Below are 110223 nucleotides of genomic sequence, written 5' to 3' on the forward strand. Positions count from 1 at the left end.
ACCGAATTAAGCCATCGTCTTCACTTAAAGCACGTAGAATATAGTCCTCTTGGCGACGATTTGGTCCTCACCGGACGACTATAACCCTATGTTTACCGGATTGATTCAGTCCGTCGGCCGCATCAGCCGCTTGACGGCCAGTACCGACGGTACCCGCATGCACATCCACTGTCCGGAATTGGCCGGACGCATCGCCGCGGACGACTCGATCGCCACCAACGGCGTGTGCCTCACTGCCGAGTCCGTAGATGCCGAAGGCTTCAGTACCTTCGTCATGCCGGTCACCTTGGAAAAAACCGCCCTGGCTGAATTGAGCGAAGACGCGCCGGTCAATCTGGAACTGGCCCTGCGTTTCGGCGACCGCCTTGGTGGCCATCTGGTGCAGGGCCACGTCAACGGTATCGGACGCGTCCGTGGCATCGAGGCGCGCGGCGACAGCTGGTGGGTCAGCGTAGACGTGCCGTTGGCATTACGGCGCTATTTGATACTGGAGGGCTCCATCGCCATCGATGGCATCAGCCTGACCATCGCCGCGCTCGACGCCGAAGGTCTGAGTGTTTCCATCATTCCGCATACGCTGGCCAACACCAATTTGCGCACCCGATCTGCCGGTGATGCCGTAAACATCGAAGTGGATGTGTTGGCGAAAACCATCGAAGGCCTACTCCGGGCCGACCCGACGCTACGCAAGGCGTGGTCCCATCTGGAATCCGACGCATGAACGACATCCCCCTGAGCACAATCGAAGAAGCCCTGACCGAGTTGAAACAGGGCCGCATGCTGATCGTGGTTGACGATGAAAACCGTGAAAACGAAGGCGATCTGCTGATGCCGGCGGAATGTGCGACACCGGAGGCCATCAACTTCATGATCCGCTACGGCCGTGGCCTGGTGTGTGCACCGATTACGAAGGAGCGCGCCGACCAACTGGATCTGCCCTTGCAGGCGGCCCGCAACACTGAAGCCATGCGCACCGCTTTCACCGTCAGCATCGATGCCGCCGAAAATGCCAGCACCGGCATCTCCGCCGCCGACCGCGCCCTGTGTCTGAATCTGTTGACCAATCCGGCCATCGGTGCTGCCGCATTCAACAAACCCGGTCATATTTTTCCACTGGTTGCCAGGGACGGTGGTGTATTGGTCCGTCAGGGCCATACCGAGGCCGCGGTGGATCTGGCGCGTTTGGCGGGATTCCAACCGGCCGGTGTCATCTGCGAAATCATCAAAGACGACGGCGAGATGGCGCGCCTGCCCGATTTACGTGTATTCGCTGCCGAACACGGCCTGAAAATCATCGCCATCGCCGATCTGGTGGCCTGGCGCAAAAGCCATGAAAACCTCATTAGTGCCGTCGAATCGGCCCCGATGCCGACCGATTCCGGCGATTTCCGATTCTATGTGTTCCGCTCGGAACTGCTCGGCGAAGAACACATGGCGATGGTGAAAGGACCACCGGATCGATTAACCGAACCAGGCACGCTGGTCCGCATCCATTCCGAATGCTTCACCGGTGATGTGCTTGGCTCGCAACGCTGCGATTGCGGCAGCCAGTTACAGGATGCCATCGCCCGCATGGAGGCGGCCGGTTCCGGCATCGTCATCTATCTGCGCCAGGAAGGTCGCGGCATCGGCCTGTTCAACAAAGTGCGTGCCTATCAGTTGCAGGATGCAGGTCTGGACACCGTGGAAGCCAATCTGCGCCTCGGTCTGAAAGCCGATGCCCGCGACTACACCATGGCCAACCAGATCCTCGTCCACTTCGGCATCGATGACCTGCGTTTACTAACCAACAACCCCGATAAGCTGGATGCACTGAAGGGTTTCCGGAATCGCAGCATCGCCCGCGAAGAACTGTCGATTCCGGCCAATGGCAACAACCACCACTATCTGCTGACCAAACGCCGCAAGTTCGGTCACCACATCGATTTACCGCCCGCTATCGAGAGCATGTCATGAATTACCAAGGATCCCTGGACGGCACATCACTGCGCATCGCCGTGGTTACCGCCCGCTTCAATGATTTCATCACCGATCGTCTGCAGGCCGGCGCTCTGGATTGCCTGAAGCGTCACGGCGTGGCCGAGGACGCCGTGGATACGGTTGCCGTGCCCGGCGCATTCGAATTGCCGCTGGTGGCACTGACCCTGGCCGAAACTGGACGTTATCATGCCGTGATCTGTCTGGGCGCGGTCATCCGTGGCGACACCACGCATTACGACTATGTCTGCAGCGAAGCCGCCAAGGGCATCGCGGCGGCCGGTCTGAAGACCGGCATTCCGGTCATCTTCGGCGTGGTCACCACCGAAAATACCGAGCAGGCCATCAGCCGCGCCGGCGGCAAATCCGGCAACAAAGGCTGGGATGCGGCGATGACCGCCCTTGAAATGGCCAGTCTGCTGCCACACATCAAAGCCTAAGCCCAACCGGAAAACACCATGAACGCCTTTGTCTTCGACGCCAAACTCGATACATTCGAACAGGATGTCATCAACGCCTCCAAGGACACGCCGGTATTGGTGGACTTCTGGGCGGAATGGTGCGGGCCATGCAAGCAGATCGGGCCCTTGCTGGAGAAACTTGCGCTCGAGTTCAACGGCGGCTTCCTGTTGGCCAAGGTCGATGTCGACAAAGAACAGCAACTGGCCGGCTATTTTCAGATCAAATCGATTCCGACCTTGATGCTGCTCAAGGACGGAAAAATCGTGGATGGCTTCTCGGCAGCGCTGCCGGAAGCGCAGTTGCGCGAGTTCTTCACCCACCATCAAATCACCGCCAAACCGCAACTGGCCGAAACGCCGACTGAAGTGGTCGAGCCGGAAGCCGTGAATCCGCACCAGGAAGTCGTCCGTCTGCGTCATGCCGTGGCTGAAGCCCCGGAGGACGACGCATTGAAACTGGAACTGGGGCTCGCATTGGCGGCAACATACACCTATGCCGAGGCCTTGGCGCTGTTTGATGCCCTGCCTGCCAATCTGGCCATGGACGACCGGATCACCAAAGCACGCGCCCGTATCGATCTGGCCGAGCGGGTCAAGGACGCGCCGCCGATTGACGTGTTGCTGGCTGCGATTGCCGCCAAACCCGAAGATTTCGAAGCACACCGTCTGCTCGGCCTGCAGTATCTGGTCCAGGGCCAAGCCGAGGCCGGTCTGGCGCAGTTGCTGGAATTGTTCCGACTGAACCGTGACTATCAGGATGGCTTGCCGCGTAAATTGCTGATTGAGGCTTTCAGCACGGTCGATGACGAAGATCTGGTTCGCCTGTACCGTCGCAAAATGGCCAGTCTGCTGAATTAAGCGTTTATACTGTCGGCATGAACCGACTTCAGGCTTATTTCCTCACCGGCTTACTCACGTTGACCCCGATCTGGCTGGTCATCATCGTTTTCAAATTCGTATTTGGTCTGCTGTCCGACATCAGCCAACCGGTCATCGGTCCACTCAGCACGCATCTTTCGACCAGTAACCCGACCGTCTTCGGCTGGCTCGATGAGCCTTGGGTTCAGACGTCTATCGCGATCGGCGTGACCGTCGGCTTCATTCTCGCAGTCGGATTCATGACCCGCCGCGTGCTCGGTCAACGTTTTATCGGCTGGTTTGAAGCGATGGTGAACAAGGTCCCGCTGGCCAAGACCGTATACGGAAGCGCCCGTAAACTGCTCGATATGCTGCAGACCAAACCAGACGGCACTCAGCGCGTGGTGTTGATCAACTTTCCGCACGAAAACATGAAATCGGTCGGTTTCGTCACCCGCATTCTGACCGATGAAGCCACCGGAGAAGAACTGGCGGCGGTTTATGTGCCAACCACGCCTAATCCAACATCCGGCTATCTGGAAATCGTGCCGGTCAGCCAGCTCATCCCGACCGACTGGACCGCCGATCAGGCCATGTCCTTCATCATCTCCGGCGGCGCGGTTTCGCCGGATAAAATTCCATTTTCGAAGGCGTAAATATATGCATCTGGACAAACCGCAGCGACTATATGTCTTTCTTGCCGCGTTTTTCTGCGTCACCGCCGTCCTGGCCGAGTTCATCGGCGTCAAGATTTTCGCGCTGGAAGCCACGCTCGGCATCGCCCCGTTCGAATGGAATCTGTTTGGACAGACCGGATCGCTGAATTTCACCGCCGGCACCCTGCTTTGGCCGATCGTGTTCGTGATGACCGACATCGTCAATGAGTACTTCGGAAAACGCGGGGTGCGTTTCATCAGCTGGACCGCGGTCGCCCTGATCCTTTACGGTTTTGTCTTCGCCTACGCCGCCATCCATCTGGCACCGGCCGACTGGTGGATCGGAGCCAATGCCAATCAGGGCGTACCCGATTTACAGGCCGCCTTCGCCGCTATTTTCGGTCAGGGGCTGTGGACCATCTGGGGCTCGGTCATCGCCTTCGGGCTCAGCCAACTCATTGATGTCTCGGTGTTCTCGCGTATTCGCCGTTTCACCGGCTCGCGCATGGTCTGGCTGCGCGCCACCGGCTCGACGGCCGTGTCGCAGCTGATCGACAGCTTCGTCGTGCTCTATATCGCATTCGTACTCGGCCCACAGCAATGGAGTTATGATCTGTTCTTCGCGGTCGCCACACTGAATTATGGCTACAAGATGCTTGCGGCCGTTCTGATGATTCCGGCACTGTATGCCGTCCGTAAACTGATTCACTGGTACATCGGTCATGAACACGCCGAACAGCTTCACCGTAATGCCCATTCCGAAACCCACTGAAGAATTTCCATGAAACTGCGACCGATTGTCGTCGCCATCGTCCTCGCCACCAGCCTTGGCGCCTGCAACAAACCTGCTGAAGCTCCCACGGCTGAAATCACAGCTGTCGACCAAGCCAAACTCGCGGCTGAGCTCGAACAGGTCTATGCGGACTTTTGGGAGGCCAACCTCAAGCTGATCCAATCAGCGCTACGTTCATGGGTGATGCCCGTTACAACGATCAATTGCCTAACTTCTTCACTGCCGATTTCCGTAAGCACAGCTATTCCCGGCCAAGTACTGGCCTACAAAATTGGCGAACTGAAGATTCAGGAACAGAAACGAAAAGCACAGTCCGCACTCGGCGCCAAGTTCGATCCGCGCGCATTCCATGCGGAAGTGCTGAAGGACGGCAGCGTGCCGCTTCCAGTGCTTGAGGCAAAAATCGACCGTTGGATTGCCGAACAGGATTAATCAGCGGCAATACCTGAAAGCGCCTTCGGGCGCTTTTTTAGGTTCAGCGCGTTGGCAGATACAGCAACGGATCGACCGGCTTGCCGTTACGGCGTATTTCGAAATGCAGCATGGTCCTGACCGAACCGGTCTGGCCCATTTCGGCGATATGCTGGCCGGCTTTGACTTTGACGCCTTCGGCAACCAACCGTTTGCTGTTATGCGCGTAAGCGGAAATCCATTCGTTGCTGTGTTTGATGATCAGCAACTCGCCATAGCCGATGAGTCCGGCGCCGGAGTAAACCACGGTGCCATCGGCGGCGGCGGTGATATCCTGACCGTTGCTGCCGGCAATGTTGATGCCCTGATTGGTTTTATCACCTACAATGAACCGACCGATGATTTCGCCCTTTGCCGGCCACTGCCAGGCAATGTTCGACAGCACCGGAACCGCCGGTTTGACCGGCACCGGCTCGCCGACCGGAATGGTCTTGCTCAGAACCGTTTTCTGATTGGGCAATGCCGGTGCGCTCTTGGCAGGCTTTGAAGCCGTGGCCGTTGCAGGCGGGCTAAGCCGCAGCTTCTGACCGACCTGGATGGTGTAGGGCTCATCAATGCCATTCCAGGCTGCCACATCCCGGTAGTTCAGACCGGCACGGAATGCGATACCGAAAACGGTATCACCGGCCTGTACCGTTGCGATGCCGGCCTCCTGTGATTTCGGGGCCGTCTGTACCACCGGCTTCGCCGGTTTGGTGGACGTGCGCTGACGGCTCTGGGTGGTTTGATAACCCGACTGGCATGCCGCAAGTGCTATGACCAGTATGGCGGTAACCGAGCGTCTTACAATCATGGTCATCTCCACACGAGGTAGGCAACGGCGGCGACAGCCACGAGTGCCACCACGACCCATCCCAAACGTTCGATATTCCGCCGCAGGGCCTCTTCTGCGCGCTCTCCGCCCCATCGTATCGCAGCCGCCAACAGATACAGGCGCTTGCCGCGACCCACCGCCATACAGGCCAGATAGGGCCCGATCGGGATGCCGACAATACCGGATGCCCAGGCCACCACCTTCATTGGAATGACCGGCTGCAGGGCCGCGACGACCAACACACCCAACAGGGTGAGCCAATGCTCATTCATCTGCACACGAAGGGTCTGTACCCAACCATCGATGCCGGCACGCATACCCTCGCTCAGCAATGGGCTGAAAAACTCATAGGCGTAATGACCGAAAGCGTAACCGAGGAGAGATCCGCCCAGGCCACTTATTAGACTGATGGTGGCATAACGGTAGGCTTCTTTCGGTTTGGCCAGACACATCGGCGCCATCATCACTTCCGGCATGACGGGAAAGAAAATCGCCTCAATGAAGCTCAGAAACCCCAGATACCATGAGGCCTTGGGATGTGCCGCCCAGAGAATGGTGCGTTCGTACAGTCTTTTGAACAAGGCCATCAGAGCACTCCCGGAAGCAGCGGAACGAAGCTGACCGGACCCAGATCCTGCTCGCTGATTGCGCCATCGGCTTTGATGACGCGTAATAGTTTCTGTTTTCCGGCATCCGTTCCGACCGGTGATACCAAGACCCCCGGTTCACCCAACTGCGCCAATAACGGCGTCACCAGCGCCGGAGCGGCACAGGTCAGCAGGATTGCGTCGAACGGGCCATTCTCAGGCCAGCCGAGATTTCCGTCATCATGTTTTGAGCGGATCTGTTCGTGGAGCTTGAGGCTGCGGAAACGCGGACGCGCACTGCGTAACAGTTCCTCGATGCGCTCGACCGTGAACACCTGCAGTCCGAGCGCGGCCAATACCGCAGTCTGATAACCCGAGCCGGTACCTATTTCCAGAACTCTGGCAGGCATTCCGGTTTCAATCATGGCTTCGGTCATCCGCGCGACCACCCAAGGCTGGGATATGGTCTGGGCGTTACCGATCGGCAATGCGGTGTCTTCATAGGCACGCGACGCCAGACCTTCATCGATGAACACATGACGTGGCAAGGCACGCATGACATTGAGCACGCGCTCATCACGGATACCCTGTTCGCGCAGACGCTCGACCATACGGTCGCGGGCCCGCTGCGAGGTCATGCCCAAGCCTTTGCTTTCCGGGCGCAGTTGGATGCGATTCATGCCGGCAACGCTTTCGAGAGGTCCTGCGCCCAACCGGATACTTTTTCAAGCGCCTGATAGCGTGTCAGGTCGACATGAATCGGTGTAATCGAGACGAAGCCGGCTTTGACCGCATGGAAATCCGTACCCGGGCCACCGTCCTGCTCGGGGCCGGCCGGACCAATCCACCACATCGGGCGCCCGCGCGGATCGATCTGCTGCACGCAGGGTTCGGCGCGATGACGATGGCCCAGACGTGTCACCTCGAAGCCTTTGATTTCCGTCCAGGGCAGATCGGGAATATTGACGTTCAAAATCGTATCGGCCGGCAAGGGATCGCTGAGCAGACGCTCGATCAACAACTGCGCAACGCGCACGCTGCTGGCGTAATGCCGGGGCTTGTGGTCTGGGCTGGCGCAGCTGAGCGCAATAGCCGGCAAACCGAGACAACGGCCCTCCATGGCGGCGGCCACGGTTCCGGAGTAAATCACGTCATCACCGAGGTTGGCGGTGTTGTTGATGCCCGACAGCACGATGTCCGGATCCTCCGGCAGCAGACCGGCCAGCGCAAGATGCACACAATCGGTAGGGGTACCGGTGACGCTCACGCGGTTTTCAGCCAGATGGCGGGCGCGGATAGGCGATCCGAGCGTCAGAGAATTGGAGGCACCGGATCGATCGCGGTCGGGGGCGACGATGAAAAGCTGGTGTCCGGCGGCGGCCAGTCCTTCGGCCAGGGCGATGATGCCCGGCGCTTCGATGCCGTCGTCGTTGCTGATGAGGATACGCATGCAAATATGATACCCGTATTCACTCCGGAAACGGGATAAACCAAGCGGCAGCCCCGGTTCCTTCCAAGCCCCCCGTGTTACGCCCGCTTCGGTTAAATTAAGCCTAAGCCAATCAGCACCGCACTTTTCCCACCGGATCCCCCATGACTTCAAAATTCACTTTACTGATGCTCGTCGGCGTTTTGGTCGCAAGCCTGGACGTACAAGCCGGCGCTTTCGAGGATTACGGCGGCTTCGGCAAGTACAAACAGAGTCTGGCAGATGGCGGTGGCTGCATCAGCGGCACGGTCGGCACAAGCGTTTCCGGGAAAAATTTCAACTCCATCGTCTATTTTGCCGGAACCCAATACGGCGAAAAAGCACGCTTCAACAAGGCTTATTTCGGATTCACCACCCTTAACAAGAAGCATGACATCGACACCAACTCGCTCCGTGCCAGCGCGTTCCAGATGTGCCTGAAGCCGGGAAATTACGACATCATCGGTATCGAAGCCCGAGGCATGGAAAGCACAAAAGAGGTCCGTATGCCGTTCACGGTGGAAACCGGCAAAAACGTTTACCTCGGCAGCCTTATTTTTCACTACGACGCCGTAAAGGCACTCGCTTGCGGCAGCATCAACAGTCAAGGCGTTGAAATCCGGGATGAGTTCTTCCGCGACACGCCCCTGATTCTCCGGCTCAAGGGCGCAATCGCTCCGGAGTCCAGTGTCTTGGATGCGGCCAAGGGTCAGCCTTATTTTTACCGCTGCCCGCAATAGCGGCGCAGGATAACGGGGCTTTGCTATCATTGCTGAATGAGTAAAAAACCGCCGCCGACCATCGCTCCCGAGGACAGCGAACTGTTCCGCGAGGCCATCGGTCCGGTCATCGTGCACCGGCATACCGAAAGCCGTCTGCAGAAAGCCAAACCGAAACCGCGCGCCCGCATGTTCGAACGCGATGAACACGAGGCCCTGCTTCAATCACGGCGCATGAATGATGCCGAGGCCCTGCTGTTGGGCAGCGAACCCCTGCTCTTCCAAGGACCCAAAGTCGATGCACGGCTGATGCGCAAGCTTAAATCCGGCGGTATCCGGATTGATGGCGAATTCGATCTGCATGGAATGACGGCAATGGATGCCGAGCGCTGGTTGAAGCAATTCCTCAGCGAGGCCTATAAAGAGGGTTTACACTGTATCCGGATCATCCACGGTAAAGGTTCGCGTTCGGAAGCCGGGCCGGTACTGATGAATGTCGTCGACAAGGTCTTGCGCCATCAAGGACGCGTGCTTGCCTTCTGTACCGCGCCCCAGAATCAGGGCGGCGCCGGTGCCGCTTTGGTGCTGATTGAATGACCCTGATAACAAGGAATCCTGCCATGCCCCATCGCCATACCGAACGTCATAAAACCGAACATATCGGCTGGTTGCGCGCCGCCGTCCTGGGCGCCAACGACGGCATTGTCTCCACGGCCAGCCTGATCATCGGCGTTGCCGCCGCCAATGGCGGAAAGGAAGCCGTGCTAGTGGCCGGCGTAGCCGGCTTGGTTGCCGGCGCGATGTCCATGGCGGCCGGTGAATACGTCTCGGTATACTCGCAGGCCGATACCGAAAAAGCGGACATCGCCAAGGAAACACGGGAACTGGAAACCGACCCCGATGGCGAGTTGAAAGAACTCACGGCCATTTACGTGCATCGTGGCCTGACGCCTGATTTGGCCAAACAGGTTGCCGTACAGCTGACCGCGCATGATGCACTTGGCGCACATGCCCGCGACGAGCTCGGCATTTCCGCGAATTTCAGTGCCCGACCCGTGCAGGCCGCCTTGTCATCGGCAACCAGTTTTGCTGCCGGTGCCGTCCTGCCATTGGCAGTGGTATGGCTGATGCCTGCAGCAGGCATGATGTGGGCCGTGGCACTCAGCACATTGCTTTCCCTCGGCGCACTGGGTGCGCTGGCTGCCCGTACCGGCGGCGCGCCAATGCTTAAAGGTGCCACACGCGTGCTGTTCTGGGGCGCTCTGGCGATGGCCGCCACTTGGGCCATCGGCAGCCTGTTCGGGGTCAGTACCGCTTAATCGAACTGGCCGAGCTCGGCCAGAACCGAAGTCGCGTAGGCGCCGGGCGGTAACTCGAAGCGAAGCTCCAGGCTGTTTTCATCAACGAATCGCCACGACAGATCTTTCGGAAGCAATCGCAATGCCCGCCGCTCCTGGCGCAGATCGGCCTTCTCCAGCCCTTGGCATAAGGCCGGTTGCAAGACCGGCAGCTGGGATTCCAGTTCAAGAACGGCCGAACTGCTGCGGAGCTCACCCGCGCCCCATAACGGACCGGTTGGATGGATATCCAATGCCGCGCAGCGCGCGGCAATCTCGTCATTCATCGGCTCGGGACCGAAGATGCTTTTGGTGCCTTCCAACATCCAGACTTCGCCGTCCATCGCGGTATTCCAGCTGCCCTGTTCGACACGCATTGCCAGCACTCGGTTGAACAGATAGGATCGGGCCGCCGAGAGGTAGATCGAACGTTTGGCACGGTCAACACGCCGCCCTTCGAACATACCCAAGGCTCTGCCGACATTGGCCTGCTCGGCACCGAAACGCTGTTCGCCGAAGTAATTGGGGACGCCCTGCCGGGCTAGAATCTGCAATCCGGACGCCAGCGTTTCGCTATCGCCTTGCAGTTCTCGCAAAACCAAGGTGAAACGGTTGCCGGCCAAGGCACCACGCGCCAATTTCCGGTTATGCCAATTCGCTTCCAGAACCTGACACTCATCATCGTTGAGCAAGGTCACATCCGGTGCTGTTTTTTTGGGAAGGCGGACCGAAAAACGCTGAGTGGTCACGGCATGACGGTCTTTCATGCCGGCGTAGGACACATCGCGGACATCAATGCCGGCCCAACGTGCGATACGCTCGGCGCAGAATACGGTATTCATGCCACGCTTGCGAACCGTCAGCAGAAGATGTTCACCCTCGCCCGTGGCTTCAAAACTCGGCAACTCTTCAACCACGAAGTCTTCGGGACTGCAGCGGATGCGCCCGCTGACCGGGGCGCTGGCCAGTACCCGCGGAAGAATCACCGGGATTCCAGCAGAACAATGGCTTGCGCTACAATGCCCTCGCCGCGTCCGGTAAAGCCAAGCGTTTCGGTCGTTGTTGCCTTTACCGAAATGCGTGCAATGTCGCACTGCATGACTTCGGCCAAACGCGCCCGCATGGCGGCTACATGGGGGTTGATCTTCGGAAATTCGCAGATGAGGGTGGCATCGAGATTGGCAAGCTCGAAACCGCGGTCACGCACCATCGTCATGCACTGCGCCAGAAGCAGGGTACTGTCGGCATCCTTCCAACGCGGATCGGAGGGCGGAAAATGCACGCCGATATCACCGAGTGCCAGCGCGCCGAGCAGCGCATCGCACAAGGCGTGAATCAATACATCGCCATCGGAATGCGCCAACAACCCGCGGTTATGGGCAATGCGTACGCCGCCGAGTACCACATGGTCGCCATCGCCGAAGGCATGCACATCGAAACCCGAACCGATCCGCATCATGGTGTATTCCTCGCTGTCAGTATGGCTTCGGCCAATGCGAAATCTTCCGGTCCGGTGACTTTGATGTTGTCGTCGGCTCCGGGCACCAGCAGCGGCGACAGACCCAGACGCTCCATGGCGCTGCTCTCGTCGGTGATGTCGGCATTTTCCTGATGGGCGTGCAGCAGTGCGCGTTGCAGGCTGCGTGCGGGAAACAGTTGCGGTGTGTAGGCGCGCCACAGTGCACTGCGATCGAGCGTGCCCTCGACCTGATTATCGGCATCACCGCGCTTGACCGTATCTTTCATGCGCCCAGCCAGCAAGCCGCCTACCGGATGGACACAGGCCGATTCAATCAAGCGGTTCAGATCCTCCAACCGCAGACAGGGACGTGCGGCGTCATGAACCAGCGCCCAGCTGTCATTGCTCAGATCATCGGACAAAGCCGCGATACCGGCCAATACACTGTCACTCCGGCGCATGCCGCCGGTGCAGGTGCGGAGCGGTTTGTTGCGCCACATTTCTATGCCCTGCCAACGCGCATCGTCGGGAGCCAGGGCGAGCATGAACCCGTCAATGTCGGGATGCTGCGCCAGCACATCCAGCACATGTTCAATCATCGGCTTGCCCAGCAACGGCCGGTACTGTTTGGGAATGTCGGAGCCCGAGCGGGAACCGCTACCGGCTGCCGGAATGATGGCCCAGATCATGGCTTCGGCGCATCCGGCGGCGGCGGAGCTTCGAGCTTTTTCTCGGGATCGACCACCCGGTAAAAAGTTTCGCCGGCTTTGATCATGCCCATCTCGTTGCGCGCCCGCTCTTCGACCGCGTCCACACCGGACTTGAGATCTTTCACTTCGGCAGCCAGCGCCTTGTTGCGACGGAGCAGTTCGCGGTTTTCGGCCTGCTGCGCTTGCACCTGGGCGCGCAGTTGTTCGACCTGACGCCAGTTCCCTTGCCCGAACCAGAATTTGTACTGCAGCAGCACCAGTGCGAGCACCAGTAGGACATACGTCCAAATGTTCCGGGTCAGTGCGTCCACGTCAGCGCTTGAGGCTCACGAACGCGTCGCGGCCGGCGTAACGGGCCTTGGCGCCCAGCGCCTGTTCGATGCGCAGCAGTTGGTTGTATTTGGCCACGCGGTCGGAACGGCACAGCGAGCCGGTCTTAATTTGCGTGGCGGTGGTGGCCACGGCGATGTCGGCGATGGTGGTGTCTTCAGTTTCACCCGAGCGGTGTGAGACGATGGCCGCATAGCGGTTGGCATCGGCCATGGCGATGGCCTTCAGGGTTTCGCTCAGCGTGCCGATCTGGTTGACCTTGATGAGAATGGCGTTGGCCACCTTCTGGTCGATACCTTCTTGGAAGATGCCCGGGTTGGTCACGAACAGATCGTCACCGACCAACTGCACACCCTTGCCGACGGCATCGGTCAACAGCTTCCAGCCGGTCCAGTCGTTCTCGGCCATGCCATCTTCAATGGTGATGATCGGGTACTTGCGCGACCAGTCGGCGAGGAAATCGCAGAACTGCTCGGAGCTCAGGCGTTTGCCCTCGCCCATCAGATTGTATTTGCCGTTCTCGAAGAACTCGGTGCTGGCCACATCCAAGCCCAGCAGCACATCGTCGCCGGCATGGTAGCCCGCTTTGGCAATCGCTTCCAGAATGGTTTCCAGGGCTTCTTCGTTCGAGCGCAGATCGGGCGCAAACCCTCCCTCATCGCCCACCGAGGTGCTCAATCCGCGGCCTTTGAGCACAGATTTCAGACTATGGAAAATTTCGGTTCCGGCGCGCAGAGCTTCCGAGAACGAATCGAAACCGACCGGAAGCACCATGAATTCCTGCATGTCGACGTTGTTATCGGCGTGGGCGCCGCCGTTGATGATGTTCATCATCGGCACCGGCAGCGTCACCTCACGGCCATTGGCCAGATACTGCCAGAGCGCCTGGCCTTTGGCGGCGGCGGCGGCATGGGCGACAGCCAGCGACACGCCGAGCAGCGCATTGGCACCGAGGCGGGCTTTGTTTTCAGTACCGTCGAGATTGATCAGGCGTTGATCCAGACCGGCTTGGTCGAACACGTCAAATCCCAGCAGTGCTTTGGCGATCTCGCCGTTCACGTGCTCAACGGCTTTTTTCACGCCTTTGCCCTGGTAACGGGTCTTGTCGCCATCACGCAGTTCGATGGCCTCCTTGGATCCGGTGGATGCGCCCGAGGGTACGGCGGCTCGGCCGGTCTGTCCGCTGCTCAGCGTCACTTCCGCTTCAAGGGTCGGATTGCCGCGGCTGTCGAGGATTTCGCGGGCGATGATGTGGCTGATTTGGCTCATGGCAGATCTTCTGTTAATGAATGTCGGAGTTTAAATTTGGTCTTCAATGAAGCCGCCGCGCTTGGCCGCTTCGTCGAACGCAATCAGGTTTTCCAGCAGCGCTTTCATTTTCGGCAGCGGCCAGGCGTTCGGGCCATCGCTTAATGCCACATCCGGATTCGGATGGGTTTCCATGAAGATGCCGGCGATGCCGACCGCCATCGCCGCGCGCGACAGCACCGGCACGAACTGCCGCTGGCCACCGGATTTGCCATCCATGCCACCGGGCAACTGCACCGAATGCGTGGCATCGAACACCACTGGACAACCGGTATCGCGCATCACGCTCAGCGAGCGCATGTCGGACACCAGATTGTTGTATCCGAAACTGGCACCGCGTTCGCAGACCATGATCTGCTCGTTGCCGGTGGCTTTCGCCTTGGCGGCCACATGTTTCATTTCCCACGGCGACAGGAACTGGCCTTTCTTGATGTTGACCGGTCGGCCGGCACTGGCGACTTTCTGGATGAAGTCGGTCTGCCGGCACAGGAAGGCCGGGGTCTGCAGCACATCGACCACGGCCGCGACTTCGTCCATCGGGGTATATTCATGCACATCGGTCAGTACCGGAACGCCAATCTGGCGTTTCACTTCGGACAGCACTTTCAAACCTTCTTCCAATCCAGGACCTCGGAAGCTGGTGCCGGAAGTGCGGTTGGCTTTATCGAAACTCGATTTGAAGATGAAGGGAATGCCGAGCGAATCGGTGATTTCTTTCAGCTGCCCGGCAACATCGAGTTGCAGTTGCATGGACTCGATCACGCACGGACCGGCAATCAGGAAGAAACGTTGATCCAAACCTACATCGAAGCCGCACAGTTTCATGAGCAGTTGTCCTTAATCGGTGGCGCCGGATTTCTTCTGGCGTGCGGCCTTGATGAAGCCGCTGAACAGGGGGTGGCCGTAACGCGGGGTCGACAGGAATTCCGGATGCGCCTGGCAGGCCAGGAACCAGGGATGGTCGGGGATTTCAACCATTTCCACCAACAGGCCATCCATGGACTGCGCCGAGATGGTCATGCCGGCTTTTTCGACCGCTTCGCGGTAAGTGTTGTTGAATTCATAGCGGTGGCGATGGCGTTCGGACACGACGTCTTTGCCGTACAGGCGATGCGCCAGCGTTCCGGGCTTCAAACGGCACTCCTGAAGACCGAGGCGCATGGTGCCGCCCATATCGGAATCGGCGCTGCGGCGTTCGATTTCGCCGCTGGCGGTGCGCCATTCGGTAATCAAGGCAATGGCCGGGTCTGCGCACTGACGGTCGATTTCAGTGGTGTTGGCGCCGGGCAAGCCGCCCTTGTCGCGCAGGATGTCGACCACCGCAGCCTGCATGCCATAGCAGATGCCGAAATACGGAATCTTGTGGTCGCGGGCGTATTTCGAAGTCGCGACTTTACCTTCAAAGCCCCGGTCACCGAAGCCGCCGGGCACCAGAATGCCGTCGACATCGGCAAGCACCGCGGTGCCGTCGGTTTCGACCTGTTCGGATTCCAGCCATTTCAGACGGACCCGTGTGCGTTGACGCAATCCGCCGTGGCGGAGCGCTTCGCCGATGGATTTGTAGGCGTCCTGATGATCGACGTATTTGCCGACCACCGCGATGGTGACCTCATCGACCGGATGTTCGACCGCATCAACCACATCGCGCCATTCGCTAAGATCGGCCGGGCCAACCATGTCCTCCAGGCGAAGTCGACGGATGGCGATGGTGTCCAGGCCCTGCTCGTGCAGCCACAGTGGCAGCTTGTAGATGGTATCAACGTCCAGACAGCTGATGACCGCTTCTTCCGGCACATTGGTGAACAGGGCGATTTTGCGGCGGTCGCTTTCCGGCAGGGGCTGCTCGCTGCGGCAAAGCAGGATGTCGGGCTGGATGCCAATCGAGCGTAGCTCCTTGACCGAGTGCTGGGTCGGTTTGGTTTTCAGTTCGCCTGCAGCAGCAATATAAGGCACCAAGGTAAGGTGCATGAAAATCGCATTGTCCGGCCCCTTCTCACTGCGGATCTGGCGGATGGCTTCCAGAAACGGCAAGGACTCGATATCACCGACGGTACCGCCGATTTCGACCAGACCGACATCGAAACCTTCGGTCGCGGCATAGATGGCCTGCTTGATTTCATCGGTCACGTGCGGAATGACCTGCACGGTACCGCCGAGGTAATCGCCACGGCGCTCCTTGCGGATGACATTCTCGTAGATGCGGCCAGTGGTGATTGAGTTCTTGCGCGTCAGGTGCGTGCGCACGAAGCGCTCGTAATGACCGAGATCCAGATCGGTTTCGGCGCCATCGTCAGTGACATACACCTCGCCGTGTTGGAACGGCGACATGGTGCCCGGATCCACATTGAGATAGGGATCGAGCTTCATCATGGTGATTTTCAGGCCACGGGCCTCGAGGATGGCAGCCAGGGACGCGGCAGCGATGCCTTTGCCCAAGGAAGAGACGACACCGCCGGTAACGAAGATTAAACGCGTCATGGGAAAAGAGGGCGTTGGAAAGCACCATTTTACCGACTTGCGGGCAAAAACGCACCTTTTTAATTCTGCTTGACCGCAAAGCGTGCAGATAGCATCCTGAATGCTCCCGCACCGCCCCCGAGAGCCATGAATACCCGCTATAACGCCGCCGACATTGAAGTCCTCTCCGGCCTGGATCCGGTCAAACGCCGTCCGGGCATGTATACCGACACCACCCGCCCGAACCATCTGGCGCAGGAAGTCATCGATAACGCCATCGACGAAGCCTTGGCCGGCCATGCCAAATCAATCGAGGTGACCTTGTTCGCCGACGGCAGCTGTGAGGTCATCGATGACGGTCGCGGCATGCCGGTCGACATCCACCCCGACGAAGGCATCCCCGGCGTCGAACTGATTCTGACCCGGCTGCACGCCGGCGGCAAATTCAGCGGAAAAAATTATACGTTCTCCGGCGGCCTGCACGGCGTTGGCGTGTCGGTGGTCAATGCCCTGTCGAAGAAAGTGGAAGTGGGCATCAAGCGCGACGGCAATGAATACCGCATGCAATTCCAGGACGGATTCCGCAGTTCGCCGCTGGAAACGGTCGGCACCGTCGGCAAACGCAACTCCGGCACGCGTGTGCGTTTCTGGCCGGATGGCAAATATTTCGACACCAATAAATTCGCGGTCAAAGCACTGCGCCATCTGCTGCGCGCCAAGGCCGTGCTGTGTCCGGGTCTGAATGTTTCCCTGTTCGACGAAGCCAGTGGCGAGCGCAGTCAGTGGTTCTACGAGAACGGGCTGAGTGATTACCTGCTCGGCGAACTGACCGGCAAGGAGCTGTTGCCGGCGGAACTGTTCGGTGGCCATCTGAGCAAGGAAAGCGAAGTGGTCGACTGGGCGCTGGCTTGGTTGCCGGAAGGCGAACTGGTGCAGGAAAGCTACGTCAATCTGATTCCGACTGCGCAGGGCGGCACCCATGTGAACGGATTGCGTTCCGGCCTGACCGACGCATTGCGCGAGTTCTGCGATTTCCGCAACCTGTTGCCGCGCGGCGTCAAACTGGCGCCGGAAGACGTCTGGGACCGGGTCAGTTACGTACTCAGCCTGAAACTCACCGACCCGCAATTCAGCGGCCAGACCAAGGAACGCTTGAGTTCACGGCAGGCCGCGGCCTTCATCGAATCAGCCGTACATGACGCCTTCTCGCTTTGGCTGAACCAGCACGTGGAAGCCGGCACCGCCATCGCCATGCTGGCCATCGAGCGTGCCGCCGCACGATTGAAAACCGAAAAGCAGGTGGTCCGCAAAAAAATCACCCAAGGACCCGCCCTGCCTGGCAAACTGGCCGATTGCATTTCCCAGGACCTCTCGCGCACCGAACTGTTTCTGGTCGAAGGCGATTCCGCCGGTGGTTCGGCAAAACAGGCCCGCAACAAGGAATTCCAGGCCATCATGCCGCTGCGTGGCAAGATCCTGAACACCTGGGAAGTGGCCAGTTCGGGCGTACTGGCTTCCAATGAAGTGCATGATCTGGCGGTGGCCATCGGCTGCGATCCGGGGGTGGAAAACATCGAGGGCCTGCGCTATGGCAAGGTCATTATCCTGGCCGATGCCGACTCCGACGGCCTGCACATTGCCACCCTGCTGTCAGCGCTGTTTCTCAAGCATTTTCCAGCATTGGTCAACGCCGGTCACATCTTCGTGGCCATGCCGCCGCTGTTCCGTATCGATGTCGGCAAACAGGTGTTCTACGCGCTTGATGAAGAAGAAAAACGCATCCTTCTGGATCGCATCGAGAAGGAAAAAATCAAGGGTCAGGTCAGTGTAATGCGCTTCAAAGGTCTTGGCGAAATGAATCCGGCGCAATTACGGGAATCAACCGTGCATCCGGACACCCGCCGATTGGTTCAGTTGACCATCGACGATATTAAAGAAACCGATGCACTGATGGACATGCTGTTGGCCAAGAAGCGGGCGCCCGACCGCAAGCAGTGGCTGGAAACCAAAGGCGATCTGGCTTCGCTCGAACTCTGATTCAGCTGAACAGGTGTTCGAGCCAGGCCGCGAACCGGGTGATTTCGGCATCGAAGCGCCCGTTTACGGCCAGATAAACCAGATACAGGAAAATCACCAAGGTCGTCAATGAGGCCAAACGTTGGCCAATGCTTGCGAAGTGGATATTCCGGTTTTTCGGATCGGAAACTTTCATCACATACCCCCAAGTGTTCGCCCTTGGTTCACCCTAGCGCGAATCGCTTAATCCGGAAAGTGCAGTGCCGCCGCCATCATCTGAGCGATCAGTGCCTGGACCGGTGTGGCTTTGTCGGCATCGAAAAGCGTCATAGTGGAATCCATGTAGGCGCTTTGGACAAGCTCCAACTGAAAGGCAAGAATGCCGGCCTCCGGTGCGGCGTAGTGGCGCGTGATGTAGCCACCCTTGAAACGGCCGTTACTGACCCAGCTGAATTCGGACTGCGCCCCCAACACCGCTTCCACGGCACGCAGGCTGGCATCCGGAAAACTGCGGCCTTCGGCAGTCCCGAGATTGAAGTCCGGCAGCCGACCTTCGAACAGGAACGGTAACTCCGGGCGGATGGAATGCCCTTCCCAGAGAAGCACACGCCCGTGCTGCTGTTTGAGCCGGTGCAATTCCGCCTGCAGCGCCGTGTGATAGGGCTGCCAATACTGTGCGCGTCGTTGCACGATGGCTTCGGCATCGGGTGACTTTCCATCCCGGTAGATCGGGCGACCGGAAAAGGCCAAAGTCGGGCAAAGGCCGGTCGTGTTCTGGCCAGGATACAAGGAGGTATCATCCGGTGGCCGATTGAGGTCGATGACGTAACGTGAATAGCGTGGTTTCAACACGGAAGCGCCGAGCGATATCGCAAAATCATACAGCCGATCGACATGCCAATCGGTGTCGGGAGCGGACTGGGCTTCATCCACCATGAGTGCGCGGATGTCCTCAGGAATATCGGTACCGTTATGCGGCAGACTCACCAAAAGCGGCAAGGAACCGCGATGCAATTCAAAGGTATGCATTAAAAACGCGCCACCGAATAAGGCGTCAGATCGATGGTCGGCGTATTTCCCGTCATCTGCGCGGCCATGAGCTGACCGGTGATGGCGCTCATGCTCATGCCCAGCATGCCGTGCCCGGTAGCCAGAAACAGATTGCGGTGCTTGGGCGATATGCCAAGAATCGGCAGATCGTCATAGGTCATCGGCCGCCAACCGAACCAGAGGGATTCGACTTCGGCGCCGACCGGCTCGCGCAGATATTCGCGGGCGCCGCGTTCAAGCGCGTCGAGCCGCTTGGTATTCAGCGTGTCGTCGAAACCGGCGAATTCCATGGTGCTGCCCAGCCGGTAACCATCAGCCCAGGAGCTCACGCAGACACTGCGCTCGGTCAACACCAACGGCGTTTTCGGGACCAGCTGCGGCAGGCTGTAGGAAATGGAATAGCCCTTTCCGGGCTGCACGGGAAGCGCCAGATCAAGGCTGCGAAGCAGCGCCGGCGACCATGCGGCCAATGCAACCAACACCTGTCCGCCCTGCCGGCGGCCAGAGGCGGTTTCCACATGGGTGATGCGATCGCCATCAGCGGCCAGCGACAGCACCTCACAGTGTTCCTCGATGATTCCACCTAAAGCTCTGACGGTTTGCGCCAGAGCTGTGCAGTAGGCATCCGGCCGGAAGTGGGCGTCATTGGGAAAATAAATGCCGCCGGCCATGCCGGGCAGCAGTGCCGGTTCTCGTGCCGCCAGCGTATCGGCATCCAATAATTCGGATACAACACCGCATTCGGCCAACAACGGCATCTCTTGGGCCAGGGCATCCAAGCCCTCGCGGGTCTTGCAGACATACATCTCACCGATGGTCTCGAATCCGCAGTCAAGACCATACCGGGTGATGAGCTCTTCAAGCAGCGTACGCGAGGCGTTCAGCAATGCGGCTTTGGCCAATGCGGAACGGTGCTGGTCGCGCGCGTTGCAGCGCAATGAAAAGCGCAGAAGCCATTCAAGCAATGAGCGATCGGTTGACGGCTTGATATAAAACGGCGCATCGGCCTGCGCCATGTATTTCAGGGCTTTGCCAATCATGCCGGGGGCTGCCAGCGGCAAGGCATGGCTCGGCGTAATCGTGCCGCAGTTGCCGTGCGAGGTGGCGCCGCCCACCATGTTCTTCTCCAGAATCCGCACCGATCGGCCCTGCTCGAGCAGAAACAGCGCACAGCTCAAGCCGATGACACCACCGCCGAGAATCAAAACATCGTCATTGCTGGGGTTCATGGACGGGCACGTGATGGACTCGCCCTATGATACAAACTTCGGACGCTTCCCGTAAGTCAGCCAGCGCCAGAGGTATTCGGCCGGCCCCATGCTGAAACGGCTCAGCCACCAGATGCTGAGCAGCGTCTGCAGCGTGATCAGCCCGAGAGCGAAGGGAATATGCCAGGCACGCGGCAACTGCTGGAAATAGCCGAGGCCATAACCATAGAAAATCAGGGTGCAGACCAGGGACTGGCCAAGGTAGTTGCTCAGCGCCATGCGTCCCAGCGGCGCCAGCACAGCCAGGCGTTTCTGGAAAACGGGGCGGACCCACAGCCAGCGCAGACCGAAAAACATCCCGAGACACATCAATAGACCGGCCAACATATTGAGGATGTTCACGGCAGCGAATACGGCATCCATCCGGATCGGCGAGACATCGGGTGAAATGGCGATGCTTGCGGCCATTAGCACAAGGCCGGCGAGATAGCAGTAAAGCGCCATACGACCGCCGCCGCCGTCATCGGCCGATATTGGCGGACGCGACCAGCCCAGGCGATGGAGGCGCACGCCAAGTGCAAACACCGCCGTCGCCATCGGCAGCAGGATAACTAGATTGCCGAGACTTTGAAGAAAATAGCCGGCACGCCAGTACAGGGTGTCCAGATAAGGACTATGGCCTTGAAAGCGGGTCTCTTCGGCCATCATTTTGGCGATATCAGCACCGTCATCGTGGTTTCCGGACATGGCGCCGGCAAAAGCCAGCAAGGCCAGTGGCGCGCAATACAACATGATGATGCGCGAAAGGGTCGGCGCAGCATCGCTTTTCATACGCCAGAGAAGGACAAAGCCGGCCACTGCGTAGGTGAACAGGATATCGCCTTCCCAAACCAGAATGCCGTGCGCGGCACCGATGGCGAGCAATGCCCACAACCGACGCTTGTAAATCCGTCGAAAATCAGCGCCGCTTCGTGCGGCACTGTCATACATGATGGCAAACCCGATGCCGAACAGCAGCGAGAACAGGGTCCAGAATTTACCTTGCACGAAAATGTAGATGAGCACATCGGCGATGCGGTCAAGGCCTTGCAACGACGGATCAATGCCACTCATGGCCTGCATGATCGGGCCATTGAAGGCCTCGAGATTCATCAGCAGGATACCGAATAAGGCAACGCCCCGAATGGCATCAAGCATGTCGATGCGTTCCGGGGCGCGAGTGGGTTGGAAATCCTGCGTGATGTTGGTCATTGTGGTTACCCTAATTCAGCCTAGGTTAACCGCGGAACCTGCATCCGACCATAGGCCGGAAGTATCGGATCAGTGTTGCACGCCGCCTTCGCCATGCACGTGGCCGTGCGCGATTTCTTCTTCGCTTGCGGCGCGGACATCGAGGATTTCGACCGTGAAGTCGAGTGATTTGCCGGCCATCGGATGGTTGAGGTCGACGTCGACCGTGGTCATGCCGACTTTGAGGATAGTCATTGCACGCGGACCCATTTCAGTTGGCAGCACCACCTGCTGGCCATTGACCAGCTTGGCGTTCTTGAACAGTTTCTTCGGAATGCGCTGGGTCATGCCGTCACGGCGCTCGCCGTAGGCCTGGTCCGGGCTGACCGTTACTTCGACGTTATGTCCGGCTTGCTTACCGATCAGAGCCTCTTCCAGGCCCGGGATGATGGCGCCGTGGCCGACCAGAACGGTCAGGGCATTACCGTCTTTGGAGCTTTCCAGCGGTTCTTTACCGGTTTCGGCAACGGTGTAATGGAAGGTAACCACGGAATTTTTTTCAATCGACATAACGCATCCAGATGAGGAGAGGTGACGGAAACGCCCGTATCGGGCACAATCAAGCGGACTATTATCCGATTGAACGCGCCGGAATGCCAGTAAAATCCACGAAAATCACCGTTTTGCTGCTACTGACCGCGCTCCTAAGCGCCTGTGCCAGCGGGCCGGAACGCAGTCGTGGCGGCGAACAGCCGGAAGTGACCGGTCTCGGCGAGGAAGATACGACTTTGCCCGGTAACCTCAAAGCGGCGGCCAATGACGTCCTGTTTCAGGCCATAGGCTTGGTCGGGACACCCTACCGTTATGGCGGCAACTCCCCGGAATCGGGCTTCGACTGCTCTGGACTGATCAATTACGTTTTTCTGCACAGCGCCGGCCTGAAGCTGCCACGTACCACGGCCGCGCTGATCGATATCGATGCGCCGCAGGTGGATAAAGACCGCCTGTATCCGGGCGACCTGGTCTATTTCAACACCCTCGGCGGCCGTGTCAGCCATATCGGCATCTATGTCGGGGAACGCCGGTTCGTGCATGCCCCCAGCTCCGGCGGTACCGTTCGCATGGACAATATCGACACGCCCTACTGGCAGAAACACTACGTGGATGCCAAACGTGTACTGCTGGGCGATTGAGCCCGGCTGAACGGCCGATTCAGCACCAATTCGCTTTATCGGGCATAAGCGCCTACAATACGGGCACAAAGAAACGGTTCGTTTCCTAATCTCTGTGCTTTATGCACTTACTCCGCACGAACCCATTCTCAGGCGCCTCCGGGCGCAATGAAAGCAATGTGGTGTTAGGGACATTGCCCCCCCGCAGGAGTTACAACATGCCTTTTCAATCCCTTGGGCTGATGCCCGAGCTCGTCCGTGCGCTGTCCGATAAGGGCTACACGGAACCTACCGCCATTCAAAGCCAAGCCATTCCCGCCATTCTCAATGGCGAAGACGTGCTGGGCGGCGCACAGACCGGGACCGGCAAAACCGCCGCATTTACCCTGCCGATTCTGCAACGTCTGGCTGAACATCCGAACCCGAAAGCCAAAGGACCGCGCGTCCTGATCCTGGTACCCACCCGTGAACTGGCCGTACAGGTACACTCCAGCATCCGTGAATACGGCAAGCACATCCGCCTCCGCACCGCCGTGATGTACGGTGGCGCCAGCATGAATCCGCAGATGATGGCGCTCGGCAAAGGCCTCGACATCCTGGTGGCCACGCCCGGCCGTCTGATTGACCATCTGGAACGCGGCACCGCGCAACTACATCGCGTGGAAACCCTGATTCTGGACGAAGCCGACCGTATGCTCGACATGGGCTTCCTTCCGGCCATCAAGAAAATCCTCAACCAGGTGCCAAAACAGCGGCAGACCCTGCTGTTCTCGGCCACCTTCGATGCACCGATCAAACAACTTGCACTGCAGTTCATGCGCAATCCGATCGAGGTTCAGGTTTCATCACAGAATACCGTGGCGCATACCGTCAATCACATCGCGCATCCGGTCGACCCGAGCAAGAAGCGTGAGCTGTTGATGCATATCCTGAGCGAACGCTACCAGGAACAGATTCTGGTGTTCGTGAAAACCAAGCATCTGTGCAACCGCATCGCCGAGCAGATCACCAAAGACGGCATCCCCGCGCTCGCCATCCATGGCAACAAGAGCCAGGGCCAGCGTCTTAAAGCCTTGTCGGACTTCAAGGCCGGCAACGTGCGCGTGCTGTGCGCCACCGATGTGGCCGCACGCGGCCTCGATATCCCGCTGTTGCCGCTGGTGATCAACTTCGACATGCCGATGGTTGCGGAAGATTACGTGCACCGTATCGGCCGTACCGGCCGTGCCGGCGCCAACGGCGATGCCGTGTCGCTGGTTGCCACCGATGAAGGCGGCCTGCTGCGTGCCGTCAACCGTCTGCTGAAACAGGACATCTCACTGGAACCGAAACCCGGCTTCGAGCCGACCACGGTCATGCGCATGGATTTGACGCCGCCGCGTGGTAAGCCTTCCGGCCATCAGGCCCCGCGCCGCAAGCCGGCCCAGCCCGGTCATCTGAAAAGTCACGGCATGGCTTCGCAGAAACCGAAAAGCAGCAGTCCGGGCGGTAACCCGCGCGGCCGTCAGCGTTCGCCGCAACGCTGATTCGATGCTGTACCGAAAAAAGCCGCCGCAAGGCGGCTTTTTTTGTGGCATCAAGAATGCGACCGGTTTACTGTAGACACATCCTGCAAGGAACCGAACCCGTGACCGACATCCTCCGAAAGATACAGATTGACCGTCCCGGCGGTTATGATGCCCTCAAGCTCATCGAAGCGCCCTTGCCCGCCATCGGCGACGATGATGTGCTGATTACGGTGAAAGCCTGTGGCGTGAACTATGCCGATGGCATCATCCGCATGGGCCTGTACGCCTCAGCCAAAGAACTGCATGGCTATCCGATCACTCCGGGCTTCGAACTCTCGGGCATCGTCACCGCCATCGGTGCGAAGGTAACTGATCATGCCGTTGGTGATGATGTTCTGGCGCTGACCCTGTTCGGCGGCTACTGCTCGCATATCGTGCTGAAGTCCGACCGTGTGTTCCGCAAGCCGGCCAATCTCAGCCACGCCCAGACAGCGGCCCTGCCCACCGTATTTCTGACCGCTTGGTTCATGGTGCACGAGCAAGTGCTGCCGAAGCCCGGCGATGTCTGGCTGGTCCATTCCGCCGCCGGCGGCGTCGGCTCTGCACTGTGCCAACTCGGCCGGCTACATGGCTGCCGCGTAATCGGAGTGGTGGGTTCCGCGCACAAAAGCAGTGCCGCACTGGCCATGGGTGCCGATGAGGCCATCGATAAATCCACACAGGATCTGTGGCCGGAAGCCAAGCGTTTGGCGCCGAAAGGTTTCCAGGCCGTGTTCGATGCCAATGGCGTGTCCACGCTGGCGCAGAGCTATGCCCATCTCGCGCCGATGGGAAAACTGTGCATTTACGGATTCGCCAGCATGCTGCCACACGATGGACGGCTCAACTGGTTGAAGATGGCCTGGGACTGGCTGCGCACACCACGCTTCAATCCACTGAACATGACCCAGAGCAACAAAAGCGTGCTGGCCGCCAATCTGAGCTTTCTGTCCGAGCATGCCGGGCTGTTGCGAAGCGGCATGCTGGAGCTTATCGGCTTGTTTGAAAACGGTCAGCTGGTCGCGCCGCCGGTCACGGAATACCCGCTGGCCGATGCCGCGAAAGCCCAGGCCGACATCGAATCCGGTCGAACTGTCGGCAAGCTGGTGCTGATTCCTTAAAACGGTTTGGCGATCACCAGAAAGATCGCGGCAAACAGCAGGAATACCGGCACTTCATTGAGGATGCGCAGGGTGCGCGGCGACGGCAGGGCTTTGCCTTGCTGTGCGGCCTGCAGACGCTTGTAGCACAGGATGAAATAGACAAACAGAATCGCGACCAGCAGCAGTTTGGCATGCAGCCAGCCACCGAGACCGGCGAAGTGCATCAGACCGATACCCAGCAGCAGCGCCAGGCCGAACATCACATGCCCGAACAGGTACAAACGGCGCGCCATCAGCAGCAGTCGGGCCTGTACATCGGGCTGTCCGTGCGACTCGGCAAAATTGATCAACAAGCGCGGCAGATAGAACACGGCGGCAACCCAGGCCATGACAAACAGCAGATGGCCCGATTTCAGTAGCGGATATAGCATGACGGCGAAGCTCCGGTTGAAGATAAATGCTTGTTCAAGCAAGGATTTGCGTATCGGAGTAAACTATACAACCTTTCCAGGCTTCGCGCCTGCGCCCAGAGCCGATACCCTCCTATGACTTCGAAACCCGCCGACAGCGCCGCCATCACCTTCCGTGACATGGGCTTGCCTGAAACCATCCTCAAAACCCTGATTGCGCTGGGCTATGAAACCCCCTCGCCGATTCAGTCTGCGATGATTCCGCACATCATGAACGGACGCGACGTGCTCGGCCAGGCGCAGACCGGTACCGGCAAAACCGCGGCATTCGCCCTGCCCTTGCTCAGCGGCCTCGATCTGAAGGCCGGAAAGCCGCAGGTGCTGGTGCTGGCACCGACCCGCGAACTGGCCATCCAGGTGGCGGAAGCCTTCCAGAAATACGCTGAAAATCTCCCCCACTTCCATGTACTGCCGATCTACGGTGGCCAGAGCTACGGACCCCAGCTGTCGGCCTTGCGTCGCGGCGTGCATGTCGTGGTCGGCACCCCGGGCCGGGTGATTGACCATCTCGAGAAGAATTCGCTGGATCTGTCGGAACTCAAGACACTGGTGCTGGACGAAGCCGACGAAATGCTGCGTATGGGCTTCATCGACGATGTCGAAACCATCATCCGCAAATCACCGGAAACCCGTCAGGTTGCGCTGTTTTCGGCCACCATGCCGACCGCCATCAAACGCATCGCGCAGAAGTACCTGAAATCCCCGGTTGAAATCCAGATTGAAGCCAAAACCCGTACCGCCGACAACATCCGCCAGCGCTGCTGGCAGGTCTCCGGTTTGCACAAACTCGATGCCCTGACCCGGATTCTGGAAGTCGAACCGTTTGATGGCATGATCATCTTTGCGCGCACCAAGCTCGCTACCGATGAACTGGCACAGAAATTGCTGGCACGGGGTTTCTCGGCCGCCGCCATCAATGGCGACATCAATCAGGCCCAGCGCGAACGCACCATCGGCCAACTGAAAGACGGCAGCATCGATATTCTGGTCGCCACCGACGTGGCCGCGCGCGGGCTCGATGTCGATCGCATCAGCCATGTCATCAACTACGATGTGCCTTACGACACCGAAAGCTATGTGCACCGTATCGGCCGTACCGGCCGCGCCGGCCGCAGCGGTGAAGCCATTCTGTTCATCGCGCCGCGCGAACGTGGCATGCTGCGCGCCATCGAACGTGCGACCAATCAGCCGATCGAAAACATGGAACTGCCGAGCGTGGCGACCATCAACGAAGTCCGCATGGACAAGTTCAAACAACAGATCACCGAAACCCTGGAATCGTCCGATCTGACCCTGTTCCGCAAACTGGTCGAGGATTACGAACAGGCGCTGAACGTGCCAGCCATCGAAATCGCGGCAGCACTGGCCAAAATGGCGCGCGGCGATGTGCCCTTGCTGTTGGAACCGCCGAAGCGCGAAGAACGCAAAGCCAAAGAATTCGAAGTGCGCGAGGGTCGCGACAAGCGTCCTGCCCGCGAACCCCGCTTTGAACGTGAAACCCGCGGCGAACGTCCGGAACGCCCGTTCCGTGAAAAGAAAGAACGTGCGCCCCGCGATGCCGAGGCCGGCATGGAATCCTACCGCATTGAAGTCGGCTATGAACACGGCGTCAAGCCGGGCAACATCGTCGGCGCCATCGCCAATGAAGCCGGTCTGGATGCCAAGCACATGGGCCGCATCGAGATTTTCGATGATTACAGCATCGTCGACCTGCCGGAAGGTATGCCCAAGGATATCCTCAAGCACCTGAAGACGGTCTGGTGTGCCGGCCAGCAGCTGCGCATTACCAAAGACGGTACCGCTCCGGATACCGCACCGAAGAAACCGCGCCCGCCGCGCCGCCCGGATACCCGTGAAAAACCGGATACCCGTGAAAAACCGGATACCGTCGGTAAGGTCAAACGCAAGAACGAATCGTTCTTCGAGTTCCGCCAGGGCAAAAAGAAAAACAAGTTCACGGATTGATCCATGATTTCCGGCGCCCGTGATTCGCAGGTGCTGGTCATCGGCGGCGGTGCCGCCGGCCTGATGTGTGCCGCCACTGCCGGTTACCGCGGAAAGGCGGTCACGGTGCTGGAGCGCAGCAACCGCTGCGGCAAGAAGATATTGATGTCAGGTGGCGGCCGCTGCAACTTCACCAATACCGGTACCGGTCCGGGAAATTTCTTGTCGCGTAATCCGCACTTCTGCAAATCGGCCTTGGCCTGCTACCGGCCTGCCGATTTCATTGATCTGGTGGAGCGCCACGGCATTGCCTACCATGAGAAGGAGCTCGGTCAACTGTTCTGCGACGATTCCTCGAAACAGATCATCAAATTGCTGCTGGATGAATGTGATTGGGCCGGAGTGCATATCGCTACTGGCATAGCCATCAGTTCGATTCGGTTCGCTGGCGACCGTTTCGAAGTCGAAACCGCCCAAGGAATCTATCGGGCCGAAAAACTGGTCGTCGCCACCGGTGGACTTTCGATCCCCAGCATGGGCGCCAGCGGATTGGGCTACAGCATTGCCCGACAATTCGGTCATGCGTTGGTGGAAACACGGGCCGGTCTGGTGCCGTTCACCCTCAGCGGCAAGCCCCTTGAGCAGTATGCCGAGCTTGCCGGTGTTGCCTTACCGATTGCGGTAAGGATTGGTGGCACTGAATTCCGAAATGCCCTGTTGTTCACCCATCGTGGCCTCAGTGGTCCGGCCATTCTGCAAATCTCATCCTACTGGGAGCTCGGACAGCCGATTGAAATCGATTTGCTGCCCGGGCGCGACGCCACTGCGGAACTGATTGTCCTGCAACAACAAGGCCATAAAGCCGAGCTCAAAACAGTGCTGGCGAAATGGCTGCCGAAACGTCTAGCCCAGCTGCTGTGCACGGCATTTTTCAGCAACAAACCAATCAGCCAGTACAAACATGCCGAACTCCGCGACATCGCCTTCGCTCTGCAGCATTGGCGGATTACCCCCAGCGGCACCGAAGGCTACCGCACCGCGGAAGTCACCCTCGGGGGCGTGGATACCGAAGGCGTGTCTTCAAGCAGCTTCGAGTCGAAGCATCAGCCGGGCCTGTATTTCATCGGCGAAGTACTGGACGTGACCGGCCATCTCGGCGGCTACAACTTCCAATGGGCATGGGCTTCCGGATATGCCGCAGGTGGCGCCCTCTGATTTGGCATCCAGCCGGAATGCGCTATCATCGCGGAACACCCCCTTTCAGGAACACCCCATGGACCAAGCCATTCTCAGTGCCGCCTTCATCACCTTGCTCAATGTTCTCGTGCTATTCATAGCCATGGGCTTGGTCGGTCGCGCCCGCGGCAAATACGGCATCAAGGCCCCGGCCTGCAGTGGCCACGAACAGTTCGAATGCGCCTACCGCGCGCACATGAATACCGTCGAACAGACCGTCATGTTCCTGCCGGTACTCTGGATCGCCTCGCTGACCGGCTTCATGCTTTGGGCCCACTGGCTCGGTGCTGCATGGATCGTCGGCCGGATCTGGTACGTGCTCGGTTACAACAAAGCCGCTTCGGCGCGCAGCGGCGGCTTCCTGCTCAGCTTCCTCGCTTTCATCGGCCTGTTCGTGCTCAGCGCCATCGGCGTCTACCAGAACATGCATTGATGCCTGTTGCTCAGTGAAAAAGGGCGGAGAATTCTCCGCCCTTTTTTCATATCTGCTGAGCCGATCAATCCGAGCCGGAAGGAACCAGCATGTGCTTGGCGAAGCGGCCATGCCAGCGGCCGATGAACCGGATGACATGCAGACTGGCGAAAAACAGCAGTATTCCTCCGATGAACAGGAATGGCGATGCCAGCGCCGGATCCACGTTGCCCATCGAGATGTTGAAATGCAACCATCCCGATTCAGACATCCACCAGAGCAAGGGGGCAGCGATGATACCGATCGAGAACGTCAGCAGCGTAACCGACAGACTGAAGTAAACGCCCCCCAGGGGCAGCATCAATACCATGTACATCAGGCTCAACCAAGTCCGCGCATCGGTGAACAGTGCCTTGATGCGATCCATCCAAGTGCGGTCCTTGGCCTGGTAAAGCGGACGCCGTGGCATGCGCTCGCCCAGCAGCGTTTCCACCAACCGGCCCTCCACCAGCGAGATGGCATACACCGAGGCCATGAACAGGATGAAGAACGGAATGCCGATGATCAGGATCATCAGCCCAGCGCTCATGCTTAAGCCGGTAGTTGCCCAGGTGAAGTAGAAAACGCCAGTCGCCAGACTGAGCAGCATGTAAAACAAAGCACCGTAGGTATGCGGATCGACCGCAACGGCGAAGAATCCTTTGACCGGCGAAGACGATTCGGTTTTCTTCGGCGCGGCCAGGGCTTTCTGCACGGTGACTTCCGTGTTGCGGTAGATGTCCGCCACCTCCTCGGGATCACCATAGCTGCCGGCGATCTGTGCCAAGAGCTCGGCTTCGGAAACCGCTGGATTGGCTGCCAGCTCCGAACGCAGATATTCCTCGGCATCGTACAGTGCGTCCTGGACCAGAGCGGCATCAGCGCCTTTCAGGGCATCCTTCAGCATGTCCAGGTACTGGGCTATCGTTTTCGGGGTATAGGCGTTCATAGCGGTGCTCCTTCCAGCACGGTGTTAACCAGGGATTGGGTGTTCTGCCAGGTTGCGCGCCAGGCGCTGAAAACTTCACGGCCGAATTCGGTAATGCGGTAGTAGCGGCGCGGCGGCCCGGCTACCGAAGGCTCGACTTCGCTTTGCAGCAGGCCGGCGCCGTCCAGATTTCGCAGCACCGGATACAGGGCACTCTGCTTGCCGGCCAGAATCCCCTCGCCGGCCGACTCCAACTGCTTGGCGATCTGATAGCCATACAGGGGTTCCTCGGCTTTGGCCAATTGCGCCAAGAGCAGGAACGAAACGGTACCGGCACTCAGTTCCTTTTGAAATTTCTTGACCAGGTTTTCAACATCACTCATGACGCGCTCCATAACAGGATTAAGTAAATACTATCATTAAGTTCGTAATACACCATAGGCCGGAAGTCATGACCTGTAAAATCCGGTAATGGCGTATAGTAATCAATGCGTTAATGGAGAAACTGGATGTTGAAAGCTAAACCTAAAGCCTACGATCAGGCCTACTTCGACCGTTGGTACCGGGGTAAACATGCCGCAGACGACAAGGCCCTCGCCCGTAAAGTCGCCGTGGCCGTCGCTGTGGCCGAGCTTCACCTGGGCCACCCCCTTCGCTCGGTTCTGGATATCGGCTGCGGTGAGGCCCCATGGCGCAAACACCTGCTGAAACTCCGGCCCGGCCTGCATTACCAGGGCGTGGATGCCAGCGAATATGTGGTCCGCCGTTACGGGCACAGCCGGAACATCGCTCTGGCCGGTTTCGGCCAGATGCAGCAGCTGCGTATCGGACCGCCGGCCGATCTGCTGATCTGCGCCGATGTGCTGCACTATGTTCCGGGCGCTGAACTGAAACGCGGACTGGAAGCTTTTCCCGAGCTTTGTTGCGGTGTGGCCTACATCGATGTGTTCTGCCGCGAGGATGCCATCACCGGCGACTTCAAGGGCTTCATTGCCCGTAGCCGCGCGCAATACCGTAAGCTATTCGACAGCATCGGGCTGACCGCACTGGGCAGCCATTGTTACCTGAGTCCGGCCTGTGACAGCCCGGTTTCCGCTCTTGAACGCCTGTGAGTCCATCATGAAAAACCCGATATGCACCACGCTCTGCCTTGCTCTCCTGCTCGCCACAACACAACTCTCGGCTGCAGCTAAGGGTAAGACCATGCAGGAAATCCTCGATGCCAGCACTGCCGCCGACTGGCGCACGCCCGACCCGGACAACCTGCTAGTGATGGGCATCGCCGGTGGCCGGATTCTGATCGAGCTGGCACCGCAGTTCGCACCCGAACACGTCGCCAACATCAAAACCCTCGCCCGTGAAGGCTACTGGAACGGTCTTTCCATCAACCGCTCGCACGACAATTTCGTGGTGCAATGGGGCGACCCGTCCGAAGATCCGGCCAAAGCGAAATCCATCGGCACGGCAAAGGCGAAACTGCCGGCCGAGTTCGCGCTCACGGGTTTCGACAAATCCGTGTTCCATCCGGTCAAGGACCGCGAAGGATGGTCGAAACAGGCCGGCTTCATGCACGACTTTCCGGCGGCCACCGACCGCAAGCAGACCTGGATGACTCACTGCTACGGGGCGCTCGGCGCCGGTCGCGGCAACGAGGCTGACTCCAGCAACGGCACCGAACTGTATGTGGTGACTGGACAATCGCCGCGTCAGCTCGACCGCAATATTACCGTTGTCGGCCGCGTGCTGCAGGGCATGGAGTACCTCTCGGTGCTGCCGCGCGGTACAGGCCCGCTGGGTTTTTATGAAAAACCGGAGCAACGCATACCGATCAAATCCATCGCACTGGCGTCGACTCTCTCGGAAAGCCAACGGCCGCAGCTGGAAGTGTTCCGCACCGATACCGCCACCTTTGATGAGCTGGTGGAATCCCGCCGGAACCGCAAAGACGACTGGTACCTGAACAAGGCCGGTTTCATCGATCTGTGCAACATCCCTGTTCCGGTACGTACCAAGAAATAAAAAAACCGCCTTCGGGCGGTTTTTTTCAGTCAGGGATTCATCAGCTTCCCGAGAAAAGAGGTCAGTGCCCCGGGCTCGGCCAGCGCAGTGAACGCGACACCGTAGGCCGCGCCCCACAGATGCGCGCTGTGGTTGATGTTATCGCTGCCCTTCCTGTCCAGATACATCGAATACGCGACATAGAGCACGGCATACAGAATGGCCGGTACCGGAATGAAATAGATGTACAGCATCGACCACGGCTGCAGCAGAATGTAGGCGAACAGTACCGCCGATACCGCCCCTGAAGCACCGAGCGTGGAATAGCGCGGGTTGTTACGGCGCGGCAGCGCCCAGGGCAGGATTGAGAGAATGATGCCGCCGAGGTAGAACAGGTAATAGCCGAAGCCGGCGAAGTGCGCGTTGAACACTGTTTCCATGACCCGTCCGAAGAAGAACAGGGTGATCATGTTGAACAGCAGGTGCATAAAGTCGGCATGCACGAAACCGTAAGTGAGATACGGGACGTATTTGCGCTTGCGGCGGGCTTGGTAAGGATTCAGCGACCAGCGATACTGAAAGGCACGGTCTTGGAAACCAATCCAGGAGATCAGGCAGGTGACGGCGATGATGATGAGATTGCCCGACAGCGACATGGCGGCACCCAAACAGACCTAAGCGTTCAAGAGTAACCAAAACCCGCCATACTGCCAAGCATAAAAGGCACCCGCGTGCACGATTTTACGATTGCGTCACACTTAGCTCAGCCACGAACAGCCCTAAGAGCCTTTTCCAGAATGGCCAGGGCCTCGGCCAGCACTGTATCTTCGATGGTAATCGGCACCAGCACGCGGATGCTGTTTGCGTAAACACCACAGCTGAGCAGAATCAGACCGAGCTCGGCGGCTTTGGCGGTCAGCGCCTTGGCAGCCACGTCATCCGGTGTGTTCACCGTGCCGGGCTTGATCAGTTCGAACGCGAACATGGCGCCGAGATGGCGGATTTCACCGATGCCGAGCGTCGGTTCTTTGGCCAGATTGCCGACATACGCCGCCAGCGTTTCGCCAAGCTGGGTCGAACGCTCGAGGATGTTTTCCGAATCGATGACTTCGAGCACGCCAAGCGCTGCCGCGCAGGCCACCGGATTGCCGCCATAGGTACCACCCAGGCCACCGGCTGCCGGTGCATCGATGACTTCGGCACGGCCGACCACACCCGACAGCGGCATGCCGCCGGCCAGGGATTTGGCGGTGGTGATCAGATCTGCTTTGACATCGAAATGCTCCATGGCGAACAACTTGCCGGTGCGGGCGAACCCGCTCTGTACCTCATCGGCAATCAGGAGAATGCCATGCTCGTCGCAGATGGCGCGCAAGGCGCGCATCAGTTCCTGCGGCGCCGGCACGAAGCCGCCCTCGCCGATGACCGGCTCGATGATGATGGCGGCCACACGCGAGGCCTCGATGTCGTACTTGAACAGATTGGCGATGTCCTGGAGGGTATCGGCCACAGTCACGCCGTGATAGGGATGCGGGAAACGGGCATGGAAAATATCGGCCGGGAACGGACCGAAACCGATTTTGTAGGGAGCGACTTTGCCGGTCAGGCCGAGCGTCAGCAGAGTACGGCCATGGTAGCCGCCGCCGAAGGCAATCACGCCCGGACGCTTGGTATAGGCACGCGCGATCTTGACGGCATTCTCAACCGCTTCGGCGCCGGTGGTGATGAACAGGGTTTTAGCCTTGCCATCGATCGGCGCACGTTTATTGAGTTGCTCGGCCAGTTCGATATAGGGCTCGTAAGGCATCACTTGGAAACAACTGTGCACGACGCCTTCCAGCTGTTTCTGGATGCGGGCCATCACCTTGGGATGACGGTGACCGGTATTCATGACCCCGATACCACCGGCGAAATCGATGTAACGTTTGCCATCGGCATCCCAGATTTCAGCGTTTTCCGCACGCACGGCGAACAGCTGGGTGGCATTGCCGACACCACGGGCGACGGCATCGACCCGGCGTTGCTGCAACTCGGCATTTTTGCTCATAGTCATTTCCTCAACAGGTGTTTAATATATTAAACACCCGCTTCACGCAATGCAAGCAAGCCGGCACATAGACTAAACTTCCCCTTCATACTGCAAAGGAACTCCCATGCTGGCTCCCGGCGCACTCGCTCCACAATTCGCCCTGCCTGACCAAACCGGTACCGTTCAAAATGCCAAGTCCTTGAAAGGCAAGCGCTACCTGGTTTACTTCTACCCGAAAGATTCCACACCGGGCTGCACCGTGCAGGCCTGCGGCATCCAATCGGACCTGGCACAATTCAACAAACTCGGGATTCCGGTGTTCGGCGTCAGTATGGACACGGTCGCCAGTCACCGTAAATTCGCCGACAAATACGCCCTGAGCTTTCCATTGCTGGCCGACACAGAACGCGCCCTGATCGAGGCCTATGGCGTCTGGGTCGAAAAATCGATGTACGGCAAACAGTACATGGGCATTTCGCGCAGCAGCTTTCTGATTGGAGCCAATGGAAAAATCGAACAGGTCTGGGAAAAGGTCAACACCAAGACCCATGCCGCTGATGTGCTGGCCTTCATCGGCGGCACAAAACCGGCGGCGACTGCGGTCAAAAAATCCACCGCTAAACCGATGCCCAAAAAAGCGGCAGCCAAGCCCGTTGCCACCAAAAACACAGTGGTTAAAAAATCCGTGACCAAGAAAGCACCCGCCAAAAAAACCGTGAAAAAGAAGTAAGCGATGTCCCACTCAACCGTGGAACGCAAGGCGTTCTGGCAAATCCATTTCTGCGTGTTGCTGTGGGGCTTTACCGCCATCCTGGGCAAGCTGATCACCTTGCCGGCACAGGCACTGGTGGTCTGGCGCATGGTCTTGGTCGCCATGCTGTTGGCCGTTCTGCCGCGGGTCTGGCGTGGCCTGCGTGTCCTGTCGCCGCGGCTGATTGCCATCTATGCCGGCATCGGCATCATCGTCGCCTTGCATTGGCTCACTTTCTACGGCGCCATCAAACTTTCGAATGCCTCGGTGGCCGTCAGTTGTCTGGCACTTGGTTCCATTTTCACCGCCATCATCGAGCCAATGCTGACCGGCAAGCCACATGCCCGCAGTGAGATCCTGCTCGGCTTGATGGTGATTCCCGGCGTCTATCTGTTGATCGGCGGCGTCCCCTTGTCGATGCATCTGGGCATCGCGGTCGGCATCCTGTCCTCGTTGTTGACCGCCGTATTCGCCACCCTCAACAAACGCTATGTGCATGAGGCCGATCCAGAATCGGTGACCTTCATCGAAATGAGTGTCGGAGCTCTGGCACTGGCCGGCGCAAGTGCCTTGTATTTCGGCGTAGATGCGACCTTCATCCAGCCCGATCTCTACAACTTCAGCCTGCTGCTGGTACTGGCTGTGCTGTGCACCCTGCTTCCATTCATCCTGTCATTGCACGCACTGCGCCATATCAGCGCCTTCAGCACCCAGCTGGCACTGAATCTGGAACCGGTGTATGCCATCGTGATCGCTGCACTCTGGCTGAAGGAATATCAGGAGCTGACCCCGCAATTCTATCTCGGTGTCGCCATCATCCTGTCGGCGGTGTTCGTGCAGCCGCTTTTGTTGCGGAAAAGGCCGGCCTAGTGCATGTCCGCGGTTTTGGGTGCAGAATATAGATTCATAAACCTGACATTCGACGGCAAGCGCATGATCTGGGGCGGTTTCAAGGAAATCGTCAGTCTATAAATACCTTTCCACGGAGAAATACCATGCTGCAACCTGGCCTTATGATGGATCGTCCCCTGCTCGTTTCCGGCATCATCGAACATGCCGCCGGCCAGTTCGGCGATGTTGAGATCGTCTCCCGCGAAACACACGGTCCGCTGTTCCGCTACACCTACGCGCAATGTGCGGCACGCTCGCGCAAACTGGCCAACGCTCTGCAGGCGCTGGGTCTCGGCCCGGGTAGCGCGATCGGTTCCATTGCCTGGAACAACCACCGACATATGGAAGCCTATTACGCGGTATCCGGCAGCGGCATGGTGATGCATACCTGCAACCCCAGACTGGCCCCGGATCAACTGATCTACATCATCAATCACGCCGAAGATGAAGTAATGCTGTTCGATGCCACCTTCGCACCACTGGTCAAAGGTATCGCTGCGCATTGTCCGAAGGTCAAAGCCTGGGTCTGCCTGAGTGATGCCGCCAATATGCCGGCACTGGAGGGATTGACCGGACTGCATTGTTATGAAGACCTGATTGCTCCACATCCTGAGCATTACGATTGGCCGGATTTTGATGAGCGTACCGGCGCTGCCCTGTGCTACACCTCGGGAACGACCGGCCACCCGAAAGGCGCGCTGTATTCGCACCGTGCCATCGTGCTCAACGCCATCTCCGGGTGTATGCCGGGTGTGATTGGCATCTCCGCACTCGATACAGTATTGCCAGTCGTGCCAATGTTCCACATCAACGCTTGGTGCATTCCCTATGCCACGCCGATGGTCGGTGCACGCTTGGTGCTGCCCGGGCCGCGACTGGACGGTGCTAGCCTTTATGAACTGATGGAATCCGAGCGGGTCACCATCAGCGCTGGGGTTCCGACCATCTGGATGGCGCTGATGCAGCATGTGGAGCAAAACAAGCTGCGTTTCAGCACCATGCGTCGCACCGCCGTCGGCGGCTCGGCCATGCCGCAGGCACTAATTGCGAAATTCCGCGATGTCTATGCGGTGGAAGTCCGCCACGGCTGGGGCATGACCGAAACCACCGCGGCCGCCACCATGGGCTTCATATCGCCGAAAGACCAGAGCCTGCCACGCGAGCAGCAACATGCCCTGCTGGCCAAACAGGGCAAGTCATTGTTCGGCATTGACCTCAAGGTGGTGGACGAAAATGGCGCCACTCTGCCCCGTGACGGCGTCAGCCAGGGCGAACTGATGGTGCGTGGCCAGTGGGTGATGTCACGCTATTACAAATCCGAACAGTCCGCGCTGATCGACGGCTGGTTTCCGACCGGCGACATCGCCACCATTGATGCTTCCGGCCGCATGCAGATCCGCGACCGCAGCAAGGACGTCATCAAGTCCGGTGGCGAATGGATCAGTTCGATTGATTTGGAGAACACCGCCTTGCAACATCCGAGCGTGGCCATGGCCGCCGTCATCGGCGTTCCGCATCCGAAATGGGAAGAACGCCCGTTGCTGTTGATCGTACGCAAGCCGGAGGTGGCGGTCAGCCGCGAAGAGCTGCTCGCATTCCTCGCCGAGCGCGTGGCGAAATGGTGGGTACCGGATGAAGTCCTGTTCGTGGATACCCTGCCGGTAGGTGGAACCGGAAAGGTGCAGAAGAACGAACTGCGCAAGATATATGGCAGTGTGTTCAGTTGATCAGATAAACCCTTGCCATCGGATAGTCTTCGCTGACTTGCAGGAACCAGCGGCCCGCAATGCCAGGCACCAACTTCACTGCCGGATCCGTCAGGGCTTTGGGTAACTTCATGCGGCCTTTGAGTACTTTCCACTGCTGGCCGTTATCCAAAGTGAACACTGTGCCTTCTTCCCACCCGGTCAGCGTACCTTTCAGACGACCCTGAATCGGTTTTTCATTGAAGCCGAGCAATGGCCTGTCCGCCGAGCTGGATGCGGCCGCCGCTGGAGCCGCAACGGCGGCGACTGCCGGGGCAACTGGCACCGGGGCCGTGGCTTGTGCGGGCGCATCAGCCAAAATGGCATTTAATTTTTTAAGCTGCTCTGCAGATAGTGTATCGAGTCCGGTCTCGCGAAGCTGTTCGGTGCTCAGACGCTGTTCCAGCGGCACATAGGGCGTGGCGGCCGATACGACTCCCGTCATCAGCACAACAAACGCGATTATTGCCCATCGAATTGCTGTCATAGTCATGTTCCTAGCGATATATGACCATTTTATGACGGAATTATGACGGTTGTGTGTCAACGACGTAGCGTGCCAAACAACCAATCCCCTACCGGATACGTGATGTTGAAATTACTGTGCGCCATCTGCGCTTGATCGTGATGCAGGGTGTGCAAGCGCTTAAGCCTTGCCATGAATGGCAGGCGCGAAACCCAATGATCTTCCGGCAGATGGTAGGCCAGGTGCAGGTATTCGTAGTTGAGGAAGTACAACAGCCCGGTAATGGCAAACAACCAGCCGGCATTGGCACTCACCATGTAACCCACCGCCATGGCCACCGGTGTTCCAAATGCACCCAGGAACAACATCAGCAGGATAGGTGGGAACAGTACAGCCTTGAAGTCGCGTGTTCCATCCACCGGCATGGCGGTATCGGTGAAAAAACGGTGATGCTGCTTCACATGGCGCTTGTAGATGAGTCCAAACCCGCGACGCGGGCGATGCATCACGAAGCGATGGCCGAAATATTCGGCCAAGTTGGCATACAAGGCAACCAGCGGTACCAACATCCACTCCCACAATTGCACGCTTTCAAGCTGCCATGCGCAGATGACTACCGACACAAAAACAAAGGTATTGGTAATCGCGAAATGGCGCCAACCGGAGTAGCTGGTTGGAATCTCACTAGCGCGGTAATCCTCGCGGAACGTAGGAGTAACGTCGATATTTGAATCCGTCTGGGTCGCGACGACTGTCATATCAATGAATCGCTTAAGAAACCATCGGCAAATTCAGGCCCTTTTCTTTCGCGCAATCCACAGCAATCTCATAACCGGCATCGGCATGTCGCATCACACCCGTGCCCGGATCGTTCCAGAGCACCCGCGCCAGGCGCTTTGCCGCCGCGTCACTGCCGTCGGCCACAATCACCACGCCGGAATGCTGCGAATAGCCCATGCCCACCCCGCCGCCGTGGTGCAGCGACACCCAAGTTGCGCCGCCGGCCACATTCAGCATGGCATTGAGCAGCGGCCAGTCGGACACGGCATCGGAACCGTCCTTCATCGCTTCGGTCTCGCGGTTCGGTGAGGCCACCGAGCCGGAGTCCAGATGGTCACGGCCGATCACGATCGGTGCTTTCAGTTCGCCTTTGGCCACCATCTCGTTGAAGGCCAAAGCCAAACGATGGCGTTCTCCAAGCCCAACCCAGCAGATGCGCGCCGGCAGACCCTGGAATTCGATGCGCTCTTTGGCCATGTCCAACCAGCGGTGCAGGTGCGGATCGTTGGGAATCAGTTCCTTCACTTTCGCATCGGTCTTGGCGATGTCTTCCGGATCGCCGGATAGCGCGACCCAGCGGAACGGACCGATGCCGCGACAGAACAGCGGGCGCACATAGGCCGGCACGAAACCAGGGAAATCAAAGGCATCGGCGCAACCGACATCCTTGGCCATCTGCCGGATGTTGTTGCCGTAATCAAACACCGGAATACCCATGTTCTGGAAATGCAGCATGGCTTCCACATGCACGCGCATGGAGTGCTTGGCAGCTTCCACGGTCTTGGCCGGATTGTGTTTCTGCTCATCGATATACTGTTCCCAGGTCCAGCCGGCCGGCAGATAGCCGTGCAGCGGATCGTGGGCCGAAGTCTGATCGGTCACCGCATCCGGGCGGACGCCGCGGCGGACCAGTTCCGGCAGGATTTCCGCCGCATTACCAAGCAAGGCCACCGACACCGCTTTGCCTTCGGCGCAGTATTTCTCGATGCGGGCTAGCGCATCGTCCAGATCATTGGCCTGTTCGTCCACGTAGCGGGTCTTGATGCGCATGTCGATGCGCGATTGCTGGCATTCGATGTTGAGCGAGCAAGCGCCGGCCATGCTGGCGGCCAAGGGTTGCGCACCGCCCATGCCACCCAGGCCGGCGGTCAGAATCCATTTTCCGGTCAGATCGCCGGCATAGTGCTGACGCCCCATCTCCACGAAGGTTTCATAGGTGCCCTGCACGATGCCCTGCGACCCAATGTAAATCCAGGAACCGGCGGTCATCTGGCCGTACATCATCAAACCCTTTTTATCGAGTTCGTTGAAGTGCTCCCACGTCGCCCAGTGCGGCACCAGATTGGAGTTGGCCAGCAACACACGTGGCGCGTCCGGGTGCGAGGGGAATACACCGACCGGCTTACCGCTTTGGATCAGCAGGGTTTCGTCGTCGTTGAGGGTTTTCAGGGTGGCCAGAATGGTGTCGAAGCAGGCCCAATCCCGAGCGGCGCGACCAATGCCGCCATAGACCACCAAACCCTGCGGATTTTCGGCCACCGCCGGATCAAGATTGTTCTGGATCATGCGGAAAGCGGCTTCGGTCAGCCAGGATTTGCAGGACAGTGTGGACCCTATCGGCGAACGGATGACGCGGCTGGAATCGAATCGGGGATTGGACATGGCAGAGACTCCAGAAAGAGGTACTTAATTATAAACCGTGGGCTAGTCGTACTGACCAGCTTTATGCCAGCGATAGACTGCATAAACCAGCGCCAGCCCTGCCGCCAAAGTAGCAGGCACATACAACACGCTGAAGCCCCAGGGTTGAAAACCGAGGGCACCACAAACACCGCCGGCAACGAAACCGCCGATTACGGTCAGGCTGATGATGACACGCCGGCGCTCGATTGGCGCACGGCGCAACAGATGACCGAAATAGATGCCCAGATCGGTGAACATGCCGGTCACATGCGAGGTGCGTATAACCGTGCCGCTGAAGGTGGTGGCCATTGCGTTCTGCAGGCCGCAGGCAAGGCCGGCTAAGTATATGCCGAGTTTGGCCCCGTCCTGCAAATAGCGCACGGCAAGGATCAGTACCGCCGATTCCATCAATAGCGCCACACCGTAGCGTCGACCCAAGCGCAAAGTGCTGTCGCCGATAATCAGCCCGCTGAGCGCAGCCCCGGCAAAGAACGAGCCGAGCACGACCAACAAGTGCATGGCCATTGCGCTCTGTCCGCTGGCCAAGGCAGCACTTAGCAGTGTGGTGGTGCCGGTCAAGTGGGTGACAGCCTGATGTTCGAAGCTTAGGAATCCGACGATGTTGATGATGCCGGCCATGAACGCCAGCAGTGCCGCATACATCAGCACCCAGCGCGGTAGCCGCGAGATCATCCGGCCAGCAACTGCGTCATCGCCAGACGAAACCCGGCAGCAAACGGCTCACGAAACACATGCCGGCCGCCGAGCACACGATCGATACCGTGCACACTGACGCGGTCAATCAACGGCCGATTGCCGGCGAATACGAAACGTTCCGCTACATCGGCCTCTGTTGCACCGAAAAGCACCGGCGCCTCGGCATCAAGCACCATGACATCTGCACGCTTGGGTACGCCGGCCGATTGCCAACCGCCTTTGGCAACCGCCTCCAGCAGAAACCGGCCGACTGCAGGTTGTTTCTCGCTGGCGGCGATGTTGCGTTGCTGGTGTTTCAAACGCTGGCCATACTCTAGCCACCGAAGCTCCTCGGCTACCGACACCGAGACATTGGAATCGGATCCGATGGAGAAGCTGCCCTTGGCTTTCAGGAATTCAGGCAGTGCAAAGAATCCGTCACCCAGATTGGCTTCGGTGCTCGGACAGAGCGAAACCGTGGCTTTCGAGCGCGCCAAAGCCTTGACCTCGCTGGCATGCAGATGCGTGGCATGCACCAGCGTCCAGTGGGCATCCACCGGCGCATTGTCGAGCAGCCACTGAACCGGACGTGCGCCGCGCACAGCCTCGCACTCGCGCACTTCCGCCATCTGTTCGGCGATATGGATATGAATCGGAAGGTTCAGCCCGGACAACTGCGGCAGCAGTGCCGACAAGGTCTCCGGCGGCACGGCGCGCAGGCTATGCAGGGCTACGCCGATTTTCAGGAGATGGCTTTCCTGTAATTGCAGGCGTGCTATCAATGCCAGATAGGCCTCGAGCGAATGCCCGAAACGGCGTTGGCCGTCATGCAGCGGCCGGCCGTCAAAACCACCGGTTTGATACAACACCGGCAACAGGGTCAGACCGATGCCGGCGTCTTCCGCGGCACGGATGATGGCCTGTGACATTTCACTGGGGTCGGCATAGGGCCGGCCATCCGGCTGATGATGCAGATAATGGAACTCGCAGACATGGCTGTATCCGGCTTCCAGCATTTCACTGTAGAGCTGGGCGGCAATGGCATACAGCTGCTCGGGGTTGATGCGGCCGGCGAACCGGTACATCTGTTCGCGCCAGGTCCAGAAGCTGTCGGACGGGTCGCCGCGACGTTCGGTCAGGCCGGCCATGGCACGTTGAAAGGCATGGCTGTGACTGTTGGCGATTGCGGGTAAAATGAACCGGTCCATGGTTGGTATTGTAAGCGAGAAGCGATGACGGCACTCAGCGGCGTGAAAGTTCTGGATCTGTCCCGAGTCCTGGCCGGACCCTGGTGCGGGCAGACGCTGGCCGATCTCGGCGCCGATGTCATCAAAGTGGAATCCTTCGATGGTGACGACACCCGTGGCATGGGACCGCCCTACATCGGTGCGATCTCCGCCTACTTCTCCTGTGCCAACCGCAACAAGCGCTCGATCTGCATCGATCTGCACAAACCCGAAAGCCGCGAAGTCATTCATGCCCTGGTGGCACAGGCCGATATCGTCATTGAAAATTTCCGCACCGGTACGGCCGAACGCCTTGGTGTCGGTTACGACGCGCTCAGCGCAATCAATCCGCGCCTGATCTACTGTTCGATTTCCGGCTATGGCCGTACCGGTCCGGATGCCAAACGGGCCGGCTACGATTATGCCGTCCAAGCCGAAGGCGGTTTGATGGCCATCACCGGCGCGCGCGATGGTGCGCCTAACAAGGTTGCCGTCGCCGTGGTCGATCTGGCCACCGGCCAGAATGCCGTCATCGCCATTCTGGCAGCCCTGCAGCAACGCCATCACAGCGGGCGCGGTCAGCAGGTCGCGGTATCTTTGTTCGATACGCAATTGACCTGGCTCGCCAATATCGGCGCCGGAGTCCTATTCACCGGCGAAGATGCACCGCGTTATGGCAATGAACACGCCAGTATCGTGCCCTACCAGGATTTTTCTGCCAGCGATCAGCATTTCGTTCTGACAGTCGCCAATGAAAAACTCTGGCACGCCCTGTGCGATGCCGTTGGACATCCGGAGTGGATCCATGACCCGCGCTTCGAAAGCAACAGTCAGCGCGTATTGCACCGGGACCTGGTCACGGCCAACCTGCAGGCCATCTTCAGCACGCAACCGGTGGCTTATTGGTTGCAGGCTCTCAGCAATCGTGGCATTCCCTGCGCGCCGATCAACTCCGTGAAACAGGCGCTGCATAGCCCCTTGGCTAAAGCCAATGGCAATGTGCTTGAGGTGGACGGCATTCCACTGGTAGCCAGCCCCCTAAAACTTTCCGAGTCCCCGGTGAGCTATCACCAGGCACCGCCACAACTCGGCGAGCATTCGCAGACCATCCTGACCGAACTCGGCCTGGATTACGGACACTATGCCGCGCTGGGAGTCGTCAAATGAAACGCCATGACAATCAGCATGGCGCCATCGCGCATGTCCATCTGGCCACGCTCAGCGGCCCGGATTATGGCGTCATCGAAAACGGCATCATCGTCTGGCGTAGTGGCCATATCGTTTATGTCGGGAACGACCGCGCAGCTGCGGAACCCTACCTGCAAGACATCGATACGGTCATCGACGGCCAAGGCGGCTGGCTGACACCGGCCTTGATCGACTGCCACACCCATCTGGTATTCGCTGGCAACCGTGCCGAAGAAGCCGAACAACGCTTGCGCGGCGCCAGCTATGCCGATATCGCCAAGGCCGGCGGTGGCATTCTGTCCAGCGTGCGCCTGACCCGCAACGCTTCGGAAGATGCCCTGTTCGCGGAAAGCCTGCCGCGGATGCAAGCCTTGTTGCACGATGGCGTCGCCTGCGTTGAAATCAAATCCGGCTACGGTCTGGATTTTGACAGTGAGCGCAAGATGCTGCGTGTTGCGCGCCGGCTTGGCGCCGAAACCGGCATGACGGTGAAAACCACCTATTTGGCCGCCCATGCCCTGCCCCCTGAATACACCGGACGTGCCGATGACTACATCGAAGCCGTATGCAGCTGGATGCCCATTCTGCAGACCGAAGGCCTGATCGATGCCGTCGACGTTTTTTGCGAAGGCATCGGCTTCTCACCGTCCCAAAGCCGGCGCCTGTTTGAAAGCGCACGTTCACTCGGTCTGCCGGTGAAAGCCCACGCCGACCAACTCAGCGATCTGGGCGGTGCCGCCTTGGTCGCGGAGTTTTCCGGACTGTCGGCCGATCATGTCGAATACTCCAGCGAGGATGCGGTGCGGCGGATGGCCACGGCCGGGACGGTCGCGGTGCTGTTGCCGGGTGCATTTCATGTATTGCGGGAAACCCAACAACCGCCCATAGAAGCATTTCGACGTCATCACGTGCCGATGGCTGTAGCGACAGACTGCAATCCGGGGACTGCACCCCTGCTTTCGCTGCGCCTGGCGATGGGGCTGGCCTGCACGCATTTCCGCCTGACGCCGGAAGAAGCTCTGCGCGGCGCGACGATCCATGCAGCGCGTGCGCTCGGTTTGCACGACCGCGGGACGCTGGCCATTGGGCAGCGTGCGGATTTCGCAGTGTGGGATATCCGACATCCTGCCGAGCTGTGTTACTGGCTCGGCGGCGACCTGCTCCGTCACCTGCTGCTGTGCGGCAATGATCCCAACCCCTGAATTCAGTCTGGCCCCATTAGGGGATAGCGCATTGGTGCTGGCTTTCGCGCCATGCATCGACCCGGAATTGAACGACTGCGTGCATGCCATCGCAGCGGCATTGCTGGAAACGCTCGGATCCGATCGTGTTGAATGCGTGCCGGCCTACCATACCCTGACCGTTCATTTCGATCCGCTGCTGGATGATTTTGAATCGCTCTCGCAGGCCATTGCCAGTTTGCCGGCCAACCATGATGTTGCACAAGGTATCGCACGCGATATCGTTTTACCGGTCTGTTACGATGCGCGCCTTGCGCCGGATTTGGCCGCCGTGGCGGAACATACCGGGCTTGACGTGGAAGCGCTGGTTCATCTGCACTGCACGGCGGATTATCGCGTTTATTTCCTGGGTTTCAAGCCCGGCTTTGCCTATCTCGGCGGACTTCCCGATGTCCTGCACATGCCGCGAAAGGAATCACCGCGTCTGAATGTTCCGGCCGGCTCGGTGGGCATCGGCGGCGCGCAGACCGGGATCTATCCGGGCCCGTCCCCCGGAGGCTGGCAACTGATCGGCCGAACACCGATATGTCTGTTTGATCTTCAGCAGGCCCCGCCAAGCTTCTTACAGCCGGGCGATCGACTACGCATTCAAAGGATTGGCTTCGGGGAATTCATTGCGATGGGTGGCACGCCATGATGGTCTTTGAAACCGCAGGTATCAGCAGTCTTCAGGATCTTGGCCGACGTGGCCTGCAAAATCAGGGCATTGGTGTCTGTGGGGCCATGGATAGCCTGGCCGTACGCGTTGCTAACAATCTGCTCGGCAATGCCGACAACACGTCCCTGATTGAAATCACCCTTGGGGGGGTACGATTACGCATCGAACAGACGCAGTGGTTTGCCATCACCGGCGCCGACCTGCAGGCCGAAGCCGATGCCATCGCCGTGGACCTGTGTCGCCCCATCCGACTCGAAGCCGGCACGATGCTGCATTTCAAACACCCCCGGCAGGGCTGTCGCGCGTATCTTGCGGTCCAAGGCGGCTTTAATGCGGAGCCCATCCTTGGCAGCGTGGCCACCGATATCCGCTCGGGAATCGGCGGTTTTGAAGGTCATGCATTCCAACGTGGTGACCGCATCGCCTATGCCGCCAGTCGGTATCCCGGAAAAACAGTGCGTTGGCATACTGCCTGGGCCAACCCGTCTTTTCCGGAAGCCGGACCCTTACCGTTCGTTCCCGGCAGCCACTGGTCCTGGCTGGACAAAAACCGGCAGGAACAATTCTGCAGCACCGAATGGCGCATAAGCCGCAACTCGGACCGGATGGGACTGCGACTGGAACAGGCCCTTCATCCGGAAAGCGCCTGGCCCTCACTCCTCTCGAGCGGTGTGGCGTTCGGCAGTATCCAGTTGCCACCCGACGGACACCCCATCATTCTTGCGGCTGATCGACAGACGACTGGCGGTTACCCGCTGCTGGGAACCGTTGCCAGCATTGCACATTCCCGATTGGCACAGTGCCGGCCCGGAGATCATCTAAGCTTTGAGCCGGTATCTGCCGCCGAAGCCGTTCGACAATGGCGCCGACGCGAGCTGCATTACCGGCAATGGCGGCAACACATGGCACAATGGTGGCACCCATGACACTTTCCATCGATATCAATGCCGATCTCGGCGAATTGGATGCGGAACACGACGCCGCCATCATGCCGTTCATTTCTTCGGCAAGCATTGCCTGCGGTTTCCATGCCGGATCACCGATGCGGATGCGGGAAACGATTCTGCTCTGCCTGAAATACGGCGTCGCCATCGGTGCGCATCCTTCCTATTACGACCGTGCCGAGTTCGGTCGGCGCGAACTGGGGCTGGACCCCGAAACCATCTACACGCAGACCTTGTATCAAATTGGTGCCATGAAAGCGCTGACCCAAGCCGAGGGAGGTCGGTTGCGGCATGTGAAACCGCATGGCGCGCTCTACAACCGTACCGCCGTGGATGTGCAAGCTGCCGATGCAGTCGCCTCTGCCGTTCGTGATGTCGATTCGGAATTGGTCCTGATTGGCCTGGCCGGATCAAAACTTCTGGACGCCGGACGCACCCTTGGCTTAAGCGTATGGGCTGAAGGCTTCGCGGATCGGCGCTATACCGATGAAGGCCTGCTGGTGTCGCGCAGCCATGCCCAAGCGCTGATTACCGACACCGACCAGGCAATCGCCCAGACCCTCGCGATGGTGAAGGACGGCGTCATCCAATCTGTCAACGGCAATCCGGTTTCACTGGCGGTGGATACTGTCTGTCTGCACGGCGATGGCCCGCATGCCGTGGAATTTGCGGTTGCACTGCAGACCGCGCTGCACAAGGCCGGCATCGCTACCCTCTCGGAGCACTCATGAATTACTGGCCATTGCTCGCCGTATTGGTTGTCATCATCGGTTTTATGCGCCGCTGGAATCCAGTACTGGTGGTGATGGCGGCGGCACTCACCGCCGGCCTGACCGCCGGCATGTCGCCGGAGCGTCTGTTGAGCGAAATCGGCGACGGTTTCGTCAAGAACCGTTACCTGCTGATCATCATCCTCACCTTGCCGGTCCTCGGCGCATTGGAGCGCGCCGGGCTGCGAGAGCATGCCCAGCAATGGATTGCACGGCGTAAAGGCCTCACACCGGGGCGACTGATGACCGTGTATCTGGCAGTACGCCAAAGTGCCGCGGCGCTCGGCCTGACCAGTCTGGGCGGGCATCCCCAGACAGTTCGCCCCTTGCTGGCACCCATGGCTGAAGGCGCCGCACGCGCCGCGCATGGCGAGATTGGACCAAAATTGCGCGAACGTCTGCGGGCAATGGCCGCCGCGACTGACAATGTCGGACTTTTCTTCGGTGAGGATATCTTTATCGCCTTTGGCGCGGTCTTGCTGATGCAGGGCCTGTACGCTGAAAACGGCATCATCATGGAACCCTTGCATATCGCCCTGTGGGGAATTCCGACGGCCATTCTGGCTTTTGCCATCCATGCATGGCGCCTTCACCGTTTCGATAAACGGATGGCACAGTCGGTTGCTGCCGAGAAGACGGTCGAGGGGATCAATCATGATTGATATCGCGACCGTTTATCTGCTGTGCGGAATTTACCTGGCCTATGTTGCCTGGCAGTCTTTCCGGGACAAGCGCCATAGCAAACGCCTGGGCACCACCGCGTTCTGGGCCCTGCTCGCCTTCGCGTTTCTGGCCGGCGACAAAATGCCCTCGATGTGGATGGGGGTATTGGTTCTTGTAATCGCCGGATTGGCCGGAATCGGAGCTGTCGGGCTTGGTAACTACCATGCCCCCGAATCCGACGTGCGCACTACCAAGGCATCTGTCCTCGGCAACCGGCTGTTCATTCCGGCTTTGTTGATACCGGCCGTCACCATGCTGGGCGTTTTTGGATTGAAGCATGTGCGTTGGGAAGACTGGACACTGATCAGCACGGAACAGACCACGATCGTCTGTCTGGCCATCGCCTGTGTTGCCGGATTCATTGCTGCACTGAAAATCACCGGCGAGCGTCTGCCCAATGCCATACATGCCTCTCGCGGCATTCTTGACAGCATCGGTTGGGCTGTATTGCTTCCTCTGTTGCTGGCCATGCTCGGTGGTTTGTTCAATAAGGCCGGTATCGGTGATCTGGTTGCGGCGGTGCTGACCACCGCCCTGCCCCTGCATCAGGTCTGGGTTGCGGTATTGGCTTATGGTTTGGGCATGGTCTTGTTCACGATGGTCATGGGCAACGCCTTTGCCGCATTTCCGGTGATGACCCTCGGCATCGGTCTGCCGATTTTAGTCCATCAACACGGCGCGGACCCGGCGCCTTTAGCCGCCATCGGCATGCTTACCGGTTACTGCGGCACCCTGCTGACTCCGATGGCCGCAAATTTCAACATTGTTCCAGTGGCACTACTGGAATTGAAAGACCAGAATGCCGTCATCCGCATGCAGGTGATGACGGCGCTGCCGCTGATCGTCTGCAATCTGTTGCTTCTTTACTGGCTGGCACTGCCATGAAAATCCTGATAACCGGTTTCGATGCTTTTGGTGGTGAGGCGGTCAACCCCTCCTGGCTGTCGGTAAGCCGTATCTGCCAAGAAGCTGGCGATGAGCTGACATTGATCGGGGCCTGTCTGCCGACTGAATTCAGCGGCTCGCTGACGATGTTGCAGCAGTTGGTCGAAAGCCATCGGCCGGATCTGGTCATCGCGGTCGGACAGGCCGGCGGCCGCAGCAGCATCAGTCTTGAGCGCGTCGCCATCAATATCGATGATGCCCGCATTCCCGATAATGCGGGGTGGCAGCCGATTGATGAGCCCATCCACCCGGCCGGTGAGGCCGCGTATTTCAGCAGTTTGCCGATCAAAGCCATCGTGCAGGCCCTACGCACCGCCGGTATTCCCGCAGAAGTTTCCAATACGGCGGGAACCTATGTCTGCAACCATGTGTTTTATGGACTGATGCACTTGTGCCGGCATCTGCCGGGCATGCGGGCCGGTTTCGTGCACATTCCTTACCTGCCTGAGCAGGCCGCAAAGCAACCGGGCGCACCCAGCATGGCCCTGGATGACATGGTTCGGGCGTTGGCGATTATCCTGCGGATCAGCTTGGATTCCGGGACCGACCTGCGGCTCAATGCCGGAACCGAGTGCTAGGACTTTAGGCAAAAAAAAATGACCCTGCCGGGTCATTTTTTCGGCCTGTCCGAAGTCGGTCAGGCTTTGCTTGCGGCTTTCTTGGCTGGCGCCTTTTTGGCCGGAGCGGCTTTCTTGGCCGGCTCTTTTTTCACAGCAACCTGAACCGCTGCTTTTTTGGCGGTATTGGTACGGGCGTTGCCGTAGCTGGAAATATTACGTTTGCCTTTTGCGGTCTTACGGTCGCCTTTGCCCATGGTGCAGATTCCTTCAAGTGATAGTGTGACAAGGCCTCTAGATTACCACTCCGGAGCCCATGAACCAAGCATTTAGTGCTGATGGCCGCAACGGGCATCATGCACATGGCCATGGGTCAGCCGTAGGTTGACCACATGTGCGATGGCAATCAAGGTGCCGCCGGCCGTCATGACAATGGCATGCCGCAGGAGATTGTGATGGATTTCGGGCCAAAGAATACCGAGCCAGACCAGAAGCAGTCCCGGTGCCAGGAACGCCAAAGCCCGGTACACGCGATGCCGTTTGTAACCAATCCAAAGGCTAAAACCGCCGAGTAATGTGGCGAAACACACGAAGGCCCACTCAAACCCGCTCCACGCCAAGGCACTCAAGCCCATTGCCGGCAACACGGCGATCAGCACGGGCAGCAATGCGCAGTGCACCGCGCACAGGATCGATGCCGTACTGCCGAATTTATCCAGTAAAAGCCGGAACCGCATAATTTAGCCTTGCCAAACTTAATTGTGATAGTGTAACATTATTTTAAATTGTTACAATATATCATTATCGGAGAACCCTGATGTCACGACGCTACACTCGGAGTTTGCTTGTTTTGGCGATTTCCATGGCCTTAAGCGCCGAAGTTCTGGCCGATCCGCAATCCGCGGAACAGGAAAAAACATTGGACAGCATCGTGGTCACCGCGTCGCCCATGGGCAACCGCATTGACGACTTCGCAAAACCCGTCTCAGTGCTTACCGGTGAAGCCCTGGATCTTGCCAAATCCAATACCTTGGGTGAAACCGTAGCCGGCGAGACCGGTGTCCAGTCGACCTTTTTCGGTGTCGGCGTCGGCCGGCCGATCATCCGTGGCCAGGAAGGCAGCCGAGTGCAGGTATTGGCAAACAACATGCTGACCGGGGACGTCTCGACCGTGAGCGCCGACCATGCGGTGACGCTGGAACCGTTTCTGGCCGATCAAATCGAAGTTCTGCGGGGTCCTGCTGTTTTGCTTTACGGTAGCGGCGCCATTGCCGGCGCAGTGAACGTGGTGGATGGCCGGATTCCGACCACGCCATACGCTGATGCGTTCGGCGGCAAGGCCGAACTCCGCTATAACTCGGCCAACAACGGATACACCGGCATGGGCAGGTTGGACGGCAACTTCGCCGACGAATCCTTCAGCTGGCACATCGATTTCGTCACCCGCGACACCGAAGATTACGATATTCCAGGCTATGCTTTCTCCAAGGATCTGATCGATGAAGAACTGGCTGAAGGCGAGTCGCTCGATGAATTCAGCAAAGGCAAGCAACCCAACTCCAATCTGACGGCCGACTCATTTGCCGCCGGACTGACCTGGTTCGGCGAAAACAGCTGGCTGGGCGCATCCTACAGCCGCTTTGAAACCAATTACGGCATCCCGCCCGGCGCCCACGCGCACGAAGAAGATCATGACGGGGAAGATCATGACGAGGAAGCTGAAGAAGAAGCAGAACTGGTGCGCATCGATATGTCGCAGAGTCGCTTTGACCTCCAAGGCGGCTTCAACGACGTCGGCATCTTCAAATCACTGGTGATGCGCCTGGCCGATACCGACTATGAGCACACCGAACTGGAAGGCGCGGAAACCGGCACGCAATTCTTCAGCGACACCCTGGAAGTCCGCCTGGAAGCCGCCCAGAAAACATGGAACGGCTGGAATGGCGCTTTCGGCATCCAATACGTCGACAACGATTTCGAAGCCGTCGGTGATGAAGCCTTCGTGCCACCGACCTCAACCACCGACTGGGGCTTCTTCGTGCTGCAGGAACGCGAGTTCGGAGACTTCAAACTGGAAATCGGCGCCCGCTACGACGATGTCCGCCTGAAACCCGATGCCGTCGGCCTGCCGGACCGGTCCTTTAATCCATTCAGTTATTCACTTGGCGGTATCTGGAAAATCAATGAACTGTTCCACTTGACGGCGGTTTTTGACGGAGCGCAGCGCGCACCGCGGGCTGAAGAGCTTTATGCCTTCGGTCCGCACGTCGCCACCGGCACGTTTGAAATCGGCAACGAAGACCTCGACAAGGAAGAATCCATCGGCGGCAACATCGGCCTGCATTTTCACAACGGCAAAATCGACGCTTCCGTATCGTTCTACCGGACCGAATATGACAACTTCATCTATCTGGAAGGAAGCGACCTTGAGCTGGACGAGCTGCCGGTTGCCTACTGGAGCCAGACCGATGCCACATTCACCGGCTGGGAGGCGCAGCTGAGTTGGGATTTCCTGGAAAACCGAAGCGGCCTGTGGACCATCAACGCGCTGGTCGATAGTGTCAACACGAGTACTGGCGGCGGTGATAACCTGCCGCGTATCGTGCCTTCCCGTCTGGGCGTCGATATCGCCTGGCAACTCGGCAACTGGACGGCCGGTTTCGGCCTGATGCACGTGTACGACCAAGATGAGACCGCCCCGGGCGAAACCGAAACCGATGGGTACAACATGGTCAACGCCAACATCGCTTATCGCTGGACTGCGGGCGGCACCGATCTTCAGGTTTTTCTGAACGGCAGCAACCTCGCCGACGAGGAAGCACGCGTATCCACTTCTTACCTGAAGGATTTCGCGCCGTTGCCCGGAAGGACGCTGGAAGCCGGCATTCGCATCTTCTTCTAAGCATCCCAAAAAACCCGCTTCGGCGGGTTTTTTCTACTTCGCCGGATGCTGCATGCGATAATAAGCCATGCAACAGCAACTCATTACCTTCTTCGGCGAGCTGGCCAAATCCATGCACATGAGCGGCGCAAACGCCCATGATCTGGAACGCCACATTCGCCTTCTGGGCCGTCACTTCGGGGTGGATGCGCACTGCTATGCCTTACCGACCATGCTGACCATCACTTTGGAAAGTCCGGACCAAGGCCAACAAAGCCGGTTGTTGCGTCTGCCCGCATACGATTACAACATGAGCCGGCTGATCGCCCTGAAGGACATGCTCCGCAAGCTGGATCGCATTGACCAGCTCCCGGACGCCATCCTCCGGCTTGAAGCCATTATGGCCGCACCACTGCCTTGGAAACCCTGGGTGATGGTACTGAGCGGATTCGTGCTGTCGGGCGCTATTGCCCTCTTACTTGGCGGTGCGTTACCGGAAATGGCGGCCGCCGGACTTAATGGCATTATCTTCATCCTCGCGTTGCTTTATCTCGGCGCGCGTCCCGGTTTGGTGCCGATCATGCCCGTCCTGCTCTGCGCCATCGCCGCCATCGGCGCCTACCTGATCAGTGTGTTGATTCCGCTGACTTCACCGTTCGTGGTGATTCTGGCCAGCATCGTGCTGCTGCTTCCGGGCTTCACCATCACGATCGCCATGATTGAGCTGGCCACCGGAAATCTACTGGCCGGCACCGGCCGACTCTCCGGGGCCTCGATTCTCATGCTGTTGATGGGAGCCGGAGTCGCCATCGGAACCGGCATCGGCACCGAGTGGATTCCCTACCGGACGTTGTCCTCTTTGAATAAACTGCCGGACTGGACCATCTGGCCGGCCATCGCACTGCTGGGTGGCACGCTCATGATTTTCTTGCAGGCACCTCTGCGGTCCTTGCACATCATGATGGGGGCTTGCCTGCTCGCCTTTGCCGTGGCCAGCAGTATCGGGGCGGTGTTCGGCCCAGTCGCCGGTGCGTTTACGGCCGCGTTCAGTGTGGCCCTCGCCGGCCAACTCTTCCAACGTTTCAGCGGCGAGCCGGGCATTCTGGTCCAGATTCCCGGCCTCATTACACTCGTTCCCGGCAGTGTCGGCTTCAAGGGCTTACATGCTCTGATGGAACAGGACAATCTCGCCGGCATCAGCACCATCACCACCATGGCAACGACCGGCGCGGCGCTGGTCATCGGCACCCTGTTGGCCAATAGCATGGCGCTTTCACGCTTTGCGCGGGGCGCCAAATCCGAAATCGACGAGGAACCCGCATGAGCAACTACACCCTGTATATCGCCAACCGCAATTATTCCTCCTGGTCGCTACGCCCTTGGTTGCTGATGACGGAACTGCAAATCCCGTTCACTGAAATCTTGGTGCCGTTCGAGGAATCCAACCACGCCAATTTCAGCCGATTTTCACCGAATGCCCGGGTGCCCTGCCTGCATGACGGCGACACGGTCATCTGGGACTCTCTGGCCATCATTGAATATCTCGCCGAATCGCATGCCGCTGTCTGGCCGCAACAGCGCTCCGCGCGGGCTTGGGCGCGCTCGGCGTCAGCAGAAATGCATTCGGGATTCAGTGCCCTGCGCAACCAGTGTTCGATGAACTGCGGACTGCGTCTGCAACTACACGCCTTGAAACCGGATCTGATGGCGGATCTTGCCCGCCTTGACGCCCTCTGGCAGGACGGACTGGCGCGTTTCGGGGGACCATTCCTGGTCGGGACGTCCTTTAGCGCCGTCGACGCGTTCTATGCTCCGGTGGCGTTCCGTATCCAAAGCTACGGCCTGCCCCTGAGTGATGCGGCGAATGCCTACGCTGCCCGTCTTTTGGCTTTGCCCGGCATGCACACGTGGTATGAACAAGCCCTGCAGGAACCGTGGCGGGAGACCGGACACGAACTAGAGATTCTTGCACAGGCCGAACTTCTGGCCGATTTTAGGCGTCCACACTAGCCGATGCGATGCAAATCGGACGGATTTACGCTAAGGTAAAGCCATACACCCCCAACCCTGGAGCAAGTCGTGGAAGATAATGTCGCAAAAGATCAAAACAACTGGGCCGGCGGCGTGCATGTCGCCGCTTTCGTGCTGGCCCTGTTCACGTCATGGTCGGCCGGCGTCGGCGGCATGATCGCCGCATTCGTGGTGTGGCTGATGAAAAAGGACGAGTCCGCATTCATCCGCAAGCATGCAACCGAAGCGTTCAACTTCAACTTCAGCATGTTCCTCTACACCCTGATTGCGGTGTTCCTGACGCTCATGACCTTGGGCCTCGGCCTGATCTTCGTCATCCCGGCAGCTCTCGTGCTGGCCGTGGTGTGGATTTGGTGCACTGTCAAAGCCGCCATGGCCGGCTTCAACGGTCAGGACTATCGTTATCCGTTCACCCTGCGTCTGCTGAACTGATTACGACAATCTACCCGAATGCAAAACGCCGGCAAAAGCCGGCGTTTTCATTATGCGGACGCTTCCGATATCTGACAATTACGGCACAAGCCATGTACTTCGAGAACCTGCGCACCTGGGGCAAAGCCGAGAGCTTGGGCTTTGGCATCGAGCGACTTGGCGATGGATTCATCTTCCAGCTCGATGGCCGACTGGCAGCGGTCGCAAATCAGGAACGGGACGGTGTGGCGGATGCTGGGATGATGACAGGCCACAAAGGCATTGATGGATGCCAGCTTATGAATGAAGCCGTTGGCCATCAGGAAATCAAGCGCGCGGTACACGGTCGGCGGCGCATTGGCACCGACTTCAGAACGCATCTGCTCGAGCAAATCATAGGCCTTGACCGGTTTGCCGCTTTGGGCAATCAGACGCAGGACCTGCTCGCGAATCGGCGTCAACCTCAGGCCGCGTTCGGCACAGGCTTCCTTGACGGCATCCAGATAGGCGCCGGCACCATGCACATGGTGGTGCGGATGCGTGCAGGCCGGCGTGCCCGAATTCATTGCGGCAATGCTCCAAGGGCGTCCTGCAGGCGCGCGCGTGCGGTTTCCCGACCACAGAGATAAACGGTGTGGTCGATCGATGGCGATGCGGTTGAACCGGTTATCGCAACACGGATGGCCGGACCGAGCTTGCCCATGGCCAGATTCAACTCCGCCAGGGTATCGGTAAAGGCTTGATGCACGCCGGCAAGCGTCCACTCCGGCAAGGCGTCAAGCTTTCCGGTGAACACAGACAAGGGTTCGCGCACGGCAGACGTGAGCTGTTTGGCCACGGCAGCAGCATCGATGTCAGCCTCGGTTAGCGGGCAATACCAGCATTTGGCCTTCTCCGCCATTTCCTTCAGCGTATGCACGCGATCGCGAAGTGCAACAACCACGTCGGCCGGATTCGGTCCTTTGTCGAGGTCATAACCGGCACTTTCCAAATGCCAGCGCAGGTGACTGGCCACTGCTTCCGGCGCATCAGTCTTCAGATAATGCTGGTTGATCCAATTCAGTTTCGCGGGATCCAGACGCGAGGCCTTGGCGTTGACATCCTCGATTTTGAACAGATCGAACATCTCGGCGCGACTGAATATTTCCTGGTCGCCATGCGACCAGCCCAGACGGACCAGGTAGTTCAACAAGGCATGCGGCAGGTAACCGTCTTCGCGGTACTGCATGACATTAGCGGCGCCATGCCGCTTCGACAGCTTGGCGCCTTCCGGATCGAGAATCATCGGCATATGCGCGAAGCGCGGCATGAAATCGCCCAAGGCCTTGTAGATATTGATCTGGCGCGGGGTGTTATTGACATGATCGTCGCCACGGATGACGTCGGTGATGCCCATGTCCAGATCGTCGACCACCACCGCGAAATTATATGTGGCATAACCGTCGGAGCGGAAAATCACCAGATCATCAAGCTCGGTGTTGGAAAATTCAATGCGACCTTTGATGCTGTCGTCCCAAGCAACCGTGCCGTTCTGCGGATTGCGGAAACGGATGACCCGGTTCGGATCTTCGCGCAAGGGGGCATTGGCATCACGATAGGCCCCGTTATAACGCGGCTTCTCGTTCTTCTCCAGCGCTTCGTTGCGCATGGCTTCAAGCTCATCCTTGCTTTCATAGGCGTAATAAGCCTTGCCCTCTGCCACCAGTTGCTCGGCCACCTGCTTGTAACGGTCCAGACGATCGGTCTGGTAAATCGGACCCTCGTTGTATTCCAGTCCGAGCCAGTCCATCGCATGCAAGATGGCATCGACCGCCGCCTGTGTCGAGCGTTCGCGATCGGTATCTTCGATACGCAGAACGAACACGCCGTTGCGGCGACGCGCTTCGAGATAACAATACAGTGCGGTGCGGGCGCCACCGATGTGCAGGAAGCCGGTGGGACTCGGGGCGAAACGGGTACGGCAGGTCATAGGAAGGCCAAAAGAAAAACCACCCTAATTTTAACGGATTCAGACGCTCGCGTCAGAACGGTGCAATGACGGCCAGTCCGGCAGCGCCCTCCCCGCCTGCCAACCTGCCACCTGCATGGCATCCAGGAGCCCTTGAACAGCCTCACGCTCAGCCAAGCCATGGACCGGAAGCGCCATTACATCGCCGGGGCGAGCCCAGAGCAGGATATCGCACACGGCCTGGACTTCATCCAGCTGCACATGCACATCGCCGGCAGCAATGCCATTCTGCAACAGGGCACTCTGCAGCAAAGCCGGCACCTCGCCCGGGGCGCGGCCGCGCTCGTAGCCGACCATTTCCTTGAGCACAACCTGCTCGGGAGCATATTGCGCCACCGTTTCGGCCAGCTTGACGATGTCGTCATTCTCCCGGTTTCCGGCCTGGCCCAGAAGCACGGCCATGCGGCCTTCGCCCTGCAGGGCTTTGGCGATATCCAGAAACCCACGCAGTCCTTCAGGGTTATGCGCATAATCCATCAAAACACGGACATCGCCGAACTGCCAGGATTGCAGTCTTCCTGGATTATCCAGATGGCGCAGACCAAAGGCTTGCAGGCAATTGGCAATGGCCGAGGGCGTGAACCCCAAAAGCACAGCGGCCAATGCCGCACCCGCGATGTTATCCAGATTGTAGGCGGCCATGCCACCAAAGCTCAGCGGCATGCTGCGGGTATCGCCGAAGTCCTGCACTACACCGTCGACAGCAAGCAACAATCGGGCGTCCTCAATGCCGCAGACCGGTACCCCAGCGAGGCGCTTTTCAGCCAGAACCGGATGCTGCCAGTCCCGTGCAAACCAAGCCATCGGAAGCTGGAAATCCGCACTGTGCTTTACCAACATCGGATCGGCGGCATTCAGCACCAACACGCCGCCGTGCTTCAAGCCGCGCGCCACCGACAGCTTTACCCGTGCAAGATCGTCCAGCGTGAAAACGCCATACTCGCCGAAGTGGTCTTCGCTGACATTGGTGACCAACGCGACATCGGCCTGGTCCGTGGCCAAACCACGGCGCAGAAGGCCACCGCGCGCAGTTTCCAAAATAGCGGCCTGAACCATCGGATGACGCAGGGTCGCACGGGCACCGGCCGGCCCCGCGTAATCATCGGCTTCAATCAACTCGCCGTTAAAGAACAGACCGTCCGTGCAGTTATGGCCACTGGCCAGACCGCAGGCCCGCGCCATGGCCGCCAGCAGACGGACGGTCGTGGTTTTGCCATTGGATCCGGTCACCATCGCTACTGGTAAGCGATGCGTATGATCGGCCAGAACGTCTTCCGGCGTTTGAAAACCGGCACGCGGCCAGAGCTGTGTCTGTGCTCCGAAACCGATGCTGATGCTGTCATCGTCCAGAAGCACCGGCCAACCGGCGTCCTGCGCTGCCGCACTAAAACGCATCAGCGCCGGCTCGCATTCGGCGGCGGCGGATTTACGGAAAATGCGGGCAGCTGCATCGGCATCACCGATGAGTGGAAATCCAGGGGCATGCATCTCGGCATCCCCGCACACCGAGGACCACGCCCACTCGTTGACTTCGGTTGCGGCGAAAAGCTGATCCATCGGCGCCGTAAATGCCAAGGTGGCGCCTTTGGCGTGGCAGCGGCTTACGAAATACGGTGACGGCCAACACAGTAGACCGGCCATGCCGGTCACGGCCTGCATCCACTGGTTGCATTGCGCTTCGTCGATGCCAGTGGCACGCGCCTCCAGCACCACACCGGGTACGGCGAAATACACATTCGGCCCGGTCAGCCGGCGTGAATCGGTGAAAGCCATCCGGCGGGAACTCAGTCGTCCTGCTCGGGCAGAATGACAATGCCGCGTTCGTCACGCGCCACGCCTTCAAACTCCGGCAAAACCGCGTCGACATTACGATTGAGCCAGGATTCCATGGCGGCGTTGCTGTCAAGCACCTGTTTTTGAGCGGCGGCCTGCCGGCTCATCTCTCCGTCAGGATTGAATTTGGTGATCTGTTTCCAGCAACGCGCCAGTGCGTCACCGAAGATCAGCAGCAAATCGCCGGTGGCGGCCATGCGCAGGGCGCTGTCGATGGCCTGCTGCTCATCCGGGATCACATGGATGCGGGAATCCTCGATGCCGTTGGCGCGCAGACGCGCAGCCAGCATATTGGGAACTTCATCGCCGTCGCGGCCACGCAAACCATCATCGCGTTTGAGTACATAGGCATCGAACTTGCCGCTGACGGTGTCAGCGATTTCAAGAATGTCTTCGTCGCGGCGGTCGCCCGGGGCGGCCAGCACCACCAGACGCCGGTTCTGCACATCCATGCGCCGCACCAGATCAGTCATGACGCCGACGGCGTGGGCGTTGTGGCCGTAATCCAGGATGACTTTGAACGGATGTTCGGAGAACACATTCATACGGCCCGGTGCCTGGAAAAAGCTGGTGTCGAAGGTACGCAAGCCCTGACGGATGGCGTCCAGACTGACGCCCAACGAAAACGCCATGGCCGCGGCGAACATCGCATTCTGCACGTTGTGCATGGCCTTGCCTTCCAGCGTGGCTGGCACCAGATGCGTCCACATCAGGGGAATGTGACTGCCTTTGTCGTAAAGCGTAATCATCTGACCGTTGACACCGGCCTCCAGCGCACAGGCGCGGCCGCCGGCACGGATGTGTTCACGCACCAGGCTGTGATCGGGATTCATGGTGACGTAGCAGATGACCTTGGCATCGGTGTAGCCCGACATTTTCAGCACATTGGCATCATCGGCATTCAACACCGCGCAGTCCTGGGCCACTTCCACCACGATGCGTTTGACTTCAGCCAACTGCTCGAGGGTATCGATGCCCTTCAATCCGAGATGGTCGGCCTGCACATTGAGAACGGCACCGACATTGCAGTTGCGCACACCCATACCGGATCGCAAGAGTCCGCCGCGTGCGGTTTCCAGCACGGCGAGATCGATTTTGGGATCCGACAGCACCATGCGCGCCGAAACCGGACCGGTCATGTCGCCCTCGATGGTGCGCTGTCCGTCGATGTAGACACCGTCGGTGCTGGTCATGCCTGGCGTGTAGCCGGCCATCTTGCAGATATGCGCGAGCATGCGGCTGGTGGTGGTCTTGCCGTTGGTGCCGGTGATGGCGGCAATCGGCACCCGTGACGGCGTACCGGCCGGGAACAGCATGTCGATGACCGGTCCGGCAACATCGCGCGGCGCGCCTTCGCTGGGCGCCACATGCATACGGAAGCCCGGTGCAGCGTTGACCTCGCAAATGCCGCCACCAATTTCGCGGTAGGACTCGGCGATGTTCTTGCTCAGGAAATCGACACCACCGACATCCAGTCCGATGGCACGGATGGCGCGCACGGCCATATCGCGGTTATCGGGATGGATGATATCCGTGACATCAGTCGCGGTACCGCCGGTTGACAGATTGGCGGTCGAACGCAGCGGCACGACCCGACCTGCTTCGGGAATCGATTCCGGGGTGAGCTCCTGACGTGCCAGCATCATGTCGGCCTGCGCGTCCAATTCGATGCGGGTCAGAACTTTTTCATGACCGACACCACGGCGTGGATCGGCATTGACCTGATCCACCAACTGGGCGACGGCATGCACACCATCGCCGATGACCTGACCTGGCGTGCGCTTGGTGGCTGCCACCAGTTCACCGTTGACCACCAGCAAACGGTGGTCATCGCCCTCCAGGAAGGTTTCAACGATCACCGAACGCGAATGTTCTTTGGCGGCCTGGAAGCCAAGCGCCACTTCTTCGTCGGTTTGCAGACCAATGGAGATTCCACGTCCGTGATTGCCGTTGTAGGGTTTGGTCACCACCGGAAAGCCGATTTTCTTTGCCGCCTCGATGGCGCGGTCCTGATGCTGCACCAGAATCTGACGCGGCACCGGCAGACCGAGTCCGGCAAGGATTTTGTTGGTTTCCTCCTTGTCGGAGGCCAGTTCAACGGCGATATGCGGAGTTTTTCCGGTAATGGTGGCCTGAATACGCTGCTGGTACTTGCCATGACCCAACTGCACCAGGGATTGTTCGTTCAAACGGACCCAGGGAATATTGCGCTCTTCCGCGGCGCGCACCAGAGACGCCGTGGACGGACCCAGCGCGCGCTTCTGCGCGAAGCGGATAAATTCATCGCGTGCGTCCGGCCAATTCCAACTCTCGGACACACCACGCACCGCGCTCAGTTCTTCCGGCAATAAAGAGCCCAGTAACTTCAAGGCCAGTTCGCCGGCCTCGATGCCTTCTTCGCGTTGTGCATATTCGTAGACGACCGAATACACGCCCGGACGGCCGGGGATGGATCGGGTACGTCCGAAGGTAACATCCTCGCCAGCCATGTTCTGCAACTCGATGGCCACATGCTCGAGCACATGCCCAAGCCAGGTGCCTTCATCTTCCTGCATGCGCCGAATGAAGCCACCGGGCTCCTTGTAGGAACAGCCGTGCTGCTTGAGCTCCGGCAGGGCGGCGACCAAGGCATCGACGAATTGCGGGCCCAGGCGGCCAGTCGGCCACTGCTCAAGAACCCCGAGGTCGAGTTCGAGCCGGATGACCGGAAAATGGGCGTACTGCGATGGACCTACGAAAACCGAACGTGCCGTGATGCGCATGACGTAATCCTCTATTTTTTGACGGTCACCAAGCTGCCTGGAGAAGCAACGCGGGTATGCAGATTGAAAGTGCTGCCGGCCACCAGAATGTGAATGCGCAGACCGAGCATGCACACCGGCTGCCCCTCATCGACCTGATCCATCGACGAGAACGACAGTTCGGAGGCATCGACCACAGTCACACCGCCCGACCCACCCACTTCCAGCACATTATCCGGACCGATGAAGACCGCGGAATCCTCATCCAGCCCGATGCCGATGGCAAAAGGGTTGTAGGCCAAAGCCGCAGTCAGTCGCCCGAGGCGGTCGCGTTGACGGAAATGCTGGTCAATGACGAAACGGTTGGTCAGCCCGAGCCCAGGCGCCAAACGGACATTGCCGGCTACCGGCGTGGATCCCTCTTCACCGAAGGCAATCATGTGTTCACTCAGGAAGCTGGCACCGGCGCTGGTTCCGCAGATATGCACGCCATGGGCATTAAGCTCACGCAGGCGTTTTGCCACCGGCGTGCCGCCAAGCAGGGTGGCCAGACGTAATTGACTGCCTCCGGTCAAAAACACCCCAGTGACGCCATCGAATACCGCTAGGCGGGCGGAATCCGAGGTATCGCTGCGTTGCTCGAAATCAACCGATACTGCGGACTTGGCACCGAGCGCCGTAAAAATGCGTTCATATTTCGGGCCGGTTTCCAGCAAGCGGCTGGCAGTCGGAATGATGGCGATACGGGCTTTCTTGCCACCGCACAATTCAACGAAGCGACTCAGAATCTGCGGATTGTTTTCCTTGACTTCGGCACCGCCGACGGGAATGATCCATCCGCGCGACTTGCCTTTGGGGGAACGACTGGGACACATGCTGGAAAGGACTCCATTGTTATTTTTCGAATGCGCCAGCCAAACCGGGTTCAGACCGCCACGAACCGCTATTATTGCCGAAAAATCAAGGCTTGGCACGACTTATATGAAGGCGCTGCAGGCACTGCCGGATGCTTTTATGGCATAGTGTTGGCTGAAAACGTCGCATCGGAACACCTGCACATGTCTGTATCACAGCCCCCAAAACCCGCCACAGCCCGTTGCCGGCTCCCTACCTCGGTGATTTCGGCATGAGTAGCCTCAATGTGCGCATGGCAACACCATCGGATCTGCGTGAGCTGGCCGAGCTTTTCGATGGGTACCGTCAATTTTACCGGCAAGCGTCCGACCTCGAGCGCGCGCGTGATTTCATTGAAGAACGTCTGGCACGCAATGATTCCTGGATACTTGTAGCTCAACGTGGCGACAACCTGGTGGGTTTCAGCCAGCTCTATCCCAGCTTCAGCTCCACCCATACCAGTCGCATCGCCATTCTGAATGATCTGTTTGTGGCTGCCCCGGCACGTCGCTCCGGCGTGGCTGCAGCCCTGCTGCTGGCTTCACAGGACCTTGGCCGAAAGCTCGGCCTTAGCGCCTTGGAACTTTCTACGGCCATCGACAATACCGGCGCGCAGGCGCTCTATCAGAAATACGGCTGGATCCGGGATACCGAGTTCCATGTCTTCAGCCGAGCGCTGGCGGACTAAGCCATGAAGAAATGGGGACTGATTGCCTTCATTGGATTGGGAATGTTCGCACTGGGTCGGTTCAGCGCCATAGACCCCCTAGCTTCAGCCGATTTAGCGACCAGCGCAGAGCAACCCAAGGTCAGCTCGTTCAACGAAAGCGGTGCCGGCAGCATCGCCACGGCTTACACGCAACGTCTTCAGGATGTACCGGTCCAGGCCGAAGGCCGTGTTGTGAAGGTTCTTCCGGATGACAATCAAGGCAGCCGGCATCAACGCTTCCTGATCGATACCGGTTATGGCCATACCGTGCTCATTGCCCATAACATCGATCTTGCACCCCGCATCGACGCTCTGAAGGCCGGTGATCAAGTTGCCTTTAAAGGCGAGTATGTCTGGAACGACAAGGGCGGTGTCGTGCATTGGACCCACCATGACCCGAATGGACGCCACCCGGGTGGCTGGCTTCAGCATAAGGGACGGACCTACCAGTAAGCCCGGAATTGTCGCAATGCATTAAACTAGACACATGAAACATTATTTGCGAATCACCGCCTCTCTGCTTCTGCTGCTCAGCGCCTGCGGAAAACAGCCGACCCAGGTCAGCCAGGAAGTCGCCATCCCCGGTGCCGAAGCTGCGGGCGAACACGACATTCAGGAAGTCGCCATCGTTGATTATCCGCGCGTCGTGCTCAGCACCGATGCCGGCAATGTCGTCATCGAATTGTATGAAGACAAGTCACCGCTGACAGTGCGTAACTTCATGAGTTATGTTGAATCCGGCCATTATGACAACACCGTCTTTCACCGTGTTATCGGCAACCTTTTGGTTCAGGGTGGCGCCTATAACGCCGACTACCGTCTGAAGCCGGACCGTGGATTCATCCGCAGTGAATCCAACAACGGACTGCGCAACCTGCGCGGTACGGTGACCGCGGCACGCCGTGCCAATGAGCCGGACTCCGCTGGGTCGCAGTTTTTCATCAACGTGGTCGATAACCCGCAATTCGATTTCGTCTCGGCTGCCGATGCCCGGAGCCATGGCTATACCGTATTCGGCCGAGTCGTCGAAGGCATGGACGTGATTGATGGTCTGCGTGGCGTCAAAGTCGCGCTTCGTGCCGGCGTCGGCGATGCTACTCCGGTCAAACCCATCATCATCCGTCAGATCCGGGTCGCAGAAGTGCCGTGAGCCAGATATTCATATCCGATCTGCATCTGGATGAAGTCCGTCCGGAAACCACCGCCCAATTTATCGACCTGTTGGCGCACGACTGCCATGGCATCGAAGCCTTGTATATCCTCGGCGATCTCTATGAAGCATGGATCGGTGATGACGATGACAGTACTCTGGCGCAGCAGACCCTGAAAGCCCTCGCCGACTGCCGCGCCAGTGGTACACGTCTGTTCGTGCAGCGCGGTAACCGGGACTTCCTGCTCGGTCCACAGTTCGCCGAACGTATCGGCGCCCAATTGCTGCCGGATTATGCCGTCATTTCCTGTGCTGGCACGCCCACCCTGCTCATGCATGGCGACCTGCTCTGCACTGAGGACCGCGAATACCTTGCCTTCCGCAATCAGGTCCGTAACCCTGCCTGGCAACAGCATTTTCTTTCCCAGCCTCTGGCTGCACGACGCGCTTTTGCCGAGCAGGCCCGTCAGGCGAGCCAAAGCCGGCAACAAGGCCTGAGAGAGACCCAGCAACTGGAAACCATCACCGATGTCACGCCGGATACGGTGCTGTCGACGATGCGCCGGTATGGCGTCACCCGGATGATTCACGGACATACGCACCGACCGGCGCGGCACGCGCTAGATCTCGACGGCTTGCCGGCCGAACGGATCGTGTTGGGCGACTGGTACACCCAGAGTTCACACCTGGCCAGCGACGGCAATACACTCAAGCTGTATCATTCGCCAGCGCCGTAATGCCGCGCATCTCGCCCGGGGTGAATCCGGCGAGCCGGCGCGCGTCGTCATTGTAAGGCCCGCGCAAAGCGCCCCGGCTGACAGTTTTGAGTAGATCCAGGAAGGTGTTTTCCGGATCGCAGGCGCGTTCTTGGCAACAGAAGTTGAACCAATGCGTGCCGATGGCAACATGACCGACTTCCTCGCGCAGGATGATTTCCAATACCCTCACCGATTCGGCATCGCCGGCCTGGCTGAGCTTGGCAATCATCCCCGGCGTGACATCCAGTCCTCGCGCTTCGAGCAGACGCGGCACCAAGGCCATGCGTGCGAGACAGTCATGACGTGTGCGCAACGCCATCTCCCAGAGACCGTCATGTGCTGCAAAATCACCATAGACGTAGCCGATTCCAGCAAGTCGTTCCTGCAGTAATCGGAAATGCCGTGCCTCATCCACGGCAACGCTGATCCAATCCGTATAGAACCCGTGCGGCATGTCCGGAAACCGCTGGACGGCATCGCAGGCCAGATCAATGGCATTGAATTCGATATGGGTAATGGCATGCAGCAATGCAGCGCGGCCTTCAGTTTGGAGCAGACTGCGCTTGGGCAACGCTTTCGGCGGAACCAGTTGCGGCTTGTCGGGTCGACCCGGCAGAATCACATCAACACCCGGGGCCGAAAAATCAATGCCGCAACCCGAATCTGCCGCCGTGGATAGGGCATCCACCGCAGTCAACTTGGCATCTACCGAATCCGCCATCAACACAAGGCGGGCCAAAAGGCGAAGATTGCCCGCCATGCGAGTTAGACGGATTTTGCTTTCGCGGCGTCGCTACGCGCCTTTTCCAGCTTCTCGAAATAGCCGGACTCGATACCGGTGATGTATTCACCCGTAAAGCAGGACGAATCGAAATCCGCCACTTTGCGTTTCGGTCCGGAAACGGCGTCTTCCAGATCGGCAATGTCCTGGTAGATCAGCCAGTCGCAGCCGAGCAGTTGCTGGATCTCGGCTTCGGTACGACCGTGCGCGACCAGTTCCGAGGCGGCCGGCATGTCGATGCCATAAACATTGGGGAAACGCACCGGCGGCGCCGCCGAAGCCAGATAGACTTTGCGGGCGCCGGCTTCGCGCGCCATCTGCACAATCTGCTGCGAGGTCGTGCCGCGCACGATGGAGTCATCGACCAAGAGCACCACGCGATCTTTGAACTCCAGCGGAATCGGATTGAGCTTGCGCTTAACCGACTGCACACGCTGGCTCTGGCCGGGCATGATGAAGGTGCGGCCGATGTAGCGGTTCTTGATGAAGCCTTCGCGGTACTTTACGCCCAGCAGACTGGCGATTTCCAACGCGGCATCCCGCGAGGTGTCGGGAATCGGTATCACCGTATCGATGTCGTGGTCCGGACGCAGGCGCAGGATTTTTTCACCGAGCTTGACGCCCATACGCATACGCGCCTTGTGCACGGAGATATCGTCCATCATCGAGTCTGGACGCGCGAAATAGACGAATTCAAAAATACACGGCGTATGTTTGTGTCCTGGCGCCGCCTGATGGGTGAACAGCTGGCCATCATCGGTAATCACCACCGCTTCGCCCGGGGCGATATCGCGCAAACGGGTGAAGCCCAGGATATCGAGCGCGACCGATTCGGACGCCACAGCATACTCATCGGTCAGCAAGGTTTCACGCTTGCCGAGCACCAGTGGCCGGATGCCATTGGGATCGCGGAATGCCAACAAGCCCAGACCCATCACGGTCGCCACCACCGAATAGCCGCCGGAAACGCGGCGGTGCACGCCTTCCACCGCTTTCAGCGCCGATTGCGGGCTCAACGGACCCTGCTCCAGCAATTCATGGGCGAGCACGTTCAGCAACACTTCGGAATCGGACTGGGTATTGATGTGCCGATGATCCTGCTCGGAGACTTCACGGCGCAAGGTTTCGGTATTGGTCAGATTGCCGTTATGCGCCAGCGACAGCCCGAACGGGGCGTTGGCATAAAACGGCTGAGCCTCATCGCTGCCGGAGGAACCGGCGGTGGGATAACGGCAATGGCCGATGCCGACATGGCCGCGCAGCAGGGCCATCTGCTGCGGTCCGAACACGTCACTGACCAGTCCATTGCCCTTGTGCAGATTAATGCGCTGACCGGATACGGTGGCAATGCCGGCTGCGTCCTGCCCCCGGTGTTGCAGGACGGTGAGTCCGTCATACAGCGCTGCGGCAACATCCGTGGTACCGACAATTCCGAGTATTCCGCACATAAAAAAACCTTTTAGGGATGCTTGACCACAATGCCGTCGATGCCGGTTTTTTGCTTGACCGTCGCCAACAAGGCGTTGGCGGCCTCGCGGGTGTGTTCCGGACCAATCCGGACGCGGTAACGGCGTCCCGAGTCGGTCTCGACCGGCTGGATATAGCTGTTGAAACCGGCGGCACGTGCTTTATCACGCAGTGTCTGGGCGGCCTGCTCGCTGGCCGGCGCGCCGATCTGAACCGCGAAACCCTTGGCCTCAGCTGCCGGTTCCACCTTGGCCGCCTTTTCGGGTACCGGGGCGCTGGCGGGTTTATTGGCAGCAGCCGCCGGAGCAGTGGCCACGACGACATCGGCTGTTTTGGCCGGTGCTGGGACCGGTGCGGAGAAAGCTGCCGGTGTGGATGCGGATCCGGTTTGGCTTGGGCCCACGGCATCCATGGCCACCACGGTGCCTCCGGAAACGACCGCAGTGCTACGCAGACGTGCAGCCTCTGCCAGATCGCGGCTTTCATAAGGTCCAATACGGATACGGAAACGCTGACCATTGCTCTGGATGAGCGGAACCAACTTCTGTGCTTTCAGGTCTTCAGCAATAGCTTTGGCCTTGGCTTCATCGGCCACGTTAATGACCACGGCATACTGACCGGCAGCGACGGCGGCCTCATCGACGACGGGAATCGGCTCAAGATCGGTAGATACCGGCAGTTCCGCAGGAGCGACAGCTGCGGGTTGATCGAGGGGGATATCAATGGTCTTGATGCCGTCAGCATCGGGCTCATCAGGAATATTCAGCGACACATCGGCGCTGTCCGGATCACGCACATCGGGGCTTCTGAGCAGCATCGGCACGAAGATGAGTGCGAGAGCCGCCAGGACGACGGCGCCGATCAGGCGTTGCTTCAACGGTGCTTCCATGTGAACCTCCGGTGGAAGCGCCAATTATACTCCGACTGCCTCCGGCTGCGGGAGACGCATCACCGCTTCCAGAGTATGGAACGAGCCGAATACCAGAATGCGCTGGCCGCTGTTTTCTGCCAATGCCGAGGCGTAGGCGCTAGCCACATCGGCATGGATACGGTAGCCCGCTGAAGGCAAAACTGGCGAAAGCTGCTGCTGCCAGCCCTCGGCCGTCAGCACCCGGCCCGCCGGCTCGCTCAGAACGGCTACGTGCCAAAACTCGATATGCGGCGCGAGCTGTGCCAGCATATCGGCGATATCCTTGTCTTTCAAGGCGCTGAAGACCGCTACCGTCGGCTTCGGGTGCATCTGCAACCATGCTGCCAGCTGCGCAACAGATTGGGGATTATGGGCAACATCCAGAATCACTTCCGGATTGGTCCGCCAGCACTGCAAGCGCCCGGTTACCGTGGCACCCGCCACTCCGGCCGCCCAAGCGTCATCAGGGATGCTCAAGGCAGAGGCCCGCAATGCCGCTATCGCGCAGGCGGCATTCTGGATCTGTGCCGGGGCCCGTAATTGCGGGTAGGGCAAATCAAGGCTGAAGCCGGGTTCGCGCCAGACCCAATGTGATTCGAAGCGGTCAATTAGATAGTCGCTGAAAGCGCGGATGCAGTAAACGCCGTTTTCATAGGCGTGGCGAAGCACCGAAGACGGCGGGTCTTTTTCGCCCAAAATACAGGGGTGACCGGCTCGCATGATGCCGGCTTTCTCGAACCCGATACTTTCGCGATCATTGCCCAGATAAGCCTGATGATCCAGATCGACGGTGGTGATCACCGCAACATCGGCATCGATGATGTTGACCGCATCCAGACGACCACCCAGGCCCACTTCCAATATCGCCAGATCCAGGCCGGCACGGGCAAACAGGAACAAGGCCGCCAAGGTGCCGAACTCAAAATACGTCAGGGGGATTTCCGCCCGCGCCGCTTCTATGGCTTCGAAAGCACTGACCAGGTCGGCATCGGAAACCTCCGCGCCCTCGATTCGGATACGTTCGTTGTAGCGTAAAAAATGCGGTGACGTAAAGGCTCCGACCCGGCATCCCGATGCCCGCGCAATGGATTCAATATAGGCGACCGTGGAGCCCTTGCCGTTGGTGCCACCGACGGTAATCACCGGACATGGCAAACTCAGCAGCTGCAAGCGTTCCGCCACCAAGCGTACCCGCTCCAGCCCCATCGCGATTGACTGCGGATGGGTGCCGAGCTGATAGGCCAACCATTGATCGAGCGAACGTTTCATCACAGAGCGCGGTGCAGGGCCTCGCCGAACAGCGGCGTATGGTGTTGGCAATCATTCAAGCGTACAACCGCCAGATTGTCTACATCATCGCCTTCCAGCAGATTGAGCGTGGTCGGCGCCTGCCGGAACGACCAGAGGCGATCCAAGCCCAGACCGAGTATCCGGCACAGCAGGACGCGATTGACCGCATCGTGCGCCACCACCAGCAAGGTATCCTCCGCGCCCAGTCCCTCGCAAGCGGCGGCAAAGCCCTGCCACGCCCGATCGAGCACCTGCTGCAGGCTCTCGCCGTTCGGCATCTGCACGGTCTGTGGCGCATCACGCCAGGCCTGGAACGTCAAAGGATCACGTTCAGCGATTTCCTGGGCCAACAAGCCTTCCCAATCGCCGTGCGCGATTTCCTGCAAGCGCGGATCGATCTGAAGCATGGCTTTGCGGCTTTCACCCAGCGCGGCTTCCGCCGTTGCCCGCGCGCGGGCCAGTTGCGAGCTGACGGCGCGGGTGATCGGCACATCGCGAAGGCGCTCGCCAAGTTTGGCCGCCTGCGCTTCACCAGTTTCCGAAAGCGGAATGTCAATCTGGCCTTGGTATCGACCGGCGGCATTCCAAGGGGTTTCACCATGACGGGCAAGTATGATTTTCATCCGGCCCCCTCAGAACATTTCCAGGGACACGATGCCCGGGATGGTTCGCAATCCGGCAACTTGCGCCTGCGACACTTCACGGTCGACGGTAATCGCTGCAATGGCATGGCCATCACCGGTAGCGCCGAGCGAGAAGTTGATGATGTTGATGCCGGCCGCGCCCAGATTCGAACCCAGCAGACCGATGACGCCGGGACGGTCTTCGTTCTTCATCAGCAGAATATGCGCACCCGGATCGAAATCGAGCTCGACACCATCCAGACGAACCACACGTGGGCCGCGGTGTAAGGTAGCTTCGATGCTGCGACACCCCTGTTCGCCGGCCACTTCGATGCGCAGCAGACGATCGAATCCATCGCCGTCACCGCCGAGGGTTTCCGAAACCTGTAGACCGCGGGCGGCGGCCTCGCTCAACGCATTGACCGGCGTCACCCGACCGGAAGCCGTGCCAAGCATGGCCGCCACCAGCAAACGGCTGAGCGGGCGCGTATCCAAGGCCTCGGTACGGCCAGCATAAGTGATATGCAAACTGCTGGCTGCCGGCACCAGACGATTGGCCAGTTTGCCGAGCTCGGTCATCAAGGGCATCCACGGACCGACTTCCTTGGCGGCTTCGGCGCTGAGCGGCGGCAGATTGACGCAGCCGGCAACCGCGCCGGTCTTCAGGAAATCAATCATCTGACGGGCCAGGATGGTACTGACCGCCTGCTGCGCTTCCGAGGTCGATGCGCCCAGATGCGGGGTCAGAATCAGTTTCGGGTGCGCGCGCAGCGGCGAATCCTTCTGCAAGGGCTCGGTGACGAAGGTATCGAGCGCGGCACCGGCAAGGTGACCCTCGTCCAGAATTTTGATCAGCGCTTCTTCGTCCACCAGACCGCCGCGGGCGGCATTGATCAGGTAGGCGCCTTTGCGCATCTTGCGCATCTGCGCTTCGCCGATGATGTTGGTGGTTTCCTTGGTACGCGGAATGTGCAGCGTAATGATGTCGGCCCAGGCCAGCAATTCATCCAGCGTCTTCATCGGCACGCTCATGCGCCCGGAGGCGGATGCGGGCAAGAACGGATCATAAGCGGCGACCTCCATGCCAATGCCAGCGGCCTTGCGGGCCACCGTCGCGCCGATACGGCCCAGACCGATGACTCCAAGGCGTTTGCCCTCGAGTTCGAATCCGGTCAAGCCGTTTTTCGGCCATTCACCGGCTTTCATGCCGGCATCGGCTCTCGGCACATGGCGCGCCATCGAAAACAGCAGCGAAACCGCGTGTTCGGCAGCGGCCAAGGTATTGCCGTCCGGGGCGTTCATGACCGCGATACCACGGGCCGTGGCGGCCTCAACATCAATCGTATCAACGCCGGCACCGGCACGGCCGATGACTTTCAGATGACCTGCCTTTGCCAGGGATTCGGCAGTAATCAGGGTTGCCGAACGCACCATGATGCCGTCGAACTGCTGCAGTTTTTCAGCCAATACGGCCGGGTCTTTGATGGGATCGCTGGTTTCAACGGTGAAACCGGCTTCTTTGAACAGGTTCAGGCCATCGGCATGGATGCCGTCACAAGCAAGGATTTTCATGGGAGCTCCAATGGGGTAGATTCAAGGCGGAAAATTGCGCGCCAGAACCCCATGCGTGGAGTCGGAAAAAGAATAACGATGTATACGGGCTACGGTGGTTGCCTGAAGCAACCACAGAGGCCAGGAGACGGGGCGTCATACGCATGGGAGTCCTGTACCAATTCCAACATAGGTTAACAGACCACGACTGCGACTTGCAAGTATATATTCAGGCCCGATGGTCTTTAGTTTATTTGAATACCAATCAGCACGCAGCAGGTCGACGGACTTCCGCGCCATCATATGGAGGCACCGATGCAACAGCACGCAGACATCAATGCGGCGACGCCAAGGTCACTGCGAACGACAAGAAAGTATCAATCTGGTAATTGATTTTGTTTTCCCGGAAACCCCCGCTTCCACAGGGGTTTTCTTTGCGCTACACGGGCAGAGACAGTACAATGCGGCGATGCTCAACATCATGCCTGGTCAACGCTGGATCTCCACTGCCGAACCCGAATTGGGACTGGGGACGATTCTCAGGGCAGACGCCCGGCAATCCGACATCATCTTTACCGGCTGTGGCGAACTCAAGCACTTCACGCATGCCTCCTCCCCTTTACTCCGTGTTCGCTTCGAAATCGGCGATAGCATCCAGATGGACGGCGCCGTGCGAATCGTTGATGCGGTCAGCGAAGACAGCAACGGAACGCTGAGCTACTGCTGTGCTGGCGAATCACTGCATGAAGGCAGTATTGATCCTGAACAACCCTATCTGCCGGCATCGCTGCGACTCCTGATTGCCCAGTATGATGCCGCCTATCTGTTTGAACTGCGCCGACGCGCCCTGCAAGCTGACACCTTGGATCAGGATGCCTATGAACTCTTCGCCATTGCGCTTCTGAGTCATTTCGGTTGCCGTTTCATGCCGGTATCGGAACATGTCTTCCTACTCGATGCCGAAGAATCGGAGCTTGAACCAGAATTTGATAGGTATACCCCCTGCTGTTTCGGCAACGGGCAGGACAGCAAGGATGAAAATACAATCCACGGCGGCCATCCGCTGATGCGAAGGGCGCTGGAACGATTCCTGCAAAGCCGTGCCGGCAGTGCCGGATTTCTGATTGATGACACCCTGCCCGCGCGCAGCGCTGTGCTGGAAACCGTATTCCGCTCCAGTGACGGCTCCGTGTCCTTGCTGTCACTGGATGTCCGCGGAAACCACCTGTCGGTCTACACGCCGAATGAACAAGCCGTATTCCGTTCGCGTGACAGCCAGATCGACATGAAACCGTTCATGCGCAGCTTGAGTCAGATCTATCCGACCCTGCTGGAAACCAGTCTGCTGCACGCCGCACAATCGGATGCCGGTAAATTGGAGGCCTTGCGATTGGTGGTGGGCGCCGAGTTTGCTCTGTTTGGTAAAAAGGGCCGTTAGACGCCCCAGGGACCCTTGGGTTTACGGGTGAACGGTGCCTGACCACGCCAGTAGCGGATCAATAGCCAGCCGAACAGCATGCCGCCGAGATGGGCGAAGTGGGCGATGCCGCCGGCCGTACCGGTGACGCCCATGAGCAGCGACAGCGCACCAAAAACGATGACCAGTGTGCGTGCCGACATCGGAATCGGCGGAATCAGCAACATCACGCGCTCGCGCGGAAACAGCATGGCGTAAGCCATAAGAAGACCGTATATCCCGCCGGACGCACCGATGGTGGGACCTGCCGTTTCCGGCATCCAGGCCATGAACGCCAGTTGGCAAATACCGGCGCCGGCCACGCAGACCAGAAAGAACGTCAAATAGCGGCGTCCGCCCCAAACTTCCTCTAATCGCGCGCCGAACTGGTACAGCGCGATACCGTTGAAGAAAAGATGGCCAAATCCGCTCGGATCATGCATGAAACCATAGGTCAGCAGTTGCCAGAGCTGGAAGCCCATGCTGACCGGCAGGCCATCGCTGCCGGTGCCAACGAAAACATCCTGCAAGGGCCAGAGCATGAACGGCATCAGGGCATCGCCGAGGAACTGCTGCGCCAGATAGACCAGGGCAATGATCCAAAGCAGATTGCGGGTCACTTTCGGTAAATGCATGGCCGGCTCTTCAAAGGGGATGCGTCATGATACCCGATTGGCTCAATCAGGCGCCCACAGCAAGGCATCCAGATCGAGCCCACGTTTGGGCATTTTCACCCGCCCCGCCTCGACCCGGATACCCTCGGCACGCAGTCGCTGCGACTGTTCGATGAACATCGGTGAGTCCTTAGGGAACGCAATCTGACCGGAAGCACGCAGGACCCGGTGCCAGGGCAAATCAGGAGTATCGGACTGGGAAAGCACCCGAGCCACCAATCGTGCGCATCCGGGCAGTCCGGCTTTGGCCGCGACGGCGCTGTAGGAACACACGCTGCCGGCTGGCAGGGCGCGAATGACCGCGTGAATACGTTCCTGCTTAGATTCAGACTCCGCCATGGCAGGCTCCTGAACACGGGATTAACCGCTGATATTCTAGGGTAACTGTAAATGAATATTACAGTTCCGTGATATCCCAGCGGCAGGTCGCACCGCCATAAGGTATGCTATCTCCTGCATCCGGAATCGTCAGATATCCATGTTTGAAATTGCCATCGTCATCCTGCTTGTCCTGCTGAACGGCTTTTTTGCCCTTTCGGAAATGGCCGTTGTGACCTCCCGTAAGCCCCGCCTGAAACAGATGGCGGAAAGCTCCAAGCGGGCGAAGACCGCGCTGAGTCTGTCCGAACACCCTGAGCGCTTTCTTTCGACCGTGCAGGTCGGAATAACCCTGATCCCTTATCTGAACGGCATTGTCGGCGGACAGGCCTTGGGCTCATCGCTCGGCGCATGGCTGGACGCCGCGGTACCGGCGTTAGCCTCCAAAACAGCGATTACCCTTGGCAGCGTGATTGTCGCCGTCATCGTCACCTTCGTCACCATCGTCATCGGAGAGCTGGTACCCAAGCGCATCGCTTTGCTGGCACCGGAGCGCATTGCTACCGCCGTGGCCGTGCCGATGAACGCTATCTCTACGCTCGCAGCACCTTTCGTCTGGCTGCTTTCAAGAAGTACACGGTTTCTGATTCAGATCCTTGGGCTGGATAAAAGCAATGCGGACAAAGTGACAGACGAGGAAATCCGGCATCTCGTGGCTGAAAGCCATGAACAGGGGAACCTGGATGCCGATGAACGCAATATGCTGAACCGCGTGCTGCGCCTTGGCGATCGCACCGCCGAGTCGCTGATGACCCCGCGCACCCTGATCATCTGGCTGGATGCCGATGCCGACTTTGTCGAAAACCAGGACGTCCTGCGCTCCAACCCGTTCTCGCGCTATCCGGTATACCGCAAAGACGATAGCAACGTGCTTGGCGTGCTGGAATCCAAATCGCTGGTGGGGCGGGAATGCCGCAATAATGAAGAGCTGCTGAAAAGTGTGCATCCGGCGCTGTTCGTATCCGAATCCACCAATGCCCTGCGCCTGCTGGAAATCTTCCGCGAAGAACAGCAGACCCTGGCTCTGGTCGTCGATGAATACGGCGACATCCTCGGCATGGTTACCGTCAATGATCTGATCGGTGCCGTGCTCGGCCGCATCCAGAGCATGGAAGATGCCGAAGACGAAGCGCTGATTGTGGAACGCGATGACGGCAGCTGGCTGATTGACGGCCGTCTGGCCGTCGAAGAACTGCGTGAACTGCTGAATGTGCAGGCGCTGCCGGGCGAGGACGACAATGATTTCACCACGGTCGCCGGCATGGTCATCGCGCACTTCGGCCGGATACCGCATACCGGAGAGGTTTTCGAGTTCGGGGTATGGCGTATTGAAGTCATCGACCTCGATGGTGCCCGCATCGACAAACTCCTGATCGGCCGCAAGCCGGTCGCTGAAGCGACGTTCGACCAATAACGCCATGAGCCACGAAATCAGTACCCGTATCCTGCTGCAACATCTGGCCGATGGCAGCCCGGATGATGACCTGAGCTTCGATCTGGTGCTGGACAGCTTCCGCCACCGCAGTTACGGCCTGTTCCTGCTGTTTGTCCTGATTCCGGTGTTCATTCCGATACCGGCCGGCCAAGGGGCCTTTAGCGGTCTGCTGACCTCCTTGATCGGACTGCAGCTGATGTGGCAATTCGAACATCCCTGGGTACCGAAATTCATCGGCCGCAAGACCTTCAAGCGGACGCATGTCATCAATTTCCAGCGCCGGTTCGATCCGTGGCTGAAATGGATCGAGAAGCTCAGCAAACCGCGCTATGAATACGCATTTGATCACGCCTGGGCGCGCGCTTTCAGCGGACTGCTGCTGTTGGTACTCGGCATCCTTCTGGCCTTGCCGATTCCCCTGACCAACTACCCTTTCGGACTGATCGTGCTGGCATTCAGCTTCGGATTCATCGAACGCGATGGCATCCTGCTGGGCCTCGGCTGGATCATGGGCATCATTGAAATCATCATACTGGCCGAGTTTTCAGGCTATATCATCATTCTGCTCGAAAAACTCTGGGCTTATTTCTTCTGAGCCAATAAGCGCTGCGCATCCGATAACATGCCGCGGATGATTTTTATCTCGCGCTCATCCATCTGTGCCCGCAGGAACAGCCGGCGCAGGCGCTGATTGATCATGTCAGGCGATCGGCCTTTATGGAAATCGATTTCGTCCATGAATTCGCCCAAGTGCACGAACAGGCGTTCAATCTGGTCAAGACTGGCCGGCTCGCCTTCATCCATTACCTTTGCCTTGGCAGGCAACAGCTCGAGCTCGAGCTCGAGTCGGCGAAGACGGATTTCATAGCTGAGCACCTGTACCGCTGACGCCAGATTCAAAGATGCGTAGTCCGGGTTGCAGGGAATGAAGACGCGGCCATGACAGCGCATCAACTCCTCGTTCTCAAGTCCGGTCCGTTCGCGGCCGAAGAGCAAGGCGACCTGCCCATCGGCCCCAGTGTGCTCCAGCAGAACCGCTGCCGCTTCGCGCGGCGTGTATTCGGGAAGACTGATGGCACGATCGCGCGCGGTAGTGCCCAACGCGTACCGGCAGCCTTGCAAAGCCTCGTCCAGGCTATCCACAACCCGGGCCTGCTGCACGATATCTTCGGCACCCGCCGCCAAGGCATTCGCCTCGGGGTCCGGGAAGCGCTTCGGTGCCACCAGTACCAGCTGGCTCAGACCCATGGTTTTCATGGCACGTGCCGCAGAGCCGATATTACCGGGATGCTGGGTACCTACCAGGATGATTCGGATGGGGTCAGTCAGGGTCATGGTCGACGTTTTCCGGGCTTTGGGATGAACGGGATACCGGCAGACATTCCAGTCGGGCGGCGGTTTGCGGTATCATAGGCGCGGTGTTGCTCGACAGCATCCTGTTCTTATTCCAACTTAGCCAAGGGTAGTCCCCATGCAGAATCCCGTCATCACCGTGATGGTGAAAGCCGCACGCCAGGCCGGCACGGTCATTTTACGTCATATGAACAAGCTCGACAGCCTGAACGTGTTCGAGAAGACCAAACAGGACTACGCCAGCGAAGTGGACTCCCTCGCCGAGGCTGAAATCATCAAGGAACTCAAACGTGCCTACCCGCAGGCGGCTTTCCTGTGCGAGGAATCCGGCGCCATGGGCAAAGGCAAACAGACCTTCGTGATCGACCCGCTCGACGGCACCTCCAACTTCCTGCATGGCATTCCGCATTATTGCGTCTCCATCGCTTTGGTGGAGAACGGCGAGCCGATCGAAGCCGTCATCTACGATCCGATCAAGAATGAGCTGTTCACCGCCAGCAAGGGCAAGGGTGCCCTGCTTAATGACCGGAAGATCCGGGTTACTGACCGCAAAGACCTGTCGGGCGCCCTGGTGATAACCGGCACCCCGCCCCGCGACCGCGGCCGCATCGGGCCGCATCTGGATTTCTGCAAAGCCCTGCTGAGCACCGCCGAAGATATCCGGCGTACCGGTTCGGCAGCACTGGACCTGGCTTATGTCGCCTGTGGCCGCAGTGACGCCTACTTTGAATCCGGCATCAAGGCTTGGGATGTGGCTGGCGGCATGTTACTGGTGCGCGAAGCCGGCGGCTGCGTCAGCGATTTCAAAGGGCGTGGTGAACGCATTCTCGATGCCGGCAACATCGTGGCCGGAAATGTCCGCATCAACCCGATGCTGCAGACGGCCATCGCCCAGTCGGAATATGGCAAGAGCTTCTGAGCCAGCCGATTCAGATACGAAAAACCCCGCCAAGGCGGGGTTTTTCTTGACCGGAATCCGAGGATTACGGACGCGCGTTCAAGGCTTCTTCGTCGCGGGCTTTCGGCATCAGATCCTGTTTGGTGACGCCAAGCATGAGCAGGAGCGGACAGGCTACGAAAATCGAGGAAAGCGTGCCAATGATAATGCCGAGAATCTGAGACTCGGCCATACCCTTGAGCGAATCACCACCGTAGAAATACAGGGCGAGCACGGTCAACAAGGCCACGAACGAGGTGATGATGGTGCGCGACAGGGTCTGGTTGACCGATCGGTTCATGATTTCAAGCGGCGATAGCTTGTGCAGGGTCTTGAAGTTTTCGCGCACACGGTCGAACACCACGATGGTGTCATTGATTGAATAGCCCATGACCGACAACACGCCGGCCAGCACAGCCAGATCGAACTCATGCCCGGACAACGCGAACCAGCCGGCAACGAGCACGACGTCGTGCAGGGTAGTGATGATGGCCGCGATGGCAAATTTCAGCTCGAAGCGGATCCAGACATAGAACAGGAAGCCGACAACGACAAAAATGAGTGCCTGCAGACCGCTTTCCGCAAGCTCCTTGCCAACCTGCGGCCCAACATAGTAATAATCGCGCAGGGTAGCCGGATTTTCCGCGCTCTGTAATGAGGCAACAACGTTGTTGCCATCAATGCGTTTTCCGCCTTCCTGGGCCTGCATGCGGATGACCACTTCGTTGGAAGAACCGATGACACGGACTTGGGCGCCTTTGAAACCGGACTGCTCCAAGGTTTTGCGCAATGCCTCGGTATCCACCGCTTTGCTGAACTGGACTTCGGTTTCATAGCCGCCGGTGAAGTCCAGAGCAAAATTGAAGCCTTTGAACACCATGCCGCCGATGGCGACGAACAAGACGATGACGGCCAGCGCCAGCGAAACGAATCGCATGCGCATGAAGTTGATGTTGCTGTTCGGGGGAAAGAGTTCCACGTTAGTGCTCCGTGCAGATCAGACCGAAACCGTCTTCAGCTTGCGCCGGCGACCGTAGATCAGGGTGGCAATGGCCCGCGACACGGTCACAGCCGTGAACATCGAGGTCAGAATGCCGATGATGAGAGTGATGCCGAAGCCGCGGATCGGACCGGAACCGAAGGCTGCCATCGCGATGCCGCCGAGCAAAGCCGTGAGGTTGGCGTCAATAATGGTACCGCTGGCTTTTTCGTAACCGGCCGCGATGCTCGCCAACGGCGTATTGCCGATGCGCAGCTCCTCCCGGATGCGTTCGTTGATCAGCACGTTGGCGTCCACCGACATACCCACGGTCAGCGCGATACCGGCAAAACCGGGCAAGGTCAGGGTGGCGCCGAACATCGACATCACCGCGACCACCAGCAGCAGGTTCAGAACCAGGGCCAGATTGGTGATGATGCCGAACATTTTGTAGTAAATGACGAAGAATATGAGCACGAACACAAACGAGTACATCACCGCATTCACGCCGCGTTCGACGTTTTCGGCACCCAGACTCGGGCCGATGACGCGTTCCTGGGCAAAATCCATCGGGGCTGCCAGTGCGCCCGACTTCAATTGTTTGGACAAGCGGTCGGCTTCCTGCGGATCCAGGCCGGTGGTCTGGAAATCCTTGCCGAACACGCCTTGGATGGTGGCCGAGTTGATCACGTCCTCAAGGATCTTGACGCTGCGCACTTCAACGCCGTCAACCTTGCGGGTTTCCGGGATGCGCTCGACGTAGACCACGGCCATGTTCTTGCCGACGTTGTCGAGGGTATGGTTGAACATGCGCTTGCCGCCGGCGGTATCGAGCTTGATGCTCACCATCGGCTGGCCATTCTCGGGATTGGTGCCTGGCGTGGCGTCGACCAGCTGGTCGCCGGAAACGATGACGCGGCGGGAAAGAAGAATCGGTATGCGGCTGCCGTCCGGGTTGGTTTCGCGCATGAAATACAGACGCGCTTCGGCCGGAACGATACCGGAACGTTGGGCCTCGGCAGCGGCGGCCATATCGCCGATCATTGCGCGGTATTCCAAGGTTGCAGTGGCGCCGATGATGTCCTTGGCTTCGGCGGTATCCTGCACGCCCGGCAGTTGCACGATGATGCGGTTGCTGCCCTGACGTTGGATGACCGGCTCGGAAACACCCAAAGAGTCGATGCGGTTACGCAGCGTATTGATGTTCTGGTCAACAGCACCATCGGCAATCAACTTGGCTTCGGTAGGAATCATGCTGACATTCATGCCAATACCCTGGTCTCCGGGCAAATCGATGGACGTCAGCGTCAGAAAGTTCTTCGCCAGCAGGGATCGCGCTTTGTTGCGGTCGGCTTCGGAGGCAAACGTGATGCGAATACCCTGAGGCGTAGAACTCACGTCATAACCGGAGATTTTGGCTTCGCGCAATGCCGCACGGATTTCCTCGGCGTAGGCATTGGTGCGCTTATCGAGCGCGGCCTGTTGGTCGACCTGCATCAGGAAGTGCACACCGCCCTGCAAATCGAGACCGAGCGTCATCGGTTGGGCGCCCAAACCACTCAGCCAGGCCGGCACCGTCGATGCCAGATTCAGTGCGGCCGTGTAGCGCGCACCGAGTTCGGGACGGATGATATCGGCGGCTTTGATCTGGTCTTCGGGATTGGCCAAACGCACCATGACATCGCCGTTTTCGACAGCGACACCAACCGGGGTGATGCCATTGCTCTTGAGCAGGGCTTCGATACGGCCGCTTAGGCCGGTTTCGAGTTCACCGCGGTTGACGCTGATCTGCACCGCCGGTTGCTGCGGATAGATATTGGGGAGGGAATAAATGACGCTGGCAAGCAGGACCACTGCGATGAGCGCATACTTCCATTTCGGAAATTCAAGCATGACGGAACCCGGAGCCTGATGGCTCTCAAAAAGGAATTAGGCAGACTTCAGGCTGCCTTTGGGCAACACCGCGGTGATGGCATTCTTCTGAACCTTGATGACCACCCCATTGGCGATTTCGATACCGACGAAGTGCTCGCCGAGATCTTCGACACGGCCGGCAACGCCGCCGGCGGCAATCACTTCATCACCTTTCGACAGGCCGGCAAGCAGCGCACGGTGTTCCTTGGCACGCTTCATCTGCGGACGGATGGCCATGAAATAGAACACGGCGAAGAACAGCACCATCATCACCAGAAGCGAGATCGGGCTACCTTGCTGGGCGGGAGCGGCCTGGGCGGCGGCCGGGGAAATGATCAAATCGAGCAGAGACATAAGATAAATCCTTGATTGAATGCGAAACAATGGGCAATTATGACATAACTGGGTGCGGCCAGCGGGCTTTTCAAGGCTGTGTACGTTGCCTGTAGAAGTCCTCACGGAACGCCGCGTAGGCATTATTTTCAATAGCTTGCCGGATTTCCTGCATCAGTTGCTGGTAGTAATACAGGTTATGGATGGTGGCCAGCATCGAGGCCAGGATTTCATTGCAACGGTCCAGGTGGCGCAGGTAGGCCCGGGTAAACCCGTGCGTGCAGGTGTAGCAACCACAGCCCGGCTCGATCGGCGATAGATCCTTTTCATAGCGGGCATTGCGGATGCGGACCTGGCCCTGATGGGTAAAGTAGTGGCCGTTGCGGGCATTGCGGGTCGGCATCACGCAATCGAACATGTCGATGCCACGGGCCACGGCTTCCACGATGTCCTCGGGTTTGCCGACGCCCATCAGATAACGCGGTTTATCTTCGGGCAACTGCGGGCAAATGGCTTCAAGGGTCTGTTCGCGCTCGTGCGCGGGTTCGCCCACGGCCAGACCGCCGACCGCATAACCGTCGAATCCGATGGCTTTCAATCCTTCGGCAGAGGCCGTGCGCAGATGCGGATACACCCCACCCTGCACGATGCCGAACAGTGCCGCATCATTGCCTTCGTGCGCCTGTTTCGAACGCTCAGCCCAACGAAGCGATAACTCCATGGATTTGCGGGCCACGATTTCCGTGGCCGGATACGGCGTGCACTCGTCGAAAATCATCACGATGTCGGAACCAAGCACGCGTTGGATCTGCATGCTTTCTTCCGGGCCGATGAAGACTTTGGCGCCATCCACCGGCGAAGCGAACATCACACCCTGCTCGGTAATCTTGCGGCGCTTGGCCAAGGACCAGACCTGGAACCCGCCGGAATCGGTCAGGATCGGTTTCTGCCATTGGGTGAAATCGTGCAAGCCCCGGTGCGCTTCAATCACTTCAAGACCCGGACGCAGATAAAGATGGAAGGTGTTTCCAAGAATGATTTCGGCACCGGTGGCGAGGATGTCCTCGGGCTTCATGGCTTTGACCGACCCGTAGGTGCCGACCGGCATGAACGCCGGGGTCTGGATGGTTCCGCGCGGGAAGCTCAGCTCGCCGCGGCGGGCCATGCCGTCCTGGCCGGTTTTGCGGAAATGCATGCGGCTCATGGTGTGGCTCCGGGATGCAGCAGCATGGCATCGCCGTAGGAAAAGAACCGGTACTGCTGGTCAACCGCATGCCGGTAAGCTGCGAAAATGCGGTCTTTGCCGGCGAAGGCCGAAACCAGCATCAGCAGGGTGCTTTCCGGAAGATGGAAATTGGTAATCAGGGCATCGATACTGCGGATCCGATATCCGGGGAAAATGAAAATCTGGGTATCGCCGGCAAACGGCTTGACCGCACCATCGACGATGGCGGTTTCCAGTGCACGCAGCACCGTGGTACCGACGGCGATGACACGGCCGCCACGGGCCTTGGTGGCCGCAATCTGGGCGCACAATTCGGCGCCCACATTCAACCATTCACTGTGCATGACATGGTCTTTCAGATTTTCCGCACGCATGGGCTGGAAGGTGCCGGCGCCCACATGCAAAGTAATGTGGCCGAGCTTTACGTCTTTGGCTTGCAGCTGCGTCAGGATCTCTTGGTCGAAATGCAGACCCGCCGTCGGCGCCGCCACCGCGCCGGCATGGCGGGCGAATACGGTTTGATACCGCGTATCGTCATCCGCATCGGCATCACGTTGGATGTAGGGCGGCAATGGCATCTTCCCGAGTCGATTGAGCACGGTTTCGACCGGCTCCTCGGTGTCAAAACGCAGACGGTAAAATTCTTCCTCACGGCCAAGCACGGTCAACAAGGTACCATCGGTCAACGTGATACCGCTCCCCGCTTTCGGGGATTTCGAGGCGCCGACCTGGGCTCGCACGCACTGGTCCGGCAAAAGACGTTCAATCAGGATTTCGACCTGGCCGCCGGTTTGCTTCTGCCCGTAGAGGCGCGCCGGAATGACGCGGGTGTCGTTGAAGATCAGCAAGTCACCGGCCTGCAACAGGTCCGGCAGCTCACGGAATTGCCGGTCCTGAAAGGGGGCGTCACCCGGAGGCACCAACAGCAGCCGAGAATCAGTGCGGTCGGGCAATGGCGCTTGGGCGATCAGCTCCGGTGGCAGATCGAAGTGGAAATCGGATTTCTTCATAAGGCTCCAAATCAGGCGCTTATTGTAGCCTAAGTCGTTGATTTCCCCATAGAGGGGGTTACGGCGGGAAAACCCGCATGATAAAATCGCGTTTTGCATAATGCTGCCCGGCAGCTGGAGCACCCCATGAGCATTCTGGATCTTCTTTCCCCGTTGCGCGCCCGTTCCGGCGCCGTCCGCACCCAGGGTCTCGACGACACCACCCTATTGCGTTTATCGGCCCAATACCCGGATCTGCTGACCGCAGCCGGTCGTGCCGCTGAGGCCTATCCGGGGCTGGCTGCGGAATTCCCGGAACTGATCGACGCCGACGAGCAGGTTCAGATTGATGCGACCCAAGCCGGCTTCGTCAATTTCTACCCGGATGACGCCATCAACCCTTATGTGGCCATCGCCGCCTGCGGCCCCTGGGTCATCACCCTCAAAGGCCGCGTGCTGCATGATTCCGGCGGCTACGGCATGCTCGGCTTCGGCCACACCCCGCAGCCGGTCATCGATGCCATGGCCAAACCGCAGGTCATGGCCAACATCATGTCGCCGAGTCTGTCCCAGCTGCGTGTGGTGCAGGCTCTGCGTGCCGAAATCGGCCACCGCCGCGGCGGCTGTCCGTACGACAAATTCCTGACCCTGAACTCGGGCTCGGAATCGGTTTCGCTGGCCGGGCGCATCGCCGACACCAACACCAAGCTCATGACCGATCCGGGCGGCCGCCACGCAGGCAAACGCGTCAAACGCATTGCCATGAAGGGCGCTTTCCACGGACGCACCGAACTGCCCTGCCTGTATTCCGATTCCTCACGCAAGGCCTACGCCGAAAATCTGGCCAGCTGGAAGCATCATGAAAACCAGCTGATCACCATCGAGCCCTACTCCATCGATGCCCTCCGGCAGGCATTCGCCGATGCCGATGCCAACGGCTGGTACATCGAAGCAATGTTCCTTGAACCCGTCATGGGCGAAGGCGATCCGGGGCGTGCCGTGCCGCCGGAATTCTATGCTGTTGCACGCGAACTGACCGCAGCGCACGGCACCTTCCTGTTGATTGACTCCATCCAGGCCGGCCTGCGCGCGCACGGCGTTCTGTCCATCGTCGATTATCCGGGTTTCGAAAATCTCGAAGCCCCGGACATGGAAACCTACTCGAAGGCACTCAACGGCGGTCAGTATCCGCTCTCGGTGCTGGCGGTGAATGCACGTGCCGCAAACACCTATGCCAAGGGCACCTACGGCAACACCATGACCACCAATCCGCGTGCCATGGACATCGCCACCACGGTACTGCGTTCACTGACTCCGGAAATCCGCACGAACGTCCGCGACATGGGCAAGGAAGCACTTGACAAGCTCAATACCCTGAAGACTGAACTTGGCGGACTGATTACGAAAGTCCAGGGTACCGGTCTGCTGTTCAGCTGTGAACTCGATCCGGCTTTCAAATGCTACGGCGCCGGATCCACCGAGGAGTTCATGCGCGAACGCGGCATCGGTGTCATCCATGGGGGTACCAATTCACTGCGTTTCACACCGCACTTCGGCATCACCAGCGGTGAACTGGATCTGGTCATCGAACACATCCGCTTCGCGCTGCTCAACGGCCCGCGCCGGAAAGAGGCCGCCGCAGCGTAATCCGCTGCCCATGCGCCTCGTCAGAAAGCCGCCGAAAGGCGGTTTTTTCTTGAACTGTTGATTTACTGGATTTGGGAATCGATCGAACCGACGATGGCGAACACCGCCATCACGATCATTGGCAGCCAAGTCAGCACCATGCCCCAGAAGCGGCCTTTCGAGTATCCGGAATTATGGCTGACGCCCCAGGCATGGATGATGCGTGAGAACAGGAAGGTGCCGCCAAGCACATGAATCAGATACGGCGGAAAACCGGTCAACTCCAGCGAGCCCAGCAGAAGCAGTGCCAGTGGCATGTATTCGGTGGCATTGGCATGCGCGCGCACGCGCATCTGCAGTTCCATGTTTTCGCCATGCCCGAGACCGATCTTGTGCTCACGCCGCCACTTGACCACACGAACGGCAAGGAGGATAACCAACAACGTGCAGAAACCGGCATACATCATTGAAATCATGGCGACGCTCCTTACAGGGGATGCGCAAGCCAGACGGCCTGTTCATCGGTGGTGGAAAACCTGCCCTTATCATCGCGCACGACCGCCGCAACGGCAATCCCCGAATCATGGGTAAAGAACAAATGGACATTGCGGGCATGCATATCGGCAAGAAATGGGCCCTTTTCATCAATCACCAGTTCGGCATTGCGGTCATAGCCCATGGTAATCGGCAGATGCACCCAGGCCCGGCCCGGAATCAGGTCCGCACAGAACACCACGCTTTCGTTAGCGCCGCGAATTTCAGCAAGCAAAAGACCGGGAGTGTGCCCATCGGAATGGTGGAAGCGCACGGCTTCGCCCAGCGCCGGCGTGGTATCGCCGGACACCAGTTCCAGTCGGCCACTGGCGACCAGCAAGGCATTGAGCTCGGGCACAAAACTGGCCCGGTCACGCGGATGCGGATGCTGGGCGCGCTGCCAGTGCTCGGCACCGACCACGAATACAGCATTCGGGAATAACAAACGCAACGGCTGTCCCTCTTGCCATGGCGCCAACAGGCCGCCGGCATGATCGAAATGTAGATGCGACAGCACCACCACATCGATATCGGCATCACTCAGCCCGATACGGGCGAGCTCATCCAGCAACACATGTCCGGCTTCCTGAATACCATAGCGTTCACGCAGTTTCGGTTCGAAGAACGCGCCGACCCCGGTTTCGAACAGCACCCGCTTGCCGTTGATGCCCTCCACCAGTAGCGCGCGGCAGGCCAGGTCAATGCGGTTCAGATCATCGACGTCGACCCATTTCTCCCACATCGCTTTCGGGGCGTTACCGAACATGGCGCCGCCATCGAGCTTTTGTGAATTTCCCAACAGGGACCAGGCTTTCATGGCTTCACCTTTAATTTTAATTCGACAACTTTTCCCGAGCCGACCGGATTGCGCGGATCGCTGCCGGTACTCAGCAGGTTGCCGGATTTGTCCCAACTGACGGTCTGCAGATTGCCCCAGGTGTCGCTGGAGCGTCTGCCATCCGTTGCATCTTCCGGAGTATTCACCGTATGCCCCATCGCGCGCAGTGCCGCCACCACATCGGCCGGCAGCGCATTGCGCTCGGTCGAAAGAGCATCCGGCATCCACTGGTGGTGGTAGCGCGGCAAGGCCGCAACCGATTGTGCATCGAGCCCATCGGCATAACCGAGCGCACCCAGCAGAACCATGGTGATGATCCGGCTGCCGCCCGGCGAGCCGAGCACCGCCACACGGTCTTTCGACTCCATGAAGGTCGGCGTCATCGAACTGAGCATGCGCTTGCCGGCTTGCGGCGCATTGGCTTCATAGCCCATGACTCCGAAGGCATTGGGCGTTCCGGACTTCAGGGCAAAATCATCCATTTCGTTATTGAGCAGAACACCGGTTCCCGGCGGAATCAGGCCGGAGCCGAACAGCAGGTTGACCGTCTGGGTTCCCGCGACCCGGTTGCCCTCGGCATCGATGATGGAAAAGTGCGTGGTGTCCTCGTCCTCCAACGGGGTCTGGCTTCCGGACAGCAAGTCACTTGGCGTCGCTTTGCCGGGATGAATGGTGGCGCGCAGTCCTGCGGCATATTCGGGACTGACCAAAGTGCGCTGCGGCACCTTCACGAAATCCGGATCACCGAGATAAAAAGTCCGATCACGGAAGGCGCGGCGCATGGCTTCGGTCACCAAGTGGGTGCGCTGGGTCTGTGTCAGCGACTTGAGATCCCAAGGCTCCAGCATCTGCAACATCTGTGCCAGAGCGATACCGCCGGATGACGGTGGCGGCGCAGTAACAATCTGCCAGCCATCATATTCGAAACGGATCGGCGTGCGTTCACGGATACGGTAGGCGGAAAGTTCCTGTGCACTCCACTCGCCGCCCTCGGCCTTGACGCCGGCCAACAACTTGGAGGCGACCTCGCCTTTGTAGAATCCGTCATGACCTTTCGCCGCCAGCAACTCGAGGGTTCTGGCCAGATCAGGCTGGCGCAGCACTTCGCCCTCAGTAGGCGGGGTTCCGTCTGCCAGAAAAACCCCGCGGGTTCCGGAGTAACGCTCCATCACTTCACGGCGGGCGCTGTAACCGTTGGCCAAGCGGGCATAGACCGGAAAACCGTCACGGGCGATGCGGATGGCTGGGGCCAGAGAAACCGCCAGCGGAAGGCGTCCGTAATTTTTTGCCAGATGCACGAGGCCGGCTGGCAGACCAGGAATGCCTGCTGACCATGGGCCATTCGTTGCACGGTCACGATTCAAGCCGCCTGCGGCATCCAGATATTTATCGGGGGTTGCCGAGACCGGCGCGGTTTCGCGGGCATCGATGAAATGGTCGCGGCCGTTCTTTGCTTCGTGCAGCAGGAAGAATCCTCCGCCGCCGAGACCCGAACTGATCGGCTCGACCACGGAAAGCGTCGCCGAAACTGCAACGGCCGCATCGAAGGCGTTGCCGCCCTTGGCCAATATTTCCAATCCGGCATCGGTCGCCAAATAATGCGCAGATGCCACGGCATGCTGATGTGGCGCCGAAGGCGGCGGGACTTTGGCCACCAACAAGCCCGGCAGCAACAGGAAGACCAGCAACAGATAGCGGGATTTCATGCACTTTCTTCCTGAAGGCGAAGGAGTTTCAGCAACAACTGCTGCTCGGTTTCCGGATGGGCCGGATCCTTGTCGATGCATTCAACCGGACAGACCACCACGCACTGGGGCTCATCGAAATGACCGACACATTCGGTGCAGCGTTCGGGATGAATGATATAAATTTGTTCACCCTGGGTAATGGCCTGATTCGGGCAGGCCGGTTCACAGACATCGCAGTTGATGCACAGGGAGTTGATCAGGAGTGCCATAGTTCTAAACCAAAGCGGCCCGGCAAAGCCGAGCCGCGTTAGTGGATGTCGTATCGATTACTGGACTTCTTCAAACAGGAAACCGCCGCCGGCGGCTTCGACCGAGGCTTTCACGCGCTCGGCATCTTCCGATTTGCCGATAAACAGCACGTGCGAGCCGCTCAATGCGGTCGGGACGGCACCGGTGAAGGCTTCGACGATGAAATCGGCCATGGTTTTGCTGTCCGGGGAACCGAACACCAGCAGATTGCCCTTGGTCACGGTACGTTCGATGGCCGGCTTGACCACATCCATCTGGCGGCTATAGGGGCTGGAGACTTCCGGGTTCTTCGGATCGTTGTCGGCCGTCTTGCTGTCCATCGGCAGGAAGTACGGAATAATACGGTCGCTGATCACTTCCTGGTATTCCGGTTTGACCGCGACCGAGCTGAGGTATTGTTTCCAGGCAGCGCTGTCCTGGGTGGTCGGAACCGCAACCACGGCCGGTGCGGCGGCTTTGCTTTCTTCTTCTTCTTTCTTTCCGCAGCCCGACAGGGCCAGAGTCAGGACCAGGACGGAAGCAGTGATGATTTGACGAGACATAGGAACTCCTCAGGTTAATGTGTTGTGGATTGTTTCCATTTTGCCGCCAACGCCGACTGCACGTTGGCCGGGACGAACTCGGAGACATCGCCGCCCAGACGCGCCACTTCGCGCACCAAGGACGATGAAATGAAACTGAACTGCTCGGACGGCGTCAAAAAAACGGTTTCGGCACCGGGTATCAGGTGGCGGTTCATGCTGGCCAGCTGGAATTCATACTCGAAATCCGAAACCGCACGCAGTCCACGCAACAGGACACCGGCTTTGACTTCATCGACAAAGCGTGCGAGCAATCCATTGAAACCGACCACTCGGATATTGGCGTAATCGCGGAGCGAATGCTCGGCCATTGCAACACGCTCATCCAGGCTGAAAACCGGTGTTTTGTTCGGGCTCTGCGCCACGGCCAGGATCACCGTATCAAACAGCACCGCGGCCCGTACGACCAAATCGACATGGCCGTTGGTAATCGGGTCGAAGGTGCCGGGATAGACCGCTGTCCGGTAGGTATTTGGGCGCATGCAGGGCTCGAATCGGTGACCGCCGATAGTGTATCAGCCTATCGCCGTTTTATGCCATTGCGCCAGCAAATACTTGGAATGTTTGGATTTTCCGCTTTTATATGGCACCAGGCCGGCCGGTAGAATCACTTCATCATCCACGGCCGTTTCCATATACAGCCAGGCGCCGTCGGAAAGTAGAGGCAACAGCAGTGGCCAGATCTGAGGCCACAGCGCGCTGGCAAAGGGCGGATCGAGGAAGACCCCGTCAAAATGTTGGCCGATGGTGGCCCCTAGCCAGGACAAGGCATCAGTCTGGATGATATGCATGCCGGCAACCTTCAGGCGCTCCTGACTGGCGCGAAGACTTTCGGCGGCGGCGGCATCGCGCTCGAGCAGAACCACCTCAGCGGCACCACGGGACGCCGCTTCAAAACCAAGTGCGCCGGATCCGGCAAAAGCATCCAGCACCCGTCGGCCTGCTATTTTCATGGCCAGCCAGTTGAACAGGGTCTCGCGGGTGCGGTCGGGCGTCGGACGCAGGCCGTCACGTGCCGGCACCGGCAACTTCGAGCCACGCAGCGTACCGGCTATAATGCGGACATGGCCCTGCCCTGTTGTTTGCACGCATCGCCCCCATCTCTTTGTTGTCTCCGCTTATTGTGACGCAGAATCGCCTTATGTTCGATTTTTTGAAAAAAAAGCCAAAAACTGAACCCGGTAAACCGGAAGGCATCGCCGAAGGCGATGGCCAGGAAATCGTCCTCAGTACGCCGGAAGCGGTCAAGCAGACAGTCGGAAAAAGTCTTTTTGCCCGTACCTTCGGCAGTCTGTTCTCGCGCAATCCGAAACTCGACCCCGATTTCCTCGATGAGCTGGAAACCGCACTCATCACGGCCGATGTCGGCGTACGTGTCAGCGGCGAAATCATGATGGATGTGCGCAAGCGCTTCAAAGCGCGCGAGTATCCCGATACCGACGCCTTGCTCGATAATCTGCGTCAGCGCCTGCTTGCCATTCTCGAACCGATCGCGCAGCCGCTGCGGATCGACCCGGCGGCCAAACCCTTCGTGCTGTTGACCGTTGGCGTCAATGGCGTCGGTAAAACCACCACCATCGGCAAACTGGCCCGGCGCCTGCAAGGCGAAGGCCATAGCCTGATGCTGGCCGCCGGCGACACCTTCCGGGCCGCTGCGGTCGAGCAGCTGCAGATCTGGGGTGAGCGCAATGGCGTTGCCGTCATCGCACAAGGGCAGGATGCCGATCCGGCCTCGGTGGCCTTCGATGCCTACCAGGCGGCGCGCTCGCGCGGTTTCGACATCCTCATCGCGGACACTGCAGGCCGTCTTCATACGCAGACGCATTTGATGGCGGAACTGGCCAAGATCAAACGCGTGATCGCCAAAATCGATGCTGACGCGCCCCATGAAGTGCTGCTGGTCATCGATGGCACCACCGGGCAGAATGCCATCAACCAGTGCCGTGCTTTCCACGAGGCAGTCGGAGTTACCGGCTTGGTCGTGACCAAGCTCGATGGCAGTGCCAAAGGTGGCGTGCTGTTTGCCCTGGCCCGCGAATTCGGCATTCCAATCCGTTTCATCGGCCTGGGTGAAAAACCGGAAGATCTGCGTGAATTCGATCCTGTGGCCTATGTCGACGGTCTGCTGCCGCAGCATCGGTAAATGAGCCCCCCCGCTTTCGCATCCCGGCTGCGGGCATGGCATCAAAAACACGGTCGGCATGATCTGCCCTGGCAGCATCCACGCACGCCTTACCGGGTCTGGCTTTCAGAAATCATGCTGCAGCAGACCCAGGTCCAGACGGTCATCCCCTACTTCGAAAACTTTCTGGAACGCTTTCCGGATTTGCCGGATCTGGCGGTAGCGCCCGCCGATGCGGTCATGAATGCCTGGGCCGGGCTTGGCTACTACTCGCGCGCGCGCAATCTGCATAAAGCCGCGCAGTGGTGCATGATCCATCACAACGGCCACTTGCCAGAGGATTACGACGCGCTTCTGGCACTGCCCGGCATCGGTCGCTCCACGGCCGGCGCCATTCTCAGCCAGGCCCATGGCTCCCGTCATGCCATCGTCGATGGCAATGTGAAACGGGTGTTGACCCGTTACTTCGCCATCGCCGGCGATGCCAGCAGCAGCGCTGTCGACAAGCAACTCTGGCAACTGGCGGAATCCTTGCTGCCCGAATCGCACATGGCCGATTACAGCCAGGCCATCATGGATTTGGGTGCCACGGTCTGTACGAGCCGAAAACCGCAATGCACAACCTGCCCGCTTGCAGCGGACTGCCTCGCTTTGGCGCAAGGCAATGTCCTGGACTATCCGGGGCGCAAGCCGGCGAAATCGATTCCCGAACGCGAAACCCATGTCCTGCTTTTACGTTCGCGCTCCGGCGAGATCTTGCTCGAGCAGCGCCCGGACAAAGGTATTTGGGGTGGACTGTATTCCCTGCCGGAAGCCAGCGATGCCGATCAGGCACAGGCAAGGGCCGTCGGCTTGATCACCGCCAAGAGCCCTGCGCCGATTTCGCTGCCGGCCTTTGCGCATACCTTCAGTCATTTCCGGCTGACCATTCATCCGCTGCTCTGGGATGCATGCACGGCGAAATCACAAATCAGGGATAATGCCTCCATACGCTGGGCAGCGCCGGATGAATTGCGCCAACTCGGGTTGCCTGCCCCCATTCAAAAACTGCTGAAGAGACTGCCATGAGCCGAACCGTTTATTGTGTAAAAACCGGCATTGAAACGGAAGGACTGGATTTCGCGCCTTGGCCCGGCGATCTCGGCAAGCGGGTTTTCGAAAACATCGGCAAGGCCGCATGGGCCGACTGGCTGACTCACCAGACCATGCTGATCAATGAAAACCGCCTATCTCCGTTGGATCCGAAACACCGCGCTTTTCTGCAGGAGGAAATGCAGAAGTTCCTGTTCGAGGGCGGTGCCGAGAAACCCGAGGGCTATACACCGGTCTGAATCAGGGACTGGACTTGGCCGCCTTAGCGGCTTCCCGCTCGGCTTTCTGGGTGGCCTTCATTGCTTTCACATCGACCGGCCGGATTTCCAGAATCTGGCAGCTGCGTCCGCCGATGCGCAATGCGTCGAATTTGGCGCTAAGCGACGATGTTTTGTTATCAACGCCGATGGCCATGGCGGTCGGTAGATCCGGACAGAAATCCTCGATTTCAACCAGGTAAGCGCGGTTCATGGATTCATACAGCAAAAGGGTGTGGCGGCCCAGCGGCTCAAAGTCGTAACTGCGCGCGAACGGTACGCTGGATTTCGGTTCACTGGCGAATCGTGTCACGAATTCAAGGCGTTGCTCCATTTTCGTCAAGCGTTCGGTCTTGCGGTCTTGGGCGCCTGCAGTCGTGGCAATTGCTGTAATAAGCAACAGCATCCATTTCAGTCTCATGGCAGACTCCTCGTTTCTCGGTTTAGACCTTCCAACCCTAGCAAAAACGGCAGATTTCCGCCATGTACCCTGCTCTGTCATTCAGGGATGCGTCAGCCGGGCGGACTTGCGGAAAACGACCCAAGGCACTACAATAGCGGTCTGAAAGTGCATGCACTTCGGCCAATTAGCTCAGTTGGTAGAGCAAGGGATTGAAAATCCCTGTGTCCTTGGTTCGATTCCGAGATTGGCCACCATCCATGAAAAACCCCGCCTCGGCGGGGTTTTTCGTTGCATGCCTCAGAATCAGAAGCGCATGCCGAAAGAAACATAATAATTGCGTGGCAGGCCATAGTAGGCGGTCTGAATGCCGGCGATGCCGGAGAACTCCTGGGCATCGGTTCGGTAAACCTCATCGGTCAGGTTTCTTACGCCACCACGGACAGACCACCGGCCGTCCGAGGAATCCCAGTGCGTGTAGAAGCCGACCAGTGCGTAGGAGCCCTGACGCAGACCCGGAGCGTTATCCACCGAAAGCCAGGTTTCGCTGCGGTAGGAGACATCGGCGCTGAAAGAAACCAGGCTGTTGTCCCGGAACGCATGTGCGTAGGTCATGGCGAGACGGGCGGTGAAGTCCGGTGAAAACGGCACATGCTGATGGGATCCCGGCGGAATGCGCGGATCGGTGAATTTATCGAACTGTGCGTCCTGCCAGCCGAACTCACCCGACATCACAAAATTCTCGGTGAATTTCGCGGAGCCTTCGAACTCGATGCCTTTGATTGTGGTTTTCTCGACGTTCAACACGGGAAAAGCGAAAGTCGGCAGGAAGTTTTCCGGGTCCTGGACTTCGGAAACACGCGCCTGGAAGTCTTCATAGCTGCTGTGGAACACAGCGAATCGGCCGGTATAGAAGCCGTCCTCGGACTGCAACTTCAGACCAGCCTCATAGGACCAGACATATTCAGGACGATAGGTTTCCGGAATGACCGTGGATCGGCCATTGAAACCGCCGGACTTGAAGCCGCGGGTTGCCGAAACATAGGCCATGCTGTTTTTGCTGAAGGCCTTCTGGATGGAGGCCGTTGGGGTCCAGGCCGCCCAGTCATCGCTGACGCTGAATGCGGCATCCGGGTCACGATTGCCGAGCGTGTCGGAAAAGTAAGATGTGGTGCGGGAGTAATCCTTGCTGTCCTTGCTGTAACGCACGCCAGCCGACATTTCCCAGCCGTCCTTGAACTCCCAGTTACCGGTGGCGAAGAAGGCCATGCTCTTGTTCTGCAAATCATCGTCGGAAGTGCGGAGGAAGCTGATCGGATCACCGAAGAACTTCAGAAAATCATCGGAATTGGAGACTTGGCTCGAGGGCACCTACTCGTCCATATAATACAGACCGAACACACCGTTGAAGTTGCTGCCGTTGTCATAGTGCAGGTTCAATTCCTGGCTGAGTTGCTTCTGGTCGAATGTCAGGAAAATATCGGCCAGCTGATATTCCGACCCGTCCATATCGATGTAGGAATCGACATCGAGGGTGCGGTAGCCCGTAATCGAATGCAATTCCAGCTCCGGCGTCAGATCCCACTTCATGCTGACGGAAATACCCTGTTGGGTCAGATCCTGACCTTCATTGCCGGCAAACGAGGTGCTGGATTTGAAATCATATTCCCCGGTCGGCGGCGCGACCAGCCGGCTGTAGGGATTGAAATTGACGGGGTCATTGAACAATGCAAACCCCAAATGCTCTCCGTGAACATGAAATCCTGAAACACAATACAGTCCGACCGAACAGGACCTACGGCGACCTGCCGACATGCTTCATACAATAGTCCGAGTTGGCGAAAACTGCAAGCCGGACAAGCCGTTAGATGGTTTGACCGCCTCGGTAAAGCACCTCGGGAACCCGGAGGAGACCGGTTGGTCAGAACCCTCGACGGACTCGTCACATTGCCTCAGATGCGGCGATGGTATGATTTGAGTCCAAAGACAGGAAATTTACATGCCAAGATTCATTGCAAGTGCCCTCGCCCTGTTGTTGCTGCTCGTCGGCTGCGCCAGCGGTCCGACCATCCGATATTTTCCACCTCAGGCTTCGTTGAAGGAGCTGAAACAGCAGCCCGATGGCCAATGGCTGGCCCAGATCCGTGTCCAGAACTTCAGTACCGGCGCGATGGATTTCAGCGAGATCCGTCTGAAAATCCAGATCCAGGACGGAGGTTGGGCTGAACTCAGCGGTCCGGCAAGCCTCAACATCGGGGCAAGCAATGCCGAGGTTCTGAGTCTAAGCGTGCCTTTCAGTCCGGACACCCTCCAAGCCATCCGGGAGCGGCAGGATAAAACACAACCGCTGCGCTACCGTATTGAAGGCAGTCTTCGCAGCCGTGATCCCAACCGCACCTATCCGCTGACCTACGACGGCCGGTTGAATCCCGCCCCCGGCCTTGCCGGCGTCTACCGATAACCCTCCAGACCACTTATGAACACCTACAAAGCCCCGCTGAAAGACATGAAATTCGTGCTGTTCGATGTGCTGAACGCCGAAAAAGCCTATGCCGATCTGAACTTCGCCAATGCAGACCGCGAACTGCTCGATGCCGTACTGGAAGAGGCGGCGAAATTTGCGGAATCGGTGCTCGCACCGCTTAACGGCAGTGGCGATGAGGAAGGCTGCCACCATGACCAGACTACAGGTGCCGTGCGCACTCCTGCGGGATTCGCCGAAGCCTACCGGCAGTTCGTCGACGCCGGCTGGAACGGGTTGAGTGCTCCGGAAGCCTTTGGTGGCCAAGGCCTGCCGGAAAGCATCGCCTGCGCCTTCAAAGAAATGATCGATGCCGCCAATCTCAGCTGGGGCGCTTATCCGTTGCTGTCGCACGGCGCCGTTGAAGCGCTGAAACATTATGGCGATAGCTGGCAACAACAGGTCTTTCTCAACAACATCGTGGCCGGCCGCTGGACCGGCACCATGTGCCTGACCGAGCCGCATTGCGGTTCCGACCTGGGGCTGTTGAAAACACGGGCCGCGCCGAATGCGGACGGCACCTATGCGATTACCGGAACAAAGATCTTCATTACCGGCGGCGAACACGATTTCACCGACAACATCATCCATCTGGTGCTGGCGCGTCTGCCCGATGCGCCGCCCGGCGTTAAAGGTATTTCGCTGTTCATTGTCCCGAAAATCGATGTCGATGCCGATGGCAGCCCGCTCCAGCCAAATGCCGTCCGTTGCGGATCAATCGAGCACAAGATGGGCATCAAGGGTTCGGCCACCTGCGTGATGAATTTCGACGGTGCCCGCGGCTGGTTGATTGGCGAGGCGAACCGTGGCTTGAATGCGATGTTCATCATGATGAATTCCGCCCGCATCGCGGTTGCCCTGCAAGGACTTGGCCTGATCGACCGGGCTTACCAGAACGCCCTCGCCTACGCCAAGGATCGCCTGCAGATGCGCGCGGCCACAGGCGCAGCGTTTCCGGAAAAACCGGCCGACCCGATCATCGTGCACCCCGACGTACGACGCATGCTGCTGACCTGCAAAGCGCTGGCCGAGGGAGGACGCTGCCTGGCCTACCAGGCCACCCTGCAGATCGACCGTGTCGATCATGCGCTCACTGCCGAAGAAAAAGCCGATGCCGAAATGATGCTGGGTTTTCTGACTCCCATCGTGAAAGCGGCGCTGACCGAATGGGCCAATGAATGCACCTACCATGCCCTGCAATGCTTTGGCGGTCATGGCTATGTACGCGAATGGGGCATGGAGCAGCTGGCACGCGACGCGCGCATCACCACCATCTACGAAGGTACCACCCAGATCCAGGCACTCGACCTGCTCGGCCGCAAGACCCTGCATACCGGCGGCGCCGGCATGAAGCGTTTCATCGGACAGATCGAAGCATTCTGTTGCGCCAATCCCGACAGTGAGTTCCTGCCGGCACTGCAATCCTCGGCCCGCCTGTGGTCGGAGATCAGCGTGGAAATCGGTGCAGCTGCCAAAGACGATCCGGATGCACTGGGTTCAGCCGCCTTCGATTACCTGTTCCTGTCGGCATACGTCTGTCTGGCGTACTGGTGGGCGGAAATGGCCCGCGTTGCCGTGGCGAGCGGCGATGCCGAACTGGCCCGCTCAAAAATCGAGACCGCGCGTTTTTATTTCGAGCGCATTCTGCCCCGGACATTGCAACATGCCGCCGCCATCCGCAGTGGCAGCCGGAGCCTGATGGCGATGGACAGCGCCCTGTTCTGATACAACGGATTGGAAACGAAAAAAGAGCCGCAATGCGGCTCTTTTTTCGTTGGTCGGGACGGCGGGATTCGAACCCACGACCCTTTGCCCCCCAGGCAAATGCGCTACCAGGCTGCGCTACGCCCCGTTCAAGCTCACATTATAACGCAAGGCACCTGACTCAGCCGAGCAGCCGCAGGATTTCTTCAAGATCGGTCTTCAAGGCCTGAACGGCATGGGCATCGATCGACGCCGCCTGCTCCCGGCGGCCACCGCCTTCAAGGCGCAAACGCGCACCGCCGATGGTATAGCCCTGATGATAGAGAAGATCGCGGATCTCACGCACTTTGAGCACATCATGATGCTGGTAATAGCGGCGGTTGCCACGGCGTTTGACCGGATTCAAGGTCTCGAATTCGGTTTCCCAATAGCGCAGGACATGCTGTTTGACATCGCACAGCACACTGACCTCACCGATGGTGAAGTAGCGTTTTGCCGGTATCGGCGGGAGTTCCTTATTGCTGCCCGGATCCAGCATAATTTTCCACGCGCTCTTTCAGTTTCTGGCCAGGACGGAAGGTTACCACCGTACGCGCGGTAATCGGTATTTCTTCACCCGTTTTGGGGTTACGGCCCGGACGCTGGTTCTTGCGGCGCAGATCGAAATTGCCGAAGCCCGAAAGCTTCACCTGACGTCCGGATTCCAGCGCACCGCGCAGGGTGTCGAAGAACAAATCGACGAATTCTTTTGCTTCACGCTTGTTGAGTCCGACTTCTTCGAACAAACGATCCGCCATTTCAGCTTTGGTCAATGCCATAAAAATAAACCTCTGTATCGATATTAAACTCAGCCGCGCAACACGGCTTGGCAGTCGTTGGCCAATGACGCCAGCACCTTGGAAATCGATGTTTCGATTTCCGAGTCGTTTAGAGTGCGCGAATATTCATGCAAAATCAAGCCTATAGCCAGACTTTTTGATGCATCTGGCAAACCGGCGCCGCGATAGACGTCGAAAAGCACCGTGGACTGGAGACGCTCACCGAGCGTTTTCCGCACGCAGGCCTCGATTTCAGCCCAAGCGACCGACTCCGGAACCACCAGCGCCAGATCGCGCCGGACGCTGGGGAAACGCGATACCGGCATCGCCGATGGCAAAGCGCGCGGCAGGATGGCCGATAAATCCAGCTCGAAGGCATAGACATCTCCCGGCAGATCCAGCGCCTTGTTCAACGCGGGATGCAGCGCGCCGACATGACCGATGTCCTTGCCGGCCACCGTAATGACGGCGGAGCGACCCGGATGCAGGTAGGCCGCATGTGCCGGCCGGTAATCGGCCACGAAGCCAAGACGAGCCAGGGCCGCATCGACCGCGGCACGGGCATCATAGAAATCGACCGCGGCCGGTTTGGCGCTCCATTGCTCGGCCAGGGCCGGGCCGCACAGCACAGCGGCGGCACATTGGCGTTCCAGCGGAGCCTCATTGTCTTGGGCTGTGAACACCCGACCGATCTCAAACAGGCGCAGACGGGTCTGTTGACGGGCGGCATTGGCGGTCAGGGTACTGACCAGTCCCGGCAACAGCGAGGTACGCATCACGGCCAACTCGGCGCTGAGCGGATTGGCCAAAGCCAGTGCGCCGGACTGCAACTGCCAGGTGTCCAGCACCGCGGCGTCCACGAAGGCGTAATTGATGGTTTCTTGGATATCCAGCGCAATCAGCTGACTGCGCAGGGCCGATTCATCCAAGGCCGACTCGCTGCAGGCCACCAACGGCACTTCACCGCTGGGGGTGCGCATTGGAATCTGATCGTAACCGACGATGCGGGCAATTTCCTCGATCAGGTCTTCTTCGATGGCGATATCGAAACGACGGCTCGGCGCAGTCACCTGCCAGCCATCGGCGACAGCCGTGACCTGCATGCCCAGTGCGAGCAGAATCTGTTGGACCCGGGCGTCATCCACGGCAATGCCCAGAACGCGGGCCAAACGTTGGCGGCGCAGCAGGACCGGAGCCGCAATGGCGATATGTTCAGGCGATTCAATCTGGACCACCGGACCGGCTTGACCACCGAGGATTTCAAGAACCAAGGCGCTGGCACGCTCGAGCGCGAGTGCCGGCAGTGCCGGATCTACACCACGTTCAAACCGGTGCGAGGCATCGGTATGCAAGCCCAGCTTGCGGGCACGGCCGATGATGGATTCCGGGGCGAAATGGGCGCTTTCAAGAAAGACTCGGGTCGTGTCTGCGCCGACACTGGTGTCCTGACCACCCATGACGCCGGCGACGGCGATGGCGCGGTCGGCATCGGTAATCACGGTGAATTCGGGGGACAATTCAGCCTGTTTGCCGTCCAGCAACATGCAGGTTTCACCGGCAAGGGCACGACGGACACCGATTGCACCGGCAAGCTTGTCGGCATCGAAGGCGTGCATCGGCTGACCGAGCTCGAGCATCACGAATTGGGTGATATCGACCAAGGGCGACAGCGGCCGGATGCCCGAACGCCTCAAGGCCTCGCTCATCCACAAGGGCGTAAGGGCAGCGGGATTCAGGCCTTCGATGACGCGGCCGCAGTAACGTGGACAGTCCTTATCGGCAGCAACGCTGACGGCGATGCGACTGTCCGAGGTGACCGGCACTTCCGGAATCGCCATCGGTACCACACGGGTCTGCAGGGCTGCCGCCAAATCGAAGGCAATGCCGCGGATGGAAAAACAATCGGCGCGATTGGGCGTCAGTTTAAGCTCGAAGCGCGCATCCGGCAGACCCAGGTAATCGGCCAGCGCCGTGCCGACCGGCGCATCCGACGGCAACTCGAGCAATCCGGAAGCATCGGCATCGATGCCGAGCTCTTTGGCGGAACACAGCATGCCGGCCGAATCGATACCGCGCAGCTTGGTGGCCTTGATGGCGAAGACGCCGGGAAGTTCGGCGCCGATCTGCGCCAAGGGCGCCTTCAGACCGGCACGGGCATTGGGTGCGCCGCAGACGATCTGCACGGTGCCGCTGCCGGTCGCGACATGGCAGACGCTCAGACGATCCGCTTCGGGATGTTTTTCAAGCGAGAGGATTTCGGCTACGACCACGCCGGTCAGTGCGGCACCGATCGGTGTATCTTCCTCAACCTCCAGACCGATTGCGGTCAGGTAAGCCGAAAGCGCGTCATGACCGGCATCGGTTTGTACATGTTGTCGGAGCCAGTTTTCAGGAAACTTCATATCTCATCAATCCATAGCGTGCGCCAAGGCGCACCGTCAATCAGGCGAATTGCTTCAGGAACCGGGTGTCGTTTTCAAAGAAGCTGCGCAGATCATTCACGCCGTAACGCAACATGGCGAAACGCTCGATGCCCAAGCCGAAGGCGAAGCCGGTATAGCGCTCCGGGTCGATGCCGCAGCTGCGCAGCACGTTCGGATGCACCATGCCGCAGCCGAGCACTTCCAGCCAGCGGGTACTGCCATCGGGCTGTTTCCAGGCGATATCCACTTCCGCCGAGGGCTCGGTGAACGGGAAATAGCTCGGCCGGAAACGCATCTCGAAATCCTGCTCGAAGAACGCGCGCACGAAAGCCGCGAGTGTGCCTTTCAGATCGGCGAAGCTGGAGGTCTCGTCAATCAGCAGGCCTTCCATCTGATGGAACATCGGGGTATGGGTCTGGTCGGAATCGGAGCGGTAGACCTTGCCCATGGCAATCATGCGCAGCGGCGGCTTGTTGTCCTTCATGAAACGCACCTGCACGCCGGAGGTGTGGGTGCGCAGCAGATGGCCGCTCGGAAAATAGAAGGTGTCGTGCATGGCGCGCGCCGGATGATGCGGCGGGAAATTCAGCGCTTCGAAATTATGCCAGTCGTCTTCGACTTCCGGCCCTTCGGCCGTTTGATAGCCCAGACGCGAGAAGATTTCGCTGATGCGCTCCAGGGTTTTACTGACAGGATGCGCGTTGGCCGGCAAAAGGCCGCGACCCGGCTGTGTCACATCGATGCGTTCGGAAGCCAGGCGCCGATCCAGCGCGACCTGTTCCAGCTGCAGCTTACGCACGGCAATGGCCTCGGCCACGGCATCCTTGGCGCGGTTAATGGCCTCACCGGCCGATTTGCGTTCGTCCGGCGCCAGCGCGCCGAGCTGCTTGAGCTGCAGGGTGATTTCACCCGACTTGCCGAGCAAGGTAACGCGCAATGCGTCCAACGCATCGAGGCTTCCGGCATCGGCGATCTGTTGCAGGGCCTTTGCGGTCAATTGATCGATTGTGCTCATCGGATTCCAGAGGGAATTTCAAATGAAAACGGGGAAGGACTTGCGCCCTTCCCCATTGTCGGTTTCAGCCCTGCTCGCGCAAAGCGTCAAACGTACAATCAGGCCGCGAGGGCGCTCTTGGCCTGCTCGGCGATTTTGGCGAAAGCGGCGGCATCATGGATCGCGATGTCGGCGAGCGCCTTGCGGTCCAGCTTGATGTTGGCTTTCAGCACGCCATTCATGAAGCGGCTGTAGCTCAGACCGTTGATGCGGGCAGCCGCATTGATGCGGGTGATCCACAGGCTGCGGAACTGACGCTTACGCTGCTTACGGCCGATGTAGGCGTATTGGGCGGCTTTGGTGACGGCCTGCTTGGCGACGCGGAAGACCTTACGGCGTGCGCCGTAGTAGCCTTTGGCCAGCTTCAGGATTTTCTTGTGTCGGGCGTGTGCGGTAACACCACGTTTGATTCGTGCCATGGTTCAATCCTCCTTAGAGATAGGGCAGCATGCGGTCCAAACGGCCGGCGTCTTCGGCGCGGACGTGATTCGTCTGGCGCAGATTGCGTTTGCGTTTGGTCGCTTTCTTGGTGAGGATGTGGCTACGGTTGGCGTGGCCGCACTTGTATTTTCCGGATGCCGTCTTGCGGAAGCGCTTGGCGGCCGCCCGGTTGGTCTTGATTTTATTCTTGGCCATTGGGGGATGATCCTTTTCGGTGGTTAACTGACCAGGCGATGGCTTGCGCCATGCTTTCCGTCCTGCCTGTGTCGCGAGTGGACGCTTGCGCGTCCGATGTCCAATTGCGCTACCCGAAGGCTGCGGCTGCGCGGCCGCTTGGCGAACCAATAGCCGAGCATTATGACCGGTTTTTCGGGTTCGGGCAAGCCAAATCGAACTAAAAATGAATGAAAACCGGCTGTTAGCCGGTTGTATTGAGGGGAAAATCAAGGAAAGGCGGCCGAAACCGCCCGTCGGCTCATTTTTTCTTCGGAGCAATCATCATGATCATCTGCCGGCCTTCCAGGCGCGGGCGCGACTCGATGACGGCTTCTTCGACCAGATCGGTCTCGATGCGTTTGGCCATTTCGACACCCAACTCCTGGTGCGACATTTCGCGGCCCTTGAAGCGGATGTTCACTTTGACCTTGTCACCCTCTTCCAGGAAGCGGCGGACATTGCGCAGTTTGATGCTGTAATCGCCGACGTCGGTGGTGGGGCGGAATTTGACTTCCTTGATTTCGACCACTTTCTGCTTCTTCTTGGCGGCTGCGGCTTTCTTCTGCAGCTCGAAGCGGTATTTGCCGTAATCCATGACGCGGCAGACCGGTGGATCCTGGTTGGGCTGGATTTCAACCAGATCCATGCCGGACTCTTCGGCGAGCGCGATGGCTTCGTCACGTGTCAGGACGCCGACCATCTCGCCGTCGGCACCGATGACGCGGACGCGCGGGACGCGGATTTCGTGGTTCTTGCGGTTACCTTTTTCTGAAACGGGCGTATTGATTAGTCAATCCTCTTGGGGAAATGGGCCCACGGCTCAGTGCCGCGGGGTTTCTGCGTGCAGGCGTTCAATGAAGGCGTCGAGACTCATGACCCCCAGATCCTCCCCCGAACGGGTCCGTACTGCAACCTGTCCGTTCTCCTTCTCGCGGTCGCCGACCACCAGCAGATAGGGTACCCGTTGCAGGGTATGCTCGCGGATTTTATAGCCGATCTTCTCATTACGCAAATCCTTGGCGGCCCGGAAGCCTTTCCCGAGCAAGGCCTGCTGCACGGAATCAACGAAATCGGCCTGGGCATCGGTGATGTTCATGACCACCGCCTGCACCGGTGCCAGCCAGGTCGGCAGGGCGCCGGCATGGCTTTCGATCAGGATACCGATGAAGCGCTCCATGGAGCCGACAATGGCCCGATGCAACATGACCGGATGACGCTTGCTGGAGCTTTCATCGATGTATTCGGCGCCAAGACGTTCGGTCATCATGAAATCGACCTGCATGGTGCCGACCTGCCAGCCGCGGCCGATGGAATCACGCATGTGGTATTCGATCTTCGGACCGTAGAAGGCGCCCTCGCCCGGCAGCTCCTGCCACTGCACGCCGCAGGCGCCCAGCGCGGCACGCAACGCATGCTCGGCTTTGTCCCAGGTGGCATCGGTGCCGAGGCGCTTTTCAGGACGCAGGGCGATTTTCAGGGAAATGTCGGTAAAGCCGAAGTCGGCATACACCGCCATGGCCTGACGGTGGAACGCGGTCACTTCCGATTCAATCTGCTTTTCGGTGCAGAAGATGTGGCCGTCGTCCTGGGTGAAGCTGCGCACGCGCATGATGCCATGCAGGGCGCCGGAAGGCTCATTGCGATGACAGGAACCGAATTCGCCATAGCGGATCGGCAGATCGCGGTAGCTGTGCAGACCGTGGTTGAAAATCTGGACATGTCCGGGACAGTTCATCGGCTTGACCGCGTAGGTGCGCTTTTCCGATTCGGTGAAGAACATGTTTTCTTTGTAGTTGTCCCAGTGCCCGGACTTCTTCCACAGCGACACATCGAGAATCTGCGGGCAACGGACTTCCTGGTAGCCGGAGTCGCGGTACACGCCGCGCATGTACTGCTCAACCACCTGCCAGAGCGCCCAGCCTTTCGGATGCCAGAACACCATGCCCGGTGCTTCTTCCTGCTGGTGGAACAGATCTAGTGCCTTACCGATACGGCGGTGGTCGCGCTTTTCCGCTTCTTCCAGTTGGAACAGATAGGCTTTGAGGTCTTTTTCATTCAACCAGGCGGTACCGTAGATGCGGCTGAGCATGGCGTTGTTGGAGTCACCGCGCCAGTAGGCGCCGGCGACTTTCATCAACTTGATGGCGCGTAGCTTGCCGGTATCCGGCACATGCGGTCCACGGCATAGATCGGTGAACTCGCCCTGCGTGTACAGCGATAAATCCTCGGTGGCCGGAATCGCGGCGATGATTTCCGCCTTGTAGTGCTCGCCGAGACTTTTGAAGTAGGCCACAGCCTCGTCACGGGATTTCACACTGCGAGATACCGCATGCGCTTCCTGGATAATCTTGGCCATTTCGGCTTCGATCTTGGGCAGGTCTTCCGGCGTGAACGGACGCTCGTAGGCAAAATCGTAATAGAAGCCGTTGTCGATGACCGGACCGATGGTGACCTGGGCGCAGGGATACAGACGCTGCACGGCCTGGGCCAGCAAATGCGCGGAAGAATGACGCAGGATGTCCAGCGCATCCGGATGTTTTTCAGTCACGATTTCCAGACTGGCATCGCTGGCGATGGTATAGGCCGTGTCGACCAGCCTGCCATCGACCTTGCCGGCCAAAGCCGCTTTGGCCAGACCGGCGCCAATCGAGGCGGCGACATCATAAACGGAAGGGGGGGTTTCGAACGGCCGCTTGGAGCCGTCAGGAAGCGTAATGGTGATCATAGATTCGCAGGGTGAAGAGTATCGATGGACGCCGAGCGTCCGCTGTCGCGCTCAGCCATGGAGATGACGATGATTCATGGATGTGGACATGTCGCACTCTCGACGCGGGGCGTCACCTGTATTTGTTAAATATAAGTTAGGCTTTTTGCACTGGAAAGTCAATCAGAATCGGGGTTTACGGCAATTCATGGCCCAAAAAACACTGCAAATGCGATGTTTTTCTGAGTCAGAGGAGGTTTTATCAGAATCCATGAACGCTAAGCCCATAATCAGTGAAGGCGCAGCACTATTAAGGAATATAGGTCATTTCCAATCAACCATTTACAGCAGGTTTGGGTCTGATTTAAAGTAAAGCCTATTCATTGAGGTTGCAGCACTATGAGCACTAGCATTCACGACTTTCACGATGATGTGCGCAACGCCGATATCCGGATTTGGGTCAATGGCATCCTCAAACCACGCGCTGAGGCCACAGTTTCGGTATTCGACAGTGGCTTCGTGCTGGGCGATGGCGTTTGGGAGGGATTCCGGGTCCTTGCCGGCCAGCCGGCGTTTCTGGACGCGCATCTCGATCGCCTTTACGAAGGCGCCAAGGCCATCGCCTTGGATATCGGCATGAGCCGGGGCGAAATGAAACAGGCCATCGCCGACACGGTGAAAGCCAACGGCATGCGCGATGAGGTGCATATCCGGCTGATGGTCACCCGCGGCATCAAGCGCACGCCCTATCAGGATCCGCGTGCCTGCATCGGTCAGGCGACCGTGGTCATCATCCCCGAATACAAGACTCCGAAACCGGAAACCCTGCAGGGCGGCTTGAAACTGTTCACCGTGCATGTGCGCCGCGGCTTCCCGGACGTGCAAGATCCGAAGCTCAATTCACACAGCAAACTCAACTGCATCACCGCCTGCATCCAGGCCATCGAAGCCGGTGCCGATGAGGGCCTGATGCTGGACCCACACGGTTTTGTGGCGACCTGCAATTCGACGCATTTCTTCATCGTCCGCAAAGGTGAAGTATGGACTTCGACCGGCGACTACTGCCTCAGCGGCATCACCCGCGCCAATGTCATCGCCCTGTGTCGGCAGAACGGGATTCCATGTTTGGAGAAGAACTTCAGCCTGAGCCAGGCGTATGGCGCCGAGGAAGCCTTCTGCACCGGCACCTTTGCCGGTGTGGTGCCGGTCCGCGAGATCGACGGCAGAAAGATCGGTGACGCCCTGCCCGGCCCGATGGTGCTGCGCCTGCAGCAGCTGTACCGCGAGCTGGTAGAACGCGACGTGACCATGCGCGGCGCCGACCGCCTGGCATGAGCATGCTACGTCTGGATCGCTCACGGCATCCTGCCTCCCGCGACACTTGCGCGTCCATGCGCGTCGCCATGTGGAGCGGTCCGCGCAACATCTCCACGGCGATGATGCGCGCATTCGAGAACCGCAGCGACTGCACGGTGTCCGACGAACCCCTGTATGCCGCATTCCTGAAGCAAACCGGGCTCGACCATCCCGGTGCGGCCGAAGTCATCGCCGATGGCGAATGCGACTGGCGGCGGGTGAGCGAAACGCTGACGGGTCCTGTTCCAGGTGGCAAACCGCTGTGGTACCAGAAGCACATGAGCCATCATCTTTTGCCGGGCATGGATCACGAATGGATTCACGGCCTAAGCAATGCCTTCCTGATCCGGCATCCCAATACCGTAGTGGCGTCTTACATCAAATCACGCGCGGAAATCGCGCCGGAAGACATCGGCCTGCTGCAGGAAGCGGAATTATTCGACGAACTGCGCGAGCGCAGCGGCAACACACCGCCGGTCATCGACTCGACCGAATTTCTGGCCGATCCGCGTGGACATCTACAGGCCCTGTGCGCCCATTTCGGTTTTGCCTTCGAAGACCGCATGCTGCATTGGCCGGCCGGGCCGCGAGACAGCGATGGCATCTGGGCCAAATACTGGTATGACGCGGTCTGGCGCTCGACCGGTTTCGAGACACGGCCGGAACAGTTGCCGGTATTGAGCCGCCGCCATCAGGCCATCGCCGATGCCTGCCTGCCGGCCTATGAGCGCCTGCATGCGTTACGCCTGAAACCCGTGCAATAAAAAAGCCACCTGTGCAGGTGGCTGTTTTGGTGGGCGATACAGGGTTCGAACCTGTGACCCCTACCATGTCAAGGTAGTGCTCTACCGCTGAGCTAATCGCCCGAATCCGGGAAGGACATTATACGACAAAGTCCCGCTTTCCGGCAAATTTCAGCGCAGTAGGGCCTCCTGATTGAGCTTGGCGATGGCATCGCGGCAGGCCGCGGCCTGTTCGAACTCCAGATTCTGGGCGTGTTTGAACATCTTGGCTTCAAGCTCGTTCATGCGTTTGGCCAGTTGCTGGGCGGTCAGCACCGACACGCCTTTTTCCGGAACGGCCGCACCCTGCTCCGGCTCGTTGCGCGCGCCCTCCATCACATCCATGATCTCGCGCTTGATCGAAGTCGGCACGATGCCGTGCAGGCGGTTGTACTCTTCCTGCTTGGCGCGGCGGCGATCGGTTTCGCCGATGGCGGCCTTCATCGAGTCGGTCATGCGGTCGGCATACAGGATGGCCTTGCCGCGCAGATTGCGGGCGGCGCGGCCGATGGTCTGGATCAGCGAGCGGGTCGAGCGCAGGAAGCCTTCCTTGTCGGCATCGAGAATGGCCACCAGTGATACTTCCGGCATATCCAGACCTTCGCGCAACAGGTTGATGCCGACCAGCACATCGAACACGCCAAGACGCAGATCACGGATGATTTCAACGCGTTCGACAGTATCGACATCGGAGTGCAGATAACGCACCTTCACCCCGTGCTCGGCCAGATAGTCGGTCAGGTTCTCGGCCATGCGTTTGGTGAGCGTGGTAATCAATACGCGGTCGCCGAGCTTGACCCGCTCGTGGATTTCCGAGAGCACGTCATCGACCTGCGTAGCTACCGGCCGGATTTCGATCTGCGGATCGACCAGTCCGGTCGGCCGTACCACCAGCTCGACCACCTGCCCCTGTGAATGCTCGAGCTCGTAAGGTCCGGGCGTGGCCGACACATACACGCTGCGCGGCGCGCGGCGCTCCCACTCCTCGAACTTTAAGGGTCGGTTATCGAGCGCGGACGGCAACCGAAAGCCGAAATTGACCAGGGTTTCCTTGCGCGAACGGTCGCCTTTGTACATGGCGCCCAGCTGCGGCACGGTCACATGCGACTCATCGACCACCAACAACGCATCCGGCGGCAGGTAATCGTAAAGGCACGGCGGCGGTTCGCCGGGCATATGGCCGGTCAGGTGCCGTGAATAGTTTTCGATGCCGCTGCAGAAGCCGACCTCGAGCATCATCTCGATATCGAACTGGGTGCGCTGGGCCAAACGCTGCGCTTCGACCAGCTTGTTCTCGCGGTAGAAGTATTCGAGCCGGTCTTTCAGCTCGGCCTTGATGGTTTCGACCGCATCCAGGATGGTCCGGCGCGTGGTCACGTAATGCGATTTCGGATAAAGGGTATAGCGCGGCAGCTTGCGGCGCACCTCGCCGGTCAGCGGATCGAACACCGCGATGTTCTCGATGTCGCCGTCGAACAGTTCGACCCGGATCGCCTCGTAATCGCTCTCGGCCGGATGGATGTCGATGACCTCGCCGCGCACGCGGTAAGTGGCGCGTTTGAGCTCGACATCGTTGCGGGTGTATTGCATCTCGGTCAGGCGGCGGATCAGTTCGCGCTGGTCGATGCGGTCGCCGCGCACCAGATGCAGCACCATGCGGAAGTATTCGTTGGGATCGCCCAAACCGTAGATCGAGGACACCGAGGCCACGATGATGGCATCGCGGCGCTCCAGCAGCGCCTTGGTCGCCGACAGCCGCATCTGCTCGATGTGCTCGTTGATCGAACTGTCCTTATCGATGAAGGTGTCGGAAGCCGGAATGTAGGCTTCGGGCTGGTAATAGTCGTAATAGCTGACGAAATACTCGACCGCGTTGTCCGGGAAGAAACTCTTGAATTCGCCGTACAGCTGCGCGGCCAGGGTTTTGTTCGGTGCCAGCACCAGCGTCGGTTTCTGGATGGTCTGGATGACGTTGGCGATGGTGAAGGTCTTGCCGGAGCCGGTCACGCCCAGCAGTGTCTGCGCGGCGATGCCGGACTCGAAGCCGGCAATCAGCTTTTCGATGGCCTGCGGCTGGTCGCCGGCGGGCGAAAACGGGGAAACCAGACGGAAGGGGGTGTCCATGCAATCTTTTTTCAGGGCCAATTGGGGATTTTCGCACACCCCGCCCCCGCTTTCACCTACTTCCGCGCTTTAGGACCCTGTTCAGACTGGAGTTCCCACCTCCGGAGGTTACCCATGTCCCGTCTTGCCCGCGGTTTTACCCTCGCTGAACTCGTCATCGGATTGGCCACCGCCGGCATCCTGGCCGGCGTGGCCGTGCCGGCCCTGCTTTCCGCCCGCTATGCCGGGGACTCCGCGGCCGTGCAGGCGTCATTGCTGTCGAGTCTGATACAGTCTTCCCACAAGGCGGCACTGCATGGCTCACGCGCCACCCTGTGTCCGAGCTATGACGGCATCCGCTGCAACACCGGTTTCGACTGGAGCAAGGGCTGGATCGCCTTTCTGGACACCAATGCCAACCGCGAGCGTGAGCCGGATGAACGTCTGGTTCTGCGGCAGGCTGAACTGGAGAACGCCCGCCTGATCAGCAGTAGCGGACGGACCCGGATCGTGTTCCAGGGCAATGGCGGCAATGCCGGCAGTAACGTCACCTTCACCCTGTGCGATCGGCGCGGCGCCGACAAGGCCCAGACCCTGGTGGTCAGCAATACCGGCAATCTGCGCCGGGGCGTTCCGGATGAAGAACGCATCGCGCTGGCCTGTGTTTTCTGAACCGGCGCGCCGTGGATATTGACGGAAAGGCCGGTCTGGGCGAAAATAGCCACCTGCCCGAATAGCTCAGCCGGTTAGAGCACTTGACTGTTAATCAGGGGGTCGTTGGTTCGAGTCCAACTTCGGGCGCCAAATGAAAAAAAACCGCCGAAAGGCGGTTTTTTTCATAGCTCAATTGCATTGCATGCATGTTCTTGCTTACTGACATGGATCGGTCCAG

117 protein-coding genes, 4 tRNA genes and 2 pseudogenes (2 of these 123 running past the window's edge) are annotated in these 110223 nt (G+C 59.0%); 54 read left to right on the forward strand and 69 right to left on the reverse strand.

From position 1 onward, the window contains the following. From ribD to ACIQ1A_RS00575, 8 genes and pseudogenes are all read left to right on the forward strand, one after another. On the forward strand, positions 1–84 hold the 3' portion of the coding sequence (gene ribD / locus ACIQ1A_RS00540; RefSeq protein WP_395769131.1) for a bifunctional diaminohydroxyphosphoribosylaminopyrimidine deaminase/5-amino-6-(5-phosphoribosylamino)uracil reductase RibD. 924 nt of this gene lie to the left of the window's left edge; the window shows 84 of its 1008 coding nt (coding positions 925–1008); the start codon falls outside the window, past its left edge; its stop codon occupies positions 82–84. A 4-nt stretch (positions 85–88) separates the two neighbouring features. Next, a complete protein-coding gene (locus tag ACIQ1A_RS00545) occupies positions 89–721 on the forward strand; it encodes a riboflavin synthase (RefSeq protein WP_395769132.1) in 633 nt (210 codons plus the stop codon). Next, complete coding sequence (locus tag ACIQ1A_RS00550; RefSeq protein WP_395769133.1) at positions 718–1956, forward strand: bifunctional 3,4-dihydroxy-2-butanone-4-phosphate synthase/GTP cyclohydrolase II; 1239 nt, start codon at positions 718–720, stop codon at positions 1954–1956. The genes ACIQ1A_RS00545 and ACIQ1A_RS00550 overlap by 4 nt, the downstream gene beginning before the upstream one ends. After that, on the forward strand, positions 1953–2417 hold the full coding sequence (gene ribH, locus ACIQ1A_RS00555) for a 6,7-dimethyl-8-ribityllumazine synthase (RefSeq protein WP_395769134.1): 465 nt from the start codon (positions 1953–1955) through the stop codon (positions 2415–2417). The genes ACIQ1A_RS00550 and ribH overlap by 4 nt, the downstream gene beginning before the upstream one ends. 18 nt (positions 2418–2435) lie before the next feature. Continuing rightward, positions 2436–3296, forward strand: a complete 861-nt coding sequence (gene trxA, locus ACIQ1A_RS00560; RefSeq protein WP_395769135.1) for a thioredoxin — start codon at positions 2436–2438, stop codon at positions 3294–3296. A 17-nt stretch (positions 3297–3313) separates the two neighbouring features. After that, a complete protein-coding gene (locus ACIQ1A_RS00565; RefSeq protein WP_395769136.1) occupies positions 3314–3952 on the forward strand; it encodes a DUF502 domain-containing protein in 639 nt (212 codons plus the stop codon). Positions 3953–3956: 4 nt separating this feature from the next. Continuing rightward, on the forward strand, positions 3957–4724 hold the full coding sequence (locus tag ACIQ1A_RS00570) for a queuosine precursor transporter (protein ID WP_395769137.1): 768 nt from the start codon (positions 3957–3959) through the stop codon (positions 4722–4724). A 261-nt stretch (positions 4725–4985) separates the two neighbouring features. Then, positions 4986–5177, forward strand: a pseudogene (locus tag ACIQ1A_RS00575) (DUF885 family protein); the annotation flags it as partial. A 43-nt stretch (positions 5178–5220) separates the two neighbouring features. On the opposite strand, the gene ACIQ1A_RS00580 reads toward ACIQ1A_RS00575, so the two are convergent. Genes ACIQ1A_RS00580 through surE form a run of 4 tightly spaced genes read right to left on the reverse strand, consistent with a single transcriptional unit; the run spans position 5221 to position 8067 of the window. Beyond that, complete coding sequence (locus ACIQ1A_RS00580) at positions 5221–6009, reverse strand: peptidoglycan DD-metalloendopeptidase family protein (RefSeq protein WP_395769138.1); 789 nt, start codon at positions 6007–6009, stop codon at positions 5221–5223. A gap of 2 nt (positions 6010–6011) precedes the next feature. Then, positions 6012–6617 (reverse strand): YqaA family protein, encoded by a 606-nt coding sequence (locus ACIQ1A_RS00585; protein WP_395769139.1) that lies wholly within the window; start codon positions 6615–6617, stop codon positions 6012–6014. Then, positions 6617–7297, reverse strand: a complete 681-nt coding sequence (locus ACIQ1A_RS00590; RefSeq protein ID WP_395769140.1) for a protein-L-isoaspartate(D-aspartate) O-methyltransferase — start codon at positions 7295–7297, stop codon at positions 6617–6619. The genes ACIQ1A_RS00585 and ACIQ1A_RS00590 overlap by 1 nt, the downstream gene beginning before the upstream one ends. Continuing rightward, positions 7294–8067, reverse strand: a complete 774-nt coding sequence (gene surE, locus ACIQ1A_RS00595; RefSeq protein ID WP_395769141.1) for a 5'/3'-nucleotidase SurE — start codon at positions 8065–8067, stop codon at positions 7294–7296. The genes ACIQ1A_RS00590 and surE overlap by 4 nt, the downstream gene beginning before the upstream one ends. Before the next feature lie 143 nt (positions 8068–8210). Between surE and ACIQ1A_RS00600 the strand changes: the two genes are divergently transcribed. The 3 genes from ACIQ1A_RS00600 to ACIQ1A_RS00610 are packed head-to-tail and all read left to right on the forward strand — an operon-like array spanning position 8211 to position 10123. Continuing rightward, a complete protein-coding gene (locus tag ACIQ1A_RS00600; protein ID WP_395769142.1) occupies positions 8211–8825 on the forward strand; it encodes a hypothetical protein in 615 nt (204 codons plus the stop codon). Between the two features lie 36 nt (positions 8826–8861). Next, a complete protein-coding gene (locus ACIQ1A_RS00605) occupies positions 8862–9401 on the forward strand; it encodes a Smr/MutS family protein (RefSeq protein ID WP_395769143.1) in 540 nt (179 codons plus the stop codon). 23 nt (positions 9402–9424) lie between these two features. Further along, complete coding sequence (locus ACIQ1A_RS00610; RefSeq protein WP_395769144.1) at positions 9425–10123, forward strand: VIT1/CCC1 transporter family protein; 699 nt, start codon at positions 9425–9427, stop codon at positions 10121–10123. On the opposite strand, the gene truD is transcribed toward ACIQ1A_RS00610, so the two are convergent. From truD to ACIQ1A_RS00645, 7 genes are read right to left on the reverse strand one after another with little or no spacing between them, the layout of a single operon-like run. After that, positions 10120–11133: a tRNA pseudouridine(13) synthase TruD gene (gene truD / locus ACIQ1A_RS00615; RefSeq protein WP_395769268.1), complete on the reverse strand. Its 1014-nt coding sequence runs from the start codon at positions 11131–11133 to the stop codon at positions 10120–10122. The two genes, ACIQ1A_RS00610 and truD, sit on opposite strands and share 4 nt — an antisense overlap. Further along, complete coding sequence (gene ispF / locus ACIQ1A_RS00620; protein ID WP_395769269.1) at positions 11124–11597, reverse strand: 2-C-methyl-D-erythritol 2,4-cyclodiphosphate synthase; 474 nt, start codon at positions 11595–11597, stop codon at positions 11124–11126. Before ispF ends, truD begins: the two co-directional genes overlap by 10 nt. Next, complete coding sequence (ispD, locus tag ACIQ1A_RS00625) at positions 11597–12289, reverse strand: 2-C-methyl-D-erythritol 4-phosphate cytidylyltransferase (protein WP_395769145.1); 693 nt, start codon at positions 12287–12289, stop codon at positions 11597–11599. Before ispD ends, ispF begins: the two co-directional genes overlap by 1 nt. After that, positions 12286–12612, reverse strand: a complete 327-nt coding sequence (gene ftsB / locus ACIQ1A_RS00630; protein ID WP_395769270.1) for a cell division protein FtsB — start codon at positions 12610–12612, stop codon at positions 12286–12288. Before ftsB ends, ispD begins: the two co-directional genes overlap by 4 nt. Positions 12613–12622: 10 nt before the next feature. After that, the gene (eno, locus tag ACIQ1A_RS00635) at positions 12623–13909 is read right to left on the reverse strand and encodes a phosphopyruvate hydratase (RefSeq protein ID WP_395769146.1); all 1287 of its coding nucleotides are present in this window, start codon (positions 13907–13909) and stop codon (positions 12623–12625) included. A gap of 30 nt (positions 13910–13939) precedes the next feature. Further along, positions 13940–14773, reverse strand: coding sequence for a 3-deoxy-8-phosphooctulonate synthase (gene kdsA, locus ACIQ1A_RS00640; protein ID WP_395769147.1), 834 nt, complete (start codon positions 14771–14773; stop codon positions 13940–13942). 12 nt (positions 14774–14785) lie between these two features. After that, on the reverse strand, positions 14786–16426 hold the full coding sequence (locus ACIQ1A_RS00645) for a CTP synthase (protein WP_395769148.1): 1641 nt from the start codon (positions 16424–16426) through the stop codon (positions 14786–14788). A gap of 126 nt (positions 16427–16552) precedes the next feature. On the opposite strand from ACIQ1A_RS00645, the gene parE reads away from it, so the two are divergent. Then, positions 16553–18442 (forward strand): DNA topoisomerase IV subunit B, encoded by a 1890-nt coding sequence (gene parE / locus ACIQ1A_RS00650; RefSeq protein WP_395769149.1) that lies wholly within the window; start codon positions 16553–16555, stop codon positions 18440–18442. Between the two features lies 1 nt (position 18443). On the opposite strand, the gene ACIQ1A_RS00655 is transcribed toward parE, so the two are convergent. The 5 genes from ACIQ1A_RS00655 to ACIQ1A_RS00675 form a co-directional block, all read right to left on the reverse strand. After that, the gene (locus tag ACIQ1A_RS00655) at positions 18444–18617 is read right to left on the reverse strand and encodes a hypothetical protein (RefSeq protein ID WP_395769150.1); all 174 of its coding nucleotides are present in this window, start codon (positions 18615–18617) and stop codon (positions 18444–18446) included. A gap of 47 nt (positions 18618–18664) precedes the next feature. After that, entirely contained in the window at positions 18665–19450 is a 786-nt protein-coding gene (gene hutG, locus ACIQ1A_RS00660) for an N-formylglutamate deformylase (RefSeq protein ID WP_395769151.1), read from the reverse strand. Beyond that, the gene (locus tag ACIQ1A_RS00665; RefSeq protein ID WP_395769152.1) at positions 19450–20700 is read right to left on the reverse strand and encodes an NAD(P)/FAD-dependent oxidoreductase; all 1251 of its coding nucleotides are present in this window, start codon (positions 20698–20700) and stop codon (positions 19450–19452) included. The genes hutG and ACIQ1A_RS00665 overlap by 1 nt, the downstream gene beginning before the upstream one ends. A gap of 24 nt (positions 20701–20724) precedes the next feature. Further along, positions 20725–21930, reverse strand: coding sequence for a DUF418 domain-containing protein (locus ACIQ1A_RS00670; RefSeq protein WP_395769153.1), 1206 nt, complete (start codon positions 21928–21930; stop codon positions 20725–20727). A 69-nt stretch (positions 21931–21999) separates the two neighbouring features. After that, positions 22000–22479, reverse strand: coding sequence for a peptidylprolyl isomerase (locus tag ACIQ1A_RS00675; protein ID WP_395769154.1), 480 nt, complete (start codon positions 22477–22479; stop codon positions 22000–22002). An 83-nt stretch (positions 22480–22562) separates the two neighbouring features. Between ACIQ1A_RS00675 and ACIQ1A_RS00680 the strand changes: the two genes are divergently transcribed. From ACIQ1A_RS00680 to ACIQ1A_RS00690, 3 genes are all read left to right on the forward strand, one after another. Further along, a complete protein-coding gene (locus ACIQ1A_RS00680) occupies positions 22563–23102 on the forward strand; it encodes a C40 family peptidase (RefSeq protein ID WP_395769155.1) in 540 nt (179 codons plus the stop codon). Positions 23103–23299: 197 nt separating this feature from the next. Continuing rightward, complete coding sequence (locus ACIQ1A_RS00685; protein WP_395769156.1) at positions 23300–24607, forward strand: DEAD/DEAH box helicase; 1308 nt, start codon at positions 23300–23302, stop codon at positions 24605–24607. Between the two features lie 101 nt (positions 24608–24708). Next, the gene (locus ACIQ1A_RS00690) at positions 24709–25749 is read left to right on the forward strand and encodes a medium chain dehydrogenase/reductase family protein (RefSeq protein WP_395769157.1); all 1041 of its coding nucleotides are present in this window, start codon (positions 24709–24711) and stop codon (positions 25747–25749) included. Here ACIQ1A_RS00690 and ACIQ1A_RS00695 read toward each other — a convergent pair. Beyond that, complete coding sequence (locus tag ACIQ1A_RS00695) at positions 25746–26162, reverse strand: CopD family protein (RefSeq protein WP_395769158.1); 417 nt, start codon at positions 26160–26162, stop codon at positions 25746–25748. The two genes, ACIQ1A_RS00690 and ACIQ1A_RS00695, sit on opposite strands and share 4 nt — an antisense overlap. Before the next feature lie 114 nt (positions 26163–26276). On the opposite strand from ACIQ1A_RS00695, the gene ACIQ1A_RS00700 reads away from it, so the two are divergent. The 3 genes from ACIQ1A_RS00700 to ACIQ1A_RS00710 are packed head-to-tail and all read left to right on the forward strand — an operon-like array spanning position 26277 to position 29814. Further along, complete coding sequence (locus tag ACIQ1A_RS00700) at positions 26277–28166, forward strand: DEAD/DEAH box helicase (RefSeq protein ID WP_395769159.1); 1890 nt, start codon at positions 26277–26279, stop codon at positions 28164–28166. A 3-nt stretch (positions 28167–28169) separates the two neighbouring features. Then, entirely contained in the window at positions 28170–29360 is a 1191-nt protein-coding gene (locus ACIQ1A_RS00705) for an NAD(P)/FAD-dependent oxidoreductase (protein WP_395769160.1), read from the forward strand. Positions 29361–29418: 58 nt separating this feature from the next. Then, entirely contained in the window at positions 29419–29814 is a 396-nt protein-coding gene (locus ACIQ1A_RS00710) for an MAPEG family protein (RefSeq protein ID WP_395769161.1), read from the forward strand. A gap of 64 nt (positions 29815–29878) precedes the next feature. Here ACIQ1A_RS00710 and ACIQ1A_RS00715 read toward each other — a convergent pair whose 3' ends face one another. After that, positions 29879–30781: a sensor domain-containing protein gene (locus tag ACIQ1A_RS00715; RefSeq protein ID WP_395769162.1), complete on the reverse strand. Its 903-nt coding sequence runs from the start codon at positions 30779–30781 to the stop codon at positions 29879–29881. Continuing rightward, positions 30778–31143, reverse strand: a complete 366-nt coding sequence (locus ACIQ1A_RS00720) for a PadR family transcriptional regulator (protein ID WP_395769163.1) — start codon at positions 31141–31143, stop codon at positions 30778–30780. Before ACIQ1A_RS00720 ends, ACIQ1A_RS00715 begins: the two co-directional genes overlap by 4 nt. Positions 31144–31269: 126 nt before the next feature. On the opposite strand from ACIQ1A_RS00720, the gene ACIQ1A_RS00725 reads away from it, so the two are divergent. Then, positions 31270–31872 (forward strand): methyltransferase, encoded by a 603-nt coding sequence (locus ACIQ1A_RS00725; RefSeq protein ID WP_395769164.1) that lies wholly within the window; start codon positions 31270–31272, stop codon positions 31870–31872. 7 nt (positions 31873–31879) lie between these two features. Further along, a complete protein-coding gene (locus tag ACIQ1A_RS00730; protein WP_395769165.1) occupies positions 31880–32779 on the forward strand; it encodes a peptidylprolyl isomerase in 900 nt (299 codons plus the stop codon). 29 nt (positions 32780–32808) lie between these two features. Here the strand turns inward: ACIQ1A_RS00730 and ACIQ1A_RS00735 are convergent, their stop codons facing one another. Then, positions 32809–33414, reverse strand: a complete 606-nt coding sequence (locus ACIQ1A_RS00735; protein WP_395769166.1) for a rhomboid family intramembrane serine protease — start codon at positions 33412–33414, stop codon at positions 32809–32811. A 107-nt stretch (positions 33415–33521) separates the two neighbouring features. Beyond that, a complete protein-coding gene (gene gabT / locus ACIQ1A_RS00740) occupies positions 33522–34805 on the reverse strand; it encodes a 4-aminobutyrate--2-oxoglutarate transaminase (protein ID WP_395769167.1) in 1284 nt (427 codons plus the stop codon). A 106-nt stretch (positions 34806–34911) separates the two neighbouring features. Between gabT and bcp the strand changes: the two genes are divergently transcribed. The 3 genes from bcp (at position 34912) to ACIQ1A_RS00755 (ending at position 38156) form a co-directional block, all read left to right on the forward strand. Next, positions 34912–35517, forward strand: coding sequence for a thioredoxin-dependent thiol peroxidase (gene bcp, locus ACIQ1A_RS00745; protein ID WP_395769168.1), 606 nt, complete (start codon positions 34912–34914; stop codon positions 35515–35517). 3 nt (positions 35518–35520) lie between these two features. Beyond that, a complete protein-coding gene (locus ACIQ1A_RS00750; protein WP_395769169.1) occupies positions 35521–36408 on the forward strand; it encodes an EamA family transporter in 888 nt (295 codons plus the stop codon). A 125-nt stretch (positions 36409–36533) separates the two neighbouring features. Continuing rightward, complete coding sequence (locus tag ACIQ1A_RS00755) at positions 36534–38156, forward strand: long-chain-fatty-acid--CoA ligase (RefSeq protein WP_395769170.1); 1623 nt, start codon at positions 36534–36536, stop codon at positions 38154–38156. Here ACIQ1A_RS00755 and ACIQ1A_RS00760 read toward each other — a convergent pair. The 5 genes from ACIQ1A_RS00760 to ACIQ1A_RS00780 are packed head-to-tail and all read right to left on the reverse strand — an operon-like array spanning position 38149 to position 43148. Continuing rightward, complete coding sequence (locus tag ACIQ1A_RS00760) at positions 38149–38661, reverse strand: hypothetical protein (RefSeq protein ID WP_395769171.1); 513 nt, start codon at positions 38659–38661, stop codon at positions 38149–38151. The two genes, ACIQ1A_RS00755 and ACIQ1A_RS00760, sit on opposite strands and share 8 nt — an antisense overlap. A gap of 56 nt (positions 38662–38717) precedes the next feature. Next, positions 38718–39398: a sterol desaturase family protein gene (locus tag ACIQ1A_RS00765; RefSeq protein WP_395769172.1), complete on the reverse strand. Its 681-nt coding sequence runs from the start codon at positions 39396–39398 to the stop codon at positions 38718–38720. 13 nt (positions 39399–39411) lie between these two features. Continuing rightward, positions 39412–41082 (reverse strand): urocanate hydratase, encoded by a 1671-nt coding sequence (hutU, locus tag ACIQ1A_RS00770; RefSeq protein ID WP_395769173.1) that lies wholly within the window; start codon positions 41080–41082, stop codon positions 39412–39414. A 42-nt stretch (positions 41083–41124) separates the two neighbouring features. Next, on the reverse strand, positions 41125–41796 hold the full coding sequence (locus ACIQ1A_RS00775; protein ID WP_395769174.1) for a YoaK family protein: 672 nt from the start codon (positions 41794–41796) through the stop codon (positions 41125–41127). Further along, positions 41793–43148, reverse strand: coding sequence for a formimidoylglutamate deiminase (locus ACIQ1A_RS00780; RefSeq protein ID WP_395769271.1), 1356 nt, complete (start codon positions 43146–43148; stop codon positions 41793–41795). The genes ACIQ1A_RS00775 and ACIQ1A_RS00780 overlap by 4 nt, the downstream gene beginning before the upstream one ends. Between ACIQ1A_RS00780 and ACIQ1A_RS00785 the strand changes: the two genes are divergently transcribed. The 8 genes from ACIQ1A_RS00785 to pcp are packed head-to-tail and all read left to right on the forward strand — an operon-like array spanning position 43032 to position 50072. Further along, entirely contained in the window at positions 43032–44192 is a 1161-nt protein-coding gene (locus tag ACIQ1A_RS00785; protein WP_395769175.1) for a CaiB/BaiF CoA transferase family protein, read from the forward strand. The two genes, ACIQ1A_RS00780 and ACIQ1A_RS00785, sit on opposite strands and share 117 nt — an antisense overlap. Next, positions 44189–45415 carry an imidazolonepropionase gene (gene hutI, locus ACIQ1A_RS00790; RefSeq protein ID WP_395769176.1) on the forward strand — a complete coding sequence of 409 codons (1227 nt, stop codon included), beginning with the start codon at positions 44189–44191 and terminating at the stop codon, positions 45413–45415. The genes ACIQ1A_RS00785 and hutI overlap by 4 nt, the downstream gene beginning before the upstream one ends. Further along, the gene (pxpB, locus tag ACIQ1A_RS00795; RefSeq protein ID WP_395769177.1) at positions 45399–46091 is read left to right on the forward strand and encodes a 5-oxoprolinase subunit PxpB; all 693 of its coding nucleotides are present in this window, start codon (positions 45399–45401) and stop codon (positions 46089–46091) included. The genes hutI and pxpB overlap by 17 nt, the downstream gene beginning before the upstream one ends. Further along, the gene (locus ACIQ1A_RS00800; RefSeq protein WP_395769178.1) at positions 46088–47038 is read left to right on the forward strand and encodes a biotin-dependent carboxyltransferase family protein; all 951 of its coding nucleotides are present in this window, start codon (positions 46088–46090) and stop codon (positions 47036–47038) included. The genes pxpB and ACIQ1A_RS00800 overlap by 4 nt, the downstream gene beginning before the upstream one ends. Beyond that, positions 47035–47787 (forward strand): 5-oxoprolinase subunit PxpA, encoded by a 753-nt coding sequence (locus ACIQ1A_RS00805; RefSeq protein WP_395769179.1) that lies wholly within the window; start codon positions 47035–47037, stop codon positions 47785–47787. The genes ACIQ1A_RS00800 and ACIQ1A_RS00805 overlap by 4 nt, the downstream gene beginning before the upstream one ends. Further along, positions 47784–48488, forward strand: a complete 705-nt coding sequence (locus ACIQ1A_RS00810; protein WP_395769180.1) for a DUF969 domain-containing protein — start codon at positions 47784–47786, stop codon at positions 48486–48488. The genes ACIQ1A_RS00805 and ACIQ1A_RS00810 overlap by 4 nt, the downstream gene beginning before the upstream one ends. Beyond that, positions 48481–49434, forward strand: coding sequence for a DUF979 domain-containing protein (locus ACIQ1A_RS00815; RefSeq protein ID WP_395769181.1), 954 nt, complete (start codon positions 48481–48483; stop codon positions 49432–49434). Before ACIQ1A_RS00810 ends, ACIQ1A_RS00815 begins: the two co-directional genes overlap by 8 nt. Then, positions 49431–50072, forward strand: a complete 642-nt coding sequence (gene pcp, locus ACIQ1A_RS00820; RefSeq protein WP_395769182.1) for a pyroglutamyl-peptidase I — start codon at positions 49431–49433, stop codon at positions 50070–50072. Before ACIQ1A_RS00815 ends, pcp begins: the two co-directional genes overlap by 4 nt. A 59-nt stretch (positions 50073–50131) precedes the next feature. On the opposite strand, the gene ACIQ1A_RS00825 is transcribed toward pcp, so the two are convergent. Together ACIQ1A_RS00825 and ACIQ1A_RS00830 are read right to left on the reverse strand one after the other, a co-directional pair. After that, a complete protein-coding gene (locus ACIQ1A_RS00825) occupies positions 50132–50308 on the reverse strand; it encodes a 30S ribosomal protein THX (protein WP_395769183.1) in 177 nt (58 codons plus the stop codon). A gap of 72 nt (positions 50309–50380) precedes the next feature. Next, on the reverse strand, positions 50381–50788 hold the full coding sequence (locus tag ACIQ1A_RS00830; RefSeq protein WP_395769184.1) for a MerC domain-containing protein: 408 nt from the start codon (positions 50786–50788) through the stop codon (positions 50381–50383). Between the two features lie 80 nt (positions 50789–50868). On the opposite strand from ACIQ1A_RS00830, the gene ACIQ1A_RS00835 reads away from it, so the two are divergent. The 4 genes from ACIQ1A_RS00835 to ACIQ1A_RS00850 all read left to right on the forward strand — a co-directional run bounded on the left by ACIQ1A_RS00835 (position 50869) and on the right by ACIQ1A_RS00850 (position 55395). Continuing rightward, on the forward strand, positions 50869–52953 hold the full coding sequence (locus tag ACIQ1A_RS00835; RefSeq protein ID WP_395769185.1) for a TonB-dependent receptor: 2085 nt from the start codon (positions 50869–50871) through the stop codon (positions 52951–52953). 67 nt (positions 52954–53020) lie between these two features. Next, on the forward strand, positions 53021–54256 hold the full coding sequence (locus tag ACIQ1A_RS00840; protein ID WP_395769186.1) for a threonine/serine exporter ThrE family protein: 1236 nt from the start codon (positions 53021–53023) through the stop codon (positions 54254–54256). Further along, positions 54253–54942, forward strand: a complete 690-nt coding sequence (locus ACIQ1A_RS00845; RefSeq protein WP_395769187.1) for a glutathione S-transferase family protein — start codon at positions 54253–54255, stop codon at positions 54940–54942. The genes ACIQ1A_RS00840 and ACIQ1A_RS00845 overlap by 4 nt, the downstream gene beginning before the upstream one ends. Before the next feature lie 69 nt (positions 54943–55011). Beyond that, positions 55012–55395, forward strand: coding sequence for a DUF4870 domain-containing protein (locus ACIQ1A_RS00850; protein WP_395769188.1), 384 nt, complete (start codon positions 55012–55014; stop codon positions 55393–55395). Between the two features lie 50 nt (positions 55396–55445). Here the strand turns inward: ACIQ1A_RS00850 and ACIQ1A_RS00855 are convergent, their stop codons facing one another. The 5 genes from ACIQ1A_RS00855 to ACIQ1A_RS00875 are packed head-to-tail and all read right to left on the reverse strand — an operon-like array spanning position 55446 to position 62831. Continuing rightward, on the reverse strand, positions 55446–55940 hold the full coding sequence (locus ACIQ1A_RS00855; protein WP_395769189.1) for a transcriptional repressor: 495 nt from the start codon (positions 55938–55940) through the stop codon (positions 55446–55448). Continuing rightward, entirely contained in the window at positions 55937–57343 is a 1407-nt protein-coding gene (gltX, locus tag ACIQ1A_RS00860; protein ID WP_395769190.1) for a glutamate--tRNA ligase, read from the reverse strand. The genes ACIQ1A_RS00855 and gltX overlap by 4 nt, the downstream gene beginning before the upstream one ends. Positions 57344–57382: 39 nt before the next feature. Next, a complete protein-coding gene (locus ACIQ1A_RS00865) occupies positions 57383–59155 on the reverse strand; it encodes a Mur ligase family protein (protein ID WP_395769191.1) in 1773 nt (590 codons plus the stop codon). Positions 59156–59166: 11 nt separating this feature from the next. Further along, positions 59167–61977, reverse strand: a complete 2811-nt coding sequence (gene cphA / locus ACIQ1A_RS00870) for a cyanophycin synthetase (protein WP_395769192.1) — start codon at positions 61975–61977, stop codon at positions 59167–59169. Between the two features lie 11 nt (positions 61978–61988). Continuing rightward, positions 61989–62831, reverse strand: coding sequence for a cyanophycinase (locus ACIQ1A_RS00875; RefSeq protein ID WP_395769193.1), 843 nt, complete (start codon positions 62829–62831; stop codon positions 61989–61991). 251 nt (positions 62832–63082) lie between these two features. Here ACIQ1A_RS00875 and ACIQ1A_RS00880 point away from each other — a divergent pair, with 251 nt between their 5' ends. The 4 genes from ACIQ1A_RS00880 to ACIQ1A_RS00895 are packed head-to-tail and all read left to right on the forward strand — an operon-like array spanning position 63083 to position 65446. Further along, positions 63083–63538, forward strand: coding sequence for a GNAT family N-acetyltransferase (locus ACIQ1A_RS00880; RefSeq protein ID WP_395769194.1), 456 nt, complete (start codon positions 63083–63085; stop codon positions 63536–63538). A 3-nt stretch (positions 63539–63541) separates the two neighbouring features. Next, a complete protein-coding gene (locus tag ACIQ1A_RS00885; protein ID WP_395769195.1) occupies positions 63542–64012 on the forward strand; it encodes a DUF3465 domain-containing protein in 471 nt (156 codons plus the stop codon). 34 nt (positions 64013–64046) lie between these two features. Beyond that, positions 64047–64709, forward strand: coding sequence for a peptidylprolyl isomerase (locus ACIQ1A_RS00890; protein ID WP_395769196.1), 663 nt, complete (start codon positions 64047–64049; stop codon positions 64707–64709). Continuing rightward, the gene (locus ACIQ1A_RS00895) at positions 64706–65446 is read left to right on the forward strand and encodes a UDP-2,3-diacylglucosamine diphosphatase (protein ID WP_395769197.1); all 741 of its coding nucleotides are present in this window, start codon (positions 64706–64708) and stop codon (positions 65444–65446) included. The genes ACIQ1A_RS00890 and ACIQ1A_RS00895 overlap by 4 nt, the downstream gene beginning before the upstream one ends. Here the strand turns inward: ACIQ1A_RS00895 and ACIQ1A_RS00900 are convergent. The 6 genes from ACIQ1A_RS00900 to serA are packed head-to-tail and all read right to left on the reverse strand — an operon-like array spanning position 65418 to position 72110. After that, a complete protein-coding gene (locus tag ACIQ1A_RS00900; protein ID WP_395769198.1) occupies positions 65418–66188 on the reverse strand; it encodes a ferritin-like domain-containing protein in 771 nt (256 codons plus the stop codon). The genes ACIQ1A_RS00895 and ACIQ1A_RS00900 overlap by 29 nt on opposite strands. 44 nt (positions 66189–66232) lie before the next feature. Beyond that, complete coding sequence (gene purF / locus ACIQ1A_RS00905) at positions 66233–67696, reverse strand: amidophosphoribosyltransferase (RefSeq protein WP_395769199.1); 1464 nt, start codon at positions 67694–67696, stop codon at positions 66233–66235. An 11-nt stretch (positions 67697–67707) separates the two neighbouring features. Next, positions 67708–68604: an SPOR domain-containing protein gene (locus ACIQ1A_RS00910; protein WP_395769200.1), complete on the reverse strand. Its 897-nt coding sequence runs from the start codon at positions 68602–68604 to the stop codon at positions 67708–67710. Positions 68605–68628: 24 nt separating this feature from the next. After that, positions 68629–69894, reverse strand: a complete 1266-nt coding sequence (gene folC, locus ACIQ1A_RS00915; RefSeq protein ID WP_395769201.1) for a bifunctional tetrahydrofolate synthase/dihydrofolate synthase — start codon at positions 69892–69894, stop codon at positions 68629–68631. Further along, the gene (locus tag ACIQ1A_RS00920) at positions 69894–70538 is read right to left on the reverse strand and encodes a histidine phosphatase family protein (protein WP_395769202.1); all 645 of its coding nucleotides are present in this window, start codon (positions 70536–70538) and stop codon (positions 69894–69896) included. The genes folC and ACIQ1A_RS00920 overlap by 1 nt, the downstream gene beginning before the upstream one ends. Before the next feature lie 9 nt (positions 70539–70547). Then, positions 70548–72110 (reverse strand): phosphoglycerate dehydrogenase, encoded by a 1563-nt coding sequence (gene serA, locus ACIQ1A_RS00925; RefSeq protein ID WP_395769203.1) that lies wholly within the window; start codon positions 72108–72110, stop codon positions 70548–70550. A gap of 460 nt (positions 72111–72570) precedes the next feature. Between serA and ACIQ1A_RS00930 the strand changes: the two genes are divergently transcribed. Then, positions 72571–73527, forward strand: a complete 957-nt coding sequence (locus ACIQ1A_RS00930; protein WP_395769204.1) for a hypothetical protein — start codon at positions 72571–72573, stop codon at positions 73525–73527. Here ACIQ1A_RS00930 and ACIQ1A_RS00935 read toward each other — a convergent pair. Next, entirely contained in the window at positions 73524–74180 is a 657-nt protein-coding gene (locus ACIQ1A_RS00935; protein ID WP_395769205.1) for a rhomboid family intramembrane serine protease, read from the reverse strand. The two genes, ACIQ1A_RS00930 and ACIQ1A_RS00935, sit on opposite strands and share 4 nt — an antisense overlap. 42 nt (positions 74181–74222) lie before the next feature. Further along, positions 74223–74558, reverse strand: a complete 336-nt coding sequence (locus ACIQ1A_RS00940) for an MGMT family protein (RefSeq protein WP_395769206.1) — start codon at positions 74556–74558, stop codon at positions 74223–74225. 139 nt (positions 74559–74697) lie between these two features. Between ACIQ1A_RS00940 and ACIQ1A_RS00945 the strand changes: the two genes are divergently transcribed. After that, a complete protein-coding gene (locus ACIQ1A_RS00945) occupies positions 74698–76011 on the forward strand; it encodes a hemolysin family protein (RefSeq protein WP_395769207.1) in 1314 nt (437 codons plus the stop codon). Between the two features lie 4 nt (positions 76012–76015). Continuing rightward, the gene (locus ACIQ1A_RS00950) at positions 76016–76627 is read left to right on the forward strand and encodes an exopolysaccharide biosynthesis protein (RefSeq protein ID WP_395769208.1); all 612 of its coding nucleotides are present in this window, start codon (positions 76016–76018) and stop codon (positions 76625–76627) included. Here the strand turns inward: ACIQ1A_RS00950 and ACIQ1A_RS00955 are convergent. Then, complete coding sequence (locus ACIQ1A_RS00955; RefSeq protein ID WP_395769209.1) at positions 76615–77367, reverse strand: RNA methyltransferase; 753 nt, start codon at positions 77365–77367, stop codon at positions 76615–76617. The genes ACIQ1A_RS00950 and ACIQ1A_RS00955 overlap by 13 nt on opposite strands. A gap of 136 nt (positions 77368–77503) precedes the next feature. Between ACIQ1A_RS00955 and ACIQ1A_RS00960 the strand changes: the two genes are divergently transcribed. Beyond that, positions 77504–78304 (forward strand): inositol monophosphatase family protein, encoded by an 801-nt coding sequence (locus ACIQ1A_RS00960; protein WP_395769210.1) that lies wholly within the window; start codon positions 77504–77506, stop codon positions 78302–78304. 64 nt (positions 78305–78368) lie between these two features. Here ACIQ1A_RS00960 and secF read toward each other — a convergent pair whose 3' ends face one another. The 5 genes from secF to queA all read right to left on the reverse strand — a co-directional run bounded on the left by secF (position 78369) and on the right by queA (position 83783). Beyond that, complete coding sequence (secF, locus tag ACIQ1A_RS00965) at positions 78369–79265, reverse strand: protein translocase subunit SecF (RefSeq protein ID WP_395769272.1); 897 nt, start codon at positions 79263–79265, stop codon at positions 78369–78371. 54 nt (positions 79266–79319) lie between these two features. Further along, positions 79320–81194 (reverse strand): protein translocase subunit SecD, encoded by a 1875-nt coding sequence (gene secD / locus ACIQ1A_RS00970; protein WP_395769211.1) that lies wholly within the window; start codon positions 81192–81194, stop codon positions 79320–79322. A 36-nt stretch (positions 81195–81230) separates the two neighbouring features. Further along, positions 81231–81569, reverse strand: a complete 339-nt coding sequence (gene yajC, locus ACIQ1A_RS00975; RefSeq protein WP_395769212.1) for a preprotein translocase subunit YajC — start codon at positions 81567–81569, stop codon at positions 81231–81233. Positions 81570–81639: 70 nt separating this feature from the next. Further along, on the reverse strand, positions 81640–82752 hold the full coding sequence (gene tgt, locus ACIQ1A_RS00980; RefSeq protein ID WP_395769213.1) for a tRNA guanosine(34) transglycosylase Tgt: 1113 nt from the start codon (positions 82750–82752) through the stop codon (positions 81640–81642). Then, positions 82749–83783: a tRNA preQ1(34) S-adenosylmethionine ribosyltransferase-isomerase QueA gene (gene queA / locus ACIQ1A_RS00985; protein ID WP_395769214.1), complete on the reverse strand. Its 1035-nt coding sequence runs from the start codon at positions 83781–83783 to the stop codon at positions 82749–82751. The genes tgt and queA overlap by 4 nt, the downstream gene beginning before the upstream one ends. A gap of 126 nt (positions 83784–83909) precedes the next feature. Here queA and ACIQ1A_RS00990 point away from each other — a divergent pair, with 126 nt between their 5' ends. Then, positions 83910–85409, forward strand: a complete 1500-nt coding sequence (locus ACIQ1A_RS00990) for an aminotransferase class III-fold pyridoxal phosphate-dependent enzyme (protein ID WP_395769215.1) — start codon at positions 83910–83912, stop codon at positions 85407–85409. 62 nt (positions 85410–85471) lie between these two features. On the opposite strand, the gene ACIQ1A_RS00995 is transcribed toward ACIQ1A_RS00990, so the two are convergent. Genes ACIQ1A_RS00995 through rsmD form a run of 7 tightly spaced genes read right to left on the reverse strand, consistent with a single transcriptional unit; the run spans position 85472 to position 90426 of the window. Next, a complete protein-coding gene (locus tag ACIQ1A_RS00995) occupies positions 85472–85864 on the reverse strand; it encodes an MAPEG family protein (RefSeq protein WP_395769216.1) in 393 nt (130 codons plus the stop codon). Positions 85865–85875: 11 nt separating this feature from the next. After that, the gene (locus tag ACIQ1A_RS01000) at positions 85876–86739 is read right to left on the reverse strand and encodes an MBL fold metallo-hydrolase (RefSeq protein ID WP_395769217.1); all 864 of its coding nucleotides are present in this window, start codon (positions 86737–86739) and stop codon (positions 85876–85878) included. Beyond that, entirely contained in the window at positions 86736–88466 is a 1731-nt protein-coding gene (gene ggt, locus ACIQ1A_RS01005) for a gamma-glutamyltransferase (RefSeq protein ID WP_395769218.1), read from the reverse strand. The genes ACIQ1A_RS01000 and ggt overlap by 4 nt, the downstream gene beginning before the upstream one ends. Next, a complete protein-coding gene (locus tag ACIQ1A_RS01010) occupies positions 88463–88717 on the reverse strand; it encodes a YfhL family 4Fe-4S dicluster ferredoxin (RefSeq protein ID WP_395769219.1) in 255 nt (84 codons plus the stop codon). The genes ggt and ACIQ1A_RS01010 overlap by 4 nt, the downstream gene beginning before the upstream one ends. A 57-nt stretch (positions 88718–88774) precedes the next feature. Continuing rightward, positions 88775–89299 carry a hypothetical protein gene (locus ACIQ1A_RS01015; protein ID WP_395769220.1) on the reverse strand — a complete coding sequence of 175 codons (525 nt, stop codon included), beginning with the start codon at positions 89297–89299 and terminating at the stop codon, positions 88775–88777. 14 nt (positions 89300–89313) lie between these two features. After that, positions 89314–89820, reverse strand: a complete 507-nt coding sequence (coaD, locus tag ACIQ1A_RS01020; protein ID WP_395769221.1) for a pantetheine-phosphate adenylyltransferase — start codon at positions 89818–89820, stop codon at positions 89314–89316. A gap of 33 nt (positions 89821–89853) precedes the next feature. Continuing rightward, positions 89854–90426 carry a 16S rRNA (guanine(966)-N(2))-methyltransferase RsmD gene (gene rsmD / locus ACIQ1A_RS01025; RefSeq protein ID WP_395769222.1) on the reverse strand — a complete coding sequence of 191 codons (573 nt, stop codon included), beginning with the start codon at positions 90424–90426 and terminating at the stop codon, positions 89854–89856. Positions 90427–90602: 176 nt separating this feature from the next. On the opposite strand from rsmD, the pseudogene ftsY reads away from it, so the two are divergent. The 3 genes and pseudogenes from ftsY to ACIQ1A_RS01040 all read left to right on the forward strand — a co-directional run. Next, positions 90603–91481: pseudogene (gene ftsY / locus ACIQ1A_RS01030) on the forward strand (signal recognition particle-docking protein FtsY); the annotation flags it as partial. Beyond that, the gene (gene mutY / locus ACIQ1A_RS01035; protein WP_395769223.1) at positions 91482–92528 is read left to right on the forward strand and encodes an A/G-specific adenine glycosylase; all 1047 of its coding nucleotides are present in this window, start codon (positions 91482–91484) and stop codon (positions 92526–92528) included. Beyond that, positions 92525–92791 (forward strand): oxidative damage protection protein, encoded by a 267-nt coding sequence (locus ACIQ1A_RS01040; protein ID WP_395769224.1) that lies wholly within the window; start codon positions 92525–92527, stop codon positions 92789–92791. Before mutY ends, ACIQ1A_RS01040 begins: the two co-directional genes overlap by 4 nt. 1 nt (position 92792) lies before the next feature. Here the strand turns inward: ACIQ1A_RS01040 and ACIQ1A_RS01045 are convergent, their stop codons facing one another. Beyond that, a complete protein-coding gene (locus tag ACIQ1A_RS01045; RefSeq protein WP_395769225.1) occupies positions 92793–93230 on the reverse strand; it encodes a DUF6491 family protein in 438 nt (145 codons plus the stop codon). A gap of 160 nt (positions 93231–93390) precedes the next feature. Between ACIQ1A_RS01045 and ACIQ1A_RS01050 the strand changes: the two genes are divergently transcribed. Further along, positions 93391–93466 (forward strand) — tRNA-Phe (locus ACIQ1A_RS01050). 49 nt (positions 93467–93515) lie between these two features. Here ACIQ1A_RS01050 and ACIQ1A_RS01055 read toward each other — a convergent pair. Together ACIQ1A_RS01055 and ACIQ1A_RS01060 are read right to left on the reverse strand one after the other, a co-directional pair. Next, complete coding sequence (locus ACIQ1A_RS01055; protein WP_395769226.1) at positions 93516–94580, reverse strand: TonB-dependent receptor; 1065 nt, start codon at positions 94578–94580, stop codon at positions 93516–93518. After that, on the reverse strand, positions 94581–94937 hold the full coding sequence (locus ACIQ1A_RS01060) for a hypothetical protein (RefSeq protein WP_395769227.1): 357 nt from the start codon (positions 94935–94937) through the stop codon (positions 94581–94583). Positions 94938–95208: 271 nt separating this feature from the next. On the opposite strand from ACIQ1A_RS01060, the gene ACIQ1A_RS01065 reads away from it, so the two are divergent. Continuing rightward, positions 95209–95670, forward strand: coding sequence for a hypothetical protein (locus tag ACIQ1A_RS01065; protein ID WP_395769228.1), 462 nt, complete (start codon positions 95209–95211; stop codon positions 95668–95670). A gap of 15 nt (positions 95671–95685) precedes the next feature. Beyond that, positions 95686–97455, forward strand: a complete 1770-nt coding sequence (locus tag ACIQ1A_RS01070) for an acyl-CoA dehydrogenase C-terminal domain-containing protein (RefSeq protein ID WP_395769229.1) — start codon at positions 95686–95688, stop codon at positions 97453–97455. Positions 97456–97505: 50 nt separating this feature from the next. Here the strand turns inward: ACIQ1A_RS01070 and ACIQ1A_RS01075 are convergent. The 9 genes from ACIQ1A_RS01075 to thrS form a co-directional block, all read right to left on the reverse strand. Then, positions 97506–97582 (reverse strand) — tRNA-Pro (locus tag ACIQ1A_RS01075). A gap of 33 nt (positions 97583–97615) precedes the next feature. After that, positions 97616–97972, reverse strand: a complete 357-nt coding sequence (locus ACIQ1A_RS01080; RefSeq protein WP_395769230.1) for a MerR family transcriptional regulator — start codon at positions 97970–97972, stop codon at positions 97616–97618. Further along, the gene (locus ACIQ1A_RS01085) at positions 97950–98252 is read right to left on the reverse strand and encodes an integration host factor subunit alpha (RefSeq protein ID WP_395769231.1); all 303 of its coding nucleotides are present in this window, start codon (positions 98250–98252) and stop codon (positions 97950–97952) included. Before ACIQ1A_RS01085 ends, ACIQ1A_RS01080 begins: the two co-directional genes overlap by 23 nt. Positions 98253–98281: 29 nt before the next feature. Continuing rightward, on the reverse strand, positions 98282–100654 hold the full coding sequence (pheT, locus tag ACIQ1A_RS01090) for a phenylalanine--tRNA ligase subunit beta (RefSeq protein ID WP_395769232.1): 2373 nt from the start codon (positions 100652–100654) through the stop codon (positions 98282–98284). Between the two features lie 40 nt (positions 100655–100694). Continuing rightward, positions 100695–101690: a phenylalanine--tRNA ligase subunit alpha gene (pheS, locus tag ACIQ1A_RS01095; RefSeq protein ID WP_395769233.1), complete on the reverse strand. Its 996-nt coding sequence runs from the start codon at positions 101688–101690 to the stop codon at positions 100695–100697. A 98-nt stretch (positions 101691–101788) separates the two neighbouring features. Then, positions 101789–102148, reverse strand: coding sequence for a 50S ribosomal protein L20 (rplT, locus tag ACIQ1A_RS01100; protein WP_297802328.1), 360 nt, complete (start codon positions 102146–102148; stop codon positions 101789–101791). Between the two features lie 13 nt (positions 102149–102161). Beyond that, a complete protein-coding gene (rpmI, locus tag ACIQ1A_RS01105) occupies positions 102162–102365 on the reverse strand; it encodes a 50S ribosomal protein L35 (RefSeq protein WP_297802333.1) in 204 nt (67 codons plus the stop codon). Between the two features lie 280 nt (positions 102366–102645). Next, positions 102646–103173 carry a translation initiation factor IF-3 gene (gene infC, locus ACIQ1A_RS01110; protein ID WP_395769273.1) on the reverse strand — a complete coding sequence of 176 codons (528 nt, stop codon included), beginning with the start codon at positions 103171–103173 and terminating at the stop codon, positions 102646–102648. Between the two features lie 33 nt (positions 103174–103206). Next, positions 103207–105111, reverse strand: coding sequence for a threonine--tRNA ligase (gene thrS / locus ACIQ1A_RS01115; RefSeq protein ID WP_395769234.1), 1905 nt, complete (start codon positions 105109–105111; stop codon positions 103207–103209). Positions 105112–105489: 378 nt separating this feature from the next. Between thrS and ACIQ1A_RS01120 the strand changes: the two genes are divergently transcribed. Further along, positions 105490–106425, forward strand: a complete 936-nt coding sequence (locus tag ACIQ1A_RS01120; protein ID WP_395769235.1) for an aminotransferase class IV — start codon at positions 105490–105492, stop codon at positions 106423–106425. After that, positions 106422–107210 carry a hypothetical protein gene (locus ACIQ1A_RS01125; protein WP_395769236.1) on the forward strand — a complete coding sequence of 263 codons (789 nt, stop codon included), beginning with the start codon at positions 106422–106424 and terminating at the stop codon, positions 107208–107210. The genes ACIQ1A_RS01120 and ACIQ1A_RS01125 overlap by 4 nt, the downstream gene beginning before the upstream one ends. Before the next feature lie 27 nt (positions 107211–107237). Here ACIQ1A_RS01125 and ACIQ1A_RS01130 read toward each other — a convergent pair. Together ACIQ1A_RS01130 and uvrB are read right to left on the reverse strand one after the other, a co-directional pair. Further along, positions 107238–107312, reverse strand: a tRNA-Val gene (locus ACIQ1A_RS01130). 48 nt (positions 107313–107360) lie between these two features. Continuing rightward, a complete protein-coding gene (gene uvrB / locus ACIQ1A_RS01135; RefSeq protein WP_395769237.1) occupies positions 107361–109352 on the reverse strand; it encodes an excinuclease ABC subunit UvrB in 1992 nt (663 codons plus the stop codon). 114 nt (positions 109353–109466) lie between these two features. Here uvrB and ACIQ1A_RS01140 point away from each other — a divergent pair, with 114 nt between their 5' ends. Continuing rightward, positions 109467–110003 (forward strand): GspH/FimT family protein, encoded by a 537-nt coding sequence (locus ACIQ1A_RS01140; protein WP_395769238.1) that lies wholly within the window; start codon positions 109467–109469, stop codon positions 110001–110003. A 55-nt stretch (positions 110004–110058) separates the two neighbouring features. Further along, positions 110059–110135: transfer RNA gene (locus tag ACIQ1A_RS01145), tRNA-Asn, on the forward strand. A gap of 66 nt (positions 110136–110201) precedes the next feature. On the opposite strand, the gene pilV is transcribed toward ACIQ1A_RS01145, so the two are convergent. Further along, positions 110202–110223, reverse strand: the 3' portion of a protein-coding gene (gene pilV / locus ACIQ1A_RS01150; protein ID WP_395769239.1) for a type IV pilus modification protein PilV. It continues 2357 nt past the right edge of the window; only the last 22 of its 2379 coding nucleotides appear in the window; its start codon lies off the right edge, out of view; the stop codon is at positions 110202–110204.

The organism is Arenimonas sp. (assembly GCF_044353605.1).
Classification (GTDB): Bacteria; Pseudomonadota; Gammaproteobacteria; order Xanthomonadales; family Xanthomonadaceae; genus Arenimonas.

Excerpts from the sequence above, each read along its gene's own strand:
- ACIQ1A_RS00545 (WP_395769132.1), top strand. The coding sequence starts at position 89 with ATGTTTACCGGATTGATTCAGTCCGTCGGCCGCATCAGCCGCTTGACG.
- ACIQ1A_RS00550 (WP_395769133.1), top strand. The coding sequence starts at position 718 with ATGAACGACATCCCCCTGAGCACAATCGAAGAAGCCCTGACCGAGTTG.
- ribH (WP_395769134.1), top strand. The coding sequence starts at position 1,953 with ATGAATTACCAAGGATCCCTGGACGGCACATCACTGCGCATCGCCGTG.
- trxA (WP_395769135.1), top strand. The coding sequence starts at position 2,436 with ATGAACGCCTTTGTCTTCGACGCCAAACTCGATACATTCGAACAGGAT.
- ACIQ1A_RS00565 (WP_395769136.1), top strand. The coding sequence starts at position 3,314 with ATGAACCGACTTCAGGCTTATTTCCTCACCGGCTTACTCACGTTGACC.
- ACIQ1A_RS00570 (WP_395769137.1), top strand. The coding sequence starts at position 3,957 with ATGCATCTGGACAAACCGCAGCGACTATATGTCTTTCTTGCCGCGTTT.
- ACIQ1A_RS00580 (WP_395769138.1), bottom strand. The coding sequence starts at position 6,009 with ATGATTGTAAGACGCTCGGTTACCGCCATACTGGTCATAGCACTTGCG.
- ACIQ1A_RS00585 (WP_395769139.1), bottom strand. The coding sequence starts at position 6,617 with ATGGCCTTGTTCAAAAGACTGTACGAACGCACCATTCTCTGGGCGGCA.
- ACIQ1A_RS00590 (WP_395769140.1), bottom strand. The coding sequence starts at position 7,297 with ATGAATCGCATCCAACTGCGCCCGGAAAGCAAAGGCTTGGGCATGACC.
- surE (WP_395769141.1), bottom strand. The coding sequence starts at position 8,067 with ATGCGTATCCTCATCAGCAACGACGACGGCATCGAAGCGCCGGGCATC.
- ACIQ1A_RS00600 (WP_395769142.1), top strand. The coding sequence starts at position 8,211 with ATGACTTCAAAATTCACTTTACTGATGCTCGTCGGCGTTTTGGTCGCA.
- ACIQ1A_RS00605 (WP_395769143.1), top strand. The coding sequence starts at position 8,862 with ATGAGTAAAAAACCGCCGCCGACCATCGCTCCCGAGGACAGCGAACTG.
- ACIQ1A_RS00610 (WP_395769144.1), top strand. The coding sequence starts at position 9,425 with ATGCCCCATCGCCATACCGAACGTCATAAAACCGAACATATCGGCTGG.
- ispF (WP_395769269.1), bottom strand. The coding sequence starts at position 11,597 with ATGCGGATCGGTTCGGGTTTCGATGTGCATGCCTTCGGCGATGGCGAC.
- ispD (WP_395769145.1), bottom strand. The coding sequence starts at position 12,289 with ATGATCTGGGCCATCATTCCGGCAGCCGGTAGCGGTTCCCGCTCGGGC.
- eno (WP_395769146.1), bottom strand. The coding sequence starts at position 13,909 with ATGAGCCAAATCAGCCACATCATCGCCCGCGAAATCCTCGACAGCCGC.
- kdsA (WP_395769147.1), bottom strand. The coding sequence starts at position 14,773 with ATGAAACTGTGCGGCTTCGATGTAGGTTTGGATCAACGTTTCTTCCTG.
- ACIQ1A_RS00645 (WP_395769148.1), bottom strand. The coding sequence starts at position 16,426 with ATGACGCGTTTAATCTTCGTTACCGGCGGTGTCGTCTCTTCCTTGGGC.
- parE (WP_395769149.1), top strand. The coding sequence starts at position 16,553 with ATGAATACCCGCTATAACGCCGCCGACATTGAAGTCCTCTCCGGCCTG.
- ACIQ1A_RS00655 (WP_395769150.1), bottom strand. The coding sequence starts at position 18,617 with ATGAAAGTTTCCGATCCGAAAAACCGGAATATCCACTTCGCAAGCATT.
- hutG (WP_395769151.1), bottom strand. The coding sequence starts at position 19,450 with ATGCATACCTTTGAATTGCATCGCGGTTCCTTGCCGCTTTTGGTGAGT.
- ACIQ1A_RS00665 (WP_395769152.1), bottom strand. The coding sequence starts at position 20,700 with ATGAACCCCAGCAATGACGATGTTTTGATTCTCGGCGGTGGTGTCATC.
- ACIQ1A_RS00670 (WP_395769153.1), bottom strand. The coding sequence starts at position 21,930 with ATGACCAACATCACGCAGGATTTCCAACCCACTCGCGCCCCGGAACGC.
- ACIQ1A_RS00675 (WP_395769154.1), bottom strand. The coding sequence starts at position 22,479 with ATGTCGATTGAAAAAAATTCCGTGGTTACCTTCCATTACACCGTTGCC.
- ACIQ1A_RS00680 (WP_395769155.1), top strand. The coding sequence starts at position 22,563 with ATGCCAGTAAAATCCACGAAAATCACCGTTTTGCTGCTACTGACCGCG.
- ACIQ1A_RS00685 (WP_395769156.1), top strand. The coding sequence starts at position 23,300 with ATGCCTTTTCAATCCCTTGGGCTGATGCCCGAGCTCGTCCGTGCGCTG.
- ACIQ1A_RS00695 (WP_395769158.1), bottom strand. The coding sequence starts at position 26,162 with ATGCTATATCCGCTACTGAAATCGGGCCATCTGCTGTTTGTCATGGCC.
- ACIQ1A_RS00700 (WP_395769159.1), top strand. The coding sequence starts at position 26,277 with ATGACTTCGAAACCCGCCGACAGCGCCGCCATCACCTTCCGTGACATG.
- ACIQ1A_RS00705 (WP_395769160.1), top strand. The coding sequence starts at position 28,170 with ATGATTTCCGGCGCCCGTGATTCGCAGGTGCTGGTCATCGGCGGCGGT.
- ACIQ1A_RS00710 (WP_395769161.1), top strand. The coding sequence starts at position 29,419 with ATGGACCAAGCCATTCTCAGTGCCGCCTTCATCACCTTGCTCAATGTT.
- ACIQ1A_RS00715 (WP_395769162.1), bottom strand. The coding sequence starts at position 30,781 with ATGAACGCCTATACCCCGAAAACGATAGCCCAGTACCTGGACATGCTG.
- ACIQ1A_RS00720 (WP_395769163.1), bottom strand. The coding sequence starts at position 31,143 with ATGAGTGATGTTGAAAACCTGGTCAAGAAATTTCAAAAGGAACTGAGT.
- ACIQ1A_RS00725 (WP_395769164.1), top strand. The coding sequence starts at position 31,270 with ATGTTGAAAGCTAAACCTAAAGCCTACGATCAGGCCTACTTCGACCGT.
- ACIQ1A_RS00730 (WP_395769165.1), top strand. The coding sequence starts at position 31,880 with ATGAAAAACCCGATATGCACCACGCTCTGCCTTGCTCTCCTGCTCGCC.
- ACIQ1A_RS00735 (WP_395769166.1), bottom strand. The coding sequence starts at position 33,414 with ATGTCGCTGTCGGGCAATCTCATCATCATCGCCGTCACCTGCCTGATC.
- gabT (WP_395769167.1), bottom strand. The coding sequence starts at position 34,805 with ATGAGCAAAAATGCCGAGTTGCAGCAACGCCGGGTCGATGCCGTCGCC.
- bcp (WP_395769168.1), top strand. The coding sequence starts at position 34,912 with ATGCTGGCTCCCGGCGCACTCGCTCCACAATTCGCCCTGCCTGACCAA.
- ACIQ1A_RS00750 (WP_395769169.1), top strand. The coding sequence starts at position 35,521 with ATGTCCCACTCAACCGTGGAACGCAAGGCGTTCTGGCAAATCCATTTC.
- ACIQ1A_RS00755 (WP_395769170.1), top strand. The coding sequence starts at position 36,534 with ATGCTGCAACCTGGCCTTATGATGGATCGTCCCCTGCTCGTTTCCGGC.
- ACIQ1A_RS00760 (WP_395769171.1), bottom strand. The coding sequence starts at position 38,661 with ATGACAGCAATTCGATGGGCAATAATCGCGTTTGTTGTGCTGATGACG.
- ACIQ1A_RS00765 (WP_395769172.1), bottom strand. The coding sequence starts at position 39,398 with ATGACAGTCGTCGCGACCCAGACGGATTCAAATATCGACGTTACTCCT.
- hutU (WP_395769173.1), bottom strand. The coding sequence starts at position 41,082 with ATGTCCAATCCCCGATTCGATTCCAGCCGCGTCATCCGTTCGCCGATA.
- ACIQ1A_RS00775 (WP_395769174.1), bottom strand. The coding sequence starts at position 41,796 with ATGATCTCGCGGCTACCGCGCTGGGTGCTGATGTATGCGGCACTGCTG.
- ACIQ1A_RS00785 (WP_395769175.1), top strand. The coding sequence starts at position 43,032 with ATGACGGCACTCAGCGGCGTGAAAGTTCTGGATCTGTCCCGAGTCCTG.
- hutI (WP_395769176.1), top strand. The coding sequence starts at position 44,189 with ATGAAACGCCATGACAATCAGCATGGCGCCATCGCGCATGTCCATCTG.
- pxpB (WP_395769177.1), top strand. The coding sequence starts at position 45,399 with ATGATCCCAACCCCTGAATTCAGTCTGGCCCCATTAGGGGATAGCGCA.
- ACIQ1A_RS00800 (WP_395769178.1), top strand. The coding sequence starts at position 46,088 with ATGATGGTCTTTGAAACCGCAGGTATCAGCAGTCTTCAGGATCTTGGC.
- ACIQ1A_RS00805 (WP_395769179.1), top strand. The coding sequence starts at position 47,035 with ATGACACTTTCCATCGATATCAATGCCGATCTCGGCGAATTGGATGCG.
- ACIQ1A_RS00810 (WP_395769180.1), top strand. The coding sequence starts at position 47,784 with ATGAATTACTGGCCATTGCTCGCCGTATTGGTTGTCATCATCGGTTTT.
- ACIQ1A_RS00815 (WP_395769181.1), top strand. The coding sequence starts at position 48,481 with ATGATTGATATCGCGACCGTTTATCTGCTGTGCGGAATTTACCTGGCC.
- pcp (WP_395769182.1), top strand. The coding sequence starts at position 49,431 with ATGAAAATCCTGATAACCGGTTTCGATGCTTTTGGTGGTGAGGCGGTC.
- ACIQ1A_RS00825 (WP_395769183.1), bottom strand. The coding sequence starts at position 50,308 with ATGGGCAAAGGCGACCGTAAGACCGCAAAAGGCAAACGTAATATTTCC.
- ACIQ1A_RS00830 (WP_395769184.1), bottom strand. The coding sequence starts at position 50,788 with ATGCGGTTCCGGCTTTTACTGGATAAATTCGGCAGTACGGCATCGATC.
- ACIQ1A_RS00835 (WP_395769185.1), top strand. The coding sequence starts at position 50,869 with ATGTCACGACGCTACACTCGGAGTTTGCTTGTTTTGGCGATTTCCATG.
- ACIQ1A_RS00840 (WP_395769186.1), top strand. The coding sequence starts at position 53,021 with ATGCAACAGCAACTCATTACCTTCTTCGGCGAGCTGGCCAAATCCATG.
- ACIQ1A_RS00845 (WP_395769187.1), top strand. The coding sequence starts at position 54,253 with ATGAGCAACTACACCCTGTATATCGCCAACCGCAATTATTCCTCCTGG.
- ACIQ1A_RS00855 (WP_395769189.1), bottom strand. The coding sequence starts at position 55,940 with ATGAATTCGGGCACGCCGGCCTGCACGCATCCGCACCACCATGTGCAT.
- gltX (WP_395769190.1), bottom strand. The coding sequence starts at position 57,343 with ATGACCTGCCGTACCCGTTTCGCCCCGAGTCCCACCGGCTTCCTGCAC.
- ACIQ1A_RS00865 (WP_395769191.1), bottom strand. The coding sequence starts at position 59,155 with ATGGCTTTCACCGATTCACGCCGGCTGACCGGGCCGAATGTGTATTTC.
- cphA (WP_395769192.1), bottom strand. The coding sequence starts at position 61,977 with ATGCGCATCACGGCACGTTCGGTTTTCGTAGGTCCATCGCAGTACGCC.
- ACIQ1A_RS00875 (WP_395769193.1), bottom strand. The coding sequence starts at position 62,831 with ATGTGTCCCAGTCGTTCCCCCAAAGGCAAGTCGCGCGGATGGATCATT.
- ACIQ1A_RS00880 (WP_395769194.1), top strand. The coding sequence starts at position 63,083 with ATGAGTAGCCTCAATGTGCGCATGGCAACACCATCGGATCTGCGTGAG.
- ACIQ1A_RS00885 (WP_395769195.1), top strand. The coding sequence starts at position 63,542 with ATGAAGAAATGGGGACTGATTGCCTTCATTGGATTGGGAATGTTCGCA.
- ACIQ1A_RS00890 (WP_395769196.1), top strand. The coding sequence starts at position 64,047 with ATGAAACATTATTTGCGAATCACCGCCTCTCTGCTTCTGCTGCTCAGC.
- ACIQ1A_RS00900 (WP_395769198.1), bottom strand. The coding sequence starts at position 66,188 with ATGGCGGATTCGGTAGATGCCAAGTTGACTGCGGTGGATGCCCTATCC.
- purF (WP_395769199.1), bottom strand. The coding sequence starts at position 67,696 with ATGTGCGGAATACTCGGAATTGTCGGTACCACGGATGTTGCCGCAGCG.
- ACIQ1A_RS00910 (WP_395769200.1), bottom strand. The coding sequence starts at position 68,604 with ATGGAAGCACCGTTGAAGCAACGCCTGATCGGCGCCGTCGTCCTGGCG.
- folC (WP_395769201.1), bottom strand. The coding sequence starts at position 69,894 with ATGAAACGTTCGCTCGATCAATGGTTGGCCTATCAGCTCGGCACCCAT.
- ACIQ1A_RS00920 (WP_395769202.1), bottom strand. The coding sequence starts at position 70,538 with ATGAAAATCATACTTGCCCGTCATGGTGAAACCCCTTGGAATGCCGCC.
- serA (WP_395769203.1), bottom strand. The coding sequence starts at position 72,110 with ATGAAAATCCTTGCTTGTGACGGCATCCATGCCGATGGCCTGAACCTG.
- ACIQ1A_RS00930 (WP_395769204.1), top strand. The coding sequence starts at position 72,571 with ATGCCTGGTCAACGCTGGATCTCCACTGCCGAACCCGAATTGGGACTG.
- ACIQ1A_RS00935 (WP_395769205.1), bottom strand. The coding sequence starts at position 74,180 with ATGCATTTACCGAAAGTGACCCGCAATCTGCTTTGGATCATTGCCCTG.
- ACIQ1A_RS00940 (WP_395769206.1), bottom strand. The coding sequence starts at position 74,558 with ATGGCGGAGTCTGAATCTAAGCAGGAACGTATTCACGCGGTCATTCGC.
- ACIQ1A_RS00945 (WP_395769207.1), top strand. The coding sequence starts at position 74,698 with ATGTTTGAAATTGCCATCGTCATCCTGCTTGTCCTGCTGAACGGCTTT.
- ACIQ1A_RS00950 (WP_395769208.1), top strand. The coding sequence starts at position 76,016 with ATGAGCCACGAAATCAGTACCCGTATCCTGCTGCAACATCTGGCCGAT.
- ACIQ1A_RS00955 (WP_395769209.1), bottom strand. The coding sequence starts at position 77,367 with ATGACCCTGACTGACCCCATCCGAATCATCCTGGTAGGTACCCAGCAT.
- ACIQ1A_RS00960 (WP_395769210.1), top strand. The coding sequence starts at position 77,504 with ATGCAGAATCCCGTCATCACCGTGATGGTGAAAGCCGCACGCCAGGCC.
- secF (WP_395769272.1), bottom strand. The coding sequence starts at position 79,265 with ATGCGCATGCGATTCGTTTCGCTGGCGCTGGCCGTCATCGTCTTGTTC.
- secD (WP_395769211.1), bottom strand. The coding sequence starts at position 81,194 with ATGCTTGAATTTCCGAAATGGAAGTATGCGCTCATCGCAGTGGTCCTG.
- yajC (WP_395769212.1), bottom strand. The coding sequence starts at position 81,569 with ATGTCTCTGCTCGATTTGATCATTTCCCCGGCCGCCGCCCAGGCCGCT.
- tgt (WP_395769213.1), bottom strand. The coding sequence starts at position 82,752 with ATGAGCCGCATGCATTTCCGCAAAACCGGCCAGGACGGCATGGCCCGC.
- queA (WP_395769214.1), bottom strand. The coding sequence starts at position 83,783 with ATGAAGAAATCCGATTTCCACTTCGATCTGCCACCGGAGCTGATCGCC.
- ACIQ1A_RS00990 (WP_395769215.1), top strand. The coding sequence starts at position 83,910 with ATGAGCATTCTGGATCTTCTTTCCCCGTTGCGCGCCCGTTCCGGCGCC.
- ACIQ1A_RS00995 (WP_395769216.1), bottom strand. The coding sequence starts at position 85,864 with ATGATTTCAATGATGTATGCCGGTTTCTGCACGTTGTTGGTTATCCTC.
- ACIQ1A_RS01000 (WP_395769217.1), bottom strand. The coding sequence starts at position 86,739 with ATGAAAGCCTGGTCCCTGTTGGGAAATTCACAAAAGCTCGATGGCGGC.
- ggt (WP_395769218.1), bottom strand. The coding sequence starts at position 88,466 with ATGAAATCCCGCTATCTGTTGCTGGTCTTCCTGTTGCTGCCGGGCTTG.
- ACIQ1A_RS01010 (WP_395769219.1), bottom strand. The coding sequence starts at position 88,717 with ATGGCACTCCTGATCAACTCCCTGTGCATCAACTGCGATGTCTGTGAA.
- ACIQ1A_RS01015 (WP_395769220.1), bottom strand. The coding sequence starts at position 89,299 with ATGTCTCGTCAAATCATCACTGCTTCCGTCCTGGTCCTGACTCTGGCC.
- coaD (WP_395769221.1), bottom strand. The coding sequence starts at position 89,820 with ATGCGCCCAAATACCTACCGGACAGCGGTCTATCCCGGCACCTTCGAC.
- mutY (WP_395769223.1), top strand. The coding sequence starts at position 91,482 with ATGAGCCCCCCCGCTTTCGCATCCCGGCTGCGGGCATGGCATCAAAAA.
- ACIQ1A_RS01040 (WP_395769224.1), top strand. The coding sequence starts at position 92,525 with ATGAGCCGAACCGTTTATTGTGTAAAAACCGGCATTGAAACGGAAGGA.
- ACIQ1A_RS01045 (WP_395769225.1), bottom strand. The coding sequence starts at position 93,230 with ATGAGACTGAAATGGATGCTGTTGCTTATTACAGCAATTGCCACGACT.
- ACIQ1A_RS01065 (WP_395769228.1), top strand. The coding sequence starts at position 95,209 with ATGCCAAGATTCATTGCAAGTGCCCTCGCCCTGTTGTTGCTGCTCGTC.
- ACIQ1A_RS01070 (WP_395769229.1), top strand. The coding sequence starts at position 95,686 with ATGAACACCTACAAAGCCCCGCTGAAAGACATGAAATTCGTGCTGTTC.
- ACIQ1A_RS01080 (WP_395769230.1), bottom strand. The coding sequence starts at position 97,972 with ATGCTGGATCCGGGCAGCAATAAGGAACTCCCGCCGATACCGGCAAAA.
- ACIQ1A_RS01085 (WP_395769231.1), bottom strand. The coding sequence starts at position 98,252 with ATGGCATTGACCAAAGCTGAAATGGCGGATCGTTTGTTCGAAGAAGTC.
- pheT (WP_395769232.1), bottom strand. The coding sequence starts at position 100,654 with ATGAAGTTTCCTGAAAACTGGCTCCGACAACATGTACAAACCGATGCC.
- pheS (WP_395769233.1), bottom strand. The coding sequence starts at position 101,690 with ATGAGCACAATCGATCAATTGACCGCAAAGGCCCTGCAACAGATCGCC.
- rplT (WP_297802328.1), bottom strand. The coding sequence starts at position 102,148 with ATGGCACGAATCAAACGTGGTGTTACCGCACACGCCCGACACAAGAAA.
- rpmI (WP_297802333.1), bottom strand. The coding sequence starts at position 102,365 with ATGGCCAAGAATAAAATCAAGACCAACCGGGCGGCCGCCAAGCGCTTC.
- thrS (WP_395769234.1), bottom strand. The coding sequence starts at position 105,111 with ATGATCACCATTACGCTTCCTGACGGCTCCAAGCGGCCGTTCGAAACC.
- ACIQ1A_RS01120 (WP_395769235.1), top strand. The coding sequence starts at position 105,490 with ATGAGCACTAGCATTCACGACTTTCACGATGATGTGCGCAACGCCGAT.
- ACIQ1A_RS01125 (WP_395769236.1), top strand. The coding sequence starts at position 106,422 with ATGAGCATGCTACGTCTGGATCGCTCACGGCATCCTGCCTCCCGCGAC.
- uvrB (WP_395769237.1), bottom strand. The coding sequence starts at position 109,352 with ATGGACACCCCCTTCCGTCTGGTTTCCCCGTTTTCGCCCGCCGGCGAC.
- ACIQ1A_RS01140 (WP_395769238.1), top strand. The coding sequence starts at position 109,467 with ATGTCCCGTCTTGCCCGCGGTTTTACCCTCGCTGAACTCGTCATCGGA.